Raw genomic sequence first — 114,059 nt, forward strand, 5'->3', positions numbered from 1 at the left:
CGGAACGTTCTGATTTCTCAAGAGAATACCATCCGCTATCTTCGTTTTCAGGCTGGCCTCATGAATAAGCAGGGATACAAGGGAACGCAAAGCGAGACTATCCTCCCCACACTGCCGTGTGGCCACCGAGACGAGCCCCTCCCGCAGGAGGCGGCGCGGCCAATATGACTCGAGGGATACCGAGAGCCCCTGGGCGCCCGACGCCCTGCCGGAACCACGCGGCTCGGCCAGGGGCGCCTAGCATACGCCTCGCGACCGGGCGTAGAGACTCCCGATCACCAGCCCGAACACGACATGCGACAGCAAGGTGGACAGGGGCGCCACCAGCCCGAAGCCCATGCCGAACAGGCCGGAGCCCGCCATGGGAAAGACCGTGACCATCACCACCAGCCAGGCGACCAGGCCAAACAGCAGGCCGCGCCGCACGTCGCTCCGCCCCGGCAGATAGGGCGCCAGCAGCCCGAAGAGCAGGCCCCAGACAAGGCTTCCCACCGTGAAATGGATGCCCCAGGCCACCAGCCGGCTGTCCGGCGTGCCGAGCAGGTCCTGCGCGGCCAGGTTCATGATCTCGATAGGGTCGTACCAGGGAATGATGCCCGCCGACAAGCGCAGGATCATGATCATCGAAATGACCAGGGTGGCCACGAAACCGGCCAACACTCCCCTTACCAGGCGACAGCCCATGACGCACCTCCCGGTGCAACGGCTATGCCTTGCAGTATAGGCCGTCCAGGCCCTACTCCCGACCGGCATCGCGCAACTCGGCGAGGGCCCGCTCGACCAGTTCGGGCCACTCCCCCGGCGCGAGCACCTGATAGCCGCTCTCGCCGCCGAAGGCGCTGGAAAAGACCACATCCGGCTCCAGGGGCTTGAGCAGGCCGAGGCTCTCGATCAGTGCCCGCCGATCCTCGACCGTGTTATGACCGGGGATAAAGCCCGCGTGCCAGAGGCCCTCCTTGCCGCGATAGAGGGTATCGCCGGTGAACAGGTAGCGCCGGCCATGGGGCGAGGCGACCAGGAAACAGGTGCTGCCCGGGCTATGACCCGGCACGGGAATCGCCTCGATGCCCTCGAGCAGCATCTCGCGCCCCTCGAAGAGCCACTCCGGCTCGCGTACCCGGGCGAAATCGTCGCGCTCGGCCCGGTGACCGCCCAGGGTCGTCCCGAAGCGTTCGTGGATGGCGTTCAGGCTCTCGCCCAGCTCATCGCGATGACTCAGGAACTGGTAGGCCACCCCACCCAGCTTCGCCATCCCCTCGAGCTCGTGGCGATGGCCGGTGTTGTAGAAGAGTACGTTGCCCGCCTCCCGCAGGAGCAGGTAGGCGTGGGTGGAGAGCCCCGGGAAGGGATATTCGACCTCGGTTTCCCAGACGTCAGGCTGTAGGCGTCGCATGGTCACCTCCGGTGATGGCTGTCAGCGTCACCCGGAGCCTAAGACCTCGACCTTGCTTGAGGTCAAATCCCCTCTCGCCAGCCCTTAGAGACATCCAATCAAGGACTGCTCTTGGGCACCCCAAGGACGGCGGCCCCCCCTATCAGCGATACAGTTTCAGCGCTCGAACACGTTCCTGGTAGGTCTGCAGGCGTTGCTTGAGCTCGCCCCGGCGCCGTGAAGCGATGCCGTGCACCAGGAAATTCAGCGCCGTGGTCAGGCCGCCGGTCGACTCGAGGATCAGGCCGGTCTTGGTCTGCATGGTGATGAGGTGCGGCGTGGTGACATGCTGGGCGATGCCATATTCGTCGGCGAACACCACCAGCTCGGCATCGCGCCTCACGCACTCCTGGGCGAAGGTAATCCCCGCCTCGGCATAGGGGGCGATATCGACCAGGATCAGGCAACTGCGCTCCTTGTTGCAGTCGAGCCAGGGCCCCATCACGCCACCATAGAGGTTGAGAAACTCCACGCCGGGACGCACCAGCGCCAGGCGATTGGAGAAATCCTCGGCCAAGCCGCTGACCGTCTGGAAGCCACAGACGAAAACCTTCTCCGCCGCATCGACCACGTCGAGCATCGCCTTCCAGCGCGGTGACTCGAGCTGCTTGGCGAGGTCCATCAGGGCCTCGATCTCACGACTGATCGGCTCACCGAGATCACTCCCCGGTCGCTCGACCCGCTCGATCAGGGCGGGATTGAGCAACGACTGCACCCGCACCTGGTCGCGTAGCTCCTCCTTCAGGCTCTTCAGGCCGGTATAGCCCAAGCGGCGCAGGAAGCGACTCACCGTATTGGGACTCACCCCGCTCTTGCGAGCCAGGCTCTCGCCATTCTCGAACACCATGTCATCGAGATTCGCCTGGATATAGGCCGCCAGCGTTCGCTCGGCCGGCGGTAACTCATTGAGCTGACTTTCCAATTTCTCGGAGAACATGCTTTTCCCTTGAGCGTGCTGACAGGACTCTACCTTATAATGGTAGATTTCTGTCTTATACTCATCAAAAGACAGGATCCTGTCACTCCGACAAAGGACCCTGTCGCCCACTCCGGGCCATCCAACAACAACAAGGAGGCATCACATGCCCTGTCCCATCCTTCGCTACCTGCCCACGCCCCGATTGCTGGGAGCGCTCGGCCTAGGCACCCTCACCCTCTCGCCGGCCTTCGCCGACGGCCAACTCCACCTCTACAACTGGGGGGACTATATCAACCCCGCCGTGCTCGAGCGATTCAGCGAGGAGTACGACGTCCGGGTCACCCTGGACACCTACGGCAGCAACGAGGAGATGCTCGCCAAGCTCCAGGCTGGCGCCACGGGTTACGACCTGGTATTCCCCTCGGTGCATATGCAGGACATCCTCTTCCAGCTCGACCTGATCGCCCCGACCACGATCAACCAGAGCGAAGCCTTCAGCAACATTGACCCCGATTTCCTGCGCGCTCGGACCGATCCTGAGGGCGAGTATTGCCTGCCCTACGCCTGGGGCACGGTGGGCATTTTCTACAACCGCAATGCGGTCGAGGAGATAAGCTCCTGGGAGGACTTCTTCGCCGCCGCCCGCGACGGCCAGCGGGTGGCGATGTTAGATGACATGCGCGAAACGCTGGGCGTAGCGCTGATCGTCAACGGCGACTCGGTCAATACCGACGAGGCGGACGCCCTGACCCACGCCGGCGACTATCTGATCGAACGCCGGCCGCTGATCTCCGCCTTCACCTACGACGTGGTGCCCATGGTGCAATCCGGTGACCTGGCCGCTGCCCACTACTTCGTCGGCGCCATGATGTACGTCGACGAGGCCCCGGAGGACCTGGCCTACGTGATCCCCGAGGAGGGGGCCACCCTCTACCAGGAAAATCTCTGCCTGCTCCGAGACGCTCCCAACCGGGACAACGCCATCCGCTTCATGGAGTTCCTGCTGCGTCCCGAGATCGCCGCGCTCAATGCCCGACAGCAGAAGAACGGCACCCCCAACCGCGAGGCCCTGGCCCTGCTGCCCGACGAGCTCCGCAATAACCCGGCGATCTACCCGCCCGAGGAAGTCATGGCGCGGCTACAGGTCTTCGAGGACCTGGGCGCCGCCGTGCGCCGCTACGACCGCACCTGGATGCGAGTGCGCACCGCCCGATAAGCCCCTGCCCCCAGCCATGGATCGACGGTGCCCGGCGGGCGCCGTCCCAGGAGTGCCCGATGAAAGCCACCACCCCCGAGGCGCCGGTCGTCGAGATCCGCCGCGCTATCAAGCAGTTCCGTACCCCCGAAGGCCAGCGAGTACCCGCCCTGGCCGGCATCGACCTGAGCGTGGGAGCCAAGGAGTTCGTCACCCTGCTGGGGCCCTCCGGCTGCGGCAAGACCACCCTGCTGCGCACCATCAGCGGCTTCGAGGCCCTCGACGAGGGCTCCATCCAGATCCAGGGCCAGGAGATGAACCGGGTCCCGCCCCATGCCCGGCCAGTCAATACCGTCTTCCAGAACTATGCTCTCTTTCCCCACCTCTCGGTGGGTGAAAACGTCGGCTATGGCCTCTCGGTGCGCGGGGTGCCGAAACGTGAGCGCCTGCAACGAGTCGGCGAGGCCCTGGAGATGGTCGGCATGAACGGTCTGCAGCAACGCAGCCCCAGCCAACTCTCCGGCGGTCAGCAGCAGCGCGTGGCCCTGGCCCGGGCGATCATCAATCGCCCTGCCCTGCTGCTGCTCGACGAGCCGCTCTCGGCCCTGGACCGCCACCTGCGCCAGACCATGCAGCGCGAGCTCAAGAGCCTGCAGAACGAGCTGGGCATCGCCTTCGTGTTCGTGACCCACGACCAGGAAGAGGCGCTGACCATGTCGGATCGCATCGTGGTGCTCAACGGCGGCCATATCCAGCAGCAGGGCAAACCCACCGAGATCTACGACCGACCGGTAAATGCCTTCGTCGCTGAGTTCATCGGCGAGAGCAACCGTTTCAGAGGCACCCTCGAGCCGGGGGACGGTGGACTCGGCCGGCTGTGCCTGGCGGGCGACGAACCCCTGGTCTTGCGGCGGCCGGCCCAATCCGTGGCGGGTGAGCTGCAGGTGATGCTGCGCCCCGAGCAGTTCTGCGTCCATCCGCCCAGTGGCGACCGCTACGCCAGCCTGAAGGGGCGGCTCACTGCCAAGGCCTTCGTCGGCCGCGACCTGGAGGTCATCCTCGAGACCCGTGGCGGCCAGCCGATCAAGGCGGCCCTACGTGGCCACGACGGCCAGACCCTGGCCGGTCGCGAGCTCGGCGACGAGGTCGCCCTCTGGTACGCCATCGACGCCCCCCATGTGATCGCGGCCTAGGAGGCGACCATGAGCACGACACAACTGTCTTCGACCCTCGAGACCGGCGCCGCCCCCAAGGCTCGGTCCCGCCGGCCGCGCTGGAGCCTGATCGCCCTGCTCGGCCCAGTGACCGCCTTTCTCGGCGTCTTCTTCTTTATGCCGCTGGCCATCATGGCCGTGTTCAGCCTGCTCGAGCCTGGCCTCTACGGCGGCGTGGTGTGGAACTTCTATGCGGATAACTTCGGCCGCATCCTCGGCTGGGCCAATGGCCCTATCGAAGAGTTCGACCCGGTCTACTTGAGCATCCTGATGCGCTCGCTGCGTATTGCCCTGATCACCGCCGCCCTGTGCCTGCTGGTCTGCTACCCGGTAGCCTTTTGGGTCAGCCGGCTGCCGCCCCGGCGGCGCAACTTCTGCCTGTTCCTGATCACCCTGCCCTTCTTCGCCAGTCTGATCGTGCGGCTCTATGCCTGGGTGCTGATCCTTCGTCCCTCGGGCGCGCTCAATGGCCTGCTGGCCTGGCTGGGGATCAGCGACGCCCCGGTTGGCCTGATCTACACCGAGGCCGCGGTGCTGATCGGCCTGGTCTACATCATGGCCCCCTTCATGTTCCTGCCCCTCTACGCGAGCATCGAGAAGCTCGATCGCGGCCTGATCGAAGCCTCCTACGACCTGGGTGCCGGCCGTATCACCACCTTCCGCCGGGTGACCCTGCCGCTCACCCTGCCCGGCATCATCGGCGGCTCCATCCTGGTGTTCATCCCCACCCTCGGCAACTTCATCGTGCCCTCGCTGCTCGGCGGCGCTCAGGTGCTGATGATCGGCAACCTGATCGAGCAACAGTTCCTCCAGGCCCGCAACTGGCCCTTCGGCGCGGCCCTGGCGATGCTAGTGATGAGCGTGGTGCTGGGCCTGCTGACGCTCTATGTGCGCGCTACCCTGCGCCGCCAGGCAACGGATGTCCCCGGCAAGGAGGCCCAGGCATGAAGACGCTGCTTATCCACGTCAGGAAGCGCCTGCTCACCGGCTACGGCCTGCTGTTCTTCGCCTTCCTCTACGCGCCGATCCTGCTGATCGTCGCCTACTCATTCAACTCCAACCCCATCAATATGATGGTCTGGCACGATGTCACCCTGGACTGGTATCGCGCGATCTTCGGGCTCCCCCACCAGCTCGGCGACAGCGAGCTCTACGCCGACTCCACCGACCAGCTGCTCGCCGCGGTGCGCACCAGCCTAACCGTCGCCCTGACGACCACGCTATTCTCGACCCTGGTCGGCACCCTGACCGCCCTGGCGGTGGCCCGCTACCGCTTCCGCCTGCAGGGCTTCTATCGCTTCCTGCTGTTTATGCCCATGGTGATGCCAGATATCGTGCTGGGCATCGCCCTGCTGATCTTCTTTATCAGCGTGGGCATGCCGCTGGGCACCGGCTCGATCATCATCGGACACTGCACCTTCCTGATCAGCTATGTGTTTATCGTCGTCAGCGCCCGGCTGGCGGGCCTGGATACCCGGCTCGAGGAGGCCTCCGCCGACCTGGGCGCGGGCCCCTGGACGACCTTCCGGCGCATCACCCTGCCGCTGATCGCCCCCGGCGTCATCGGCGGCGCCATGCTCGCCTTTATCATCTCGATGGACGACCTGGTGATCACCTATTTCATCTCCGGCGTCGATTCCACCACCCTGCCGGTATTTATCTACGGTCTGATTCGCCGCGGCATCAAGCCTGAGATCAACGCCATCGCCACCCTGCTGATCCTGGCCTCTCTGGCGATCGCCGCCATCGGCCTCTATCTGCGCAACAAGCAGCACTCCGCTACGCCAGCCACCCCTGACAAGACCGATCCTGCCAATGACTAAGACACTGACTCCGCCGCGCCGCGGCCGCGATCTCGGCCTGCCGTTTCCCGGTACCCCGGGGCCATACAACGCCATCACCGATGTACCCGGCATCCATGTCGGCTACGCCACCATCGACCGCCCCACCGCGGACCCGAGGCGCTGGGCCAAGACCGGGGTGACCGCCATCCTGCCCCGGGGCTTCGCCCGGGAGCCGCAGCCCGTGTGGGCCGGCTACCACGCCCTGAACGGCAACGGCGAGATGACCGGCACCCACTGGATCGACGACGGCGGTTACTTCGTCGGCCCGCTGTGCATCACCAACTCCCATGGCGTCGGCATCACCCACCACGCCACGGTGCGCTGGATGATCGAGCACTACGCCGAGCGCTGGCACCACCATCACCTGTGGGCCATGCCGGTGATCGCCGAGACCTACGACGGCGTGCTCAACGATATCAATGGCCTTCATGTGCGTGAGGAGGACGCCCTGGCGGCGATCCGCGGCGCCCGCTCCAGCCCCCTCGCCGAGGGCAACGTGGGCGGCGGCAACGGCATGATCTGCTACGAGTACAAGGGCGGCACCGGCACCGCCTCGCGGCGCCTCAGCGTCGACGGCCGGGACTACACCCTGGGCGTGCTAGTGCAGGCCAACCACGGCATCCGCGACTGGCTGCAGGTGCTCGGCGTGCCCCTGGGGGAGGCCCTGGGCGACGACCACCGCCTCCCCGGGCTCGACAGCGAACGGGGCTCGATCATCGCGGTGCTGGCCACCGACGCCCCCATGATGCCCCACCAGCTCAGGCGCCTGGCCAAGCGCGCCGGCCTCGGCATCGGCCGCGGCGGCACCCCCGGCGGCAACAACTCCGGCGATATCTTCCTCGCCTTCAGCACCGCCAACCCGCGCCCGCTGCCGCAGCTCGCCGAGGCCCACCAGGCCTTCGCCTACCTCAATGACGAGGCCTTCGACCCCTTCTACCTGGCCGCGGTGGAGGGCGTCGACGAGGCCATCGTCAACGCCATGCTCGCCGCCGAAGACGCCCCGACCCAGCGCCCCCAGGGCGGCATCTGCAAGGCGATCTGCCCCGACACCCTAGTTGAGCTGGTGACAGTGCAGTGCCGTCAGCAACGGGTGGCGAGATAGCGGAGGAGATAGAGACGGCTGCAAGCCAGAGGAGATAAGCCAGCCAAGCGGCCCCGATCAGGGGCCGCCTATTGGCGAGGGACAACCCTCAAACAAGGTGCCCTATTACATGAAAGTGGAAAAAGAGGACAACATAGCTCACCCGCAGAGACTCACGAAGACATAGAAAAGATTATTACAATCACTAATAAACACAGAAAAACCAAAACTCAAGGAAGAATACTCAACCAAGCTTCTCTATGAGCAGCGATCTCCTCTTCAGAGGACAAAGCCAAATAATTCCGACAGAAATTATTTTTAAATCTTGCAACCTCTCTCTGGTCAGGAGAATCCCCAAAAACAGTATTCTTAGCAATTTTAAAACCTTCAAGCTCTCCTAAGAAATCATCCTCTAGAAAGAATGAAGGGTCGTGAGAGTTAATCATGAGAAAATCTCTCTCCGGCTTGAAAACATAATTTAACCCCGTCATGGACGACAGGACCTTAGCCCCAGTGACTGGATAAAGAGAGTCTTCTATTGAGCACTTTTCAAACCTTTTCTCTGGCAGCGAAGAAAGCCTAAACGATCCACCTAAATAGTTCAACCTTCTAAAATACAAAACCCCATCAATTTCATTAAACCCCTCTGCATCAGAAATCTTATCCGGTGTATCAGGATCAGTATCAATCAAGCAAACAACTTTACCAGGAAAAGAATGCCGCCCCACTCCTTTTAGCGACATAGAGAGTTGCTTAAATATATTTATCACCGATATATCATTGCTAGCAGCTACAACCTTGTACCCTTCCACACCTTCAAGAATTGAACTTAGATACAGCCGATCAGTCAAGCCTTCACAAACTATCCAGCAAACATTCTCAAATCTTATCGAGTGAACAATCGAGCTTGCAAGCTCATAGCCACTTTTCAGCAACACTTCAGCAGGAACCTTTCCGTTCCCTGGAATAAACTCATCCGTAGAGAAAAAATCACTTCTTCCATCTCCAATATAAGCCACACCGCCTGAAGAAACTATAGGTATAAAACCATACCAATGAGATGTGCAGATCACTTGACATCCATGTACTTCCGACATCTCTATTAGCTTCCTAAACTGCTCAAAGCCAGAGGATATATGTAGAGAATTTTCAGGCTCATCAATAGCCATTACACTAATCTTACTTTTTCCTGACTTGCTAAGAAATGAAAAAACAATATCCACCAAAGCCATTCTTTTCTCACCAGAACTAAGGCTTTTCACTGGAATACCATCTTTCACAAAGCTCTTAGTGGAGAAAAAGGCTTCAATAATTGCATCTGTCAGGTCGCGAGAAGTTAGATTTTTAGTATTAGACAAGCTTTTAAAGCTGTACCCATCATCAACATTTCTTACGGTATGATTTATTTCTCTAGACAAAAGATTAAGGTCGTCATTAATTAGCTGAACAGTGCTTTTAGTCGGATTCCTTCCTCGCCTATTATTCCTAACCGTTATTCTCTTTTGATCTAGTATCTCTATAATCCTAGAAACAATATCTCTAGGGAGTATTTTTTTCATCAGATTCTTCTCTAGCCTTAATAGCTCTGGAACACCCTCCTCGACAGAGATATAACTATACCCAAACAAGCCTATACATTCGGCACAGTATTTATCATATTTTTCCTTTGCCGAATCTTCATCAATCTCCAAGTCAAGCTCTATCTTGCTTATTAGGAGGTCATGAATTACATCGCCTGCATAATATGGACCAATCCCTCTTTCACAGCCAAAGCGCTTTCCAAATATAGCCAGAAGATTATTTGACCTTATTGACTTAAGAAACGGACTAAACTTAACCAAAGCATCGTTGTTTGTCGATTTCTGCTCTTTGAAATAGTCATCAAAAAACCTCAAGAATTCATCTACACTCTTTGCCACTTCAACAGATCCATCGCCTAACAGACCTATATTGATCTCAGCGCATAGCGATACGTAACCACTGGTTTTAGAATATCTGTTATTAGGGACCCACTCCCTACTGTTTAGAACAGTATCTATAGCTTCTAAAACAGTACTCTTACCCACACCATTCCTTCCAATTACTGAAGAGAAACTTTGCCCTGGCTTAGAAAGCTGAACCAAGAAGTTTTTGTGAAAAACCTTGTAGTTTTTTAACAGAACAGCCAGAAACATTCTCCACCCTTAACTAAATATGTTATTAAAAATAAAAAAACACCCATGATTTTTATTCATGGCACGCGCTCAGAGAGCTTCTCCGCGATTCATTCGGAGGAAAATTAATGAGCGAGCACAATGAAGATACAATCCATATGGTACTATTCAGCATACCATATATAAAATCTAACACTATCAATCTCGCCCTACTCCGCTGCTTCCCAGCCTTCCGCATTACCCAGACTGTCCTCCGCCCCCTCACCACCCCCGTCGGGATCGCTTTTACCCTCGACCGGATCTCGTCGATGCAGCTTGGGCGGCGGTGCCACCCAGGCTCTCAGGCGCTGCCCTACCTGCTCGTAGAAGTGCGGGACCGCCTTTTCCAGTTCCTCGATAAAGACCTTGCTGCCGGCGAAGCGGTGGGCCAGATCGGCCATATAGAAGACCTCGAAGGCGCTGGGGACCACGGCGGTGGCCGGTGAGTCCAGCGCCGCGGCATCTTCGAGGACCTGGGCCAGGGGCGCCTGGGTCTCCTCGGCCCTGCCGGGGCGAACCGCCTTGACGAACATGCTCTCAGGCTCCGCCTTGGTCAGTTGTCGCGCCAGCCAGTTGACCCGTGCGGTGCTGCGTTTCTTATCTTGGGGTGCCGCCAGGCGCATCGCGCAGACGATGGTCCGCTTGGTAAGGTCGGCGGTGACCTCCAGATCGGCGGCGGCATCCGGTACTTCCAGGCAACAGCTCAATACCTTGTCCTTGGCCAGGACTTCACAGTCATCCTTGAGGCGCTTCACCGGATCGGTGCGGTGGGCGCGGGCCAGCTTGAGCTTGACGGGGCGACCCAGCTTGCGGCTCATCACCAGGCAGAGATCGCGCTGCTCCTGATGCCAACTGGAGACGGTGTTCTCGACCTCTTCGGTGCCCTTGCCCAGTACGGCACCGCTCTTGACCTTGCCGACCAGGTCTTTCCATTCACGATTCATGCTGTCGAAGCGGGAGATGCCGCTGGAGTCATGGCCGAGATAACGCAGCACTTCTTCGAGCAGGAAGCGCTGATCCGGCGAGTTGATTTCGCCGGACTCCAGCAGCAGCGTCGCCTGGGTCACCGCATACATCCATGACCAGTGGAAGAGCTCGACGCCCTTGAGCAAGGTCTTCGGCACTTTCACCGGATGATGGGAAGGCATGGCCACGAATTGATTGGTGATGGTGAGTACCGCGTCCACCTTGTGTTTCTTGGCCTGCTGGAGGTAATGCTTGAGCTGCTCCTCGCCAATTTCGGCATGGCCGATCTTCGCCTCGATCAGGGCCGACCAGCGTTTTCGCCCCGTTTCCAACACGATCAGGCCATCGGGACGGTCACTCTTGGAGGCATCGGCATCGGCCTCCAATACCACCTCAGTCCAGGCCTCCAGGGTGGCACGACTGCCGATCCGCAGCCCCAGCGAGCCCAGCATCAGTTGTCGAAACTCCTGCACGCCTCGCAAGGCGGCCAGCAGGATCGAGGCCGCCCGCTGTTCCCGGTTGGTATCGGCCGTCACCGGAATCAGCCGGGCCACCTCGGCGCGTTTCACGAAGTCGGGACGTTCCATCCTCACTCTCCTTATTCTTCTTTCTTGTTCTGGAAGGCGTCGCTGAAGGCGGCGGCCAGGATGCCGGTGGGCATGGCGATAATGCCGATGCCCGCCACGGCGGTGAGGCCGGCAAAGAACTTGCCCAGGGCGGTAATGGGCGTCACATCACCATAGCCCACGGTGGTCAGCGTCGCGATGCTCCACCACAACGCCCGGGGCACGCTGCCGAAGGCCTCCGGCTGATCGGCGGCCTCCACGGCATAGAGGCAGGCGGAGGAGAACAGCAGCAGCAGGCCGGCCACGCCCACGCTGAGCAGCAGCTCATGGATGCGAGCGCTCAGGGCCTCGGCCAGGGCCGACCAGGCCCGGCTGAAGCGCCCCAGCCGCGACAGGCGCAACAGCCGCAGTACCCGAAAGATGCGCAGCAGGAAGGCGTTGTTCTGGGCGAGAAAGCCGAGAAAGAAGGGCAGGATGGCGATCAGATCGATCAGTGCCCAGAAGGAGAACAGGTAGCGCACCCGCCCGCCGATGCCGCGATAGCGGGGATCCTCGCCGGCGGCATAGACGCGGGCCAGGTACTCGATGGCGAAGAGCGTGACGAAGACGATTTCGATGCCGCGGAAGAACCCGGGGGCCAGGCGGCGGATGGTGGGCTCGGTCTCGAGGATCGCCACCAGGGAGGCCAGCAGGATCAAGGCACAGACGACCTTGTTGACGGGCGACAGGCCCACCTCCCGCCAGGCCTGGGGCGAGAGCTGGCGGTGCAGCCGCTGCCTAAGCATATCGTGACGCTCCCTCACCCCTCGGCTCCCGGGGCAGCCAGGCGACCGCCCTGCCCTGCCTTCCTCGATGACCCAGCATGCCACCTCCCTGCGACAGTCCCATCAGTGTTGGTATCGGCCGATAGCTCAATGACCTTAGGCCATTAAAGCCCAGCCCGACGTGGGAACGCAAAGCGCCCGCCTAGTGGCGGGCGCTTTGCGTCCTGAAGGGGCATGTCGCCGGGCCGCGATTAGGTATCGCGGAGGCCGCCCCGAATCCATCGGTAATGGGCCCCTACCCTACGGGTTGGTAGACCCACTGCGTCAGCCGTACGTCCAGGGTTACGGTCAGCGACGCCAGCGCCGCCGCCCGCTCCCGGCCCTCGGCCTTGGCGCGATGGAGGTGCGGCGTCATGGCCAGCAGGTCGGCGATGGGTTCGGCACCATTGAGCCCGATGGTGTCGCGCAGCGTCTCCCGGGAGAGGGGCGCAAAGCCTGTCGGCAGCACCTCGTCATCGGCCCGCGGGGGCTTGAGGCTGGGGTAGATGATCTCGCGCAGCTCGCGAAGGTGATCGGGGCCGGCATCGACCCGCAGCAGCACGCCGCCCGGCTTCAGCACGCGGGCGAACTCGGGGTAGACGGGGAAGCCGAACAGGCACAGCACGACGTCCAGGCTGTGGTCCTGCACCGGCAGGTGGGCATTGGTGCCCACCACCCAGGTGGCGGCCTGCTGTTGCTTGGCGGCGGCGAGCACTGCCCACTTGGAGATATCCACCCCCAGCAGGGCCAGGGTCCGCTCATCGCCGGCCGTCCCTGCCTGGGCCTGATCACAGGCCCTGGCCAGCTCGCGCAGGTAGTAGCCCTCGCCGCAGCCGGCGTCGAGGCAGCTCAGAGCGCCCCCCTCGGGAGCCTGCGACAGCACGGCCCGGGCGACGGCCTCGGCAATCGGCCGATAGTGGCCGGCCTCGAGGAAACGCCGGCGCGCCGCGACCATCTCCTTGCTGTCACCGGGATCCCGGGAACGCTTGTGCTGCACCGGCAGCAGGTTGACGTAGCCCTGACGGGCAATATCGAAACCGTGGCCGGCCGCGCAGCGCCAGGCGCCGTCGCCTTGTCGCAACGGCTCGCCGTCCAGCGGACAGGCCAGTGCCGTGAATGTGGTCGAACTCATCTTTCCCTCTGTCATCAACCCAGGCTCGCCAGGCCGAACAAAAAGGAACCCGCCGAGTGGCGGGTTCCTGTCGGATCACAGTCTATGAACGACGATCCGGCTGCGTGCGATGGTCGCCCGTCAGCGTCGTTCTTTGGCCTGCTCAACCAGGCGCTGCTGGCGAGCAATGGCGTTGTTGATCACCTTGTTACGCACCGCCTGCTTCTGCTCCGCAGTCGCGTTGCGCGCAAAATGAGTCAGAGGAGTCGATTTCGCGACGTGTTCTTTCATGCTCAATCCTCACCTACGAGCAGGCGTTCCAGCTGCTCACGAGTGTAGCGGTCGGGCAGATAGCCATCAATCGAGTCGATGTCCGTCTCCCAGTGCTGGTTCGTGCCATCGTTGTTCTTGATGATCATGTCCAGTATCACCTGATCGCCGTATTCCTGCTTGATCCGCCGCAAGACGTCCTGAACATCCAAGAACTGCCGGATGAAGCCATCGAGCGGGATATTTCTCCCCTCGACTTCCTCACGGCTGCACACGAACTGCCATGCAAGGCTAGGATGCTGATATACAAAAAATATCTGCACATCTCTGCCTTTCCGGAGCGAGCGTTCGATGTTCTTTCGTGCCACATCGAAACTGGCCAGCGTCCCATCCAGAATGAACGACTGAAGCTGTTTCAGCATCAGGTCGTGGATTCTCTCCACCAGGATCGATACGGCGCCCTGGAACAACCAGGAGTTACCGCCAGTGTAACCCGGCAGCTCGTCCCTCAAGTCGTCGGGATCGATCCTTAGTATGTTGCCCAGGCCATCCATGCCTTCTTCTCGGAGCTCATCGAGGGCGGCAACATACTCCTTGGATATCTCAGTCTTGCCCGCCCCAGGCGAGCCTGCCATGAAGATCGAGACGGGCCGTTCTTCGGAGGCGTAGCGCTCCCTATCCGTCCACTCTCGGGCGATTTGCTGCCTGTTCCGCTTGGCAAAGGACAGCGCAGCGGCCTGGATCTCCTCGTCGCTGGCCATATCCCTGCTCCACGCTGAGCGGCTCCTAATGAGCCAATGAAAAGGCCACCCAGTGTCTCGAGTGGCCTGTCGAAGGCTACCGGCTCATGGCCGGCAGCGGTTCGATCACTCCCACTCGATGGTCGCGGGCGGCTTGCTGCTGACGTCGTAGGTGACGCGGGAGACGCCGGCGAGTTCGTTGATGATGCGGTTGGAGACCTTCTCCAGCAGCTCGTAGGGCAGGTGGGCCCAGCGGGCGGTCATGAAGTCGATGGTCTCCACGGCGCGCAGGGCGATGACCCACTCGTAGCGTCGGCCGTCACCGACCACGCCCACGGACTTCACCGGCAGGAAGACGGCGAAGGCCTGGCTGGTCTTGTGGTACCAGTCGGCGTTGTGCAGCTCTTCGATGAAGATGGCGTCGGCCTCGCGCAGGATGTCGGCGTACTCCTTCTTCACCTCGCCGAGGATGCGCACGCCCAGGCCCGGCCCCGGGAAGGGGTGGCGGTAGACCATGTCGTAGGGCAGGCCGAGCTCCAGGCCGAGCTTGCGCACCTCGTCCTTGAACAGCTCGCGCAGCGGCTCCACCAGCTTGAGCTTCATGGTCTCCGGCAGGCCGCCCACGTTGTGGTGGGACTTGATGACATGGGCCTTGCCGGTCTTGGCCGCGGCGGACTCGATGACGTCGGGGTAGATGGTGCCCTGGGCCAGGAAGTCGACGCCCTCGATCTTGGCGGCCTCGGCGTCGAAGACGTCGATAAAGGTGTTGCCGATGATCTTGCGCTTGGCCTCGGGGTCGGCCTCGCCCTTGAGCTTGTCGAGGAACAGCTCCTCGGCGTCGACGCGGATCACCTTGACGCCCATGTGCTGGGCGAAGGTCTCCATCACCTGGTCGCCCTCGTTCTTGCGCAGCAGGCCATTGTCGACGAAGACGCAGGTCAGCTGGTCGCCGATGGCCTTGTGCAGCAGGGCCGCCACCACCGAGGAGTCGACGCCGCCGGAGAGGCCCAGCAGCACGTGGCGGTCGCCCACCTGCTCGCGGACGCGGGCGATCTGATCCTCGATGATCTGCGCCGGGGTCCAGAGGCGTTCGGCACCGCAGATCTCCAGCACGAAGTGCTCGAGGATGCGCTGGCCCTGGAGGGTGTGAGTCACCTCGGGGTGGAACTGCACCCCGTAGAACTGCTTCTCTTCCCAGGCCATGGCGGCGATGGGGCAGCTCGGGGTGGAGGCGGTGACGGTGAAGGTGTCGGGCACCTGGGCCACCTTGTCGCCGTGGCTCATCCACACGTCGAGCAGGCTCTTGCCGGTGTCGTGGTCGATATGGTCGGCGATATCGCGGAACAGCGCGGTGGTCTCGTCGATACGCACCTGGGCGTAGCCGAACTCGCGCTGGTGGGAACCTTCCACCTTGCCGCCGAGCTGCTCGGCCATGGTCTGCATGCCGTAGCAGATACCGAAGACCGGCAGGCCCATCTCGAAGACGCACTGGGGGGCCCGGGGGGAATCGAGCTCGGTGACGGACTCGGGGCCGCCGGCGAGGATGATGCCGTTGGGGTTGTACTCGCGGATCTCGTCTTCGGTGATATCGAAGGCGCGGATCTCGGAGTAGACGCCGATCTCGCGGACCCGGCGGGCGATCAGCTGGGTGTACTGGGAGCCGAAGTCGAGGATCAGGATCTTGTGGGCGTGAATGTCGGTCATCTGGCCTTTCCTTTGAGAAGCAACGGTACCGTAAAAGCGAAAGCTGGAAGCGGCATCTTGCCCGCTTCCAGCTTCAAGCTTCCGGCTTCAAGCTTGCAGGCTTAGCCCGCCCGGTAGTTGGGGGCTTCCTTGGTGATCTGCACGTCGTGAACGTGGGACTCGGCGAAGCCGGCACCGGTGATCTTCACGAACTCGGGCTTGGTACGCATCTCCTGGATGGAGGTGCAGCCGGTGTAGCCCATGGAGGCGCGCAGGCCGCCCATCAGCTGGTGGACGATGGCGCTCATCACGCCCTTGTAGGGCACCCGGCCCTCGATGCCTTCCGGCACCAGCTTCTCGGCGCCGGCGTCCTTGTCCTGGAAGTAGCGGTCGGCGCTGCCCTGGCTCTGGGCCATGGCGCCCATGGAGCCCATGCCACGGTAGGCCTTGTAGGTACGGCCCTGGTAGAGCTCCACCTCGCCGGGGGCCTCCTCGGTACCGGCCAGCAGGCCACCGATCATCACGCAGCTGGCGCCGGCGGCGACGGCCTTGGCCAGGTCGCCGGAGAAGCGCACGCCGCCGTCGGCGATCAGCGGGATGTCGTAGGGCTCGAGGGCAGCGGAGACGTTGGCCACGGCGCTGATCTGCGGCACGCCCACACCGGCGACGATGCGGGTGGTGCAGATGGAGCCCGGGCCGATGCCCACCTTGACGCCGTCGGCGCCGGCCTCGGCCAGGGCCTTGGCGGCCTCGCCGGTGGCGATGTTACCGCCGATCACCTGCACCTGGGGATAGTGTTCCTTCACCCAGCGTACCCGGTCGATCACGCCCTTGGAGTGGCCATGGGCGGTATCCACCACGATGACGTCGACGCCGGCTTCCACCAGGGCGGCGACCCGGTCCGGGGTCTCGGGACCGGTGCCCACGGCGGCGCCCACCAGCAGGCGGCCGTCGCTGTCCTTGGCGGCCATCGGGTAGGTGCGCGCCTTCTCGATATCGCGCACGGTCACCAGGCCCTGCAGGTGGAACTGGTCATCGACGATCAGGATCTTCTCGATGCGGCTCTCCTGCAGCTTGGCCTTGATCTCCTCCAGGGGAGTGCCCACCGGCACGGTGACCAGCTTCTCCTTGGGGGTCATGATGCCCGCCACGGTGTCGCTGTGGTCCGGCTGGAAGCGCATGTCGCGGCCGGTGACGATGCCCACCAGGGTCTCGCCCTCCACCACCGGGAAGCCGGAGTAGCCGTACTCGTCGGCCATCGCCAGCAGGTCTTCCAGCTTGGCCTTGGGGCTGACGGTGACGGGATCCTTGACGATCACGCTCTCGTGCTTCTTGACCTTGCGTACCTCGGCGGCCTGGCCGGCGATGGTCAGGTTCTTGTGGATGATGCCGATGCCACCTTCCTGCGCCATGGCGATGGCCAGGCGAGCTTCGGTGACGGTGTCCATGGCGGAGGAAACGAGGGGGATATTGAGTTCGATGTTGCGGGTCAGGCGGGACTTGAGGCTGACATCCTTGGGCAGGACCTCTGAGTAGCCGGGAACGAGTAATACGTCATCGAACGTAAGAGCTTCTTGCGCCATACGTAGCATATCGGCAACACCCAATGTTAAGCAGATGAGGGATGGGGCGTGGGGAAGTTAATCCGCCATTATAACGCCATGATCGGGCCCCGTCACGGGGGCCACTGCCGGGTAACAGAGCCGAACAGGACAACACAGAGGGACACTGTCGCGCCACCCGGCTTCGGCTAGGGTGAAGGGGCGTCAACCCAGTTCCACTCATGGAAAGGAGTGATTCGATGCGCAAACCGACCCTCTCCCTCGCCATTGCCGCCATGGCCGGCGGCTTGGCCCTGGGCACCCAGGCCCAGTCGACCTACCAGCCCCAGGGGCTCTACTCCGCCGACGATATCCTCGATGCCGGCGTCTACCTGACCGGCGCCCCCGACGAACGGGTCGGCGAGGTCGAGGACATCCTCTTCGACGAGGCGATGCAGGTCACCGCCCTGGTGGTCGAGAGCGGCAGCGTGCTGGGCCTCGGCGGTCGCGAATTCATCGTCGAGTCGGGCCGTTTCACCCTGATGACCGACCTCGAGGCGGACGGCGATGCCGAGCACCGGGTGATGCTCGAGGCCAGCGCCGAGGAGCTCGAGGGCTACCCGACCTATAGCGAGGCCTGGTGGGAGCAGGCCCGGGAGCACTCCCGGGACGCCTGGCTGCAGACCCAGGAAGGGGCCGAAAGCGCCTGGCAGGCCACCCAGGAGGGCGCCGAGCGCGCCTGGGAGACCACCCGCGAGAACGCCCAACGGGCCTGGGAAGCGGCCCGGGATGCCGTCACCCCCGACGAGTAAGCCCGCCTGAAGCAACACTTGGATCGACCGATGCACCGCTGGGCCTGGGGCCCGGCGGTGCCGTGTTCCGTAGACGCTCCGTGGCCCCCGACATGCTAGGCTGGGCGCCTTAGCCCGAGGAGCCCCGCCATGTCCGATACCCCCGCCCCGCTCTCCGTCAGCCAGCTCAACCGCCAGGCCCGCCTGCTGCTGGAGCGCGACTTCGGCGACTGCTGGGTGGAGGGCGAGCTCTCCGGCGTCTCGCGACCGGCCTCGGGGCATGTCTACTTCACCCTCAAGGATGCCGACGCCCAGCTGCGCTGCGCCCTGTTCCGCCCCCGGGCGCGCTTCGTCGCGGCACCGATGCGCGACGGCGACCGGGTCAAGGTGCGCGGCCGGCTGTCGATCTTCGAGCCCCGCGGCGACTACCAGCTGATCGTCGAGGCGGTACAGGCCAGCGGCGAGGGCGAGCTGCTGGCGGCCTACCAGCGCCTCAAGACCCAGCTCGAGGCGGAGGGTATCTTCGCCAATGCCCGCCCCCTGCCCTACCCGCCCCGCCACCTGCTGATCCTCAGCTCGCCCAGCGGCGCGGCGATCCGTGACGTCCTGGCGGTGCTGGCGGCACACTGGCCCCTGGCCCGCCCCACCCTGATCCCGGTACCGGTGCAGGGCCGCGAGGCGGCACCCAGCCTGATCCGCGCCCTGGCCCTGCTCAATCGCCAGGCCAACCTGGACCCGACCCGGGATGCCATCCTGATCACCCGCGGCGGCGGCAGCCTGGAGGACCTCTGGGCCTTCAACGACGAGCACCTGGCGCGGGCCATCTTCCATTCGCGGCTGCCGGTGATGTCGGCGGTGGGCCACGAGGTGGACCTGACCCTGGCCGATTTCGCCGCCGATGTCCGCGCCCCCACCCCCTCCGCCGCCGCCGAGCAGCTGGTGCCGGACCAGGCCGACCTGCGCCGCCGCCTGGGGCAATGGGAGGCCCGCCTGGTCCGCGCCCAGCGCGCCCGCCTCGATCGCGAGGCCCAGCGCCTCGATCACCTGCGCGCCCGGCTGCGCCACCCCGGCGAGCGGCTGGCGACCCAGCGCCAGGCCCTCGACCAGTTGCGCACCCGGCTGCAGCGCGCCATGCAGCTACGCCTGACGGGGGAGCGCCGCCGCGAGGAACAACTGGCCCGCCGCCTGGCCGCCCATCCGCCCCACCGCCAGCTGCGCCAGGCCCGGGAGCGCCTCGACGTCGCCCGGCGCCGCCTGGGCACGGCCATGCCCCGGGAACTGGCCCGGCATCGCGAGCGCTTCGGTGGCGTGGTGAGGGAACTGCAGGCGGTAAGCCCGCTGGCGGTACTGGGCCGCGGCTACGCGATCCTCGAGGACGAGGCACACCAGGTGGTGCGCCGCGCCGAGGAAACCCAACCGGGGCAGCGGCTCAGCGCCCGCCTCGGCGAGGGCCGGCTGAGCCTGGAGGTGAAGCGGCGCTTCAAGGACTAGGCTGGCCCATGGCGTCGGCCTTGAAGCGACTCGATTTCAGGAAGGACCAGGCCGGCCCATGGCGTCGGCCGTCCAGATCAGCCCGGCTCGGCGCCGGGCTTGAAACGGCCCGGCTCCAGGTCGTGGCGCCCCAGCAGCTTGTAGAAGTCGGTGCGGTTGCGCCCGGCGATACGCGCCGCCTGGGTCACGTTGCCCTCGGTGATCTTCAGCACCTTGATCAGGTAGCTGCGCTCGAAGCCGGCGCGGGCGTCGTTGAAGGTGGGCAGGCCATTCTCTTCGGCGGCCAGGGCCTGGGAGACCAGCGCCTCGGGAATGATCGGCGCACTGCTCAGGGCCACGCACTGCTCCACCACGTTGACCAGCTGACGCACGTTACCCGGCCAGGCGCAGGAGGCCAGCAGGTTGAGGGCCTCCGGCGAGAAGCCCTTGACGAAGGCCTTGTGGCGGGAGGCCACCTTGGCCACCAGATGCTTGGCCAGCAGCGGCACGTCCTCGGCGCGCTCCTTGAGGGCCGGCAGCTTGAGGTTGACCACATTGAGGCGGTAGTAGAGGTCCTCGCGGAAGTCGCCGTCGGCCATGGCGCGACTCAGGTCGCGGTGAGTGGCGGAGATGATTCGCACGTCGATGGGGATCGAGGTGGTGGAGCCCAGCGGCCGCACCTGGCGTTCCTGCAGGGCGCGCAGCAGCTTGACCTGCAGGGGCAGCGGCATGTCGCCGATCTCATCGAGGAAGAGGGTGCCGCCATCGGCGGCCTGGAAAAGCCCCTGGTGCTGGCTCACCGCGCCGGTGAAGGCGCCCTTGGCATGCCCGAACAGCTCGCTCTCCAGCAGTTGCTCCGGCAGGGCCCCGCAGTTGATGGCCACGAAGGGCTTGTCGGCCCGCGGGCTGGCCTTGTGGATGGCGCTGGCCAGCAGTTCCTTGCCGGAGCCGGATGCACCGGTGACCAAGACGCTGACATCCGAGGCGGCGACCATCTGCGCCTGCTCGAGGATGCGCTCCATCTCCGGGCTGCGGGTGATGATCTCGGCCCGCCAGCCCTGTTCGCCCTCGCCGCTCCACACCGTCTGGGACAGGGCCTCGTCGATGGCGGCGAAGAGTTCGTCGCGGTTGACCGGCTTGGTCAGGAAGCTGAACACCCCCTGGCGGGTGGCGCTGACCGCATCGGGAATCGAGCCATGGGCGGTGAGGATGATCACCGGCAGGCCGGGCAGGCGCCGCTGCAGTTCCTGGAACAGCGCCAGGCCGTCCATCTCGTCCATGCGCAGGTCGGAGAGCACCAGGTCGGGGCGCGAGGCCTCGACCCGCTCCAGGGCTTCGCGACCGCTGGCCGCCGTGGTGACCCGAAATCCATGGCTCTCCAGGCGCATGCCCAGGAGTTTCAGCAGGCTGGCGTCGTCGTCCACCAGCAGGATATGCGCGGCTTGCTTCACACTTCGACTCCGGTCGCCGTCACGGAGACGGCTGACGTAGGTTGATACTCTGCTCGATGGCGGTCAGCGCTTCGAGCTTCTCTTCCAGTTCCTGGCGTTCGGCGACCAGGGCCCGGCGCTCGTCCTCGCTGCGGGCCAGGCGACCCACCAGGGCACGGCGCCCCTCCAGGTCGTTGCGCCAGTAGCGCAGCAGCGGTTGCAGCGACTCCGGGGCGTCGTCGATGACGGTATTCTCCAGTAGCGTCGCGGCACGGTCCCATTCGCGTTCGCTGCCCCAGGCCAGCACCACGGCCCGGGCCAGGCGCGAGCGCTCGTCCTCGCCATCGAGGCGCACCAGCAGGCCATCCCGCCACTCGCGATCGCCACGCTGGGAGGCCAGGCCGAAGGCGACCCAGGCGTCCAGCAGGCAGTCGCTCTCCACCAGCAGCGGGATCTCCCGGTCACAGGACGCCCCAATGGTCGGCGGCGGGGCGATGCTCTGGGGCGCCTCCGGCAACCACTGACAACCGGCCAATAGCGCGGCCCCCACCAGGGCGGCGGCTAGACGATAGTTCATGACTCAACGACTCCTTGCGTGCTCCTGCGCCGCCGGGCCCGGCGGCGCAGGGGTCTTCTTCTGTTCTAGGCTGGGGGGCGGCCCCGGCTGCCAGGGCAGGGTCAGGCGAAAGCACACCGGCAGCAGATCATCGGTGACCAGCTCCAGGGTGCCCTGCTGCATGCGCGCGCAGTCGGCGGCCACCGAGAGGCCGATGCCGGACCCCTTGAGGGCGCCCTGGCGGCGGGCCCGCCCCTGGTAGAAGGGCTCGAAGAGGCGAGCCCGGTCCGATTCGTCGATCGCCGCGCCACTGTTGGCTACCTCGAGGACCAGGGTGGCGCCCTCGCGGCGCTGACGAATCTCCAGGACGCCGCCATCTTCGCCGTAAGCGATGGCATTGGACAACAGATTGTCGAGAATTCGCCCGGTGGCGGTGCGGTCGGCACACCACTCCAGGGACACCACCGGGGCGCTGACCCGCATGCCCTTGTGGGTCAGCGCCAGTCGGTGCTTGGCCAGCAGCTCTTCGATCAGCGCGGTCATATCGAAGCGCAGGGTATCCACCTCGCGGTGGTGCTGCAGCAGGTTGTAGTCGAGGAGCTGCTCGATCAGTCGCTGCAGCTCCTCGCCACTGGCATCGATCAGCTCGAGGATCTCCCGCTGGCGCGGGTCGAGGCCCCCGGCCACCCCGTCGCAGAGCAGCGCCGTGCCCTCCCGCACGCTGGCCAGGGGGGTCTTGAGCTCGTGGGACATATGGCGCAGGAATTGCTGCTTCTGGGCCTCCACTTCACCGAGGCGCGCCGAGAGCCAGTCGAGGCGCTCGCCCAGTTGGACCAGCTCCGCCGGCCCCTGGATGGAGTGGGCCACCGGGGCCGTGCGGCTGTCACCGCCGATGCCCAGGATGCGCCGCTCCAACTGGCGAATCGGCCGCATGATCAACCAGGTGAAGAGCAGCATCAGCGCCAGGCTGGCAGAGACCAGGGCCAGGGTCTGCAGCCAGAGGCGCGCCTGGACGTTATCGGCACGCTCGCGAATCGCCTCGATGCGTTCATCGATCTTGCGGTTGGTAGCCCGGCGCACCGCCTCGGCATGGTTGGCCAGGGCGGCGAAGGCATCCAGGCGTTCGCGCACCTCGGCGCCGGCGGCGTCCGGCAGGGAGGCCAGCTCCTCGAGTAGCGGAAAGAGCGCCCGAATATCCGGATCATCCGGCAGCAGGCGCCGCTGGTCGCGTAGCAGCGACTCGAACTCGGCATGGCGTTCGCTGAAGATCGCCATCAGACCGGGGTCCTCCACCACCGCATACTGGCGGGCACTGCGCTCCATCTCCAGCGACAGGGAGGTCAGGGCCCGGGCCCGGCGGGTCTCTTCCACCGCCTGGCGGGCGCCCACATCGGCCAGGCGAGTCAACTCGGCCAGCGCCTGGCCGGCCTGGAACATCAGCACCCCCAGCGGCAGCATCACCACCAGGAAGGCCAGCAGCACCAGCTGCAACAGGGAACGGGGGCGCCAACGGCGCGACACCTGCGTGGTCATGGCCCAAGTTCTATGCCGGAGTAGGGAAGTCGTCATGCCTCATACCCACCGAGAATACCAGAGATGCCGCCCAGGCCAGCGCAGCGCCCACAAAAAAAGAGGGCCGGCAGAGCCGGCCCAAGGTACGCAGGGAACTGAAGTGACGGGGTATCGTGAGAAACCGCCGTTGGGCCCGTGGCCCGAAGTCATCGGCCGCCCTGATGGGCCTGTGCCGGACTTCCAGGATAAGTCGCCGGTCGGGCGCCTTATCGAGAATCTTCCCCAGTGCGGGGCAGTGCTCGCGGTCTTTTCGTTCCGCTTGCCCTACCCATTGCCAAAGCCGTGCCAAAAAATAAAAAAACCAACAAATACAAACAACTGCCTTTCCATCTTGGTGATTCGTCACCGACCACCGATATGGCCCCACCGCTTTTTCGGCACTTTTCGTCGCCATATGGCGACGCGATTTACCGGAACGAAAAAATATCTTTATAAATCAGCCACTTGTATAGTATGCATTTGGCGACAGCCAACTCGACACCGTACTCAATCGCCGACAACCGTCCTTCCCCTCCCCACTCGGCGTTTGTACCGACGAAAAAAAATGGGCCGACAGGGTCGGCCCGAGGTACGCAGGGAACTAAAGGGGACGAGTCTCGCCGCCTGCCGCCTGGCCGGAGGCATCGCGACTCGCAGGGCCGAGGCCCGGAAGCCATGTCGCGCATCATCGCCTGCCAGGGGCTAGCGCGACGGGGGCAAATGCCCGGCTTCATTCCTGTGACGAGCAGGCCTTCGCCTGCCCATCGAGATTCGATCCCCCGGAGGGGATGAGGCATCCTTGCCAGAGCATCCTTGCCCGTTAACGGAGCCATTCCATGCCTTGCGGCGGCACCGGTCTCATCGCAACCTGAGTGTTACATCGCATGGAGCAGACGCTGGCCCCGGCGGGGCGAGCGGCACAGGGAGCGAAATGCTCACCCTGCCAGGGCCGAAGGAGATGAGCCGTAACAACCTCCTCCTCGCTGCTCACCCTGACTATAGCGATACTCGTGCCACTTTTTTAAAACTACTTAAAAATCATGTGTTTATAAAAAATACGCACGAGAGGAAGGCGGGGACGGGGCCAGACGACCCCGGGAAAGGCGGGAATAACGTCGCGATTCTCCGACGTTTTTGCAAAGAACCTCGATTAACCCTTTTAAATCAAATAGTTAATATATTCTTTTCTGCGACACTCTGCCCGAAGCGGGCCCCGGGCGGCGACACGCCCCCTCGAGGCCATCGCTCAGAGGGCCTTGATCAGCACCTTGGACTTGCGTGCCTGGTTATAGGCTTCGCGTTTCATGGGGGGCAGATCCGCCACCGAGGCGAGCTCGAAGCCATGCTCGAAGAACCAGTGGGTCGTGTGGGTGGTCAGGGCGAACAGGGCCGTCAGCCCCAGGCGCCGGGCGCGCCGCTCGACCTCCGCCAGCAGCAGCTCGCCTCGGGCCCCGCCCCGATAGTCGCCGTGGACCGCCACGCAGGCCAGCTCGCCCATCTCGGCATCGCCGAAGCAGTGCAGCGCCGCGCAGCCGATCACCATGCCGTCGCGATCGATCACCAGGTAGTCGTCGATCTCGTGCTCCAGGCGCTCCCGGGAACGGGCCACCAGCATGCCGCGACGCTCCAGGGGCTCGAGCAGCTCGAGCAGCCCCCCCACGTCGGCCAGCTCGGCGGCGCGCAACTGCTCGTAGCGATGCTGGGTGATCATGGTGCCCACGCCATCGCGGGTGAACAGCTCGCCCAGCAGGGCGTCATGATCCAGCCAGGAGAGCAGGTGGGTGCGAGCCACGCCATGGCGGGCCGCGTCACAGGCCGCCCCCAGGTGGCGGGCCAGCTCGCTGCCGGGGGCGGCGCGCTCCATCAGCGGCGTCGCCTCGGCGGGGGTCAGCTGGCGCTGCAGCCGGCCGCTGGCGTCGTGGAGCCCCGCCGCTTCGCCCAGCAGGATCAGCTTGTCGGCGCCCAGCGCCACCGCGGTCTGCTGGGCCACCTCGGCGGCATCCAGGTCGAAGACCTCGCCGGTGCTGGAGAAGCCCAGGGGCGGCAGCACCACCAGGGAGCCCTGGTCGAGCAGGCCCTGGATCGCCGTGGCCCGTACCCGCCGTACCTCGCCGCTGCGGTGATAGTCGATGCCCTCGCGCACGCCCAGCGGCTTGGCCATCACCAGGTTGCCGGAGACGGCGGTCAGCTCGACCCCATGCAGGGGAGTGTTGGGCAATCCCAGGGAGAGGCGCGCCTCCAGCCACAGCCGCTGCTCGGCGGCGATCCGCTCGACCCGGGCCATGATGGCGTCGTCGGCGACCCAGCGCCCTTCGTGGCGGCAGGGGGCGATGCCCTCCGCTCGCAGCGCGGCCTGCACCTGGGGGCGGATGCCATAGATCACCACCAGGCGCACCCCCAGGGTGTGCAACAGGGCCAGGTCCTGGATCAGTTGCTCGCCTCGCCCCTCGGCCATCGCCTCGCCCTCGATCAGGATGACGAAGGTTCGGCCGCGGTGGGCATTGATATAGGGAGACGAGTTACGGAACCAGTCGACGAAGGGAAAGCGCGTATTCAAGGGCCGCACTCCGGCAGCAGGTGAACGGATAAAGCGAGCTTCGACTATAGCAAGCCAAGGAAAACGGCGGCACCCTTGGGTGCCGCCGCGATGCTTATTGGGGCTTGGCAGCCCCGTAGGTCGGATAAGCCGAAGGCGCATCCGACGTTCCGATGGCGTGTATCCGCCCTGGGTGTCGGATGCTCTCGCCCAAGGCTCGTTTATCCGACCTACTAGCCAAACATCCCCTTGAAGGTAAAGAAGAAGAGGATCGCCAGGCCGGCACCGGCGGGCAGGGTGATCAGCCAGGACATGACGATGGTACCGATCACCCGCAGGTTCAGCGCCGCCATGCCGCGGGCCAGGCCCACGCCCAGCACCGCCCCCACCAGGGTATGGGTGGTGGAGATCGGCAAGCCGGTACCGGAGGCCAGCACCACGGTGGTGGCGGCGGCCAGGGTGGCGGCGAAGCCGCGGCTGGGGGTCAGCTCGGTGATGCCGGTCCCCACGGTGGCGATCACCCGGTGACCATAGGTCACCAGGCCGAAGACGATACCGCCGCCCCCCAGCACCAGTACCCACCAGGGCACCAGGGCGGCGCTGTCGATCACCCCGTCGCTGCGTACCACGCTGATCACCGCCGCCAGCGGCCCCACGGCGTTGGCCACGTCATTGGAACCGTGGGCGAAGGCCATGGCACAGGCGGTAAACAGCATCAGCACGCCGAAGACCCGCTCCACGCCGCCATAGCCGAAACTGTCACCAGCACTCTTCTGGTAGTCGACGCGGCGCTCCAGGATGATGCCCAGCCCCATGATCGCCAGGCCGATCAGGATCGACAGCAGGAAACTCTGCCCGAAGGTGAAGTTCAGCCCCACATGGGTCAGGCCCTTGGTCAGGGTCACCATGGCGACGATGAAGCCGACCAGGAAGACGTACATGGGCACGTAGCGCTTGGCCGCGGCGAAGGGATCGCGGGCCTCGAAGATCAGGTACTGCACCGTCTTGAACAGGCCGAAGGCGATGGTACCGGCCAGCAGCGGCGAGACCACCCAGCTGGAGGCGATGGTGCCGACGCGATTCCAGGCCACCGCCTCCATGCCCAGGCCCACGGCGCCGAAGCCGACGATGGCACCGACGATGGAGTGGGTGGTGGAGACCGGCCAGCCTCGGGCCGAGGCGATCAGCAGCCAGATACCGGCGGCCAGCAACGCCGAGAGCATGCCGTAGACCAGGAACTGGGGATCGGCGGCCAGCAGGTCGGGGTCGACGATGCCGCCACGGATGGTCGCCGTCACCTCGCCGCCGGCCAGCCAGGCGCCGAGGAACTCGAAGATCACGGCGATGATGATCGCCTGCTTGATGGTGATGGCCTTGGAGCCCACCGAGGTACCCATGGCGTTGGCCACGTCATTGGCCCCCACCCCCCAGGCCATGAAGAAGCCGAAGAGACAGGCAAGAATAATGAAGATTTCGCCATGCTGCGCAATGATCGACATAGGGGCTTGGATCCTATGTAGGTGTCAGGAGGAAGCGAGTGACTCGCGGCGGGATCGCCCCGCGAGCCGGAGCCGGGCGGCGCGGTGGCGCCGACCTCAGCGGGCGGTGAGGATCTGCAGACGACTGCCGACCCGTTCGGCGCGATCGGCGAGCTCGCCGATCCAGTCGATGATCTGGTAGAGGAACATCACGTCCACCGGCGGCAGCTGGCTCTCGAGCCCGAAGAGCAGACGGCGGATCGCAATCTGTTGATCATCGGCCTGGTGCTCCAGGTTGTGCAGCTCGCGGATCAGGTTCTGCATCACGTCGGAGACGTTACGACCGAAACCGGACTCGAGCAGGTCCTTGAGCTCTTCCAGGGCCTTGCGGGCCTGGCCGACGGCGGCCACGGCGGTACGCAGGTAGTCTCGCATGGGGCCGGCCAGGGCTTCGGGCACCTGCATCTCGCGGCCCAGCATGATGCCGGTGATATCCCGGGCCTTGTTGGCGATCTTGTCCTGGACGCTGATCAGGTCGAGCAGATCGGAGCGGGAGACCGGCAGGAACATGGTGTTGGGCAGGTTGAGGCGCAGCTCGGTCTTGAGCTCGTCGGCCTCGTGCTCCAGACGGGTGATCGCCTCGCGGTGCTGTGCCGCGGCGGCCCAGTCACCGGTGAGGGTCGCCTCGAAGAAGGGCAACAGTTCATCCGCGGCCTCGCTGGCCTTGACGATATGTGCCAGCAACGGCTGGAATGGCGAACGGCCAAACATCGCGGAGAAGGGGTTGGGAGTCACCATAAGAAAGGTCGCACTTGGGAGTTGGCGGCGACAGTATAGTGACTGAGCCGGCCAGCGTCATAAAAAATTCATACCCTCGTTATACAGGAAACCCCATGCCCCAAGAGATCGAGCTCAAGCTCGCCCTGACCGATGATGGCCCCGAGCGACTGCTGACTCACCCGCTGCTGGGCCATCCCCCCGAGCGGTTGGAACTGGCCAACACCTACTTCGATACCCCCCAGGGGGAGCTGGAAACCGCGCGCATGGCGCTGCGCCTGCGGCGCACCGCCTCGGGCTGGGTACAGACCCTGAAGACCGCTGGCCACAGCCAGGGCGGCCTGTCGCGGCGCGGCGAGTGGGAGTGGCTGGTGGCCGACGAGACCCTGGACCTGGCGCGCCTGGCCACCCTGCCCCCCATGGCGGCGCTGCCGGTGGACCTGCTGGAGCGCCTGGTGCCGCGCTTCGCCACCGACTTCCGACGCCACCGCTGGCTGCTCGACTGGCAGGGCAGCCGCATCGAGCTGGCCCTGGACGAAGGGGAGATTCGCGCCGGGGAGCGGCACGCGGCGATTCGCGAGCTGGAACTGGAGCTCAAGGACGGCGAGCCCGAGGCCCTCTGGGGGCTGGCCGAGCGGCTCGCCGAACAGGTGGCGCTGCGCCCCGCCAACGCCAGCAAGGCGGCCCGGGGCGCCGCCCTGCTGGCCGGGCACTGGCCGCTCCCCGAGGGCGGCGACGCCCTGGCCCTGGAGGCCCGCGCCACCGCCGCCCTGGATGCCTGGCAGGATAGCGGCGACGCGACCTTCCGGGACGCGGCCCGGCAGGCCTATGCCGACCTGGCCCGACTCGCCGCCGACGCCAGGACGCAGGAGCTGGCCGGGCGGCTTGCCGAGGCCCTGACGCAGGACGGGACACCGACCGCCGGGGGCGCTGCCCTGGCCCTGGCCCGCCACCTGCATGCCTGAGGTCGACGCCCCGTGATCAGGAGGATCCCATGAGCGATCAGTTCAAGCCCGCCGCCGAAGGCCTGCGCACCCGTGTCTTCCAGGTGATCTTCGAGTCCGACACGCCCCTGGCCAAGGGCTTCGATATCGCCCTGATCGGGGTGATCCTGGCCAGCGTGCTGGTGGTGATGCTGGATAGCGTCCCCGCCTACCGGGCCGAGCATGGCAGCCTCTTCTACTGGCTGGAGTGGGGCTTCACCCTGGCCTTCACCCTGGAACTGGCGGTACGTCTCTACTGCCTGGAGCGCCCCGGCCAGTACCTGAGGAGCTTCTACGGGGTGATCGACGTCCTGGCGATCCTGCCTACCTGGCTGATGCTGCTGATTCCCGGCGCCCAATCCCTGGTGGTGATCCGCCTGCTGCGGGTACTACGGGTCTTCCGGGTGCTTCGCCTGATGCAGTTCGTCGGCGAGGGGCGCCTGTTGCTGGAGGCCCTCAAGCGCAGTACCCACCAGATCTTCCTGTTCCTGTTCAGCGTCTTCCTGCTGGTGACCATCTTCGCCTCCCTGGTCTACCTGATCGAACCGGAAGAGGCGGGCTTCAGCAGCATTCCCAGCGCCATCTACTGGGCCATCGTCACCCTGACCACCGTGGGCTACGGGGATATCGTCCCGGTGACGCCCCTGGGCCAGGCGATCTCGGTCATGGTGATGCTGACCGGCTACTCGATCATCGCCGTGCCCACCGGGGTCTTCTCCGCGGAGGTGATCCGCTCGATCCGCGCCGACCGCTACTCCGACGAGGCCTGTCCCGGCTGCGGCCACGATCGCCACGAGAAGGATGCCAGGTACTGCCTGAAATGCGGCACCTGGCTCGACGAGGAGACCCCGGATCCCCGGGAGAAGCACGACGACGGCACGACAAACGACGAGGGAGCGCCCGCCTAGGCGGACGCTCCCTCGACTTGCCCCGGTCACCGGGGCCTTCGACTGCCGATTACTCGGTCAGGAAAGGCGCCTCCCAGGCCTCCAGCTCGGCCTCCTCCCAAGTGCCGTAGGTGGCATTGGGGAAGACGATCCAGTCGACGCCGAAGCGTTCGGCGTTGGCCTCCACCTGGGCGTGCTGTTCGTCCAGGGGCACGCTGCTGACGAAGGCCTCGGAGAAGTCGTGCAGGGTGTCGCCCAGTTGCATCACCAGGGTGTAGTTCTCCTCGACGAAGCTCCGACGCTCCTGCTTGGGCGGGCCCAGCAGCAAGACGCTATCGTCACTCACCTGGGGCAGCTCCAGGTGCTCCAGGGTGGCCAGGGTGTCGGCCTTGTTCTCCTGATAGCGGTCGGAGACGTAATAGATGGCCACGCCCTGGGCATCGGCGAACGCCAGGAAGTCCGCGGCGCCGGGGATCAACCGAGGCTCGCCTTCGCGCTCCCAATGCAGCCAGGTGTCCCAGGCCGTGTAGTCGTGGCAGCGCTGCATATCGCGCACCAGCAGGGCACTGTTATCGATCACCGTCTCGTCCAGGTCGGTGATGATGGCCAGATTGGCGTCCTCGCCATGACGCTCGATGGCCTGTTCCAGGCGCAGGGTGGCCAGGGTGAAGCCCTGGCGTTGCAAGGCGGCGATCTCGGCGGACTGCTGCTGGTAGCGCAGCCCCATGGCATAGGCCTGCTGATCGCAGAGGGTCGCCTCCTGGGCGGGCGCTTCGGCACTGGCGGTGGTGGCGAAGGAAGCGGCGGCCAGAGCGGCCAGCAGGGCGGGGAATCGCTTCTTGTTCGGGGTCATTGTTTTCTCCTGTGAGGAGCGGCGGGAGCCGATCCATTACTCACTGTTATCGAAACTGGCGAAAACCAGCCTATTTTATTTTTATTGATCGTTCAAATTAACTCTAGTCCAGACTGGCCCTCCCGCCTGCCCCATTGCGACCCCCGACACGCTCTTTGCGACCCCTGAAACGACGATGCCCGGCCAGGCGCCGGGCATCGTCGTCGGAACGGCTCGATCGGTTACTGGAAAGACGCGATGTCGCCCCGCCCTTCACGAACGATGGTGGGGGGCAGCTCGCGCAGGTCCACCACGCTGGTGGGATCGAGCTGGCAGGCGCCGCCGTCGATGATCAGGTCGAGCTGGTTGGCATAGCGGTCGCGGATCTCCTCGGCGTCGGTCATGGGGAGTTCCTCCCCCACCGGGATCAGGGTCACGCTCATCAGCGGCTCGCCCAGCGCCTCCAGCAGGGCGTGGGTGATGCGGTGATCCGGCACCCGCACGCCGATGGAGCGGCGCTTGGGGTGCAGCAGCAGCCGCGGCACCTCGGTGGTGGCCTGGAGAATAAAGGTGTAGGCGCCGGGGGTATGCGCCTTGAGCAGGCGGAAGACGTCGTTGTCCACCTTGGCGTAGGTGCCGATTTCGGAGAGGTCCGAGCAGACCAGGGTGAAATTGTGCTTGTCGTCCAACTGGCGCAGGCGCTTGATGCGCTCCACCGCCTTCTTGTCCCCCAGGTGGCAGCCCAGGGCATAGCCGGAGTCGGTGGGGTAGGCGATCACGCCGCCGCGACGAATGATCTCGATGGCGCCATCGATCAGGCGCTTCTGGGGGTTATCGGGATGGATCTGGAAGAACTGGCTCATGCGGACTCCTTGCACTGAGACCGGGAGAAGCGAGCCAAGGCGGCGCCTCGGCTCGGGCATGGATCTCAGCATACGCCGCGGCTCAGGCGGCGGCAAAGGTCGCCAGGCGGGGATGGTGCCAGACCGGGGGCACCGCCACCCGGGGCACCGGGCTCATGCTGCCCGGGGCCAGGGGGCCGCCGGGGGCATGGAAGTCGCTGCCCAGGGAGCCGGAAAGCTCCCGCTCGATCAGCTGGCGGGCCAGGTCACGGGTCTGGTCGGGATTCTGGAAACCGCTGACCAGCTCCACCGCCTCGCCGCCGGCGGCCCGGAAGGCGTCCAGCAGCAGGCCGCGCTTGCGCCGGGTCATGCCATAGCGCAGCGGATGGGCCAGCACCGCCACCCCGCCGGAGGCCACCACCCAGGTGACCACCGTCTCCAGGGCGGGCCAGTGGGCCTTGATATCGCCGCGCTTGCCATTACCCAGGTACTTCTTGAAGGCCGTGCCGATATCCTTGACCAGGCCCTCGGCCACCAGGGCCCGAGCGAAGTCGGGGCGCCCCAGGGGACGCTCGCTGCCGGCCTGGGCCCGGGCCTTGGCCAGGGCGTCGTCCAGGCCGATGGCCTCCAGCCGCCGGGCGATCTCCTCGGCCCGCGCCGCCCGCGCCCGGGCCTGGTCGGCCAGGCCTTCGGCCAGGGGGCCCTGGGCGCCCTCGGGCAACAGTGCCACCACATGGATATTGACGCCGCCCCATTGCGAGGAGAGTTCGGTGGCGGGCAGCAGGCGCAGCCCCAGTTCCCGGGCGGCCTCGTGGGCCTCGGCCACCCCGTCCACCGTGTCGTGGTCGGTCAGCGCCAGGTGGGTCAGGCCACGGGCCTGGCACAGGGCCATCAGCTCGGCGGGGGCCAGGGCCCCGTCGGACGCGGTGGAGTGCATATGCAGGTCGAGGCCGGTGACCTCGGCCAGGGAATCGGCGAGCGGGGAAGAATCGGGCATCGGCATGACGCCGGCGGGCGTCTTTGTCAGAATAGGGCCTCCATGGTGCGCGCCCCGTGGGCCGCGGTCAACCGCGTGCCGCGCCGGGGCCAGGCACCGGCCCGTCGGTTATCCTGCAAGGATTCACCCATGCTCTACGCCATCATCAGTGAAGATGTGAATAACAGCCTCGAGCGGCGCATGGCCGCTCGCCCCGACCACCTGGCGCGCCTGGAGAAGCTGCGTGACGAGGGCCGCCTGGTGTTGTGCGGTCCCCACCCGGCGGTGGACAGCGAGGACCCGGGCGAGGCGGGCTTCAGCGGCAGCCTGGTGGTGGCCGAGTTCGAGGACCTCCAGGCGGCCCAGGCCTGGGCGGACGTGGACCCCTATGTGATCGCCGGCGTCTACGCCCGGGTCACCGTCAAGCCCTTCAAGAAGGTGCTGCCTTAAGGAGGTTTTCCACAGCCGGTTTTTGCACAACGACTGTGGAAAACCCTGTTAACAGCCCGCGGATGCCTGGCGCCAGCCCAGAGCCGCCGTCGCTTGAAGCGGGCTGGCTACGCTTTGACCATCCCTGGACGCTTCTGCCTGCGAGGCCCGAGCCGTGACGCTGCCCCCCCTGCGCCCCCTGACCCAGGCCAGCCTGGACTGGCGAGCCGATGACACCCTGGCCGCGGCCCCCCACTCGACCCACTTCGACGACGTCTACTTCTCCCGCCACGACGGCCGCGCCGAGACCGAGCATGTGTTTATCGCCGCCAATGACCTGCCGCGGCGCTTCCGGGAGTGGCGGGAGCCGCGGCCCTTCGTGATCGGCGAGACCGGCTTCGGCACCGGCCTCAACATGCTCTGCGCCTGGGCCTGCTTCCGCGCCCAGGCCCCGGCCGGGGCACGCCTGCACCTGGTCTCCACCGAGCTCTTCCCGCTGCGCCGCGACGACCTGGCCCGGGCCCTGGCGGCCTGGCCCGAGTTCGCCGAGCCCGCGGTGCGACTGGTCGACCAGTGGCCGGAGCCGCTGCCCGGGGTGCATCGCCTGTGGCTCGACGAGCGGGTCACCCTGGACCTGCACTTCGGCGATAGCGCCGACTGCCTGTGGCAGCTGGAGGGCCGGGTGGACGCCTGGTTCCTGGACGGCTTCGCCCCGGCCAAGAACCCCGAGATGTGGCACCCGGCCCTCTTCGAGGCCATGGCGGCCCGCTCCCGCCCCGGCGCCAGCTTCGCCACCTTCACCTGCGCCGGGGTGGTCAAGCGCGGCCTCAAGGCGGCGGGCTTCGCCTGGCGAAAGGTGCCCGGCTTCGGCCGCAAGCGGGAGATGCTGGCCGGCGAGATCGCGGCGCCGCCCCGGGACGACACCCGCCGTCGCACGCCCTGGTTCACCCCACCGCCGGCACGCCCGGCCCACCGCATCGCGGTGGTGGGTGCCGGCCTGGCCGGCACCACGGTGGCCGAGGCCCTGGCCCGGCGCGGCGTGGCGGTGACCCTGCTCGACCCCGCCGGCATCGCCGCCGGCGCCTCCGGCAACCGTCAGGGGGCCCTCTACGTCAAGCTGGCCGCCGAGACCAACGACCAGAGCCGGGTCTACCTGGCGGGGCTGCTGCACAGTCGCCGCTTCCTGGCCCACCGCGACCCGGACCAGGCCCTGTGGCAGCCCAGCGGCGTGGTGCAGCTGGCCAGGGACGAGCGGGAGGCCCGACGCCAGGCGCGCTTCCTCGATCACCACCCCTTGCCGGCCTCGGTGGTGGAGGGCCTCGATGCCGAGACCCTGGCCCGGCGCTGCGGCCTGAGCGGTGAGCTGGCCCCCGGCTGCGGCGGCCTGGACTACCCGGCGGCGGGCTGGGTGCGCCCCCGGGCCCTCTGCGCCCGGCTGGCGGCCACCCCGGGCATCGACCATCGCCCCCTGGCCGTGGAGGCCCTCGCCCCGGAAGGCGAGGGCTGGCGACTGGCGCTCGCGGATGGGGAGAGCCTGGTGGTGGATCAGGTGGTACTGGCCAATGCCCGGGCCGCCAATCGCTTCGCCCAGAGCACCGCCCTGCCGCTCCAGGCGATCCGCGGCCAGGTGAGCGAACTGCCCCTCCCCGAGGGAGCCCCGGCGCCGACCCGAGTGATCTGCGCCGGCGGCTATCTGCCACCGCCCCTGGACGGGGTGCTGACCTTCGGCGCCACCTTCGCCCCCAACGACGCAAGCGATGAAATACGGGAGGCGGACCACGCCGCCAACCTGGCGGAGCTCGAGGCCACCCTGCCCGGCTATGTGGCGGCGCTGCGCGAAGCCGGCGCCGAGCCGGCACCCTCACACCTGGCGGGTCGCGCCGCGGTGCGCGCGGCCAGCCCCGACAAGAGCCCCTATGCCGGGCCGCTGCCGGACGCCGAGGCCTGGCGGCGCGACTATGCGCCCCTCGCCAAGGACGCCAAGCGCATCCCCGAGCTTCCGGGGCGCCACCATCCGGGGCTCTGGATCAGCGCCGCCCACGGCTCCCGGGGCCTGGCCAGCGCGCCGCTGTGTGCCGAGCTGCTGGCCTCGATGCTCTGCGACGAGCCCCTGCCGCTGCCCCGCGACCTGGTGGATCACCTGCACCCAGGGCGGCGGCTGATTCGCGAGCTGATTCGCGGCTAGCCCGCCGACGCCTGGCTGCCGTCACGACCTGCCCGTGGCCCCAGCCGGCCGCTGCCGATCAGGGCGCCGCCGCAGATCAGCAGGGCGGCGATCAGCAGGGTCGGGCCGGCAGCGGCCAGGCCCGCGGCGATCAGCACCAGAGTGGAGAGCAGCGGCGTCGCGTAGGAGAGCAGCCCCAGCAGGCGCACCTGCCCCCGCTTCATGCCCAGGTCCCAGGTAAAGAAGGCACTGCCCACCGGGCCCAGCCCCAGGGCCAGGATGGCCCAGAGATTGGCGCCCTCGGGCCAGCCGCGGGGCTCCCAGGCCAGGTGACAGAGCAGTGCCAGCAGCGCCGCCCCCAGACAGTTCCAGGCCACCGCCGCGGTGGGGATCCGCGCCAGCAGCCGCGAGGCCACCGAGTAGCCGCCCCAGATAAAGGCCGCGGCGAAGGCCGCCAGGTAGCCCGGCGCGTACTCCCCCGCCCAGTCGAGGCCCTCCGGCCCCACCAGCAGCGCCGCGCCGAGGAAGCCGCAGCCTCCCCCCAGCAGATGGATGCCACGCAACCGCTCCCCCGGCAGCAACCAGCCGGCGAAAATCACGATCAGCAGCGGCCAGAGGTAGCTGATCAGGCCGGCATTGGCCGCCGGCGCGTTCTGCTGGGCGACGAAATAGCAGAGGTGGTAGCCGAACAGGCCGCCGATGCCCAGCGCCCAGCCCGCCGGGGGCTGACGCAGGGCCGCGGCCAGGGCCGGCCCCTCGCCGCGGACCAGGAACACCAGCAGCGCCAGGCCGCCGGCCAGGCCGAAGCAGAGCGCGGTGAGCAGGAAGGGTGGCACCGGGCCGGCCCACTGGGTAAACAGCGCCAGGGTCGCCCAACTAAGGACGGTACTGGCACCCCACAGGGTGGCGCGGCGCGCCTCGGCGGGGGATACGGCCGACATCGCGGGTGCTCCATTCGGGAATCAGGCGCCCAGTGTGGTCGCAGGCCAGGGGCCCTGGCTTGTCGATTTCGGCCATCAAGATCCGCGACGGAAATCGCTTGGCGTGATACCCCGCCAGCGGCGGCCAGTGGCAAGAGTGACGGCTGAACTGGGCGCCGTCGGCTATCGATTTCGGCCATCAAGCCCCGCGGCGAAAGTCGCTTGGCGTGATGCCCCGCCAGCGGCGGAAGTGCCGGCTGAACTGGGCGCCATCGGCGAAGCCGCAGGCCAGGGCGATCTCGGTGATCGAGGCCTCGCCCTCGGCCATCAGCCGGGCGGCCCGGGCCAGGCGCTGGTGCGTGAGCCACTGCCAGGGGGTCAGGCCAGTGAGGGCGGAGAGGCTGCGCCTCAGCTGGCGCTCGGAGAGATGCGAGACCTCGGCCAGCCCGGCCAGGTCCCAGGGGGCCGCCGGATCGGCCTGTACCCGCCGGGTCAGCCGCGCCATATTGAGGCGCGGGCCGTTCCAGGGCGGCGCGGCACCGAGTCGCGCCAGCAGGGTCCTGTCGTCCAGCCGCCGGGCCTCCTGTGGCGCCAGGCGCAGGAAGCGGATGCAAGCGAAGAGGGCATCAACATCGCCCTCGCCCGCCGGCAGGTCCAGTACCCGACAACGGTTGCCGGCGTCGAGCCCCAGGTAGTGGTGGGTGGCCGCGGCGGGGATCAGGCAGACGCCCCCCGGCGCCAGGGCGGCGCCACGCCCCTCGATCTCGACGTCCAGGCGGCCGTCGAGGCCCACCAGCAACTGGTGGTAGTCGTGGGTATCGCTCAGGCAGTCGAGAGGATAGCTGCGCTCGACGCTGCCGGAACGCCGTGGGGGCTCGAGGGTCATGGCCTCAAGGATGCCGTCGGGGAGCGACGAATGCCAGGGGGCTAGCCCTCCTCCTCGTCGTCGGCCAGGTCGCGGCCGAAGGAACGCCACTGGGCCAGGGTCATCACCTCGGTGCTCTCGGTCTGGAGGTCGTGGGCGATCAGCAGCTCGCCGCGCTCGAGTTGCGCCTCCAGCTCCGCCACCCAGGCGGCCATGCCGACGCCGGTGTCGGTGGTGTCATAGCCCTGGCGGGTAACGAAGGCCTCCAGCAGGGCGACCAGCGTGGCCCCCGGCAGTAGCCGGTGGGGCACCTCCACGAAGCGTCCGCTCATGCCTGGTTCTCCTCGTTCGTCGCGTCGCTCTCTTCGCCGCTTTCCTCGCCGCTCTCCTCGCCGCTCTCCCAGGCGGCCAGACGCTCCAGGAAGGCCGCCTCGTCCAGCACCGGCACGCCGAGCTGCTCGGCCTTGGTCAGCTTGCTGCCGGCGGCCTCGCCGGCCACCAGGCCGGCGGTCTTCTTGGAGACGCTGCCGGCGACCTTGGCGCCCAGGGCCTGGAGACGCGTCTTGCCCTGGTCCCGGGTCATGCTCTCCAGGGTGCCGGTCAGCACCCAGGTCTGCCCCGCCAGGGGCTGGGGCCGCGCCTCCACCGCCGCCTCCTCCCACTGCAGGCCGCAGGCGAGCAGGTCCTCGAGGGTCTCGCGGTTGTGGGGCTGGCGGAAGAAGGTATGCACATGGCGGGCGACGATGGGGCCCACGTCCTCCACCGCCTCCAGGGCCTCCGAATCGGCGCCCATGAGCGCCTCCAGGGTGCCGAAGTGGCGGGCCAGGTTGGCGGCGGTGGCCTCCCCCACTTCGCGGATGCCCAGGGCATAGATAAAGCGCGCCAGGGTGGTGTGCTTGGCCTTCTCCAGGGCCACCACCAGGTTCTCCGCGGACTTCTCGCCCATCCGCGGCAGCTCCGCCAGGTGGGCGGCACGCAGCCGGAAGAGGTCCGCCGGAGTCTTGACCCAGTCCCGCTCCACCAGTTGGTCGATCAGCTTGACCCCCAGCCCCTCGATATCCAGGGCGCGGCGGGAGGCGAAGTGCTTGAGGGCCTCCTTGCGCTGGGCGGCGCAGTAGAGGCCACCGGAGCAGCGCGCCACCGCCTCGCCCTCCAGGCGCTCGATCTGGGAATCGCAGACCGGACAGCGTTCGGGAAAGGCAATCTCCCGGCCCGCCTCGGCGGGGGTCACCACCCGTACCACCTGGGGAATCACGTCGCCGGCGCGACGAATGGCCACGCTATCGCCGATCTTGACCCCCAGGCGAGCGATCTCGTCGGCGTTATGCAGGGTCGCATTGGCGACGATGACGCCGGCCACCGCCACCGGCTCGAGGCGTGCCACCGGGGTGATGGCGCCGGTGCGGCCGACCTGGAACTCGACGTCGTTGAGGCGAGTGACCTGCTCCTGGGCGGGGAACTTGAAGGCGATGGCCCAACGCGGCGCCCGGGCCACGAAGCCCAACTCCCGCTGCAGGCGCAGGTCGTCCACCTTGATCACCACGCCGTCGATATCGTAGCCCAGGGCATCGCGCTTCTCGCCCAGGCGCCGGCAGTAGTCGATGATCCCCGCGGCGCCGCGTACCACCTGGAGCTCGGCGCTGGTGCGCAGGCCGACCTCGGCGAGGCGCGCCATCAGTTGGCTGTGGGTGGCATCGCCGGGATCCGGCTGGATGCGGGCCACCTGATAGGCGCTGAACTCCAGGGGACGGGTGGCGGTGATGCGGGGGTCGAGCTGGCGCAGGCTGCCGGCGGCGGCGTTGCGGGGGTTGGCGAAGACCTTGGTGCCCTCCTCCCGGGCGCGCTCGTTCATCGCCTCGAAGGTGGCGTGACGCATGGTCACCTCGCCACGCACCTCGAGCAGCTCGGGGGGCGCCTCGCCACGCAGCCGCAGCGGGATGGAGCGCAGGGTGCGCAGATTGGAGGTGATGCCCTCGCCGGTGCGGCCATCGCCCCGGGTGGCGCCGCTCACCAGGCGCCCCCGCTCGTAGACCAGCGACACCGCCGCGCCATCCAGCTTGGGCTCGCAGCAGAAGGCCAGGTCGTCGCCATCCATCTCCAGGCGATCGGCGATGCGCTTGACGAAGGCGGCCAGCTCCTCTTCGTCGAAGGCGTTGTCCAGGGAGAGCATGGGCACCGCATGCTGTACCTCGGGGAAGCCCGCCGCCGGGGCGGCTCCTACCCGCTGGGTGGGGGAGTCGTCGCTGGCCAGTGCCGGGTGCGCCTCCTCCAGTTGCTGCAGCCGCCGCAGCCGGCGATCGTAGTCGGCATCGGTCAGGTGAGGATCGTCGAGGACGTAGTAGCGGTAGTTGGCATCGTCGAGCTCGGCGCGCAGCCGCGCCACCTCGTCGCGAATCGTTGGATCGGGTTGACTCATGGCATCCCTGGTCTGGTGTCACTAAGGCTGGAGGGATTTTCGCATACCCGGCGTCCTTAGGCCCCATAAAGCCACACCCCCGATGGAGACCATCGGGGGTGTGCTTCCAACTTCCGGCTTCGAGCCTCCGGCGTTAGTTCACCTGATAGCGCTGCAGGCGATGGCGCCGCTCGAACTCGTGGACCTTCTGGCGGGCGAACTCCACGGTCTGGGCGGTCATCACGCTGTGATTCTCGTCCTTGAGCTCGCCGCCCAGGTGACGGACTACCACCATGGCGCACTCCACCATCGCCTCGAAGGCCGCCGAAGTGTCCTCGGCCCCCGGCAGCGGCATCAGGAAGGTGATGCCCGGGGTGGCGAACTCGTCCATGGCGTTCAGCGGGAAGGTGCCGGGCTTGACCACATTGACCATGGAGAACTGCAGCGGACTGTCGGCCGCCTCGGTCTCGAAGCGATGGAAGATGCCCATCTCACGACTGTAGCGAAGCCCGCAGGCCAGCATCAGCTTGAGCAGCTCGGTACCGGAGAAGCCTTGCTCCTCGCGACACATGACGCTGATGACGATCACCTCCTCGGCATGGGAAAGGGCTTCCCGGGCCTGGGGGGCCTCGACATCGTTGCGCAGCGCCTTCTCCACCACCGGGTGGGGCGCGACCGCCTCGGAAGCACGCACTTCGGGCTCGCGGTCGGGCTCGGCCATGGCGTCCGCGGTGGCGTCGTCCGCATAGCGGCTATCCCGATGACTGGGCCCCGCGAAGGTGAAGAGCGGATCCTGGGCGTCGCCCTCGGACTCCGCGGCGGCCTGGCGACGTTCGGCGGCTTGCCGCTCCTGCTCCAGACGCCGGCGCTCGGCGGCCTGTTGCTCGGCCTCCCGGCGTGCGGCTTCCTGCTGCTTCCGTTCGGCCTCCTGCTGCTGGCGACGCGCCGCCTCGGCGGCGGCCCGCTCGGCCTTCTGGCGCTCGCGCTCCTGCTTGCGCTGGCGATTCTGCTCGCGGCGCTCGTGGAGCCCTTTCTTGATGCCCGCTCCGAAGCGTTGCATCGATTGCCCCATCTTCACCGAACCGCTCTTGAAGGAGTCGGCCATGCCGTCGAAGTCCACCAGCCGATAGCGCTCGTCGTCGGCATGGGGATCGTGATCGGCGGGATCGGTGACCAAGGCGGGAGTCGCCTTGGCCTCGCCGGCCGTGCCTTCCACCGTCGGCTCGGTGGACAAGGCATCGCCCTCGTTCGGAAGCGACAGGCTGGGTTCGGCCTTGGGCTCGCGCCTGGGTTCGGCCGCCCTGGGCTCTTGGGGGGGTGCTTGCTCGCCGCCGGCCTGCGGTGTCTCCGCCTCGCCCGCGGGAAGCGCTTCGGTGTGCTCCTGGCCCGAGGCGGCCGCGGACGATACCCCCCGAGTCGCCCCCGGCGAGGCAACCGGCTCGGAGGCCTGGCTCGCGGGCGATGCCTTCTCGGTATCGGATGCCGCGTCGGCGGACGGCCGCACGGCCGCCGCCGGAGGCTCGGGCCGCTTGGCCTGCCACTCGGCCAGCACCCGGGAAGGCCCGGGATGCTCCTGGCGGGTCAACTTGGGCTTGGCCGCCGGGCGTTGGGACTCACTCTCGTAGCTGGCGGGTCGCACGACCCGAGCCCCTCCGTTGGGCAACTCCCAGTTCAGCTCGGCCTCACGGGCCGCCGCCTCGGGATCCTCTTCCTGCCCCCGGGCGTCATCGATGGCAGCGCCATCGACACGGTCCAGCCGGGGCACTCGACGCTGACGCTGCAGGCGACGCACACCATCGATAACGATGAGGGTCACCAGGGCCAGCCCCAGGATGATTAGCCACTCTCTTAGTTCCATGGGTCGTCTTGCCTGTCTGCTAAGGCGCCATGCCTGAATGAAACGTTCGACACCAGCATAGCGCGATTACCAAAAACGGGGCCACTTTTTTGGATGTCAAGTCTGGGCCCCGTGGTTTGCAATCGCCCCTTCTTATTCCCTGATCGAGGGGAAACTATCCGTCCCCTTGCTGCGACACCACCCCATCATCATCATCACGCCTCGGCCAGCACCGCGGCCTCTTCCACGCCCACGGATACCAGCCGCGAGACCCCCGGTTCCTGCATGGTCACCCCCATCAGGCGATCGGCGGCCTCCATGGCGATCTTGTTATGGGTGATATAGATGAACTGTACCCACTCCGACATCTCCTTTACCAGCTTGGCGTAACGTCCCACGTTGGCATCATCCAGGGGGGCGTCCACCTCATCGAGCATACAGAAGGGCGCCGGATTGAGCTGGAAGATGGCGAACACCAGTGACAGCGCGGTCAGGGCCTTTTCGCCCCCGGAAAGCAGATGAATGGTGCTGTTCTTCTTGCCCGGAGGACGCGCCATGATGGCCACCCCTGTCTCCAGCAAATCGTCGCCGGTCAGCGTCAACCATGCGGTCCCGCCGCCGAAGACCTTGGGGAAAAGGGTCTGCAGTCCCTCGTTGACCTGATCGAAGGTCTGCTTGAAACGGGTGCGGGTTTCCTGATCGATCTTGCGGATCGCCCGGTCGAGGGTCTCCAGGGCCTCGCTCAACTCGGCGTGTTGCGCCTCCAGGTAGTCGCGACGCTCCGCCTGCTGCTCGTACTCCTCGATGGCGGCCAGGTTGATGGCCCCCAGACGGCGGATCTTGTCGCCGGTGGCCTCCAGGTTGGCCTGCCAGGCGGATTCGGTGGCGTTGGGATCGAGGCCGGCCTCCAGGGTGGCGACGTCGTGGCCCAGCTCGGCGAGCTGCTCGTCCTGGGCCTCGGCCTTCATGGCCAGGGCCTGGCCCTGCAGCCGCGCCTCCTGGAGACGCTCACGCACCCCCTCGAGGTTGCGCTCGTGGCCCTGGCGGGCCAGCTCGTCCTCGCGCAGCCGCTCGCCGAGGGCGGCGGCCTGATTGCGGCAGGCGTTGAGGGCGCGTTCCGCCTTGTCGCGCTCGTGAAGCAGCTCGTCGAGGCGCTCGCGGTTCTCCTCCTCCGGCTCGCGGAGCATTTCGCGCTGCTCCTCCAGCTCGGCACACTTCTCCTCCAGGCGGGCCCGGGCCTCCTCTCCACGCCCCTGCTGCTGGGCCAGGCCGGCCCGCTCGGTGGTCAGCCGCTGATGCTCCAGGGCCAGCTGCTGGGCGCGCTCCGCCAGGGGACGCTGGCGACCGCGCAACTGCGCCAGGCGCTCGGCGGCCTCGCGGCGCTGACGCTCCTGGGTCTCGCGGGTCTCGCTGCGGGCCTCGAGGCCCGCCATCGCCAGCTGCCAGGCCTCCCGGGCCTCTTCCAGGGTCAGCTCGGTCTCCTCGTGACGCTCGGCGAGACGCGCCAGCTCCTCGTCGAGCTCCTCGGCGCGGCTGGCCAGGTGTTCCAGCCGGCTGCCCAGGTTGGCCTCGGCCAGGGCCAGTTGCTGGCGACGCCCCTGTAACTCCCGCTCCTCTTCCCGGCAGCGCTCCAGGGCCTGCTCCAGGTCGCCTTCCTGCGCCTTGCGCTCGGCGAGCTCCGCTTCCAGGATCGCCAGGCGTTCATCCGCCTCGGCCAGGGCTTCGGCCACCTCGTCCCGGCGGCGACGATTGAGCAGCAGGCCATCGCCCCCGGCCTGGGCGCCGCGACGCCGCGCCCAGCCGCGACCCAGCCAGAGGCCATCGGCGGTGATCAGGCTCTCGCCGGGGGCCAGGCTGGCCTGCTGTTGCCAGGCCTCGGCCTGATCGGCGACACAGCGGATCCCGGCCAGTAGCGCCTGCAGGGGACCGGCGCCCTCGACCCGGGCCGCCAGGCTATCGGCGTCGGCATTCGCCGAATCCACGTCGGGAGCGAGCAGCACCAGCTCGCCCTCGGCCAGGCCGCCCAGGGCCTCGCGGCCCTCGTCCAGCCGGGCCAGGCGGGCATTGAGCCAGGGCGCCAGCACCCAGGCCAGGCTCTCCTCCCAGCCCGTCGCCACCTGGAGACGCTCGCCCAGGCGCGGCGCCGCGGCGAGACCATGGCCCTCCAGGTGCGCCTCCAGGGCCTGGTCGTCGTCGGCCAGGGCGGCGGCGATCAAGGCGTCCAGGGAGGCCAGTTCGCCCTCCAGGCGGCTGCGCCGCTGGCGCAGGGCCTCGCGCTCGCCCTCCCGCTCGGCGAGGCGCTCGCGCAGGGTCTGGCGCGCCTCCTGCAGCGACTCGCGGCGCGTCTCCTGGCCCTCCTGGGCCAGGTCGGACTCCGCCAGTTGCTCAGCCAGCTCGTCCCGCTGGGCGCGCAGTTCGGCCAGGCCGGGCAGCTCGTCGCGCTGCTGGCGGCGGCGCTGGCGCTCATTGGCGATACCCGCCAGGGTCTGTTCCAGGGTCCTGATGCGATCCTGGGCACGCTCCGCCTCGCGGCTCGCCTCCCGGTAGGCGTCGTTGAAGGCCTCCCACTGCTCGCCGGCCTCCTGGGCCCGGACCTCGGCCTCCTCCAGGGCGGCCTCCAGCTCGGCGAGTTGCTCGGCCACCTCCTCCTGCTCCGGCCCCAGGGTCTCCAGGCGCTCGTCCACCGCGGCCAGCCGCTCGCCATCCGCCTCGCCCAGGCGATCCAGGTCGGCCAGCTCGCGGCGGGCGCTCTCCAGGTCCCGGGCCAGCTGCGCCTCGCGGCCGCGGGCATGTTCCAGGCTCTGCTCGATGCGCGCCACGGCGGCGGTACTCTCGTAGAAGCGCGCCTGATGACCCTCCAGCTCCTCGGCCAGGCGATCGTGCTCGACCCGAGCCTCCTCGAGCCGCGACTCACACTGGCGCTGACCCAGCAGCTCGCGCTCCACGGCAGTCTCCAGGTCGCGGACCCGGTGCTCCTGCTCGCCCTGCTCGGCGCGCAGGGCGCGCCCGCGCAGCAGCGCCAGCTCGCCCTTGAGGCGGTGCTCCTGCTCCTTCAACTGGCGGTAGCGGCGCGCCGCCTCGGCCTGGCGCTTGAGGCGCTCGAGCTGCTTGTCGAGCTCCTCGCGGATATCGTCCAGGCGCTCCAGGTTCTCCTGGGTGCGGCGCATGCGGTTCTCGGTCTCGCGGCGGCGCTCCTTGTACTTGGAGATGCCGGCGGCCTCCTCCAGGGTGGAGCGCAGCTCCTCGGGGCGCGCCTCGATCAGCCGCGAGATCATGCCCTGGCCGATGATGGCGTAGGAGCGGGGGCCCAGGCCGGTGCCCATGAAGAGGTCGGCGATATCGCGGCGCCGGCACTTCTGGCCGTTGAAGAAGTAGCCGGACTGGCCGTCCCGGGTCACCTGACGCTTCACCGAGATCTCGGCGTACTGGGCATAGGCGCCGCCCAGGCCACCGTCGCGGTTATCGAAACGCAGCTCGATGCTGGCCTGGCCCACCGGCTTGCGCCCGGTGGAGCCGTTGAAGATGACGTCGGCCATCGACTCGCCGCGCAGGGTCTTGGCGGAGGACTCCCCCATCACCCAGCGCACCGCGTCGATGATATTGGACTTGCCGCAGCCGTTGGGCCCGACGATGGCGGTCATGTTGCCATCGAAGGGCACCGTCACGGGGTCGACGAAGGACTTGAAGCCGACCAGCTTGATGGAGGTGAGGCGCATAAGCCGTCCTGGCCGTTATTCGACGATACGGTCGACCCGTACCTCGATGGGCTCGGCGTCGGCGCCGTGCAGGGCCACGGCGGCGTGGTCGCCGAACAGATCACCGGCCTGGGGGGTGGCCTGGCCGCTGCGGGAGACCCGCACCAGCAGCCGCGCCTCCGAGACCTGGGAGAGGCGTGCCTCGGCACTCATGGCGTTGGCATCGCTGAGGCGCAGGGTGGCGGGCAGCTCGGCGACGCTGAGCCGCGCCACCGCCAGGGGCGGCAGCTCCCCCTCGACGTCCCGGGCCACCACGAAGACCGCGGCCTCGTCGTCGAGCCCCTCGGCCAGCCCCTCGTCGAGGGCGATGCGCACATTGAGCCCCGGCCCCGCGGCCAGGGTGGCGTCGATCTCCTCCTGGGAGGCGCCCAGGCGCTCCTGGGCCACGGCGATGCCCTGGCGCAGGGCATCGGCGGAGGCCGGATCCTCGAAGCCTGCCACGGCGCGACGCCAGTGGTCGATGGCCTCTTCGTAGCGGCCGCGATCGAAGGCGGCGATGCCCAGCATGCCGAGCACCGTGGGCTGGCGGGGATCCCGCTCGAGCACCTCGTCCACCAGCGTCTGGACCTCCTCGGTGAGGCTGCGGTTGGCGACGAAGAACTGCACCTGGGCCAGCTGCGCCAGCAGGCTCACCTCGCGCCCCTCCAGCTCGATCAGCCGCTCCAGGGCGCGGATCGCCGCCACGCCCTGGCCGGTGTCCCGGTAGAGGGGATAGAGGGCCATCCACACATTGGGATTGTCGGGCTGCCGGGCCGCCTCCCGCTCGAGGCGCTCGATCATCAGCGGCGCCGAGTTGTCGGGGTGCTGGCGCACCTCCTGGATGGCCCCGTAGAGGGCCAGGTCATCCTCGTAGCCCTCCTGGTGGTACCAGGCCAGGCTGGCCAGCACCACCGCCACCATCACCACCGGCACCACCAGGCGCCCGGAGCGGGCGGCCTTGAGGGGGCGTGGCTTCAGGTTGGCGGTGTCATCCAGCAGGCTGCGCTCCAGCTCCAGCTTGTCCTCGTCGAAGCGCTCGGCGTCGATATCGCCACGCTCCCGGGCCGCCTCCAGGGAAGCCAGACGGCGGCGGAAGATGGCCACGTTCTGTTCGGCGGAGCGGTCGTTCTCCTCGAAGTCGCGCTGGGCGGCGTGCACCGCAGTGGCACGGCGCAGGGGTTGGCTCAGCAGCCACAGGGCCGGCACCAGCAGCAGCGCAAAGGCGATCCAGAGTAACGTCATTCTGACCTCTCGCGGTTGATCAGGGCATCGAGGCGGGCACGCTCCTCGGCGCTGAGGCGCTGGGCGGAGGCATTGCGCCGGACCCGCACCACCAGCACCACCAGCAGCCCGCCCAACACCACCAGGGCGCCGGGCAGGCCCCACAGCAGCAGGGTGCGGCCCTCGAGGCGCGGGTTATAGAGCACATAGTCGCCGAAGCGCTCGGTCATGTGATCGAGAATCTCGATATCCGCGCGACCGTCCATCAGCAGCAGATAGACCCGCTCGCGCATATCGGCGGAGACCGGGGCGTCGGAGTCGTCGATGGCCTGGTTCTCGCACAGCGGGCAGCGCAGGGAGGCGGTCAGGCTGCGGTAGCGCTGCTCCAGCACCGGGTCGTCGAACTCGCGCACCTCGATGCCGCCGGCCCAGGCCAGATTGGCCGCCAGCAGGGCCACGGTTAACAGGCAGAGGCGTCGTATCACTGCCATTTCTGCACCTCCGGAAGAATCTGCTCACGCACGTCCTGGGGATCGATATAGCCGGTGTGGTGATAGCGGATGATGCCGTCGCGATCGACCAGGAAGGTCTCGGGGGCGCCATACACCCCCAGCTCGAAACCGAGATTGCCCTCCGGGTCGAAGATGTTGACCTCGAAGGGGTTACCGAACTCCTCCAGGAACTCCAGCCCCTTCTCGCGGGTGTCCTTGTAGTTGATGCCCACCAGGCGAATGCCGCGATCGGCCAGGTCAAGCAGCTGCGGCATCTCCAGCTTGCAAGCGGGACACCACTCGCCCCACACATTGACCAGGGTCACCTGGCCCTCCAGCAGGGCGCGATCGACGCGGCGTTCGGGGTCTTCCAGGGTTACCTTGTCGAAGGCGGGGAAGTCCCGGGCCAGCAGGGCCGAGTCGCGGTGGAAGGGATCCAGCGACAGGCCCCGATAGAGGAAGATCGACAGCACCAGGAAACCCACCAGGGGCAACAGCAGCAGCAGGCGGCGCTTCATGCGGTGGCCTCCCGGGAGGTCGTCGTCACGCGGGTGTCCTCCTCGCTGCGCCGACGGCTGCGATAGCGACGATCCAACACCGCCAGCACGCCACCGGCGGCCATCAGCAGGCCGCCCAGCCATAGCCAGCGCACGAAGGGCTTGTACTGGATACGCATCGCCCAGCTACCGTCTTCCAGGTCCTCGCCCATGGCCACATAGAGGTCGCGGAAGAAGCCGGGACGCAGGGCCACCTGGGTCATCGGCATGCCCCGGGCGATATAGATGCGCTTCTCCGGCGCCATGACGAAGCTGCGGGAGCTGCCCTCGCGACTCACCTCGATGGTGGCGGTATCGGCCAGGAAGTTGGGGCCACGCCGGGCCCGCAGCTCGGTCATGGTGAACTCGTAGCCGGCCACCTGGACGCTGTCGCCGGGGGCCAGGCGCACGTTGCGCTCCACGTTGTAGTTGGAGACCACGGCCACCCCGACGATGGTCACCGCCACGCCGACATGCCCCAACACCATGCCCCAGTAGGCCAGCGACAACCGTTTGAGACCGGCCAGCCGCGACGAGGCCTTGGCGCTCTTGTCATGCAGGTCGCGCAGGATCGGCAACACCAGCCACAGGGCGCTGACCAGGCCAATGGCCACCCAGAGGTTCCACTCGCCGCCGTAGAGCAGCGGCGCCAGGATGCCGATCACCAGGGCGGTGAGACCGGAGAGCGCCAGGCGGCGCCATAGCTCGCGCCCATCCATGCGTTTCCAGCGGGACACCGGTCCCAGCCCCATGAAGAGGCACATGATCACGGTCAGCGGCACGAAGAGGGCATTGAAGTAGGGGGGACCCACGCTGATCTTGCCCAGCCCCAGGGCATCCAGGAGCAGCGGATAGACGGTGCCCAGCAGCACGGTGATCGTCATGATCACCAGCATGATGTTGTTGATCAGCAGCAGGGCATCCCGGGACATCCAGCTGAAGCCCACCGCATGGCTGACCCGCGGGGCCCGCAGGGCAAAGACCAGCAGCGACAGGCCCACGGTGATGCCCAGCAGCATCAGGATAAAGAAGCCGCGGGAGGGGTCGTTGGCGAAGGCGTGCACCGAGGTGAGCACTCCGGAACGCACCAGGAAGGTGCCCAGCAGCGACAGCGAGAAGGTGGAGATGGCCAGTAGCACCGTCCAGCTCTTGAAGGAGCCGCGCTTCTCGGTCACCGCCAGGGAGTGGATCAGGGCGGTGCCGGTCAGCCAGGGTAGCAGGGAGGCGTTTTCCACCGGATCCCAGAACCACCAGCCGCCCCAGCCCAGCTCGTAGTAGGCCCACCAGCTGCCCAGGGCGATCCCCACGGTGAGGAAGGCCCAGGCCACATTGGTCCAGGGCCGCGCCCAACGGGTCCAGGCGGCGTCCAGGCGGCCCCCCAGCAGGGCGGCGATGGCGAAGGCGAAGACCACCGAGAAGCCCACATAGCCCATGTAGAGGGTCGGCGGATGGACGATCAGGCCGAAGTCCTGGAGCAGCGGGTTGAGGTCGGCACCGTCGGCGGGCATGTGCGGCAGCAGCCGCTCGAAGGGGTTGGAGGTGACCAGGCTGAAGAGCAGGAAGCCCACGCTGACCATGCCCATCACCCCCAGCACCCGGGCCAGCATCACCTCGGGCAGGTCACGGGAGAAGCGCGCCACGGCGAAGCCCCAGCCCGCCAGCATCAGGATCCACAGCAGCATGGAGCCCTCATGGTTGCCCCAGACGGCGCTGAGCTTGTAGTACCAGGGCAGCATGGAGTTGGAGTTGTTGGCCACGTTGGCGACGCTGAAGTCGTCGAGCATGTAGCTGGCGGTGAGGCACAGGTAGGCCAGCAGCACGAAGGCGAACTGACCGGTGGCCATGGGGCGAGCATAGGCCATCCACAGCGGGCGGCGGGTGGCCGCCCCGGCCAGCGGCATCACCGACTGGACCAGCGCCATCAACAGCGCCAGGGCCAAGGCGAAGTGGCCGATTTCGGGAATCATCTGGATCAACATGGCGACTCCGTGGCCTTAGTCGAGTTTGACGCCGTAGTCGGCGGGGGAATAGCCGGCGGCTTCCAGGGCTTCGGCCACCTCGGTGGGCATGTAGTTCTCGTCGTGACGGGCCAGCACCTGATCGGCCCGCAGCAGCCCCCCTTCGGTGAGGCGCCCCACCACCACCACGCCCTGGCCCTCGCGGAACAGGTCGGGAAGGATGCCACTGTAGTGCACCTCCAGGTCCTCGACGAAGTCGGTGACCACGAACTCCACGTCGAGGCTGTCGCGGTTGCGCACCACGCTGCCCTCCTTGACCATGCCACCGGCGCGAATCTGGCGATCGACGGGGGCCTCGCCGGCGGCGATCTGGATGGGGCTGAAGAAGAGGTTGATATTGGAGCGCAGGGCATAGAGGGTCAGGCCGATGGCAATGGCCGCCAGCGACACCAGGCCCAGGATGACGAACAGTTTCTGTTTACGCTTCGGGTTCATGCACCTTCCTCGACATCGGTTTCGCGGGCCGCCCGGCGCTCCCGCCGGGCACGCCGCTTGAGTTCTCGCAGCAGCTGGCGGCGCTCGGCGCGCGCATGCAGCACGCTGCCCACCAGCAAGACGGCGGTCAGGGCCCAGGCGGCCCAGACATAAGGGGCATGGCCTCCCATGGCCAAGAAGTCCTGAAAGCTGTCGAAGGCCATTAGGGGGTCTCCTCGGCCAGGGCCTGCACCCAGCGCTTGCCGGACTCGCGACGCAGGATTTCGCTACGGGTGCGCATCAGGGTCAGGGCGATAAAGAAGCTATAGAAGCCCAGCACCATCAGCAGCAGCGGCGCCCACATCTCCATCGGCATGGAGACCCGCCCGGTGATGGTGAAGGAGGCGGGCTGATGGAGGGTGTACCACCAGTCCACCGAGTACTTGATGATGGGGATATTGATCACCCCCACCATGGCCAGCACCGAAGCGGCCCGGGAGCCGCTGTCGCGGCTGGCGAAGGCACCGCGCAGGGCGATGACGCCGATATAGAGGAACAGCAGGATCAGCATGGAGGTCAGCCGCGCATCCCACATCCACCAGGTGCCCCAGGTGGGGATGCCCCAGACGCCCCCGGAGAAGAGCGCGATAAAGGTCATGGCCGCCCCCAGCGGCGCCATCACCGCCGCCGCCATGTCTGCGACCTTGATCTTCCAGACCATGAACACCAGCCCGGCGATGGCCATGCTGACGAAGATCGACTGGGCCAGGAAGGCCGCCGGCACATGCACATAGATGATGCGGAAGCTATTGCCCTGCTGGTAGTCGGCGGGGGTGAAGAGCAGCCCCCAGACGCTGCCGACCAGGAGCAGGGCCGCGGCGGCGATCCAGAACCAGGGCATCAGCCGCGCGCTGATGCCGTAGAACCACTTGGGCGAACCGAGCTTGTGAATAAAGGCCCACATGTGCGTCGACACCTCGAAAAGAATTAACCGTTGACGCTGATGCGCAGCGCCGCGGCGATGGCCCAGGGCGCCAGCATCACCGCCAGGGCCAGCAGGGCCCCGAGAATCGCCAGATGGGCGGCGACCCCGCTCCCCAGCAGGGCCGCCTGAACGGCGCCGGCGCCGAAGATCAGCACGGGGATATAGAGCGGCAACACCAGCAGCGACAGCAGCACCCCGCCTCGCGCCAGGCCCACCGTCAGGGCGGCGCCGATGGCGCCCACCAGGCTCAGGCTGGCACTGCCCAGGGCCAGGGCCAGCATCAGGATCAGGTGGCTGCCCGCGGGCAGGCCCAGCATCAGCCCCAGGACGGGGGCCATCAATGCCAGAGGCAGGCCGGTGAGCAGCCAGTGTACCACCACCTTGGCCAGCACCATGGCGGCCAGGGGCTGGGGGGCCAGCAGCAACTGCTCGAGGCTGCCATCCTCGAAGTCGGCCCGGAACAGCGAGTCCAGCGACAGCAGGGTCGCCAGCAGGGCCGCCACCCACAACAACCCCGGTGCCACCGTGGCCAGCAGCTCGGGGTCCGGAGAGAGCCCCAGGGGAAAGAGGGTGATCACCAGGGCGAAGAACGCCAGGGGATTCATCACCTCGCTGCGCCGCCGCAACATCAGCGTCAGGTCACGCCTCAGGGTCGCGATAAGTGCGACCCCGAGACCGCCATGGGGTTCAATGATCGACAGGGGCTGATCCAGGGTATTACTGGATGACATGTCGCCCTCCCTCGCCGAGGCGGATACGGCGCAACTCGCCCAAGGGCGTCAGGTCATGGTGGGTGGTGAGGATCACACTGCCTCCACGGCGGGCATGGGCGAGCAGCCGCTGTTCCAGGGCCTCGACCCCCTGCTTGTCGATGGCGGTGAAGGGCTCGTCCAGGACCCAGAGGGCGCGCGGCGTCAGTTCCAGGCGCGCCAGGGCGACGCGACGCTGCTGCCCCGCCGAGAGCTGCCCCGCCGGCACGTCCTCGAACCCCATCAGACCGACCCGCTCCAGGACCGTCAGGCGCGTCGCCTCACTGCCGGCGTCACCGGCCAGGGCCTGGTACCAGGCGAGGTTCTCCAGGGGCGTCAGGGCCGCCTTGACCCCCGGCGCATGGCCGAGGTAGAGCAGATTGGTCAGGTAATGGTCACGCACCCGGGCCAGCGGCTGGTCACACCAGCGCAGCTCGCCGTCGAAGTCGTGCAACTGGCCGGAGAGGATCTTCAGCAGGGTGGTCTTGCCACTGCCGTTGGGCCCTTCGATACGCAGGATCTGGCCGCCTTCAACGTCGAAGTCCAGGTCACGAAACAGCTCGCGCCCGTCGCGTTCACAGCGTAACTGGCAGCCTTGCAGGCGGAAGCTCACCACACTCTCCCGGCGTCGATGGTCAGCCGCGCACTTTACATGGAAAGCCTTTCCCAGACCAGCATGGGCCGTGCGTCAGCCGGTCGCAGCGCGACTCGTGCGAAGGTGGCGCTTGCCAGCTGGCCAGGCCTTGCTATGATTCAACTACTGTAAATAGTTACAGTGAACTGGTCTTCCGGCTTCACGCCGCCTCGCAAGGGAGATGGAGCATGCAGTCTGTCGCCACCCACTACCTCTACCGCCGCCCCAACCTGCCGCTGGCCGATGCCTGGGAGCCCCTCGATGCCAGCGACCTCGTGGAGGTCCCGCTGCTCGGCCAGGTCGCCGCCGGCATGCCCATGGAGGCCTGCCACCAGGCCGGCGCCATTCACGTGCCCAGTCGCATGGTGCGTCGCAACACCTATGCCCTGCGGGTCCGCGGCGACTCGATGATCGACTGCAATATCCACGACGGCGACGTTATCATCATCGAGCGCCAGGAGAGCGCCGAGAACGGCGAGACCGCCGTGGTGATGATCAACGACCAGGAGGTCACCTTGAAGAAGCTCTATATCGAGAAGCGTGGCGTGCGCCTGCAGCCCGCCAACGAGAGCATGGCCCCCATCTTCCTCGACAACGACGACGTCCAGGTCCTCGGCCTGGTGATGGGCGTGGTGCGCCAGGGCCTGGATGGATGAGTTACCCGATTCCGGACCTGCCCGGGGACCAGTGGCTGGCCCATGAGCTGGAGGTGGAGAAGAGTCGTTTCCTCGCCTGGGTCTGCCATGCCCCCTCCCCCGCCGCTTTCGAGGCCCTGCTCGCCGAGGCACGCCGCCAGCACCCCAATGCCAGCCACCACTGCAGCGCCTTCAATGCCGGCCCACCCGGCGAGCAGCAGGCCATCGGCTTCTCCGACGATGGGGAGCCCGGCGGCACCGCCGGCCGCCCCATGTACCAGGTGCTGGAGGGCAGCGGCCTGGGGCAGGTGGGCTGCGTGGTGACCCGTTACTTCGGCGGCACCAAGCTGGGCACCGGCGGCCTGGCCCGGGCCTATGCCCAGGCGGTGGCCCAGGCCCTGGAGGCCCTGCCCACCCGCCCTTTCACCCCCCGGGAGCCGCGTCGCCTGGCGGTGGCCTTCGCCGGCGAGGCGGAGGCCCGGCGCTGGCTGGAGGGCCGGGACGTGCCCATCGAGGCCGTCGACTATGGCGCCGAGGGGGTCATCCTCACCGTGGGCTGGCCCCAGGGCGAGCCCGTCGATATCACCCCCCTCAGCGCCCGCCTCAAGGGCGATGTGCGCCTGCTCGATAGCCCCTAGCCTACTCCTCCGAGCAAGAGGCGACGTATGGCGCCGACTAGCGCGCTGCAGCGGATAGCGGGGTTGGCTGACTCACTGGTGAGTTCACACGCGGCTTGCCTGGGGACAGACCGTCGCGGGGCGCTGTAACCCCCTCCCTGGGTGCTACTTTTGCCCTGCGTCGCTCTCGCATCCTGCTCCGTTTGCAGGACCGGTGCTGGCCATCCCTGGCCAGCCCGTTCGGAGCCGTGCTCCTCACCCCTGGCAAAAACCCCCGCTCCGTTCTGCCCCCAGCGCCGCTTACCTTTCTGGCCATCCCTGCCTCGGAACGGTGGCATTGCTACGTAAGCGCGGGGCTGGCTAGCGAAGCGACGTCGCCGGGACGCTGACGTGGAGCGAGCGACTCGCGCGGGGACGACAGGGATGTCGTCCCCAGGACCGGCGAGAGGGACCTCGGTCCGGTCCGGCGCGTCAGTCGCGAGCGGAACGTCAGGGTTTCGTCCCGGAGAGGAGCGAGTCAGCCAGCCCCGCGCTTGGCGAAGCGAGTTAGCCGGCTCTCAGCCCCCCATAACGACGATGGCGCCCCAAGGGGCGCCATCGAAGCGTTGCTGCTACCACACTGCGGCCTTAGCCCAGGTACTTGATCATCACCCCGGCGGCCACCGCCGAGCCGATCACCCCGGCCACGTTGGGCCCCATGGCATGCATCAGCAGGAAGTTATGCGGGTTGGCCTCCAGGCCCACCTTGTTGGAGACTCGCGCCGCCATGGGCACCGCCGAGACCCCCGCCGAGCCGATCAACGGATTGATCGGCATCTTGCTGACCGCATTCAGCAGCTTGGCCATCAGGATGCCCGCCGCGGTACCGATGGCGAAGGCCACGATCCCCAGCCCCATGATGCCCAGGGTCTCCACCGCCAGGAACTCCTTGGCCACCAGCTTGGAGCCCACCGACAGCCCCAAGAAGATGGTGACAATATTGATCAGGGCGTTCTGGGCGGTATCCGAGAGCCGCTCCACCACGCCACACTCGCGCATCAGGTTACCGAAGCAGAACATCCCCAGCAGCGGCGCCGCATCCGGCAGGAAGAGCGCCACCAGGATCAGCACCACGACCGGGAAGACGATCTTCTCCAGCTTGGAGACCGGGCGCAGCTGGGTCATGGCGATGGCCCGCTCCTTCTCGCTGGTCAGGGCACGCATGATGGGGGGCTGGATCAGCGGCACCAAGGCCATGTAGGCGTAAGCCGCCACGGCGATGGCCCCCAACAGCTCCGGCGCCAGCACGCTCGACACATAGATCGAGGTCGGGCCATCGGCCCCGCCGATGATGCCGATGGCGGCGGCCTGGTTGAGGGAGAAATCCATCACCCCCAGGGCCGACAGCCCCACGGCCCCCAGTACGGTGGCGAAGATACCGAACTGAGCCGCGGCCCCCAGGAAGAGGGTTCGCGGGTTGGCCAGCAGGGGACCGAAGTCGGTCATCGCCCCCACCCCCATGAAGATCAGCAGGGGGGCGATCCCGGAGGCGATGGCCACGCTATAGAAGGAGTAGAGCATGCCATTGCTATAGCCGGCATCCGCGGCCGCGCTGCTGGCGGCCCGCACCAGTTCTGGAGCGATACCGTCATGGGTCACCTCATAGAGGGTCTCGCGCCAGGCGGCCACCCCCGCCGCGGGATCCAGGCTGACCCCCAGGGTCGCGGCGAGCTGCTGCAGCACCGCCGGCGGCCCTACCTCGATGGCATGCTGTAGCGCCGACAGCGCCAGCCCCGCCTCGGGGATATTGGCCAGGATACCGCCAAAACCGATGGGCACCAGCAGCAGCGGTTCGAACTTCTTGTGGATCGCCAGGTAGAGCAGCAACAGTCCGATGGCGATCATCACGACCTGGCCCAGGCTCAGGTTATAGAGCCCCGAGCCATACCAGAGAGTCAGTAGCTTATCCATATCGCTGCCCTTAGAGGACGATCAGCGTATCGCCGACCGATACGCTGTCGCCTTCCTTGACCTTGACCTCGGCGACGGTACCGCCGCTCGCGGCACGCACTTCGGTCTCCATCTTCATGGCCTCGAGGATAATCACCACATCACCCTCGGCGACGCTGTCCCCCGGCTTGACGTTGACCTTGAAGATATTGCCGGCCAGGGGCGCGGTGATGGCCTCGCCGCTACTGGCGGCGGGGGCCGCCGGGGCGGGCTGGGCGGCCGGTTGAGCGCCACCACCCTGGGCCTGCACCTGCTCGATCTGGCCGCCCTCGGCCACCTCGACCACGTACTGCTTGCCGTTGACGGTGAGGGTATAGGTCTCGGGACCGCTGGCCGCCGCCGGCGCCTTGGCTTCGGCCTTGGCGGGCAGCTGGGCGCCACCACTCTCAGGCGCCTGGGGCACCGGCTCGAAGGCATCCGGGTTGTCGCGGTTCTTGAGGAACTTGAGGCCGATCTGCGGGAAGAGTGCATAGGTCAGGACGTCGTCGATCTCGCGCTCGCCCTCGGCCAGGCGAATGCCCTCGGCCTTAGCCTTCTCCTTGAGCTCGGCGGCCAGGCGCTCCATCTCCGGCTCCAGCTGATCCGCCGGACGGCAGGTGATGGGCTCCTTGCCTTCCAGCACCCGTGCCTGCAGCTCCTTGTTGAACGCGGCGGGGGCGGCCCCGTACTCGCCCTTGAGCAGCGCCTGGACCTCCTTGGAGATCGACTTGTAACGCTCGCCCATCATCACGTTCATCACCGCCTGGGTGCCGACGATCTGGGAGGTGGGGGTGACCAGCGGGATGAAACCCAGGTCTTCGCGTACCTTGGGGATCTCGGCCAGGACATCGTCGAGCTTGTCGCCGGCGCCCTGCTCCTTGAGCTGGCTCTCCATGTTGGTGAGCATGCCACCGGGCACCTGGGCGACCAGGATCCGCGAGTCGATGCCCTTCAGGGAGCCCTCGAAGGCGGCGTACTTCTTGCGCACCTCGCGGAAGTAGGCGGCAATCTCCTCGAGCAGCTCCAGGTCGAGGCCGGTGTCCCGCTCGGTGCCCTGGAGGATCGCCACCACCGACTCGGTGGGGCTGTGACCGTAGGTCATGGACAGGGAGGAGATGGCGGTGTCGACGTTGTCGATGCCCGCCTCGGCGGCCTTGAGGGCGGTGGCGGTGGACATGCCGGTGGTGGCATGGCACTGCATATGGATGGGGATATCCACCGCGGCCTTGAGCTTGGTGACCAGCTCATAGGCGTCGTAGGGCTTGAGCAGGCCGGCCATATCCTTGATGGCCAGGGAGTCGGCGCCCATGGCGGCAATGGTCTTGCCGAGCTCGACCCAGCCATCCAGGGTATGCACCGGACTGACGGTGTAGGAGAGGGTGCCCTGGGCATGGCCCTCCACCTTGCGCACCGCGGCGATCGCCCGTTCCAGGTTGCGCGGATCGTTCATGGCGTCGAAGACCCGGAACACATCCACCCCATTGGTGCGGGCCCGCTCGACGAACTTGTCCACCACGTCATCGGCGTAGTGGCGGTAGCCCAGCAGGTTCTGACCACGCAGCAGCATCTGCTGGCGGGTGTTGGGCATCGCTTCCTTGAGGGCGCGGATGCGCTCCCAGGGGTCCTCGCCCAGGTAGCGGATGCAGGCGTCGTAGGTGGCACCGCCCCAGGACTCCACCGACCAGAAGCCGACCCGGTCGAGCTTCTCGGCGATGGGCAGCATGTCGTCCAGGCGCATGCGGGTGGCAAGCAGGGACTGATGAGCGTCTCGTAGCACCACATCGGTGATGCCCAGCGGGCGTTGGGTCTCACTCATGACCTTGTCGTCCTTATAATCTGAAAGTCGAAGCGTGACAGCCGGGAGGCGACTCCCGGCGCGAAGCAGTTCACCTTAGCGACGATGACGCTGGCGATAGCGATGCAAGGCGGCGCTCATCACCGCCAGCAATTCCTCATCGTCCTGACGAGCCGGCGCCGCGGGAGTCGGCGCCTTGGGCTCGGGGACCGGCACCAGTCGATTGACCACCCGGCTCATCAGGGTGGTGGAAATCACCAGCACGGTCAGGAAGACGAAGACGAAGCCCATGCCGAAGCCCATCAGGGCCAGGCCTTCTTGTAAGAGTTCCGTGTCCAGCATCTCGAGTTCCCCTTGCTCCGCTCACCGCCGACGAACTAGCCGGGCGGCGAGCGCTATTCGGCTGATACAATACGCTGCCTGAATCTACAAAGTTTGCAATGGCACCATGGTTGATCAGCTTGTTAATTTACTACATCCGGGACGGATCGGCCTAGCACCCATGGAGGGCGTGATCGATGCCCACGCCCGCACCCTGCTCACCGCGCGCCCCGGTTTCGACTGGACGGTGACCGAGTTCGTGCGCGTCGTCGACGCCCGACTGCCCCCTCGGGTCTTCCATAAGCACTGTCCGGAACTGGCGGTCACGCCCCCCGCCACCCCCAGCGGCATTCCAGTGCAGCTGCAGCTACTGGGCTCCGACCCGGCGGCCCTGGCCGCCAATGCCCGCCAGGCGCTGCGCCTGGGTGCCGATGGCATCGACCTCAACTTCGGCTGTCCGGCCAAGACCGTCAATCGCCATGACGGGGGCGCCGCCCTGCTGCGCGACCCGCGGCGAGTGGAAGCCGCCGTGGCCGCGGTGGCGGCAGCCGTGGGCGATGCCATCCCGGTCACCGCCAAGATCCGCCTGGGCTTCTCCGATCGCCGCCTGGCCCTGGCCTGCGCCCTGGCGGCCCAGCGAGGCGGCGCCCAACACCTGGTGGTACATGCCCGCACCCGGGACGAGGGGTATCGCCCGCCGGCCCACTGGGAGTGGATCGGGCGCATCCGTCGCGCCCTGGCGATTCCGGTGATCGCCAATGGCGATATCTGGACCCTGGAGGAGTACTGGAAGGCGCGTACCCTCTCCGGCTGCCGGGACGTGATGCTTGGTCGCGGCGCCCTGGCGGACCCCTGGCTGGCGCCACGCATTCGCCACTGGCAGGCCACGGGAGAGCACCTGCCGGCCACCCCCTGGGCGGCACGGGCCGCGATCCTGAGCGACTATGCGGCAATGCAGCATAGCACACTTCCCGAACGGGTCGTGGTGTCGCTACTCAAGCAATGGCTCAATCAGATGCGCGGCCGCGACGCCGAGGCGGCCCGCCGCTTCGCCACGCTGCGACGCATCACGACACTGGACGATTTTCTCGAGGGCCTCGCCGCGACACAAGACGAGATGCCGCTGGCGGGCTAAGAACGCCGCTACCAGGCAACCGGAAGGCGTGGTAAGGAGAGACTGACGGAAGACCGGACGGGGCGGCGTCGTCAACACGGGGGTTGACCCGGAAAAAAGAAGGCGCCGAGGCTTTCGCCGGGCGCCGAACGATCGTCGGCCCCCACCCTCGCTGGCAGGACCCGCCAAAAGCAGAAAACCCGCTCCGATTGGAGCGGGTTAGGTATCTGGCGCGCCCGGGAGGATTCGAACCTCCGACCACCTGATTCGTAGTCAGGTACTCTATCCAGCTGAGCTACGGGCGCTTACAGAAAGTCAGGCAACTCACATCGATCCGAGCAGTGGCAGGGTGTCGATAATGGCGCGCCCGGGAGGATTCGAACCTCCGACCACCTGATTCGTAGTCAGGTACTCTATCCAGCTGAGCTACGGGCGCATGCCTGTGTGTCGATGCTGGCACTAGGCCATATGGCGGAGAGGGAGGGATTCGAACCCTCGATGAGGCTATAAACCCCATACTCCCTTAGCAGGGGAGCGCCTTCAGCCACTCGGCCACCTCTCCCTCATCAACACGGCGCGTATGTTACCGTTTCCGATGGGGTTTGTCCAACACTCAGGGAAACTTTTTTATTCGGGAAGCGGAAGCAGGCAAGTGCTCTGACTTAGACGGGGTTGCCCTCGTCGTCATCGGCCCGTTCCCGCTGGATGCGTTGATAGATCTCTTCACGATGTACCGCGACATCCTTGGGGGCGTTGACGCCGATGCGGACCTGGTTGCCCTTGACGCCCAGGACGGTGACGGTGATGTCGTCGCCGATCATTAGCGTCTCACCGACACGGCGGGTCAAGATGAGCATGGCTGATCTCCTTCTCAGACTTATGGTTGCACGGGATGCGCATTATTTTATGTAACCAAATCGAATTATGCGTCATGGGAGGCCTCCAGGCCAAATGACCCGCCCAACGAAAATGCCGAGGCCCCTTGGGACCTCGGCAATCGGGCCTTCCCTACAGCGTAGAAGGCGTGACGACCGGCGACATTACTCGCTCTCGATATCGTCCTTGTCGAGGCCGAAGGCACTGTGCAGGGCGCGCACGGCGAGCTCCATCTGCTTCTCGTCGATCACCACGGAGATCTTGATCTCGGAGGTGGAGACCATGCGGATATTGATGTTCTCCTCGGAGAGCACGCGGAACATCTTCGAGGCCACCCCGGCATGGGAGCGCATGCCCACGCCCACCAGGGAGACCTTGGCGATATTGTCGTCGCCCTTGACCTCACCCTCGCCCAGGTCCGGCAGCACCTGCTCGTTGAGGATCCGCAGGGTCTGCTTGTAGTCGCCCTTGGCCACGGTGAAGGTGAAGTCGGTGTAGTCGCCGGCCGGCGCCACGTTCTGCACGATCATGTCGACTTCGATATTGGCGTCGGCGATGGGCCCCAGGATCCGCGAGGCCACGCCGGGCACGTCCGGGGTATTGAGCAGGGTCAGCTTGGCCTCGTTGGCGGTGAAGGCGATACCGGAGATCAGCGGTTCTTCCATGGAGTCCTCTTCTTCATCTGTGTCAGCGACGATCAGGGTGCCGGGGCCATCCTGGAAACTGGACAGCACGCGCAGCGGCACATTGTATTTGCCGGCGAATTCGACGGCGCGGATCTGCAACACCTTGGAGCCCAGGCTGGCCAGCTCGAGCATCTCCTCCACGGTGATGGTATCCAGGCGCTGGGCCTTGGAGCAGACCCGCGGGTCGGTGGTGTAGACGCCGTCCACGTCGGTGTAGATCTGGCACTCGTCGGCGCCCAGGGCCGCGGCCAGGGCCACGCCGGTGGTGTCGGAGCCGCCACGGCCGAGGGTGGTGATATTGCCCTCCTCGTCGACCCCCTGGAAGCCGGCGACCACCAGCACCTTGCCATCGTCCAGGTCCTCGCGCATCTCGTCGGTCTCGATGCGCTGGATGCGCGCCTTGGTATGGGCGCTGTCGGTGAGGATGCCCACCTGGGAACCGGTGTAGGAGGTGGCCGGCACACCCAGCTTGTGCAGGGCCATGGCCAGCAGGGAGATGGTCACCTGCTCGCCGGTGGAGACCAGCATGTCCATCTCGCGAGGGGTCGGCTCGTCATTGATCTCGTTGGCCATGCCGATCAGACGGTTGGTCTCGCCACTCATGGCGGAGACCACCACCACCACCTGGTGGCCGTCGTCGCGGAAGCCCTTGACCTTCTCGGCCACGGCCTTGATGCGCTCCACGGAGCCCACCGAGGTGCCGCCGAATTTCTGTACGTATAACGCCATATGCAAGTGTCCTGATTGGTCAGTGAATCGATGAATGATCGGGAACCGGCAAAGAAAAGGGCCGGGGCATTGCTGCCACTCGGCCCTTCGTATCAAGAGGCGAGCTTGGCCTCGAGCCAGCTCGGCACACTATCCAGGGCCCCCGGCAGGGCGGCCGCATCGCTGCCCCCGGCCTGGGCCATATCGGGTCGGCCGCCGCCCTTGCCGCCCACCTGGGCGGCCACGTGATTGACCAGCTCCCCGGCCTTGACGCGGCCGGTGAGGTCATCGGTGACCCCGGCGATCAGGCTGACCTTGCCACCGTCCGGGTCGGCCACGCCGAGCACGATGATGCCGGAGCCCAGCTTGTTCTTGAGCTGATCAAGGACGCCACGCAGCTCCTTGCCGGAGACCCCCTCAAGCTGCTTGGCCAACAGCTTGATGCCACCCACCTCGCGGGCCTCGGCGAGCATGTCGCTGCCGGCGGCGCTGGCCAGCTTGGCCTTGAGGCGCTCGAGCTCCTTCTCCAGGCCACGATTGCGCTCGACCAGGGCGACGACCCGCTCCTCGACCTGCTCCGGCTTGGCCTTGAGGCGCTCGCCAATGCGCGCCACCCGGGCCTCCTGCTCGCGGAAGTAGGCCAGGGCCGCCTCGCCGGTGAGAGCCTCGACCCGGCGCACGCCGGCGGCGATGCCCGCCTCGGCGACGATATGGAAGCAGCCGATATCGCCGCTACGCGCCACATGGGTGCCGCCGCACAGCTCCACGGAGTAGCCATCGGCGCCGATGGTCAGCACCCGCACGCTGTCGGTGTACTTGGCCTCGAAGAGCGCCGCCGCGCCGCGAGCCTTGGCCTCGTCGAGGCTCATATGCTCGGTGCGAGTCTCGGCATTGGCGACGATCTGGGCATTGACCCGGGCCTCCACCTCGGCCAGTTGCTCGGGCGTCATGGCTTCGAAGTGGCTGAAGTCGAAGCGCAGCCGCTCGGCGCTGACCAGAGAGCCCTTCTGCTGCACATGCTCACCGAGAACCTCCCGCAGGGCCTGGTGCAGCAGGTGGGTGGCGGAGTGGTTACGCACCGTGGCGGCGCGCAGGGAGGCATCCACCCGGGGCCTGACGTGGGCGCCCACGGCAAGGGTGCCTTCGATCATCAGCCCCTGATGGAGGTGATGGCCGGCCTGCTTCTGGGTATCGGTGACCTGGAAGCGCCCCCCCTCGAGCTCCAGGTAGCCGGTGTCGCCCACCTGGCCACCGGACTCGCCGTAGAAGGGGGTGCGATCCAGCACCACCACGCCTTTCTGGCCCTCGGCCAGGCCCGCCAACTCGTTGCCGGCGGCATCGACGATGGCGGTGACGGTGGCCTCGTCTTCCAGGCGATCGTAGCCGGTGAAGTCGGTCTCGCCGTCGAGCTCGAGGGCGGCGCCATAGTCGGCGCCGAACTGGCTGGCGGCCCGAGCGCGCTCGCGCTGGGCCTCCAGCTCGCGCTGGAAGCCGGCCTCATCGAGGCTGACGCCGCGCTCGCGACAGACGTCGGCGGTCAGGTCATAGGGGAAGCCGTAGGTGTCGTAGAGCTTGAACACCGTCGCGCCGGGCAGCACCTCGCCATCGAGCTCGCCCAGCGCCGCTTCCAGCAGGCCCATGCCGTGATCCAGGGTCCGCGCGAACTGCGCCTCTTCCTTGGCCAGCACCCGCTCGATCTGCTCGCGTCCCTGGCGCAGCTCCGGATAGGCGTGTCCCATCTCGGCATCCAGGGCCGCCACCAGCTTGTGGAAGAAGGCACCCTGGGCGCCCAGCTTGTGACCGTGACGGATGGCGCGGCGGATGATCCGGCGCAGCACATAGCCCCGCCCCTCGTTGGAGGGCAGCACGCCATCGGCGATCAGGAAGGCGCAGGAGCGGATATGGTCGGCGATCACCCGCAGCGAGGGAGTGCGGGTGTCGGCGTGGCCGGTGGCCTCGGCCGCGGCGGTCAGCAGGTTCTGGAAGAGGTCGATCTCGTAGTTGGAGTGCACGCCCTGCATCACCGCGGCGATGCGCTCCAGGCCCATGCCGGTGTCGATGGACGGCTTGGGCAGCGGATTGAGGGTACCCTCGGCGTCCCGCTCATACTGCATGAAGACCAGGTTCCAGATTTCGATATAGCGGTCGCCGTCCTCTTCCGGGCTGCCGGGAGGACCGCCCCACACCTCGGGGCCGTGATCATAGAAGATCTCGGAGCTGGGGCCGCAGGGGCCGGTGTCGCCCATCTGCCAGAAGTTGTCCTCGTCGAGCTTGGAGAAGCGCGCCGGATCGATGCCCATCTCCTCTTTCCAGATCTTCTCCGCCTCGTCGTCGCTGATATGCACCGTGACCCAGAGTTTCTCCTTGGGCAGGCCCAGGGTCTCGGTGAGGAAGGTCCAGGCGAAGCGAATGGCGTCGCGCTTGAAGTAGTCGCCGAAGCTGAAGTTGCCCAGCATCTCGAAGAAGGTGTGATGGCGGGCGGTGTAGCCGACGTTGTCCAGGTCGTTGTGCTTGCCGCCGGCGCGCACGCAGCGCTGGGACGAGGTGGCGCGCACATAGGGGCGCGGGTCGCGGCCCAGGAAGACGTCCTTGAACGGCACCATGCCGGCATTGGTGAACAGCAGGGTCGGGTCATTGCCCGGCACCAGGGAGCTGGACGGCACGATGGTATGGCCCTGCGCCTCGAAGTAGCTCAGAAAGGCCTGTCTGATATCTGCACTCTTCATAATAAGTCCGTGTGGATAAGCCTGAAGACGCCTGGGCGCCCGGCGCCGGGGCACCGTCGCAAAGAGGACCATTATAACGCAGTCGTCAAGGAACTTTCAGCGGGCCATCGGCGACCGCCGCTGTCGCAGGGAGATAAGCGGGTGAGAGCGCTGCACAGGGGGACGGCTAAAAGGCGGATAGCCCAAAGCCCGGAGAGTCTGATGGCTAGCCTCGGGAACAAGCTCGGCAAGGCTGGAGGCGAAGCTCGCAGGCGGGGCTAACTGACTCGCTCCTCGACAGGACGAAACCCTGACGCTGCGCTCGCGACTGACGCGTCGGGCCGGACCGAGGTCCCTCTCGCCGCCCCTGGGCTCGACATCCCTGTCGATCCCACGCGAGTCGCTCGCTACTCGTCAGCGTCCTGTCGACGTCGCTTCGCTAGTTAGCCCCGCTCTGCCGACGTTCGGCGCAGAAGAAGCACCAAGACGTTTACTCCTCGTCCTGCCAGGCCGTTTCGAGGGCATAACGCACCTGCTCGAAGCCGAAACCGCGGGTCGGATCAACAGCAGGAAGCACCTGCGCGTTTACTCTTCCTCGCACCAGGCCCTTTCGAGGGCATAACGCACCTGCTCGAAGCTGAAACCGCGCCCGGCCAGGAAGCGCTCCTGGCGGGCCCGCTCCTTGGGGGTCGCGGCGGGGCCGGCGAAGCGCCGGGCCAGGGTCGCGGCGGCCAGGGCGAACCAGTCGAGCTCGCCGGCGGCCTCGGCCTCGCCCAGGGCGGTGTCGACGGCCTCCCGGGAGAGGCCCCGCTGGCCCATCTCGGCGCGCACCTTCAGGGGCCCCTGGCCCCGCGCCAGCCGCGAGCGCAGGAAGGCCTCGGCGAAGCGGGCATCGCTCTGCAAGCCCTGCTCGGCCAGGGCATCCAGGCACTCACCGATGGTCTCGGCAGAGTGCCCCTTGTTGGCCAGGCGCCCCTCCAGCTCGTGCCGCGAGTAGTCACGCCGGGCCAACAGGCGAATGGCATCCTCCCGGGGAGACGCGCGATCGGCATCCTCGGCCATGGTTTAGAGCAGGTCGCCCTCGCGGCCCGCCTCCGGTGCCTCGGCGACCTCGTCCGCTTCCTCCTCCGCCGGCGCCACATTGGCCAGCAGTTGGGCGCGGATCTGGCTCTCGATCTCTTCCATGGTGGCCGGGTTCTCCTCCAGGTACTGGGCGGCATTGGCCTTGCCCTGGCCGATCTTGTTGCCCTGGTAGCTGTACCAGGCGCCGGCCTTGTTCACCAGACCGCACTGCACGCCCAGGTCGATCACCTCGCCGGCGTGGTAGATGCCCTTGCCGTAGAGGATCTGGAACTCCGCCTGGCGGAAGGGCGGCGCCACCTTGTTCTTGACCACCTTGACCCGGGTCTCGTTGCCGGTCACCTCGTCGCCCTGCTTCACCGAGCCGGTGCGGCGGATGTCCAGGCGCACGCTGGCATAGAATTTCAGGGCGTTACCGCCGGTAGTGGTCTCGGGGTTACCGAACATCACGCCGATCTTCATGCGGATCTGGTTGATGAAGACCACCATGCAGTTGGCGTTCTTGATATGGCCGGTGACCTTGCGCAGGGCCTGGGACATCAGGCGCGCCTGCAGGCCGACGTGGGAGTCACCCATCTCGCCCTCGATCTCGGCCCGCGGGGTCAGCGCCGCCACCGAGTCGATGATGATGACGTCGACGCCACCGGAGCGCACCAGCATGTCGCAGATCTCCAGCGCCTGCTCGCCGGTGTCCGGCTGGGAGACCAGCAGATCATCCAGGTTGACGCCAAGCTTCTCGGCATAGCTGGGATCCAGGGCGTGCTCGGCGTCGATAAAGGCGCAGGTCTTGCCCTGCTTCTGGGCCTGGGCGATCACCGACAGGGTCAGGGTGGTCTTGCCCGAGGACTCGGGGCCGAAGATCTCCACCACCCGGCCATAGGGCAGGCCGCCGATGCCCAGCGCAATATCCAGGCCCAGGGAGCCGGTGGAAACCGAGGGCATCGCCACCCGCGGGGTGTCCCCCAGGCGCATCACGGTGCCCTTGCCGAACTGGCGCTCGATCTGACTGAGGGCGGCATTCAGCGCCTTGGAACGGTTGTCATCCTGAGCCATGGTGGCCTCCTTGGGATCGATGGGGCGACGCCCAGGCGCCGCCGTCAATTACTGTATGGTTGCCCAGTAGTATGGCGAAAAAATCGGCCCGCGCCTACTCCTCGAAGGCCTCGAGCCGTCGAATCAGTCCGATCAGGGCGATGCGCACCGCCTGCTCGCGCACCGCCCGACGGTCGCCGGGCAGCTGATGCCGCTCGGCTTGCTGGGCCTCGGCGCCCCCCCAGGCAAACCAGACGGTGCCCACCGGCTTGTCGACGCTGCCGCCGCCAGGGCCGGCCACCCCGCTGATGGCAACCCCCAGGGCAGCACCGCTATCACGACAGGCGCCGGCGGTCATGGCCTCCACCACCGGGCCACTCACGGCGCCATGACGCTCCAGCAGCGCTCCGGGCACCCCGAGCAGCCGTGCCTTGGCAGCGTTGGAGTAGGTCACGTAGCCGGTCTCGAAGTAGTCGGAGCTGCCGGCCACCGCAGTGATGGCGCTGGCCACGCCGCCACCGGTGCAGGACTCGGCGCAGGTGACGGCGATGCCCCGGGCGCGACACAGCTGCCCCAGGCGCTCGCTCAGGGTAAGCAGATCGAGATTGGCGAGGTAGCGTCCGTGCTCGGACATGGGAGCCTCCTGATTCAGATGCGATCGCTCCTGACGGAGCCACTGCCTGGGCGTTAGAATACTGCCTTTTGCCAGTGAGTGCAGAGCCTCAACAGGATCCCCGATGTCACAGGCCAGCCCCACCCATACGCCGATGATGCAGCAGTTCCTGAAGATCAAGCGCGACCACCCCGACGTGCTGCTCTTCTACCGCATGGGCGACTTCTACGAGCTCTTCTATGAAGACGCCAAGCGCGCCGCGGCGCTGCTCGATATCACCCTGACCCAGCGCGGCCAGTCCGCCGGGGCGCCGATTCCCATGGCCGGGGTGCCCTATCACAGCGCCGAGGGCTATCTGGCGCGCCTGGTGGCCGCCGGGGAGTCGGTGGCGATCTGCGAGCAGATCGGCGACCCGGCCACCAGCAAGGGGCCGGTAGAGCGCAAGGTGGTACGCATCGTCACCCCCGGCACCCTCTACGACGAGGCCCTGCTGGATGCCCGCCGCGACAACCTGCTGCTGGCCGTGCACCCGCGCCAGGGCCTCTGGGGCCTGGCCTGGCTGGAGCTCTCCAGCGGCCGCTTCGGGGTGCTGGAGGTGGAAGGCGAGGGCGAGATGCTCGCCGAGCTCCAGCGCCTCGACCCGGCGGAGGTGCTGGTGGGCGAGGACCTGGAGCTGCCGCCCCAGCTGGCCGAGCGCCGCGGCCTGCGCCGCCAGAGCGCCTGGCTCTTCGACGCCGAGAGCGCCCAGCGCATCCTCTGCGACCAGTTCGGCGTCCAGGACCTGCGCGGTTTCGGCTGCGCTCACCTGGAGACCGCCCTCACCGCCGCCGGGGTGCTGATCGACTATGCCCGGGACACCCAGCGCTCGCGGCTGCCCCATGTCACCGCCATCGGCGTGGAGAGCCGCGACGATGCCGTGGTGATCGACGCTGCCAGCCGCCGCAACCTGGAAATCGATATCAACCTGGGTGGCGGCACCGACAACACCCTGGCCAGCGTGCTCGACACCACCACCACCGCCATGGGCTCGCGGCTGCTCAAGCGCTGGCTCAATCGCCCGCTGCGCGATGCCACCCTGGTGACCCAGCGCCAGGCGGCGGTGACCCTGCTGCTGGAAGCGGAGGGCTACAGCGGACTGCGCGAGGCGCTCAAGCCGATCGGTGACTGCGAACGCATCCTCGCCCGGGTGGCTCTCTACAGCGCCCGCCCCCGGGACCTGGCGCGCCTGCGCGATGCCCTGATCGCCCTGCCGGAACTGGCCGCGGTCCTGACCGGCTACCCGGAGGGCTCCAGCCTGGACGAACTGAAGCGCCAGATTCGCCCCTACCCGGAGCTCGCCGACACCCTCGGCCGCGCCTTGGTGGAGAACCCGCCGGTGGTGATCCGCGACGGCGGGGTGATCGCCGAGGGCTTCGACGCCGAGCTTGACGAGCACCGCGGCCTGGCCGAACACGCCGGCGACTACCTGGTGCGACTGGAGACCCGGGAGCGGGAGCGCACCGGCCTGCCCGGCCTCAAGGTGGGCTATAACCGGGTCCACGGCTACTACATCGAGATTCCCCGGGCCCAGGCCAAGGAGGCCCCGGCGGACTACATTCGCCGCCAGACCCTGAAGAATGCCGAACGCTTTATCATCCCCGAGCTCAAGGAGTTCGAGGACAAGGCGCTTTCCGCCAAGTCCCGGGCCCTGGCCCGGGAGAAGCTGCTCTACGACGGTCTGCTCGACACCCTCAACGCCGAGCTGGAAGCGCTCCAGGCCACCAGCCGCGCCCTGGCCGCCCTGGACGTGCTGACCACCTTCGCCGAGCGCGCCGAGGCCCTGGACTTCACCCGCCCCACCCTGGAGGCCTCCCCAGGCCTGGAGATTCGCGGCGGCCGCCACCCGGTGGTGGAGCAGGTCTCCGACGGCCCCTTCGTACCCAATGACCTGGTCATGGATGACGAGCGCCGCATGCTGGTGATCACTGGCCCCAACATGGGCGGCAAGTCCACCTATATGCGCCAGGCGGCACTGATCGCCCTGCTCGCCTATACCGGCAGCTTCGTGCCGGCGGCGGCGGCGCGACTCGGCCCGGTGGACCGCATCTTCACCCGCATCGGCTCTTCCGACGACCTGGCCGGCGGGCGCTCCACCTTCATGGTGGAGATGACCGAGACCGCCAATATCCTCCACAACGCCAGCGACCAGAGCCTGGTGCTGATGGACGAGATCGGCCGTGGCACCAGCACCTTCGACGGCCTGTCGCTGGCCTGGGCCAGCGCCGAGCACTTGACCCGCACCCGCGCCTTCACCCTCTTTGCCACCCACTACTTCGAGATGACGGCCCTGGCGGAGCAGGCCGATGGCGTGGCCAACGTCCACCTGACGGCGGCGGAGCACAAGGAGGGTATCGTCTTTATGCACCGGGTGGAGGAAGGGCCGGCGAGCCAGAGCTATGGCCTGCAGGTGGCCCAACTGGCCGGGGTGCCCCAGGGGGTAATCGCCCGGGCCCGGGAGAAGCTCGCCCAGCTGGAGCAGCAGGAGGTGGATCAGCCCCGGCCCGCCACCGATGGCGCCACACCGCTGCAGAATGACCTCTTCGCCAGCGCCCCCCACCCCCTGGTGGAGGCCCTGGGAGGGCTCGACGTGGACGACCTCAGCCCCCGCCAGGCCCTGGAGCTGCTATATCAGTGGAAGAAGCGACTCTAGGCCATGTCCGAAAACTGGCTGCGATCGTCCCGTCAGCCGCTTGATGCGGCTTGCTGGCCTGGAAAGACGCCTCTAGAATAGGGCGCCATTAGAATGGCGACTTATAATAGGGGCGCCGCTTATAACATTATTCATTAGTGCCTCGGTGGCCATGCGACCGCCGAGCCCCAACCGACCGAGGGGAAACCCATGACATTCGTCGTCACCGAAAACTGCATCAAGTGCAAGTACACCGACTGCGTCGAAGTCTGCCCGGTGGACTGCTTCTATGAGGGCCCCAACTTCCTGGTGATTCACCCCGACGAGTGCATCGACTGTGCCCTGTGCGAGCCGGAGTGCCCCGCCGAGGCGATCTTCTCCGAGGATGAGCTACCGGACGGCCAGCAGGCCTTTATCGAGCTCAACGCCGAACTGGCGGAGGTCTGGCCGAATATTGCCGAGAAGAAGGACCCACTGCCCGACGCCGAGGCGTGGGACGGCAAGGATGGCAAGCTGGAGCTGCTGGAGCGCTGAGCTTAAGCCGCCTCCCCGACAAACACCAAGACGCCGGCCCAGAGGGTCGGCGTCTTGGTGTTTGTGCCCAAAGAGCGATACAGGCATAAAAAAAAGGCGGCCCGAAGGCCGCCCGCTCCTAGCATTTCCTTGAACCGTTCCGTCGGTTCGACTCCCTTGGTGACGTCCGTGCCGAGAAACTCTTTCCCTCGCGTACCCGGCGCACCTGACTAGCATCCCGTGGCATCCTGCCGGAAAAGCACTCCCCGCTTTTCCAAATCCCGAGTTCATTGTGGCAGTTTCGGCACACATCTCAAGGCGCCGAAACGATCGCGGCCACCCCCATGGAGTGGCCGCAATATCGAAGAAAATAACTAAAAAACAGAAGGTTAGCTATTATTCCACGATAGGAGGCTGATCATTACTTGATCAACCGGGGCGACTTCCTCGCCTCCGTGTAAGTGATTTCCTACACGAAATGTCGCCCTGGATGACACGCCTTACTGACCCTTGATCGCGGAGCGACCCGGGTAGGCGGCCCGATCCCCCAGCTGCTGCTCGATCACCAGCAGGCGGTTGTACTTGGCGACCCGATCGCTGCGGCACAGGGAGCCGGTCTTGATCTGGCCCGCCGAGGTGGCCACGGCCAGGTCGGCGATGGTGGTGTCCTCGGTCTCGCCGCTACGGTGGGAGATCACCGCGGTGAAGCCGGCGTCCTGGGCCATCTTGATGGCATCCAGGGTCTCGGAGAGGGAGCCGATCTGGTTGAACTTGATCAGGATGGAGTTGCCGATCTGCTCGTCGATGCCGCGCTTGAGGATCTTGGTATTGGTGACGAAGAGGTCATCACCCACCAGCTGCACCTTGTCGCCCAGCTTGTCGGTCAGAATCTTCCAACCGGCCCAGTCGGACTCGTCCAGGCCATCCTCGATGGAGACGATGGGGTAAGCCTCGCACAGCTCGGCCAGGTAGTCGACGAAGCCCGCGGCGTCGAAGGACTTGCCCTCGCCGGCGAGGTTGTACTGGCCGTCCTGGTAGAACTCGGAGGAGGCGCAGTCCAGCGCCAGGGTGATGTCGCGACCCAGGGCGTAGCCGGCGTCTTCCACCGCCTGCTTGATCACCGCCAGGGCCTCGGCGTTGGAGGCCAGGTTGGGGGCGAAGCCGCCCTCGTCACCCACCGAGGTGGCCAGGCCGCGGGCGCTCAACACCTTCTTCAGGGCGTGGAAGATCTCGGCGCCCATGCGCAGGGCCTCGCGGAAGTTCGCGGCGCCCACCGGCTGCACCATGAACTCCTGGATATCGACGTTGTTGTCGGCATGCTCGCCGCCGTTGAGGATGTTCATCATCGGCACCGGCATATTGAACTGACCCGGCTGACCGTAGAGCTCGGCGATATGGGCGTAGAGCTCCACGCCCTTGGCGGCGGCGGCGGCCTTGGCGGCGGCCAGCGACACCGCCAGGATGGCGTTGGCGCCCAGGGTCGCCTTGTTGTCGGTGCCGTCCAGCTCGAGCATGGCGTTATCCAGGGCGCGCTGATCCTCGGCATCCAGGCCCACCAGGCGCTCACGGATGGCGCCATTCACGGCGTCCACGGCCTTGAGCACGCCCTTGCCCAGGTAGCGGGCCTTGTCACCGTCGCGCAGCTCCAGGGCCTCGCGGGAACCGGTGGAGGCGCCACTGGGGGCACAGGCCACGCCCTTGGCGCCGCCATCGAGGAGGACCTCGGCCTGCACGGTGGGGTTGCCGCGGGAATCGAGTACCTCGAGGGCGCGAATGTCGACGATCTTGGTCATAGGTTTTCGTCCTTAGTGAGTCAGCGTTGATTGAGTCGGTAGGTCACGGCTCCGCTCAGGATATCTCCAGGGCCGGGAAGCCCTTGACCAGCTCATCGAGGGCCTTGAGCTGAGTCAGGAAGGGGGCGAGGCGATCCAGCGGCAGGGCGCAGGGGCCGTCGCACTTGGCGTTGTCCGGGTCGGGATGGGCCTCGAGGAAGATCCCCGCCAGGCCCACGGCGACCCCGGCCCGGGCCAGCTCGGCCACCTGCTGGCGACGGCCATCGGCGCTGTCGGAACGCCCACCGGGGCGCTGCAGGGCGTGGGTCACGTCGAAGAAGAGCGGGTAGCCGGTCTGCTTCATCTCGCCGAAGCCGAGCATGTCGACGATCAGGTTGTTGTAACCGAAGCTGGAGCCCCGCTCGCAGAGGATCAGGCGGTCGTTGCCCGCCTCCTCGCACTTGCGAATGATATGGCGCATCTCGTGGGGCGCCAGGAACTGCGGCTTCTTGATATTGATCACCGCCCCGGTCTCGGCCATGGCCACCACCAGGTCGGTCTGGCGGGCCAGGAAGGCGGGCAGCTGGATGATATCGGCCACCTCGGCGGCGGGGGCCGCCTGCCAGGGTTCGTGCACGTCGGTGAGGATCGGCACTTGGAGGCGCTCCTTCACCTCGGCGAGGATCGCCAGCCCCTGCTCGAGGCCGGGGCCCCGGTAGGAGTGGATGGAACTGCGGTTGGCCTTGTCGAAACTGGCCTTGAAGACATAGGGGATGCCGAGACGGGAGGTGACCTCCACGTAAGCCTCGGCGACCTCCAGGGCCAGCTCGCGGGATTCCAGGACATTCATGCCGCCGAACAGCGTCAGCGGCAACGCATTGCCGATCCGCAGACCGGCAACTTCGAGGGTTTTCTGCGCTACGGCCATGGGGGCTCCTCGGCCTTAGCCTTGCGGTTGGGCCTGGGCCTGCTGGCGGGCCCGCACGTTCTTGTGCTCCAGGGCCGCGTTGACGAAGCCGCTGAACAGCGGGTGGCCATCGCGGGGCGTGGAGGTGAATTCCGGGTGGAACTGGCAGGCCACGTACCAGGGGTGGTCCGGCAGCTCGACCATCTCCACCAGGGAGTTGTCGACGCTCTTGCCGGAGACCACCAGGCCGGCCTGCTCCAGGTCGGCCACGAACTGGTCGTTGACCTCGTAGCGGTGGCGATGGCGCTCGACGATCTCGTCGCTGCCGTAGGCCTCGCGGGCCTTGGTGCCCGCCACCAGGTGACACACCTGGCCTCCCAGGCGCATGGTGCCCCCCAGGTCGGAGGCGGCGTCACGCAGCTCGATCTTGCCCTCGGGGGTGAGCCATTCGGTGATCAGGCCCACCACCGGGTGCTGGGTGTCGTGGGTGAACTCGGTGGAGTTGGCGTCCGCCCAGCCCACCACATGGCGGGCAAACTCGATCACCGCCACCTGCATGCCCAGGCAGATGCCCAGGTAGGGGATCTTGTTCTCGCGGGCGAAGCGGGCGGTGGCGATCTTGCCTTCCACGCCGCGCTCGCCGAAGCCGCCGGGCACCAGGATGGCATCCTTGTCGGCCAGGCGGTCGGTGCCGTTGCGCTCGATCTCCTCGGAGTCGATATAGTCGACGTTGACCTTGACTCGCCCCTGGATGCCGGCGTGAATCAGCGCCTCGTTCAGCGACTTGTAGGCGTCGAGCAGCTCCATGTACTTGCCGACCATGGCGATATTGATCGACTTGAGCGGGTTGAGTTTGGCATCGAGCACCCGCACCCACTCGCCCAGGTCGGCCTCACCGGCTTCCAGGCGCAGCTTGTCGCAGACGATCTCGTCCAGGCCATGCTCGTGGAGCATCAGCGGGATACGGTAGATGGTGTCGGCGTCCTGCAGGGGCACCACGGCGCGCTCTTCCACGTTGGTGAACAGCGCGATCTTGCGGCGCTCGCTGGCCTCCAGCTCCACCTCGCTGCGGCAGATCAGGATATCCGGCTGGATACCGATGGAGCGCAGCTCCTTGACGCTGTGCTGGGTCGGCTTGGTCTTGGTCTCGCCGGCGGTCTTGATATAGGGCACCAGGGTCAGGTGCATAAAGATCGCCCGGTTACCGCCCAGCTCGCTGCGAATCTGACGGATCGACTCCAGGAAGGGCAGCGACTCGATATCGCCCACGGTGCCGCCGATCTCGACCAGGGCCACGTCATAGCCTTCGCTACCGGCATAGACCCGGCGCTTGATCTCGTCGGTGATATGCGGAATCACCTGCACGGTGCCGCCCAGGTAGTCGCCGCGGCGCTCCTTGCGCAGCACGTGCTCGTAGACGCGACCCGTGGTGAAGTTGTTGCCCTGGGTCATCTTGCTACGAATGAAGCGCTCGTAGTGACCCAGGTCAAGGTCGGTTTCGGCGCCATCTTCGGTGACGAACACCTCGCCGTGCTGGAAGGGGCTCATGGTGCCCGGGTCCACATTGATGTAGGGATCCAGCTTGAGAATGGTGACCTTGAGGCCACGCGCCTCGAGAATCGCCGCCAGCGAAGCCGACGCAATGCCCTTGCCGAGTGAGGACACAACGCCGCCGGTCACGAAGATATATCGTGTCATGGAGAACCTGTCGAAACGTGATCGGAAGGCTCGGCAGGAAGCCGCGCCAGGATGGGACGACAGAATAGCAGAGTGCGACCAAGGGCTCAATTTTGGCCGCCTTCGAGCAGGGCCAGCGCCGTCAAACCTTGGGGCCCGGGGCTAACCTGGGGACAGGCACCTCGCAAAGACGCTGTGAACCCGTCCCTGGGCGCTCGACTTTTTCATCCCTGAAAAAGACGCTTTGCTCCGACCTGTCCCCAGCGCCCCTCAGCCATTCCAACGGTGGTGACCCAGCGACTCAGCCGGCCTCGATGCGTGGGGCGGTGCGGGGCTGGCTAGCGAAGCGACGTCGCCAGGACGCTGACGAGAAGCGAGCGACTAGCGCGGGATCGACAGGGATGTCGATCCAGGACATGCGCGTCTGCGAGCGGCGAGAGGGACCTCGGTCCGGCCCGGCGCGTCAGTCACGAGCGCAGCGTCAGGGTTTCGTCCTGGCGAGGAGCGAGTCAGTCAGCCCCGCACCAGCCAGCGCCCCGCTAAGGCCTGTCACCAGAAAAGCCGCGGGGAACGTCAACCCCGCTCCACTCTCCAGCCAGTCGAGCAGCTTACACCTCCAGGTAACCGAGGATGCCCTCGGCGGCCTGGCGCCCCTCGTAGATGGCGGTGACCACCAGGTCGGAGCCGCGCACCATATCGCCACCGGCGAAGATCTTCTCGTTGGTGGTCTGGAAGGGGTAGGCGCCCTGCTCGGGGGCCTTGACCCGGCCGCGCTCGTCCACCTCGATACCGAAGTCGGCGAACCAGGGCGCCGGGCTCGGCTGGAAGCCGAAGGCGATCACCACCGCATCGGCGGGCAGCACCTCCTCGGAGCCCGGCACCACCTCGGGACGCTGGCGGCCGTTCTCGTCCGGCTCGCCCAGGCGGGTACGCACCACCTTGACGCCCTCGACCTTGTCCTCGCCGACCACGGCCACCGGCTGGCGGTTGAAGAGGAAGTCCACGCCCTCCTCCCGGGCATTGGTCACCTCGCGCTTGGAGCCCGGCATGTTCTCCTCGTCGCGGCGATAGGCGCAGGTGACGCTGGCCGCACCCTGGCGGATGGCGGTGCGGTTGCAGTCCATGGCGGTATCGCCGCCGCCCAGCACCACCACCCGCTGCCCCTCCAGGGAGACGAAGTCGGCGGGATCCTTCTCGAAGCCCAGGCAGTGGTTGACGTTGGCGATCAGGTAGTCGAGGGCCTTGTGAACCCCGGGCAGGTTCTCGCCGGGGAAGCCCCCCTCCATGTACTTGTAGGTGCCCATGCCCAGGAAGACGGCGTCATACTCCTCGAGCAGGGTCTCGAAGGCCACATCCTTGCCCACCTCGACGCCGAGGCGGAACTCCATGCCCATCTCCTCGAAGACCGCCCGGCGCCGCTCCATCACGTGCTTCTCGAGCTTGAACTCGGGGATGCCGAAGGTCAGCAGGCCACCGATCTCCGGGTACTTGTCGAAGAGCACCGGGGTGACGCCGTTGCGCACCAGGATATCGGCGCAGCCGAGCCCCGCCGGGCCGGCACCGATGATGGCCACCCTCCTGTCGGTGCGGGTCACCTTGGACATGTCGGGGCGCCAGCCCATGGCGAAGGCGGTGTCGGTGATGTACTTCTCCACCGAGCCGATGGTCACCGCACCAAAGCCGTCGTTGAGTGTGCAGTCGCCCTCGCAGAGGCGATCCTGGGGACACACCCGGCCGCATACCTCGGGCAGGGAGTTGGTCTGGTGGGAGAGCTCGGCGGCCTCGAGGATATTGCCCTCGGACACCAGCTTCAGCCAGTTGGGAATATAGTTGTGGACCGGGCACTTCCACTCGCAATAGGGGTTGCCACAGGCCAGGCAGCGGTGCGCCTGACCCGCCGCCTCCTGGGGCTTGAAGGGCTCGTAGATCTCGGCGAACTCCTTGGCCCGGGTCCGCGCCTCCTTCTTCTGCGGGTCCTGACGACCCACGTCGATAAACTGGAAATCGTTGCTCAAACGGTTAGCCATGGTCTCTGCTCCTAGTCTCTGCGTGGCGATCTCGTCAGTGCCGGCCGGGGCCCTGCCCCTGACCGGCGCCAGTCACTTATTCCGGCCGGCGCCGGGATTCGGCGAGCAAACTGCCCAGGCTCGCGGCCTTGGGCTTCACCAGCCAGAAGTGACGAACGAAGTCGCTGAAGTCCTCGAGGATCGCCTTGCCGCGCTCGGAACCGGTCTCGGCCACGTACTCCTCGATGATCTCCCGCAGATGACGCCGATAGGCCTCCATGGCCTCGGTATTGACCCGGTGGATCTCCACCAGCTCGTGGTTGTACTTGTCGACGAAGGTGCGATCCTCGTCGAGCACATAGGCGAAGCCGCCGGTCATGCCCGCGCCGAAGTTGACGCCGGTCTCGCCGAGCACGGCCACCAGGCCGCCGGTCATGTACTCGCAGCAGTGGTCGCCGGCGCCCTCGATCACCGCGGTGGCCCCGGAGTTGCGCACCGCGAAACGCTCGCCGGCGGTGCCGGCGGCGAACAGCTTGCCGCCGGTGGCGCCATACAGGCAGGTGTTGCCGATGATCGCCGTCTGGTGGCTCTCGAAGCGGCTGGCCCGGGGCGGCACGATGACGATCTGGCCACCGTTCATGCCCTTGCCGACGTAGTCGTTGGCGTCGCCCTCCAGGTAGAGGTTGAGGCCCCGGGCGTTCCATACCCCGAAGCTCTGGCCCGCCACGCCCTCGAAGCGCACCTTGATGGGCGCCTCCTCCAGGCCCGCCTCGCCGTAGCGCTTGGCGATGGCCCCGGAGGCCGCCGCCGGCACCGAGCGGTCGCAGTTGGTGATGGCGAAGCGGAACTCGCCGCCGGATTGCTCGGCGATGGCCTGCTCCAGGGCCGCCAGCACCTCCTGATTCTTGGCGCCCGGGTCATGGGGCACGTTGCGCTCCACGGCACAGAACTGGGGCGCCTCCGCCGGCACGAAGTCGTTGGCCAGCAGCGGCGTCAGGTCCAGCTTGCGCTGGGAGGCGGTCTCGCCCTCCAGCACCTCCAGCAGGTCGGTGCGACCGATCAGGTCGGTGAGCCGCCGCACCCCCAGCAGGGCCATCAGCTCGCGCACCTCCTCGGCGATAAAGCGGAAGTAGTGCTTGACCATGTCCACGGTGCCGCGGAAGTGCTCGTCGCGCAGGAACTGGTGCTGGGTGGCGACGCCGGTGGCACAGTTGTTGAGGTGGCAGATGCGCAGGTACTTGCAGCCCAGCGCCACCATCGGCGCGGTGCCGAAGCCGAAGCTCTCGGCGCCGAGGATCGCCGCCTTGACCACGTCGAGGCCGGTCTTCAGGCCGCCATCGGTCTGCAGGCGGATCTTGTCGCGCAGGCCATTGATGCGCAGCGCCTGGTGCACCTCCGGCAGGCCCAGCTCCCAGGGGGAGCCGGCGTGCTTGATGGAGGTGATGGGACTGGCCGCGGTGCCGCCGTCATAGCCGGAGACGGTGATCAGGTCGGCGTAGGCCTTGGCCACCCCGGTGGCGATGGTGCCGATGCCCGGCTCGGAGACCAGCTTCACCGACACCTGGGCGTCCGGGTTGACCTGCTTGAGGTCGAAGATCAGCTGCGCCAGGTCCTCGATGGAGTAGATGTCGTGGTGCGGCGGCGGCGAGATCAGGGTCACGCCGGGCACCGAGTAGCGCAGCCGGGCAATCAGCTCGTTGACCTTGCCGCCGGGCAACTGGCCACCCTCGCCGGGCTTGGCGCCCTGGGCCACCTTGATCTGCAGCACCTCGGCATTGACCAGGTAGGCCGGGGTGACGCCGAAGCGCCCGGAGGCGATCTGCTTGATCTTGGAGGAGCGGATGGTGCCGTAGCGAGCCGGATCCTCGCCCCCCTCGCCGGAGTTGGAGCGACCGCCGGCCTCGTTCATGGCCTGGGCCAGGGCCTCATGGGCCTCCGGCGACAGGGCGCCCAGGGACATGCCGGCGCTGTCGAAGCGGGGAATCAGCGCTTCCACCGGCTCCACCTCCTCCAGGGACAGCGGTTCGGCGGCAGGCTTGAGCCGCAGCAGGTCACGAATGGTGGCCACCGGGCGCTCGTTGACCAGCCGGGCGAATTTCTTCCACTTCTGGTAATCGCCCTGCTGCACCGCTTCCTGCAGGGTCTTCACCACGTCCGGGTTATAGGCGTGGTACTCCTTGCCGTGGACATACTTGACCAGGCCGCCCTGGGAGATGCCCTTGCGGGGAATCCAGGCGTCCCGGGCCAGCAATTCCTGCTGCAGCTGCAGCTCGGCGAAGCCGGTGCCCTGGATGCGCGAGGCCATGCCCGGGAAGCACAGCGCCATCACCTCCTCGTCGAGACCCACCGCCTCGAAGAGCATGGAGCCGCGGTAGGAGGCGAGCGTCGAGATGCCCATCTTGGAGAGGATCTTGTAGAGCCCCTTCTGCATGCCCTTGCGGTAGTTCTCCCGGGCGTCCGCCGGGTTGCCCACCAGCTCGCCGGAGCGGTGCATGTCGGCCATCACCTGATAGGCCAGCCACGGATAGACCGCGGTGGCACCGACGCCGAAGAGCACCGCCATCTGGTGAGCATCCCGGGCATAGCCGGTTTCCACCACGATATTGACCCGCGGGCGCAACGCCAGCTTGCCCAGGTGGTGGTGCACGGCCCCCACCGCCAGGGCGGCATGGATCGGCAGCTCACCCCTGGGCAGGTCGGCATCGGAGAGCACCAGGATCACCTTGCCGCTGCGCGCCGCCTCCTCGGCCTGCTGGCAGAGCGCCAGCAGCGCCTGCTTGAGGCCCTGCTGCTCGGGGTCATAGCCAAGCGACAGGGTGAGGCTGGCGAAGGCCGGATCCTCGTGACTGACCAGGGCAGTGAACTTGCGCGGCGAGAGGATCGGCGTGGTCAGGATGATGCGATGGGCGTGATCCGGGGTCGCCTCGAAGACGTTGAGCTCGGCACCGATGCAGGTCTCCAGGGACATCACGATCGCTTCCCGCAGCGGATCGATGGGCGGGTTGGTGACCTGGGCGAATTTCTGGCGGAAGTAGTCGCTAAGCAGGCGGTTCTGGCGCGACAGCACCGCCATGGGGGTGTCGTCACCCATGGAGCCCACCGCCTCCTGGCCGCTCTCGGCCAGGGGTCGCAGCACCTGGTCACGCTCCTCGAAGGAGACCTGGAACATCTTCTGCCAGACGTCGAGCGCCTCGGCCTCCAGGGGCTGGAAGCGGGCCAGCTCGGTGAGGGCGGACTCCAGGTAGTGGGCGCGCTCCTTCAGCCAGCGCTTGTAGGGATAGGCCGACTTGAGGCGCTCGTCCACGTCGGCGGTATGCAGCACCTGGCCGGTCTCGGTATCGATGCCCAGCACCTGGCCGGGGCCGACGCGCCCCTTGGCGACCACGTCCTCGGGGGCATAGTCGTAGGTGCCGATCTCGGAGGCCAGGGTGATATAGCCATTCTTGGTGATCACCCAGCGGGCCGGGCGCAGGCCGTTGCGGTCCAGCATGCAGACGGCGTTGCGGCCATCGGTCATCACCATGCCGGCGGGGCCATCCCAGGGCTCCATATGCATGGAGTTGTACTCGTAGAAGGCGCGCAGGGCGCCATCCATGGTCTCCACGTTCTGCCAGGCCGGCGGCACCATCATGCGAATGGCGCTGTAGATGTCCATGCCGCCGGTCATCAGCACCTCCAGCATGTTGTCCATGCTGGAGGAGTCGGAACCCACGGTATTGACGATCTCGTCGAGCTCGGCGATCTCCGGCAGCAGCGGCGAGACGAAGTTCTCCTTGCGCGAGTTGGCCCAGCCACGGTTGGCCTCGATGGTGTTGATCTCGCCGTTATGGGCCAGGAAGCGGAACGGCTGGGCCAGCGGCCAGCGCGGCGCGGTGTTGGTGGAGAAGCGCTGGTGGAAGACGCAGATGGAGGTGGTCAGGCGGGGGTCGCCCAGGTCGCGATAGAAGGTGGGCAGGTCCACCGGCATCATCAGACCCTTGTAGGAGACCACCTTGGCGGAGAGGGAGCAGACGTAGAACTCTTCTTCGTCGCGCAGGGCCTCCTCGGCGCGACGCCGAGCCATGAACAGGTCCACCGCCAGCTGGGCATCGAGGCGCTCGTCGGCGGCCTCGACGAAGACCTGACGGATCCGCGGCAGGCACTCCAGGGCCATGGGGCCGCAGACACCGGGATCGGTGGGCACCTCGCGCCAGCCGTGCACCACCAGGCCACGGGCCTCGAGCTCGCGGCTCAACACCTGCCGAGCATGGGCCTCGCGCTCATCGTCGTCGGGCAGGAAGATGGCGCCCACGGCGAAGCGGCTGCCCAGGTCGACGCCCAGGGCCTCCCGGGCCACCTCGCGCATGAAACTCTCGGGCATCTTGAGCAGCAGGCCACAACCGTCACCGGTCTTGCCATCGGCGGCGATGCCGCCGCGGTGGGTCATGCAGGTCAGGGACTCGATGGCGGTCTTGAGCAGGTCGTGGCTGGCCTCGCCTTCCATATGGGCGATCAGGCCGAAGCCGCAGTTGTCGCGAAATTCGCCGGGCTGATGGAGACCTCGGTTCATGGGCGTGTCCCTCAAGCTAGATGTCTTTTATTCCCTAGATCCATATGATATCTTTATCTGTTTTTCTTATTTTTCAGAAGGGTGATACCGGGCGTCCGGGGAGCAGAAAAAAGGCTGTCCAGCATAGCCAGCCCCCCTCCCCCGCGCAATTCCCCACTCCGAAAGCACCCCAAAAAATCTCAATAAATCGCTAGGTTAGCCTGAACCAACGAAGAAAAAACTCGCTAGTTCAATGACTTGAACTCGCCCCCTCGAAAGCACAGCAATAACTAGACTTTAGTCTAATTCCACGACCCCTCGCCCATACCGATCCTGCATAAGGCATACGAATTGAAGAATGCCTCGCTCTTGCTCGACTGGCCAGTCGCCACAAAAAAGCGGCGGCCATCCGAAGATGACCGCCGCTTTATCCAAAAGACCTCTATTTTTTAGCGAATATCACTGCCTGGGAAAGTCCGCCAGCAACTCGCGCAGCATCGCTGGCGGCGTCTCGTCATGCACGCAGGCCTCCCCCAGTCGCCGCAGCAGGATCAAGCGCAGGCGGGCATCGATATTCTTCTTGTCGAGACGCATCGGCACCAGGAAGGCCTCCTCGTCCATGGCCGCCGGCGCCGCCAGGGGCAGGGCCGCCGAAGCGATCACCGCCGCCACCCGCTCGACTTCGCCCCGGGAGAGCCAGCCCAGCCGAGCGGAGAGCTCCGCGGCCATCAGCATGCCGGCCCCCACCGCCTCGCCATGCAGCCAGGCACCATAGCCCTGATGGGCCTCGATGGCATGCCCGAAGGTGTGCCCCAGATTGAGCAGAGCACGCACCCCCTGCTCGGTCTCGTCGGCGGCCACCACCTCGGCCTTGATGGCACAGCTGCGCAGGATCGCCTCGCGCAGGGCCACCTGGTCGAGGCCACGCAGGGCGCTCATATGCGCTTCCAGCCAGGCCAGGAAGTCCACATCACGGATCAGGCCGTACTTGATCACCTCCGCCAGTCCGGCGGAGAGCTCCCGGGGCGGCAGACTGACCAGGGTAGCGGTATCGATCAGTACGGCGCGGGGCTGCCAGAAGGCACCGATCATGTTCTTGCCGCGGGGGTGATTGACCCCGGTCTTGCCCCCCACCGAGGAGTCGACCTGGGAGAGCAGGGTGGTGGGCACCTGGATAAAGGCCACGCCGCGCTGGTAGCAGGCGGCGGCATAACCGGTCATGTCGCCAATCACCCCGCCCCCCAGGGCCACCAGGGTGCAGCGGCGATTGAAACCGGCCTCCAGCAGGGCATCCCAGATGCGCTCGACGCTCGACAGCGTCTTGGTGTGCTCGCCGTCCGGCAGGATCACCTCACGCACCTCGAGGCCCTCTGGCAGGCCGGCCTTGAAGGCCGCCAGATAGAGCGGCGCCACCGTCTCGTTGGTGACGATCATCACCTGGCGACCCGCCAGATAGGGGGCCAGCCACTGGGCATCCCCCAGCAGGCCGGCGCCGACATGGATGGGATAGCTGCGCTCGCCGAGATCGACGTTGAGGGTACTGACGGAAGCTAAGGCTTGGCTCATGGGCAAGGAAAACCGAAGGTTGGGGACGGGGGTATCAGGCCTTGCAGGACTGCAGGGGATCCACCAGCTTGGTGACGCGCCGAACGATGTCGTTGGCCACGGCCTTGGGGCCACGCCGATCGGTGCGCACGATCAGGTCGGCGGTAGCCCGGTAGAGGGGATCCCGCACGGCAAAGAGATCCCGTAGCACCTGGCCCGGATCCTCGGCCTGCAGCAAGGGCCGGTTTCGATCCTTGGCGGTCCGCCGGAGCTGCTGCTCCACCGTGGTATAGAGGTAGATCACGGTGCCCCGTTCGCGCAGGGCACGTCGGTTGGCCTCGAGAATCACCGCCCCGCCACCGGTAGCCATGACGATGCCGCAGCGCTGGGTCAGGTCATCGATCACCTGGGCCTCGCGTTCGCGAAAGCCGGCCTCCCCCTCGACATCGAAGATCCAGGGAATATCGGCCCCGCAGCGCGCCTGGATCTCGTGGTCGCTGTCGTAGAAGTCACGGCACAGCTCGGCCGCCAGCAGGCGGCCGATGGTGCTTTTGCCGGCCCCCATGGGGCCGATAAGGAAGAGATTGGGTAAATCCTGCATCAGCGAAGTGCCAGCCCATCCTCGAGGATCGTGGGAGTGATGAATATCAACAACTCTACCTTTTCGTTGCTCTCTTGGGTATAGCGGAAGAGGTTACCGATCACCGGGATGTCCCCCAGCAGGGGGGTCTTGAACAGGCTGCGGATCTGCTCGGTGGTCAGGATCCCGCCCAGCACCACCGTCTCGCCGTTGTCCACCAGCACCTGGGTCTGGATCTCGTTGCGGTCGATGGGCGGCTCCCCGCCGACGAAGGTATCGCGGAAGCTGTCGTTGGTGATCAGCAGGTCCATGACAATGCGATTGTCCGGGGTGATCTGCGGCGTCACCTCCAGGGAGAGCACCGCCTCCTTGAAATCAGTCTCCGGATTACCCTGAGCATCCACCGACTGGAAGGCCCGCTCCTCGCCCTGCTTGATAATGGCGGTGCGCTGGTTGGCGGTAATCACCCGGGGCTGGGAGATGGTCTGGCTTCGCCCCTCGCTCTCCAGGGCGCGCAGCTCCAGATCGATCAGGATATCCCCGGAGAGATAACCGAAGGCGAAGGAAGTCAGTGGATCCCGATCCCCCCCCAGGTCTACCGCCAACCCACCCCGCGGCACCGTACCGGTGGCGGCACCGCCGAGGTCCACTCGACTGCCCGGCCGCGACATCCCCCAGTTGACCCCCAGCTCCCGGGTGGCGCTATCCCGGGCGATCACGATGCGCGCCTCGATCTGCACCTGGCGCACCGCCACATCCAGTTGATCGATGGTGCGCAGGATCTCCTGCACCTGCTCGGCGGTATCCTGGATCAGCAGGGTATTGGTGCGGGCATCCACGCTGACGCGCCCCCGCTCGGTCAACAGCCCGAAGCCATCGCCGCCACGCAGCAGGGCCGCCAGGTCCGACGCCCGGGCATAGTTGACCTGGAGATACTCGGTCACCAGGGGGGACAGCACCTCCATCTGCTCCCGGGCCTCGATCTCCTGGCGCTCGATATTGGCCAGCTCCGCCGCCGGCGCCACCACGATCACGTTACCCTCCTGGCGACTGGCCAGGCCATGACTCTTGAGCACCAGGTCCAGGGCCTGATCCCAGGGCACATCCTGAAGATTGAGGGTCACCCGGCCGGTCACGCTATCGCTGGCAACGATATTCAATCCGGTGAAGTCGGCGATGATGGAGAGCACCGAACGCACCTCGATATCCTGAAAATTCAAGGTGATACGTTCACCACTAAAGCTACGCTCCCGGGGCCGCTGGACCTGCCGAGGCGCCGGTGCCGCCACCGGCTGGGCCTCGATGATCAGCTCGCGCCCGCTATGGGTGGAGAACATGGCGAAATCACCGCTGGCCTGCAATTCCAGGGTCACCCCATCCCGATCGGGACGCGGCACGATACGGGTCAGAGGGGTCGAGAAGTCGGTCACATCCAGGGTCTGATCCAGGGAGGCCGGCAGGCGCACGCCGCGCAACTCGGCCAGGATGCGGTTACCACTGGTCTCACGCACCCGGCTGTCGATCCCGGTTCGATCGAAGGTCACGATCAGGCGCCCGGCCCCGTCGGCGCCGCGACGGAAGTCGATATCCTCGATGCGCGGGTCCTGGACGACCGGAGCGGAGGCCACCGGCTGACTCGGCTCCGGCGAGGTGACCGTGGCCGCCGGCTGGGCCGGCGCCCCCCCGATGGCAAGGATCAGTCGCTCGCCTTCCTGGCGGGTGGTGTAGGGCAGCTCCTGGTCCAGGGTAAAGACCAGCCGGGTCCGCGACCCCGCCTCCAGGGTGGTGACCTGGGCCACACCGCCGACCCCCAGGGTCTGGCGCGGCCGGTCCACCAGGCTGCCGGTCTCCATCAGGTCGATGGTCAGCCGCGGCGGCTCATCGAGCCGATAACCACGCACCTCGGGCACCCCACCCTGGAAATGCATCTCCACTTCGAGCCCCTCTCCCACCTGACGATAGTCGAGACTCGTCAGGGTCGAGGCCGCCCAGGCCGAGGCGTTTCCCAGCAACGACAGGCAGAGCACTGCCAGACAGCGTGTGATGGTTTGCATGATCCCTTCCCCTTGCCCTTGTTGTATTGCACGCCACGTCGCCATCAGCCACGCTGACGCCCCTCCCCGTTCAACGATAGGCTACGCACCCGCTCGATCCAGCCGCCGCGCCCGTTGGGCACCACCTCCACCAGTTGCACGCTGGCCTCGGTGATGCTGACGATACGTCCGAAGTCGGTCCCCAGATAGTTGCCGTTACGCAGCCGATGCACCTCCCCATCCGGCGCCCGCACCAGGGCCGAAGGCTGACCGCCCACCGACAGGGTGCCGACCAGCGCCAGACGATCCAGGGGGTAGCGCTCCAGCGGTTCCCTGGCCCGCGCCATGTCCGGCGCCAGGTCTTCGGAGCCTCCGGCCAGGGCGCCTTCAGGCTCCGGCAACCGGGCCATGAAAGGGCTACGACGGTCGGCTTGATCATAGGAGATGGCCACATAGCCCGGCGTATCCGGCAGTGGAGACAACTCCAGCCGCCCCGGATTGGCACGAATCTCCGCCAGCTGCCGATCGAGCCCGGCGATGTCCGGATCGCCACAGCCCACCAGGGTGATCAGCAGCAGTAGACCGCCGCCACGCGCAAGGATGCTGTTCATGGACGCTCCTCCCCGCTGTCATGACGATAGCTATAGGTCTTGGCCAACAGGGAGAGCCGCAAGCGGTTCCCTCCAGCCACCGGCGCCAGGGTGAAGTCGTGCTGGGTCACGATGCGCGGCAGCCCCGCCACCCCGGCGAGGAAGGAGGCGATACGGTGATAGTCTCCCTCCACCTGGATATCGAAGGGCTGCTCCACGTAGTACTCCTGGGTTACCGGGGAGCGCAGACGAATGGCATCGATCAGCAACTGGTTGTCGATGGCGGTCTCGCTGATGTTGTCGATCAGCGAGGGAATCTCGGCGCCACTGGGCAGCATCTCCAGCAGTGTCTCCAGCCGCGCATCCAGGGCCGCGCTACGTTCACGCATGGCCGGCAGGTTGGCGGCCTGGGCCGCCTTGCTGCGGTAGTCACGCAGCAGGTTCTGCTCCTCCCTCTCGGCGCGAGCCAGCTCCTCCGCCTTGGGCGAGGCCAGGTACCAGTGCATCCCGGCGAAGGTCAGTCCCAGCACCAGCAGGCAGCAGATCAGCTGCAACGACCAGGGCCACCCCCCCGCCTCGCGCAGATCGAGCTCACGCCAGTCCAGCTCCTTGAGGCGACGCCACTCTCCCGACAGGCTCATGACTCAACCTCCTCGGCCAGTGGCCGGCCCGGCATGCGCTCCGACTCCTCGAGCCGGCGCCACTCTCTCGACCTCGAAAGGCTCATGACTCGTCCTCCTCGGCCAGTGGCTGGCCCGGCATGCGCTCCAACTCCTTGAGCCGGCGCCACTCTCTCGACCTCGATAGGCTCATGACTCGTCCTCCTCGGCCAGTGGCTGGCCCGGCATGCGCTGCGGCACGCTGAGACTGAAGCGCCGCCGCTCCTGCCCCTGGTCAGACTCCACCTCGGAGAGGTTGGGCACGGCGAAGGCGGTGGCCGCCCCCAAGGCCCGCAGCTGATCGGAGACCTGGCGATTGTTCTCGGCCAGGCCGGTGAGGCGCAGCTGCTCGCCCTGACGGGTCAGCTGAGTGTAGTGGACGCCCTCCTCGAGGCTCTCGGCCAGCTGATTGAAGACATGCACGGTCTGGGGCCGCCCCTCCTGAAGACGCTGAAAGACGGCGATCTGCGCCTCGAGGCGCTCGATCTGGGCCTCGTAGTCGCGAATCGAGCGAATGTCCCGATCCAGCTGCGCCGCCTGGGTGGTGATATGGGCATTGCGCTGCTGCTGGACTTCCAGGGCGTGCTGGTAGTAGTAGGTCATGCCGGCACCACTGGCCAGGCCCACCACCGCCATGACCCCCAGGGCCAGATGGAAACGCTTGCTGTGCCGCTCCCGGCGCTGCTCGCGCCAGGGCAACAGATTGATCTCGATCGTCATGGGCGCGACCTCATCGCCAGACCACAGGCCGTGAGCATGGCGGGCGCGTCACTGGCCAGGGTGTGGATATCGATGCGCGAATTGACCTTCATGCGCAGGAAAGGGTTGGCGACCACCACCTCCATGCCACTATCCGCCGCCAGGCGCTCCTGCAGGCCAGGAATGACGCAGGAGCCACCCGCCAGCACCAGGCGCTTGACCTCCTCCCGGCGTCCGGCGGTGTAGTAGAGTTGCAGGGAGCGCCCCACCTGCTGGACCAGGGTCTCGACGAAGGGCTCCAGCACGCTGCTCTGGTAGTCCTCGGGCAGGCCCCCGCGCTTCTTGGCCAGCCCCGCCTCCTCGACGCTCAGACCGTAGCGATTGACGATCTCGTCGGTCAGCTGGCGCCCCCCGAAGACGGTGTCCCGGCTATAGGTGATACGCCCCCCCTTCAAGACATGGAAGGCGTTCATGGTGGCCCCCACATCGACCAGGGCCACGCTGCCGCGACTGTCCTCCTCCCGGGGCAACTGGTGGCTCACCTCGGTGAAGGCCCGCTCCATGGCGAAGGTCTCCACGTCCACCGCCGCCGGCGTCAGGCCCGCCTGCAGCAGCGCCTCGGTGAGCTGGCTGACGTCCTGCTGACGGCAGGCCACCAGCAATACCTCCTGCTGGTCGCCGTAGCGGGCATGGGTTCCCAGGCGCTGGAAGTCGAAGGCGACCTCGCTGAACGGAAAGGGAATATGCTTGTCGGACTCGATCTGGATCCGCGCTTCGATCTCGTCGTCATTGAGCGAGGCGGGCAACGAGAGGGTCTTGGTGATGGCGGCACTGGCCGGCACCGCCGCACTGGTGAGCCGGGTGGTCGGCCGAGCCAGTTCCACGGCACGCTGTAGCGCCTCGACCACCGCCGACATGTTGCGGATGCGGCGCTCGACCACGGCCCCCTCGCGTAGCGGGCAGACGGCATAGCTCTCCACCCGGAAACCGCCCTGCGCCGCCTTGAGCTCGATCAGCTTGACGGTGGCCGAGGTGATATCGACACCGATCAGCCCCTTGGCTTGTCTGCTAAGTTGCACCTAGGTCGCCCCCTGCTCGTTCCAAGCGTTGCCGTTGCGACATGGCTCCGGTTTATCGTTATCTCCCGGCGCCCCGGTTGCGTAATCTCAGGTTACATCCATTTGCGTTTCATCACACAATAGCATGATCCTTGCCCCTTCAACGCTGGTGACCCCCTGCAACGGCCCATATAATGGCTACCCTCAAGGATAGCCCCGCCTTATCGTCGCACCGCCACCGCTTATCACGCGCTTATCACGGGTATCTCATGAAGTTTTTCAAACGCCTTATCGCCTCTCTCGTGTGGCTGACGCTCTCGCTGGCCGCCGCCGGCCTGCTGGCCGTGGCCGGCGCCGCCCTCTACTTCACCCCCGGCCTGCCCGACGTCCGCCAGCTCCAGGACTTCGAACTCCAGGCGCCTTTGCGCATCTTTACCCGCGACGGCAAGCTGATCGGCGAGTTCGGCGAGGAGCGACGCATCGCCGTCGACTACGACGAGATCCCCGAGCCGTTGATCCAGGCCCTGCTGGCCGCCGAGGACGCCAATTTCTTCGAGCACCCCGGCGTCGATCCCCGAGGCCTGGCCCGCGCCGCCCTGGAGCTCGCCTCCAGCGGTGGCGACATCCAGTCGGGGGGCTCCACCATCACCATGCAGGTGGCGCGTAACTACCTGCTGACCCTGGATCGCACCTTCACCCGCAAGATCCGCGAGATCCTGCTGGCCCTGCAGATGGAGCAAGTGCTGACCAAGGAGGAGATCCTCGAGCTCTACGTCAACAAGATCTTCCTGGGGCATCGCGCCTATGGCATCGCCGCCGCCGCCGAGACCTACTACGATCGCCCCCTGAACGAGCTCAGCCTGGCCGAGATGGCGATGATCGCCGGCCTGCCCAAGGCGCCTTCCGCCTTCAACCCCCTGGCCAATCCGGAGCGCTCGCTGATCCGCCGCAACTGGATCCTCTACCGCATGCGCCAGCTGGGCTACATCGACCAGGGCGCCTACGAGGAGGCCGTGGCCGCCCCCATTACCGCCCGTCGCTTCGCCACCCAGGTCGAGGTGGAGGCGGATTACATGGCCGAGATGGCGCGCCAGTTCGCCGTGGAACGCTACGGCGACGACGCCTATACCGGGGGCTATCGTATCTACACCACCCTGGACAGCGAACTGCAGCCCCAGGCCCGGGATGCCCTGAGCCGCGGCCTGATCGACTACGACACCCGCCACGGCTGGCGCGGTCCGGAGGAGACCGAGATTCCCGCCGGCCTGGTGGAAGCCCAGGAGCGCACCGAGCGCCGCGGCCTGGAAGAGGAACTGGCCGAATCTCCCGAGATCATGGCCACCGCCCGCCGCGCCGCGGCCAGCAGCCAGACCGTGGTGGAGGGCATCGAGGGCGACGTCAGCAACTGGCTCAATGTGCTCGAGCGCACCCCCCGCTTCGGCCCCCTCTATCCGGCCATCGTGGTCTCCGCCGAGGGGCGCGAGATGCAGGTACTGACCCGCGGTGGCGAACTGGTGACCCTGGACTGGGAAGGCCTGCGCTGGGCGCGCCGCTACCGCACCGCCCACTGGCGCGAGGGCGAACCGAGCTCCGCCGCCGAGATCGCCTCGCCCGGCTCACTGGTACGCATCCTGCAACGCGAGGACGGCAGCTGGCGCCTCTCCCAGCGCCCGGATGCCGAGGGCTCCATCGTGGTTCTGGAGCCCGATACCGGCGCCATCCTGGCGCTACAGGGCGGGTTCAGTTTCGCCGCCAGCAAGTTCAACCGCGCCACCCAGGCCCAGCGCCAGTCGGGCTCCATCTTCAAGCCCTTCGTCTTCCTGGCGGCCATCGAGGCCGGCGAGATCACCACCGCCTCGGTGATCAATGATGCCCCGGTGGTGATGCCGGATGCGGGCACCACCTGGCGGCCGGTCAACTCCAGCGGCGACTTCCGCGGCCCCATGCGGGTTCGCAGCGCCCTGGCCCTGTCTCGCAACCTGGTCACCATCCGCGTGCTGCAGCGCCTGGGGCTCGACAACACCATCGACTTCCTGGGACGCTTCGGCTTCGATGAGGCGCGCCTGCCCCACGGGCTCTCCCTGGCCCTGGGCAGCGCCAGCCTGACCCCCCTGGAGATGACCCACGCCTACGCCACCCTGGCCAACGGCGGCTACGGCATCCAGCCCTGGTTTATCGAGCGGGTCACCCGCGGCACCGACGAGGAGCTGGTGGATGAAGCCACCCCCCGCGTGGTCTGCCGGGACTGCCTGCCCGGCACCCAGGAAGTGGAGATCGATGGGCGGCGCTACCCGGTGGCCCCTCGAGTCGTCGACGCCTCCGCCGCCTACCTGGTCACCGACATGCTGCGCGACGTGATCGAATCCGGCACCGGCCGTGCGGCCCTCGAGCTGGGCCGCGGCGATATCGTCGGCAAGACCGGCACCACCAACGACCAGCGCGATGCCTGGTTCGCCGGCTACAACGCCGACCTGGCGGTCTCGGTATGGATCGGCAAGGACAACAACGAGACCACCGGCGAGTACGGCGGTCGCGCCGCCCTGCCGGTGTGGATCGACTTCATGGGCCAGGCCCTGAATGGCCGCCCCGAAGCGTCTCAGGAACGTCCCGCCAGCGTGGTCAGCGCCCGCATCGATCCGCAGACCGGTCGGCGCCTGCGCGACGGCCAGCCCGGCGGCATCAGCGAGCTCTTCCATGTCGACCACCTGCCGGAGTTCGAGCCCCACAGCGTGGGCCGCGACCTGGAGCAGCACAGCGGCGCCCAGGGCACCGGCTCCTTCGAGTCGATCTTCTAAGCGCCCGCCCGGCGCGATGCGCCGGGACCATCCGCAACACATGAAAAGGCCCGCCTCCCGAGAGGCGGGCCTTTTCATTCCCGGACAGCAAAAACGCCGGCCACGAGGCCGGCGCTTGCTTGCCGTTATCGAGGGCGGCTTAGTTGCCGTAGACATCCTCGATACGGGTCAGCGGATAGTGGGCCGGGTAGGGCTTGCGCGCCACCCCGGAATCCACCGCCGCCTGGGCCACCGCCGCGGAGACGCGGTCCAGCAGGCGAGCATCCATCGGCTTGGGAATGATGTACTCGGGACCGAAGCTCATCTCTTCCACTTCGTAGGCGGCCTTGACCTCCGCCGGCACCGGCTCGCGGGCCAGGTCCTTGATGGCATGCACCGCGGCGACCTTCATCTCTTCGTTGATGGCGGTAGCACGCACGTCCAGGGCTCCGCGGAAGATGAAGGGGAAGCCCAGCACATTGTTGACCTGGTTGGGGAAGTCGGAGCGACCGGTGGCCATGATGACGTCATCGCGGGCCGCCTTGGCCACCTCCGGGTGGATCTCCGGGTCCGGGTTGGAGCAGGCGAAGACCACCGGGTTGGCGGCCATCGTCTTGAGCTGCTCGGCGGAGAGCAGGTTGGGGCCGGAGAGACCGACGAACACATCGGCGCCGTCGATGGCGTCGTCCAGGGTGCGACGCTCGGTCTCGGTGGCGAACATCGCCTTGTACTGGTTGAGGTCTTCACGGCCGCTATGGATCACGCCCTTGCGATCCAGCATGAAGATGTTCTCGGCCTTGGCACCGCAGGAGACCAGCAGCTTCATGCAGGCGATGGCGGCGGCACCGGCGCCGAGGCAGACGATCCGCGCCTCGTCGATCTTCTTGCCGGCGATCTCCAGGGCGTTGATCATGCCCGCCGCGGTGACGATGGCAGTGCCGTGCTGGTCATCGTGGAAGACCGGGATACTGCAGCGCTCGATCAGGGCACGCTCGATCTCGAAGCACTCCGGCGCCTTGATGTCTTCCAGGTTGATGCCGCCCCAGGTGTCGGCGATACGCGCCACGGTATCGATAAAGGCTTGCGGGCTCTCGGCATTGACCTCGACATCCACGGAGTTGATACCGGCGAAGCACTTGAACAGCACGCCCTTGCCTTCCATGACCGGCTTGCTGGCCAGCGGGCCCAGGTTACCCAGGCCGAGGATGGCGGAGCCATCGGAGATCACCGCGACCAGGTTGCCCTTGCCGGTGTAACGGTAGGCATTCTCCGGATCCTTGGCGATTTCGCGGCAGGGCTCGGCGACACCCGGGCTGTAGGCCAGGGCCAGATCCTTGGCAGTCGCGGTGGGCTTGGTCAGCTCCACGGAGAGCTTGCCGGGGATCGGCTGTGAGTGATAGTCCAGTGCCGCTTTTCTCGGGTCAGTCATGGGTGGTGTCCAGTCGTAGCAGAGTACATAGGTGTCGCGCCAGAATATAGAAAAACACCCAACCTCACAACTTGTGCCAAGTTACTGTCATTCAAGACTTTTAGTCGCTTGTTTGAAGGCATTTCCAAATATTTATCCGAACTTATGACTGACAATCCAGGCATAACAAAGAGCTTATTACAGCCCCAACCCCTTGGCAGAAGACATAAAAAAACCCGCCCGGCGAGGCCGGGCGGGTTTTTCGATATCGCCCAGGGGCGATGGCGAGCAGCGTTTTAGCGACGAATCGCGGCACCGAAGCGCTTGTTGAAGCGCTCGACGCGGCCACCGGTGGTCGCCTGCTTCTGCTTGCCGGTGTAGAAGGGGTGGCACTGGGAGCAGACGTCCAGGGACATCTCCTGATTGGAGGTGGTGCCGATTTCGAAGGTGGCGCCGCAGGAGCAGGAGACGCTGACCTTCTTGTATTCGGGATGGATACCTTGTTTCATCGTGAAGCCTCATGGAGCGGTATGCCGCCACCTGATCTCTTGCCAGGCACCGCATACGGGTTTTGGGTGCGTTAAGATGACGCCGCGCCCACCGGTAACCATGACGCATGGCGCCATGAAGGCGCGCATTCTAGCAGAGACGATGCCGGAGGCCAATTGCCCAGTTCCTCGCCCACGACGATCCTCGGGGTCGCCGTCCCCTCCCCGCTGCGCCGCCTGTTCGACTACCGCGCCATTGCCCCTCCGCCGGGGGGCTGGCGGCCGGGGCTGCGAGTGCGGGTCCCCTTCGGGCGCCGCGAGGTGGTGGGCATCGTCATCGAATGCCGCGACCATAGCGAGGTACCGGCGGCCAGCCTCAAGCCGATCGCCGGCTGGCTCGACGACACCCCCTTGCCACAGGACTGGCTATGGCTGTGCCGCTTCACCGCCCGCTACTACCAGCATAGCCTGGGCGACACCCTGACCCACGCCCTCCCCGGCCTGCTGCGCCAGGGGCGCCCCCTGGAGGCCCGCACCCGGGAGACCTGGCGCCTGACCCCCGACGGCCAGGCCCTTCCGGAGGAGGCCCTGGCCCGGGCGCCCCGCCAGGCGGCCCTGCTGGCCATGCTGCGCCAGCATCCCCGGGGGCTTGGCACCCCGGCCATCGGCGCCCAGGGGTTTACCCGGGCCCAGCTGCAGGCGCTCGCCGCCAAGGGGCTGATCCATGCCGACCGGGAGCCGCTGATCGAGGCTCCCTTGCCCAGCGCCGATCGCCTGCTGGCGGAGCCGGCGCTGACCCTCAACGGCGAGCAGGCCCAGGTGCTGGGCCGGCTTCACGAGGGACTGGAGCGTTTCTCCCCCGCCCTGCTCCACGGCGTCACCGGCAGCGGCAAGACCGAGGTCTACCTGCAACTGATCGAGGCGGTGGTGGCCCGTGGCCGCCAGGCCCTGGTGCTGGTGCCGGAGATCGGCCTGACGCCCCAGACCCTGGCGCGCTTTCGCAAACGCTTCCGGGTGCCGGTGGTGGCCCTGCACTCGGGGCTCGCCGACGGCGAGCGCCTCGACGCCTGGCTGGCGGCGCTGCAGGGCCGGGCCCCCATCGTCATCGGCACCCGCTCGGCGATCTTCACCCCCCTGGCGCGCCCCGGGGTGATCATCGTCGACGAGGAGCACGACGGCTCCCTCAAGCAGCAGGATGGCCTGCGCTACCACGCCCGGGACCTGGCGGTGGCCCGGGCCCACCACCATGGCATCCCGGTGCTGCTGGGCAGCGCCACCCCCTCCCTGGAGAGCCTGGCCCAGGCCCAGTCGGGGCGTTACCAGCACCTGCGCCTGACCCGCCGCGCCAGCCGCCATGCCCCGGCCCGCCTGGAGCTGATCGATACCCGCGGCCGCCCCCGGCGCGGCGGCCTGATTCCACCGGTGATCGAGGCGATTCGCCAGACCCTGGCGGCGGGACACCAGGTGCTGGTCTTCATCAATCGCCGCGGTTTCGCCCCCACCCTGGCCTGCGAAGCCTGCGGCTGGCTGGCCGAATGCCACCACTGCGATGCCCGCCTGACCCTGCATCGCCAGCCCCATCAACTGGTCTGCCACCATTGCGACCACCAGCAACCGCTCCCGGATGCCTGCCCCCAGTGCGGCAGCGCCGATCTTCGCCCCCTGGGCACCGGCACCGAGCGTAGCGAGGAGAGCCTCACCGGCCTGTTCCCCGAGGTGCCCACCTACCGCATCGACCGGGACAGCACCCGCCGCAAGGAGGCCTTCGAATCGCTGCTGAACGAAGTGCGCCGGGGCGACCCGGCGATCCTGGTGGGCACCCAGATGCTGGCCAAGGGCCACCACCTGCCCCATGTCACCCTGGTGGTGGTGGTCAATGCCGATGCCGGCCTCTATGCCAGCGACTTCCGCGCCATGGAACAGAGCGCCCAGTTGCTGGAGCAGGTGGCCGGACGCGCCGGGCGCGCCGAGCACCCCGGCCGGGTGCTGGTGCAGACCCAGCATAGCGACGACCCTCAGCTCGGCCTGCTCGCCTCCCGGGGCTATGACGCCCTGGCCGAACAACTGCTGGCCGAGCGCCGCGCCGCCGCCCTGCCCCCCTATCGCTTCCTGGCCCTGCTGCGCCTGGAGGCTCCCCGGGAAGAGGCCGTTCAGGCCCTGGCCAACCAGGCCGCCGAGGCCCTGCGCGCCTGGCTCGCCGACCAGGCCCCGGAACTCCACTGCCTGGGCCCGGTGCCGGCCCCCATGGAGCGCCGCCAGGGCCGCTACCATATGCAGGTCATGCTCAGCGCCGAGCGCCGCAGCCGCCTGCACGAGGCCGGTGCCTGGCTGATCGGCTGGCTGGAGCAGTGCCGAGAGGCGCGTCGGGTGCGCTGGTCCCTGGATATCGACCCCCAGACGCTTAGTTAAGGCGGCCTCGTTTCCGACCCCCTCTCGCTTTCGATCCCCGCCGTGGCGAGTTACATTGGCGACCTCTTTTGGTTACCGACACTGGCGAGACAGCCCATGGCCCTCAAGTCCACCATCTGCAAGGCCCAGATCCAGTTGGCCGATATGGATCGTCACCACTATGACGACCTCTCCCTGACCCTGGCCCAGCACCCCTCGGAGACCGACCAGCGACTGATGGTGCGCCTGCTGGCCTATGCCCTGAATGCCGGCGAGGGCCTCGCCTTCACCCGTGGCCTGAGCACCGACGACGAGCCGGAGCTGTGGCGCAAGGACCTGACCGGCGCCATCGAGCTGTGGATCGAACTCGGCCTGCCCGATGAGGACCGCCTGCGCAAGGCCTGCCAGCGCTCGCGCCAGGTGATCCTCTACGCTTATGGCGAAGAGGGCGCCGTACGCCCCTGGTGGGACAAGCTCCAGCACCGCCTGAGCCGCTTCGACAACCTGGTCGTCTGGCGCCTGCCGGCGGAGCAGACCCGCGAACTGGCCGAGCTGGCGGATCGCTCCATCGACCTGCAGTGCAATGTCCAGGAAGGCCAGGTGATGCTGAGCGACGCCCGGCGCACCGTGATCCTCGATCCCGAGCCACTGCTGGGTATCGAGTAATCGCCTCCCCCAGCGCCCCTCAGCAACGACAACTGCGATAGCCTTCTATCGGGCCGGCGAGGCTTTAAAGCCGCGGCCCGATTGCCGATAATAGGCCCCTTTGCCACGATTTCACTCGCCCCGGTCGCTGCCCAGCGACGGGGGACACAGGACATGCCGACCCATGAAAGAGACCATTATTGCGCTGCTCGACGAGGCACTGGCCACCCTCAAGCAGCAGGGCGTGCTGCCCACGGAAGCGTCCCCCACCATCAAGGTCGACCCCACCAAGGACAAGGCCCACGGCGACTACGCCACCAACCTGGCGCTGATGCTGGCCAAGCCGGCGGGCAAGAAGCCCCGCGACCTGGCCGAAGCCCTGGTCGCCGCCCTGCCCGAGAGTGCCGCGGTGAGCAAGACCGAGATCGCCGGCCCCGGCTTTATCAACTTCTTCGCCGCCACCGACGCCGTGGCCCAGGTGGTCGCCCGGGTGCTGGAGAGCGGTGATGCCTATGGCCGCAGCCTCGCCGGCCAGGGGCAGAAGGTGCAGGTGGAGTTCGTCTCCGCCAACCCCACCGGCCCCCTGCATGTGGGCCATGGCCGCGGTGCCGCCATCGGCGACTCCCTGTGCCGTCTGCTGGAAGCGGTGGGCCATGACGTGACCCGCGAGTTCTACTATAACGACGCCGGTGCCCAGATCAGCAACCTGGCCCGCTCCGTGCAGGCCCGCGTCAAGGGCCTCGGCCCCGAGGACGCCGGCTGGCCGGAGGACGGCTATCGGGGCGACTACATCCAGGACGTGGCCACCAGCTACCTGGCCGGCGAGACCGTCCACGCCGACGACCGCCATGTCACTGCCAAGGGCGACCCGGAGGATCTCGACGCCATCCGCGAATTCGCCGTGGCCTACCTGCGCCGCGAGCAGGACCTCGACCTCAAGGCCTTCGGCGTCGAGTTCGACGTCTACTTCCTGGAATCCTCCCTCTACGAGGAGGGCAAGGTCGAGGCCACCGTGGAACGGCTGATCGACAAGGGCCATACCTACGAAGAGGACGGCGCCCTGTGGCTGCGCACCACCGATTTCGGCGACGACAAGGATCGGGTGATGCGCAAGCAGGACGGCGGCTACACCTACTTCCTGCCGGACGTGGCCTACCACCTGGACAAGTGGCAGCGCGGCTTCGCCCGGGTGATCAACGAGCAGGGCGCCGACCACCACTCCACCGTGACCCGGGTACGCGCCGGCCTGCAGGCCCTGGATGCCGGCATTCCTGAGGGCTGGCCCGACTATGTGCTGCACCAGATGGTGCTGGTGACCCGCTCCGGGGTCGAGGTCAAGCTCTCCAAGCGCGCCGGCAGCTACGTCACCCTGCGTGACCTGATCGACGAGGTGGGCCGCGACGCCACCCGCTACTTCCTGGCGGCGCGCCGGGCCGACTCCCAGCTCACCTTCGATATCGACCTGGCCCGCTCCCAGTCCAACGACAACCCGGTCTACTACGTGCAGTACGCCCATGCCCGGGTATGCAGCGTGTTGCGCCGGCTCGAGGGCGAGGGACTGACCTTCGATCACGACCTGGCCCTGGCCAGCCTGGCGTCCCTCACCGAGGACCAGGAGAAGGCGCTGATGAACCGCCTGGCCCGCTACCCCGAGGTGGTGGCCCACGCCGCGGCCTCCCGGGAACCCCAGCAGGTGGCCCAGTACCTGCAGGACCTGGCGGCGGATTTCCACACCTGCTACAACGCGGTCAAGGTGATGGTGGAAGACGACGCCCTGCGCAATGCGCGCCTGGCGCTGGGCCTGGCCACTCGCCAGGTGATTCGCAACGGCCTGGACCTCCTCGGTGTCGGCGCCCCCGAGGAAATGTAACGGCGCTACCGGGCCCGGCCTCGACGGATATGTCGGGCCGGCGCCCAGGATAGCCCCCGCCGCCCCAGAAGCGATGTAAGGAGACGTCATTCATGGCCAGCCGCCGTCAATCCAGCCCGCCCAAGCGTCGCGGCGCCTCGTCCCGCAAGCGCGCCTCCGCCCAGCGGCGCGGCCTGCCCGGTTGGCTGTGGGGCGTCGGCGGCCTGCTCGCCGGCTACTTCCTGGCCCAGCATTTCCAGGCCTCGGCGCCCTCCCCCACCGCCACGGTGCTGCCGCGCCCGGCCAGCGAGGCCCCGGCGGAGCGCGCCGAGGAGCCCAGGACGCCGACCTTCGAGTTCTACACCCTGCTGCCGGAGTCCGAGGTGATCGCCCCACGCAGCGAGACCCAGGAGAGCGCCTCCCGGCCGACGCCACCGCCACGCCCGGAGCGCCAGGAAACGACGCCTCCCGCCAGCGAGCCAGCCGCTGTCGACGAGGATCCCATCGCCCGGGTGATCGCCGCCAACCTGGCCGAAGACGAGGCACGCAGCAGCCCCCCCGCCGCCAGCACGCCGGCCAGCCCTCCCACCAGCGCCGCCGGGCATCGCTACATGCTCCAGGCCGCCTCCTTCCGTGAGGTCGGTGATGCCCAGCGCCTGGCCGGGCGACTCCGCGACTTCGGCCTGGTGGCCCGCATCAGCGAAGTCTCGGGCAGCGACGGCAACGCCTGGCATCGGGTCCAGGTGGGTCCCTACGAGGACACCCGGGAGCTCAATCGCGCCCAGGACCTGATGGTCACCCAGGGCATCGAGCCGCTACTGATTCGCCTGCAGAACTGAGCGCCTCTTCGGGCCTGACCCAGGGGCGCGGGGCCTCGGCGGAGAGGGCCAACTCGATACCCGCCGCTTGAATTCGGGCCCCGTCGCCCACACCTCCCCTGAACGTCTACACACGGCGCCCAATCGGGCGCCGAAAGTCATCGGGAGCCCCGGCTCCCCGTTACGGAGTCACCCCCTCCATGACCACGATCGTATCCGTGCGCCGCGGTGACCAGGTGGCCCTGGCCGGCGATGGCCAGGTCTCCCTCGGCAACACCGTGATGAAGGGTAATGCCAGCAAGGTACGTCGCCTCTATCGCGGCCAGGTCCTGGCCGGCTTCGCCGGCGGCACCGCCGACGCCTTCACCCTCTTCGAACGCTTCGAGGCCCAGCTCGAGAAGCACCAGGGGCACCTGACCAAGGCCGCCGTGGAACTGGCCAAGGACTGGCGCACCGACCGCGCCCTGCGCCGCCTGGAGGCCCTGCTCGCCGTGGCCGACAAGAGCGCCTCGCTGATCATTACCGGCAACGGCGACGTGGTGGAGCCGGAGCGCGGCATCATCGCCATCGGCTCCGGCGGCAACTTCGCCCTCTCCGCGGCCCGCGCCCTGCTCGAGAACACCGAGCTCAGCGCCCGGGAAATCACCGAGAAGTCCCTGGAGATCGCCGGCGACATCTGCGTCTTCACCAACCACCACGTCACTCTCGAAGAGCTCTGAGGCCGTCCCCATGACCCAGATGACCCCCCGCGAGATCGTCCACGCCCTGGACCAATACATCATCGGCCAGCAAGACGCCAAGCGCGCCGTGGCCATCGCCCTGCGCAACCGCTGGCGGCGCATGCAGCTCGACGACGACCTGCGCCCCGAGGTGACCCCCAAGAACATCCTGATGATCGGCCCCACCGGGGTGGGCAAGACCGAGATCGCCCGGCGCCTGGCCAAGCTGGCCAGGGCGCCCTTTATCAAGGTCGAGGCCACCAAGTTCACCGAGGTGGGCTATGTGGGCCGCGACGTGGAATCGATCGTCCGCGACCTCACCGAGGCCGCCATCAAGCTGGTGCGCGAGCAGGCCAAGGAAGAGGTGAGCCACCGCGCCGAGGACGCCGCCGAGGATCGCATCCTCGATGCCCTGCTGCCGCCGCCCCGGGGCCAGGAGGACGCGCCGCGCCAGGACAGCTCCACCCGCCAGGTCTTCCGCAAGAAGCTCCGCGAGGGGCAGCTGGACGACAAGGAGATCGATATCCAGATCACCCCCCAGGCCCCGGGCGTCGACATCATGACCCCGCCAGGCATGGAGGAGATGACCCAGCAGTTGCAGGGCCTGTTCGCCAACCTCGGCAAGCAGAAGACCGAGACCCAGCGAGTCAAGGTCAAGGACGCCTGGCAGCTGCTGCGTGACGAGGAGGCCGCCAAGCTGGTCAACGAGGAAGAGATCAAGAGCCGTGCCATCGAAGCGGTGGAGCAGCACGGCATCGTCTTCCTCGACGAGATCGACAAGGTGGCCAAGGGCAGCGGCCAGTCCAGCGGCGGCGAGGTCTCCCGGGAGGGCGTGCAGCGCGACCTGCTGCCGCTGATCGAGGGCTCCACGGTCTCGACCAAGTACGGCATGGTCAAGACCGACCACATCCTCTTCATCGCCTCCGGTGCCTTCCACCTCGCCAAGCCCTCGGACCTGATCCCCGAGCTGCAAGGCCGCCTGCCGATCCGCGTCGAGCTCAACGCCCTGAGCCCGGACGACTTCCAGCGCATCCTCACCGAGCCCTCCGCGGCCCTGACCAAGCAGTACCAGGCGCTGCTGGCCACCGAGGGCCTGGAGATCGAATTCACCCAGGACGGCATCGAGCGCATCGCCGAGATCGCCTGGCGGGTCAACGAAGGCACCGAGAACATCGGCGCCCGTCGCCTGCACACCGTGATGGAGCGCCTGCTGGAAGAGGCCTCCTACCAGGGCGGCGACCTCCAGGGCCCGCTGGTCATCGACGCCGCCTATGTGGACTCCCAACTGGGCGAGCTGGCCATGGACGAGGATCTGTCCCGTTACATTCTGTGAGGTATGCGCCAATCAGAAGGTACACAGGCTTCGATGCGAAAGCTGGAAGCTATAAGCTGGAAGCTCGAAGAAGAAACGATCCGCAGCTGGAATAGCTAGCCGAACCACCGCTGCAAACGACTCACAACCGTCGCCTGCGGCGGTTGTTCTCTTCCGGCTTCAAGCTAATGCGAGGTGCTTGCTTATGCCCGCCCCTGTCCCGACCCGAGTGCATTACCACAAGACGCGCCGCGAGCTGGAACTCGACTACGCCGACGGGCGCAGCTTCCGGCTGCCCATCGAGTACCTGCGGGTCCACTCCCCCTCCGCCGAGGTGCGCGGTCACGGCGGCGACGACGCCGTGCTGCAGGTCGGCAAGAAGGACGTGGGCCTGGCCAATATCACCCAGGCCGGCCGCTACGCCCTCAAGCTGCACTTCGACGACGGCCACGACAGCGGCCTCTACACCTGGGAGTACCTGCTCGACCTGGCCGAACACCAGGCCCGCTACTGGCAGGCCTACCTGGAGCGCCTGGAGGCCGCCGGCGCCTCCCGGGAGCCCCTGGGCATCCAGATCAAGCAGCTCTAGGCCGCGCTTCCGCCATGCGACCCAGGGCCATCATATTTAGTACACTTTCTGCTCTGAGGCCCGGGGCTACCCTGGGGGCAGGCCGTCGCGGGGCGCTGTGAACCCCTACCTGGGCGCTACTTTTGCCCTGCTGCGCTCTCGCATCCTGCTCCACTTGCAGGACCGGGGCTGGCCATCCCTGGCCAGCCCGTTCGGAGGAATCCTCCTCACCCCTGGCAAAAAAGCCCCGGGCCTCTGAAGCAGAGGGAGTGCCCGTTGCAACAGTCCTGCATGCGACCCCGCGGCGCAGACAAGGCCGCGCCAAGCCGGCTACAATAGCCCCCTGCCGTGGCGATCCGCCGCAATCACTCGACAGCTCGCTAGGAAGGGTTCATGGACAAGCGCACCACCCACTTCGGCTTCCAGGAAGTGCCCGTCGAGGAGAAGGCCTCGCGGGTCGCCGATGTCTTCCACTCGGTCGCCGCGCGCTACGACCTGATGAACGACCTGATGTCCCTGGGCATCCACCGCATCTGGAAGCGCCTGACCATCGAGCGGGCCGGGGTGCGCCCCGGTCATCGGGTACTGGATATCGCCGGCGGCACCGGCGACCTGACCCTGAAGTTCTCGCGCCTGGTGGGCCCCCGGGGCAAGGTGGTGCTGGCCGATATCAACGCCTCCATGCTCAACGTCGGCCGCGACAAGCTGCTCGACAGCGGCGTCGGTGGCAACGTCGAGTATGTCCAGGCCAACGCCGAGTGCCTGCCCTTCCCGGACAACAGCTTCGACTGCATCACCATCGCCTTCGGCCTGCGCAACGTCACCGACAAGGACGCCGCCCTGCGCTCCATGGCCCGAGTGCTCAAGCCCGGCGGCCGCCTGCTGGTGCTGGAGTTCTCCAAGCCGCCCAGCGCGCTGCTCTCCAAGGTCTACGACGAATACTCCTTCCGCCTGCTGCCCAAGATGGGCGAGCTGGTGGCCAAGGACCCGGAAAGCTACCGCTACCTGGCCGAATCGATCCGCATGCACCCGGATCAGGAGACCCTCAAGGGCATGATGGAAGCCGCCGGCCTCGAGCGGGTCGAGTACAGCAACCTGACCGGCGGCATCGTTGCCCTGCACCGCGGGATCAAGCTCTGACCCATGCTGCTGGCCGCCCTCGAATCCACCCTCAATGCCCTGCTGGCCCGGGATCCCGCGGCCCCGGGGCGCCTCGCCCGCCTCGATGGCGCTCGCTTGCTGCTGCGCCTGGAGCGGCCCGCCCTCGCCGTGCTGGTGCACTTCCACGACCAGGGGCTGATGCTGCTGCGCGCCGAGACGTGCGAGGAGCATGACGCCGATGCCATCGTCGAGCTGGATGCCGAGACCCTCGGCGCCCTGCTCGGGGGCGAGTCGGTGGAGCGGCTGATGTTCCAGGGCAAGCTGGCGGTGCGCGGCCGTGTCCCGCTGCTGGAGCAGACCCGCGACCTGCTGCTCGACCTCGACCTGGACTGGGAGGCAGAGCTGGCCGACTGGCTGGGCGAGGTGCCGGCCCATAGCCTCGCCGAGGGGCTGCGCCGCCTGACCCGCTGGGGGCTGCGTAGCCAGCGCGAGCTGCACAGCGACCTGAGCGAGTACCTCAGCGAGGAGGTGCGCCTGCTGCCGGCACGCCGCCAACGGGAAGTATTGCGCGACCACCTCACCGAACTGGAAGTGGCCACCGACCGCCTCGAGGCACGGCTGGCTCGCCTGCGTCGCCTGGCGCAAGCCCTCGAGGAGCCCAACCCATGACCCTGCGCCTGGTGCGGATCTTCTGGGTGGTGACCCGCTACCGCCTGGACACCCTGATCCCCCTCGATCGCCTGCCCCTGCCGCTGCGCCTGCTGTTGATCCTCTCGCCGCTGCGCCTGGTGCCCATCGGCCAGCGCTCGCGCAGCGAGCGCCTGCGTCTGGCCCTGGAGGCCCTGGGACCGATCTTCGTCAAGTTCGGCCAGATGCTCTCCACCCGCCGCGACCTGCTGCCCAAGGACATCGCCGACGAGCTCAGGCGCCTGCAGGACCAGGTGCCCCCCTTCCCCGGCGAGGCCGCGGTGGCGCGGGTCGAGGAGGAGCTGGAGATGAGCCTCACCGAGGCCTTCGCCCGCTTCGACAGCACGCCCCTGGCCTCCGCCTCCATCGCCCAGGTGCATGCCGCCACCCTGCATAGCGGCGAAGAAGTGGTGGTCAAGATCATCCGCCCCGGCATCGAACGGGTGATGCGCCAGGACATGGCGTTGATGTACCGGGTGGCACGCCTGCTCAGCCTGGTGCCGGAGGCGCGCCGGCTACGCCCCCTGGAGGTGGTGCGCGACTACGAGGCGACCCTCTTCGACGAGCTCGACCTGCACAAGGAAGCCGCCAACACCTCCCAGCTCAAGCGCAACTTCAAGGACTCGCCGCTGCTCTATGTGCCGGCCATTCACTGGCCGCTGACTCGCCGCGGCGTCATGGTCCAGGAGCGTATCCACGGCATCCCGGTGGCCGATCTGGCGGCCCTCGAGGCCCAGGGCACCGACCTCAAGAAGCTCGCCGAGCGAGGCGTGGAGATCTTCTTCACCCAGGTGTTCCGCGACAACTTCTTCCACGCCGACATGCACCCGGGCAATATCTTCGTCGCCGAGGGCAAGCCCCAGGATCCCCAGTACATCGCCATCGACTGCGGCATCGTCGGCAGCCTGACCCGGGAAGACCAGGACTACCTGGCCCGTAACCTGCTGGCCTTCTTCCACCAGGACTACTACGAGGTGGCGGCCCTGCACATCGAGTCGGGCTGGGTCGGCGAGGGCACGCGCGCCAACGAGTTCGCCGCCGCGATCCGCGCGGTGTGCGAACCGATCCTCGAGAAGCCCCTCAAGGACATCTCCTTCGGCCAGGTGCTGCTGGGCCTCTTCCAGACCGCCCGGCGTTTCCATATGGAAGTCCAGCCGCAGCTGGTACTCTTGCAGAAGACCCTGCTCAATATCGAGGGGCTGGGGCGCCAGCTCTACCCCGACCTGGACCTGTGGAGCACCGCCAAGCCCTACCTGGAGCGCTGGATGAAGGAGCGCGCCGGGCCCCGCGGCTTCCTCGAATCGCTCAAGCGCCAGGCCCCGGAGCTGACCCGTCAGCTACCGGAGCTGCCGGTGCTGGCCCACCAGGCCCTGACCCAGGTGGAGGCGGAGCGCCAGCAGCGCCGTCGCCAGAGCGACGCCCTGGCCGGCATGCGCCGCCACCTCAAGCATGCCGCCCGGGGGGCCCGCCGCCTGCGCTTCGGCGTACTGCTGCTGGCCCTGGCCCTGGCCTGGCAGCCTCTACTTAACTGGGCCGGCCAGCAGCCCTGGCCGGTACTGGCCGCCGCGGCGCTGGGCGCCCTGCTGCTGGCCTGGCACTGACCCGACCCTTGACCCTGGAGTGTCATCGATGAGCGATATCCTCGAACGACTCGAAGCGGTGCTGGACGAGCGCCGCCATGCCGATCCCCAGAGCTCCTATGTGGCCTCGCTGCATCACAAGGGGCTCAACAAGATCCTCGAGAAGGTCGGCGAGGAGGCCACCGAGGCCCTGCTGGCCGCCAAGGACGCCGAGGCCGGCGGCGAGGCCGAGCGCCAGGCCCTGGTCGCCGAAACCGCCGACCTGTGGTTTCATAGCCTGGTGATGCTATCGCATCTGGATATCTCGCATCGGGCGGTGCTGGAGGAGTTGGCACGCCGCTTCGGCATGTCCGGGCTGGACGAGAAGGCCGCCCGGCAATGACAATGCAAGTCAGGCTCCCGGCGAGCCGGCATCCTGAAGGAGAGAGACTATGTTAGGCGGTATCAGTATCTGGCAGCTGCTCATCGTACTCGGCATCATCATCCTGATCTTCGGCACCAAGAAGCTGCGCAACGTGGGCAGCGACCTGGGGGGCGCCGTCAAGGGCTTCAAGAGCGCCATGAGCGAGGAAGAGAAGAAGAAGGAAGAAGAGGCCAACCAGGCCCAGGTGAGCCACGACGACAAGGGCAACACCTATGACGTCAAGGCCGAACAGAAGCCCGAGGAATCGGAAGAGCGCAAGTAACCCGCCATGTTCGATATCGGCTTTCTCGAGCTGCTGATCATCGGCGTGGTGGGCCTGCTGGTGCTGGGCCCCGAGCGCCTGCCCAAGGCCGCCCGCACCCTGGGCCTGTGGATCGGCAAGATCAAGCGTACCGTCTCCGGCATGCAGCGCGAGATCAGCGCCCAACTGGAGGCGGAAGAGCTGCGCCAGAAACTCAACGAGCAGCAGAAGAAGCTCGATGAGAGCCTCGGCCGGGCCAAGCGCGAAGTGGAGGGCATCGGGGAGTCGAAGCGACCCGCCGACAAGGCCGCGGAGGGCACGACGTCACCGGGCCATGCCGGCGAGGAGGCCAGCGAACGCGCCAGTCCCCTGGAGCGCCTGGATGATGCCCTGGCCCGCAAGGCCGATGGCGAGAAGCCCACCGCCGAGGATACCGCTCCCCCGGCCGCGGATCGTGCCGCCTCCCGCAGCAAGGACTCCTCCACTCCATGAGCCAGAACCCCGACCCCAAGGATCTCGCCCAGGCCCCGTTGATCGAGCACCTGATCGAGCTGCGTTCGCGGCTGATGCGGGCCGTGCTGGCGATCCTGGTGATCTTCCTGGGCCTCTACGCCTTCTCCAACGACATCTACACCTTCGTGGCGCAGCCGCTGATGGCACTGCTGCCGGAAGGCTCGCAGATGATCGCCACCGAGGTGGCCTCGCCCTTCCTGGCGCCCTTCAAGCTGACCCTGGTGGTGGCCGTCTTCGCCGCCATCCCCTATGTGCTGCACCAGGCCTGGGCCTTCGTCGCCCCAGGCCTCTACGATAACGAGAAGGCCCTGGCCCTGCCGCTGCTCGCCTCCAGCGTGCTGCTCTTCTACGCCGGCGCCGCCTTCGCCTACTACGTGGTCTTCCCGCTGCTGTTCCAGTTCTTTACCCAGGCGGGGCCGGAAGGCGTGACGGTGATGACCGATATCAACGCCTACCTCAACTTCGTCCTCAAGCTCTTCTTCGCCTTCGGCGTGGCCTTCGAGATCCCCATCGCCACCTTCCTGCTGATCGCCTCCGGCGCCACCACGGTGGAGAGCCTCTCCAAGAAGCGCCCCTTTATCTTCCTGGGCTGCTTCGTGGTGGGCATGCTGCTGACCCCCCCGGACGTGATCTCCCAGAGCCTGCTGGCGGTCCCCATGTACCTGCTCTACGAGGTGGGCCTGCTGTTCGGCCGCCTGGCCCGCAAGCGCCGCGCCAAGTCGGAGGCCGAGGCCGAGGCCGCCGACGAATCGAGCCAGAAGCCAAGCGACAACGCCGACGGCGACCGCTCCTAAGGCGCCGCCGGAAACAAGAACCGCCGCCGTGGGCTACCACGGCGGCGGTTTTTTCTGCCCGGGAGAACGCGACCCACCGACTTGGCTCCGGTATCGCCGGCTTAGGCCATCAGCTCGTCCAGCTTGTCCACCAGCTTGAAGATCCCCTCCCCCGCCTCGCTGATGCGGCTGGCCAGCATATAGGCCGGGGTGGTCACCACCCGGTTCTCGTGGTCGACGACGATATCGTCCACCGCACAGGTGCGGTGCAGGCCGCCCATGCTGCTGATGGCACCGGCCACCCCCGGGTCATTGCCCACGGTGACGGCGATGCCGCTGCCCAGCAGCCTGGGCACCAGCACCGGGGCGATGCACATCAGGCCGATGGGCTTGCGCGCCTCGTGGAAGGGCACCACCGCATCGCGCAGCTGCGCCAGCACCTCCATGTCGGAGCCGGCCAGGGCGAAGTCGCAGAGGTTCTTGGCCACCCCGAAGCCGCCGGGCAGCACCAGGCCATCGAAGGCCTCGGCATCCAGCTCGGCCAGGGGACGGATCTCGCCCCGGGCCAGGCGCGCGGCCTCCTCCAGGACATTGCGACTCTCATCCGCCACCGCCTCGCCGCGGAGATGATCGACCACCTCGCGCTGGGCGATATCCGGGGCGAAACAACGATACTCGATGCCCCGCTGATCCAGGCGCAGCAGGGTCAGGGTCGTCTCGTAGATCTCGGCGCCGTCCTGGACGCCGCACCCGGCAAGAATCACCGCGACTTTCTTGGTCATCATCGACTCCTCGCATTCGGCCCAACCCTCGGGCCCCAGGGAAACAGTGGAGACCTTACTCTAGAGGCTCGCCCGGGGTGCGACAAGCGGCGACTGCCGGCCCCCCGACCGCCCTGATATACTGCCTTCCCATGCCCCCAGGGGCCCCATCGATTCCTCCCGCCGCTGTCACCGAACTGTCATCGCCCTGGGCGATAGTCGAATGACGGGGCGGCCTCTAACGGAGAGTGACCTTGAGCCCGATGACGTCTCGCCAGTTTCCCGCGGCGCGCCTGCGGCGCATGCGCAAGGATGACTTCTCGCGTCGCCTGATGCGTGAAAACGTGCTGACCCCCGCCGACCTGATCTGGCCGGTCTTCGTGCTGGAGGGTGAGAACCGCCGCGAGGCGGTGCCCTCCATGCCAGGGGTCGAGCGGCTGTCGCTGGACCTGCTGATCGAGGAGGCCCGGGACGCCCAGGCCCTGGGCATCCCGGCCCTGGCGCTCTTCCCGGTGGTGGACGCCGAACTGAAGAGTGAGCTGGCCGAGGAGGCCTACAGCGCCTCCGGCCTGGTGCAGCGTAGCGTGCGCGCCCTCAAGGCCGCCGTGCCGGGGCTGGGCATCATCACCGACGTGGCCCTCGACCCCTACACCAGCCACGGCCAGGACGGCATCCTCGACGACGAGGGCTATGTCCACAACGACCGTACCGTGGAGACCCTGCTCAAGCAGGCCCTCTCCCACGCCGAGGCCGGCGCCGACGTGGTGGCCCCCTCGGACATGATGGATGGCCGTATCGGCGCCATTCGCCAGGTGCTGGAACAGGAGCAGTTGGTCAATACGCGGATCATGGCCTATAGCGCCAAGTACGCCTCCCACTACTACGGCCCCTTCCGGGACGCCGTGGGCTCCGCCGCCAACCTGGGCCGTGCCGACAAGAGCACCTATCAGATGGACCCGGCCAACGGCGACGAGGCCCTCCACGAGGTGGCCCTCGACCTGGCCGAAGGCGCCGACATGGTGATGGTCAAACCCGGCATGCCCTACCTGGACGTGGTGCGCCGCGTCAAGGAGGAGCTCCGGGTCCCCACCTTCGCCTACCAGGTGAGCGGGGAGTACGCCATGCATATGGCGGCCTTCGACAACGGCTGGCTGGATGCCGACCGGGTGATCCTGGAGTCGCTGCTCTGCTTCAAGCGCGCCGGCGCCGATGGCGTCCTGACCTACTTCGCCAAGCGGGCGGCGCGACTGCTCAACAACGCCTGATGACGAGGCCGTGCCTCGTCATCACCCGAGGAGACACGGATGACGACGCTGCACGGCCCTCACGCTCCCCAGGCTCCCCAGCGCGGGGAGCCCGCCGGGGAGCTACGCCTCAACCGCCACCGCCCCGGCATCAAGGCCAAGCCGCTGCCGGCCCCGGAGGCGGCCCTGGACGACCCGGCCCTGTATATCAATCGGGAACTCTCCCACCTGGAGTTCAATATTCGGGTACTGGAGCAGGCCCTGGACCCGGCCCACCCGCTGCTCGATCGCCTGCGCTTCCTGCTGATCTTCTCCTCCAACCTGGACGAGTTCTTCGAGATCCGCGTCGCCGGCTTCAAGCATAGCCTGGCCCTGGGCCGCGAGGAGAGCGGTGCCGACGGCCTGCCGGTGCCCCAGGTGCTGACGGAGATCTCGCGGCTGACCCATGAACAGGTGGAGCGCCAGTACCGCATCCTCAACGAGCTGCTGCTGCCGGCCCTGGAGGAGCAAGGCATCCGCTTCCGGCGCCGGGAGGCCTGGAGCGACGAACAGTCGGCCTGGATCAGGGAATATTTCGAGTCGCGGATCCAGCCGGTGATCAGCCCCATCGGCCTGGATCCCTCCCACCCCTTCCCGCGACTGGTCAACAAGAGCCTCAACTTCATCGTCGAGCTGGAGGGCAAGGACGCCTTCGGCCGCGAGGGGGGCCTGGCCATCCTCCCCGCCCCGCGCTCCCTGCCGCGGCTGATCGCCCTGCCCGAGGCCCTCTGCGAGGCGGGGGTGAAGGAGTATGTCTTCCTCTCCTCGATGATCCACGCCCATGCCGACGAGGTCTTCCCCGGCATGCGGGTCCAGGGCTGCTACCAGTTCCGCCTGACCCGCAACGCCGACCTCTCGGTGGACCCGGAGGCGGTCTCCGACCTGGCCTCGGCACTAAGGGGCGAGTTGCTGGCCCGGCGCTACGGCAGCGGCGTGCGCCTGGAGGTGGCCGACAACTGCCCGGAGGCGCTGGCCGACTTCCTGCTCAAGCAATTCGACCTGGGAGAAAGCGACCTCTACCGGGTCAACGGCCCGGTCAACCTGACCCGCATGATGGCAGTGATCGACGACGTGGCACGGCCCGAGCTGGTCTATCGCCCCTTCACCCCGGGCCTGCCCAAGGCGCTGAGCCGGGGCGGCAGCCTCTTCGATGCCATCGCCGGCGGCGATATCCTGCTCCACCACCCCTTCCAGTCCTTCGCTCCGGTGGAGGACCTGCTGGCGGAGGCGGCCCGGGACCCGGAGGTGCTGGCCATCAAGCAGACCCTCTACCGCACCGGCGCCGACTCGCCCATCGTCGGCGCCCTGGTGGAAGCGGCCCGGGGCGGCAAGGAGGTCACGGTGGTGATCGAGCTGCGGGCACGCTTCGACGAGGCGGACAACCTGGCCCTGGCGGCCAGGCTGCAGGAGGCCGGGGCCATCGTCATCTACGGGGTGATGGCCTACAAGACCCACGCCAAGCTGTTGCATATCGTGCGCCGGGAACGGGGCGGACTGCGCTACTATGCCCACCTGGGCACCGGCAACTATCACACCAAGACGGCACGCCTCTACACCGACTACAGCCTCTTCACCGCCGACCCGGTCCTCTGCGAGGACGTCTTCCAGCTCTTCCAGCAGCTCTCGGGAATGGGCAAGCAGCGGCGTATCGAGGCCCTGCTACACGCCCCCTTCACCCTCCACGAGGGACTGGTGGCGATGATCGACCGGGAGGCGGAGCATGCCCGCCAGGGACGCCGCGCCCACCTGATCATCAAGTGCAACTCGCTGACCGAGCCCAAGCTGATCCGCGCCCTCTATCGGGCCTCCAAGGCGGGGGTGGAGTGCGACCTGATCATCCGTGGCCAGTGCTGCCTGCGCCCGGGGGTCCCAGGCATCTCCGAGAACATCCGGGTGCGCTCCATCGTCGGGCGCTTCCTGGAACATACCCGGGTCTTCTACTTCCATAACGATGGCCAGGGGGAGGCATGGGGCTCCAGCGCCGACTTCATGACCCGCAACATGTTTCACCGGGTGGAGACCTGCTTCCCGCTGCGCGACAGGAAACTGGCCGCCCGGGTACGCAAGGACCTGGAGACCTATCTGGTGGATAACTGCCAGAGCTGGCTGTTGCAGCCCGACGGCAGCTACATCAAGCAGCACCCCGGCGAGGCGGCGCCGATCAGCGCCCAGGAGACCCTGCTCTACGCCTATGCCGCCAAGGCATAATTCGGGCTGCCCGGCTTACAGGGGCCGGCGAGAGGGACCTCGGTCCGGCCCGACGCGTCAGTCGCGAGCGTAGCGTCAGGGTTTCGTCCTGGAGAGGAGCGAGCCGGCAAGCCCGGCGGGTACGCGGGATATTGCTAGCCGCTTAGTCAGGACTTGTTAAAGGCCTGCAGATCCTGGGGATCGAAGCCCTCCACGCTCTCCGGCAGGCCCCGCTCGGCCCGCCACTGGCGCACCTTGAGGCGCTCCGCCAGCAGTTCGCCATCGTCGTCCAGGGTGCGGCCGTTGAGCTCCGCCAGCTGGGCCATGCCCTGGTGGTAGAAGGTCAGCAGATGCAGCGCCGAGTTATTGCCCTGCTCCACCGCCTCCCGCAGCGAGCCGAGATAGCCGCTGACCCGGGAGAGGTGTGCCTTGAGCTGCCACACATAGCGCACCTCACTCATCCACTCCCGCTCCTTGAGGGCGGCGAACAGCAGGCTGGTGGCGATCAGGCCCAGCAGCACCCCCAGGGCATTGAGCCATAGGCTGGAGCCGAAGGCGTAGACCAGCAGCTGCGAGAAGAGCAGGCCGAAGACCAGCAGCTGGGCGGCCATGGCCACGCTGATCAGGCGCGCCTTGCGGCGATAGGTCTCGGGGTCGTGGGTCTCGAAGCGGAACATCATCGGCGAAAGGTCCTGGGTATCACGGGATGGCTGCCGATTATCCCGTGATACCGCTCCCGGGTAAAATCAGCCCAACCGTTCCGCCGCCAGATGCAGCAGATGCTCGGTGCTCTCCCAGCCCAGGCAGGCGTCGGTGACCGAGACCCCGTAGCGCAGCGCCCCGGGCTTGAGTGGCTGCTTGCCCTCATGCAGATGGCTCTCCAGCATCACCCCGCAGAGTGCCGTCTCGCCGGCCAGGCGCTGGGCCAGCACGTCCAGCAGTACCTCGCCCTGGCGGCGATGATCCTTGCGCGAGTTGGCATGGCTGCAATCCACCATCAGGCGCGGGCTCAGCCCCGCCTCGCTCAGCGCCCGGCGCGCCTTGGTCACGTGAGGGGCCTGGTAGTTGGGCTCGCCGTGGCCGCCACGCAGCACCAGGTGGGTATGGGCATTGCCCGGGGTGGTGCGCATCACCGGCTGGCCCTCGGTCCCGAGGGCGAAATGGTGGTGGGCGCGGGCGGCGGCCTGGATGGCGTCGATGGCCACCTGGATACCGCCATCGGTGCCGTTCTTGAAGCCCACGGCGGCGCCCAGGCCACTGGCCAGCTCCCGATGGATCTGGGATTCGGTGGTACGAGCACCGATGGCGGCCCAGGCCAGCAGGTCCTCCAGGTAGGGGGCGATCATCGGCTGCAGCAGCTCGGTGGCCACCGGCAGCCCCAGGTCGATGACCTCGCGCATCAGTTCCCGGGAGAGCGCCAGCCCATGGGGCATGTCGTCGCTGCCGTCCAGGTGGGGGTCATAGGCCAGCCCCTTCCAGCCCACGGTAGTGCGCGGCTTCTCCACATAGACCCGCATCACCACCAGCAGGCGCTCGGACAGCGCCTCGGCCAGCGGCGCCAGGCGCCGGGCGTACTCCAGGGCCGCCCTGGGGTCATGGATGGAGCAGGGCCCCACCACCACCAGCAGGCGCTCGTCGCGCCCCTCGAGGATGGCCTGGATGGCGTCGCGCTGGGCGGCGACGCGGGCTTGCTGGCCGGCGTCCAGTGGCAGGCGCTGACGCAACTGGGCGGGGCTGGGCAGGCTCAGTTCCGACGGTTCGGTCATGGCGGCTTGGGAGGGCTCGGCAAGGGCGAGGTGGGCATTCATCGTAACGAACTCCGGTCATGGCATCGGTTGGTATGGCCACCCAGAATCACCCGGCCGGAGGTGGCAGCTGATGCCGACCGAGCGCCGCTAAATCGCCAGCCACCGTAGCCGTAATAGGCCAGGGAAGCGGAGCGAAGGGCGGCATAGGGATCACGGTCGAACATCGGCTGACTCCTGTCAGTTACTCGTTATGCACTTCCCGGAACGCAGAACCCCCGGGCGGGGCTGCCGTCCGGGGGTTCGATACGCTGGCGGCAACCCGTTGCGGGGCGCGCCTGGTGGCTGGGCTCAGCGCCTGGCCACCGGCACGCCGGCGCTAAACCAATAGCCATAACCCCACCAGCCGGCGCCCAGCACGCACTCGCCGCCGAAGGCGGTGAGAGACAGCGGGGTCGGATGGGTAGGCTTGGGCATCGGGGGCTCCGTCGCGAATGGGAATCTTCGTTACATCCTACACGGCCCAGGCCGCTTGGCAACCCCCGGCCATGCCAGGTCTATCACAGTAAGGGCTTCCTCCTGTGGGTGCCACGGGCCTTAGCCAAAGAGCTTGACCAGGGCCATGGTGCCGGGCAGCGCCGCCATGCCGAGGAAAACCACCAGGCCGATCACGACGATCAGCACACCGGTATCGTCCTTGAAGTTGGGATCATGGGCCATCGTCTCGCTCCTTCAGTCAACGAATTCATCTTCAGTCTAGCCGCCCCGGAGGAGCGGCCCTCAACGCAGGTGACGACCGCCATCCACCGGCAGGGTCACTCCGGTCACGTAGCGATTATCCAGCAGATAGCGCAGGCTCTGATAGATCACCCCCGGGCCCGGCACCATCTCCATCAACGACTTGGCCTTGGCCTTCTCGGCATAGGCCGCATCGTCCCCCTCGTTGAGCATGATCAGTGCCGGGGCGATGGCATTGACCTGGATGCCCGGGGCGTACATGGCGGCGAACGACAGGGTCAGGTTGTCGAGGCCGGCCTTGGTGGCGGCATAGGCGGCATGCTTCTTCGAGCCCTTGCGCACCACGTAGTCGGTCATGTGCACGATATCCCGCTGGGGCTCGCTGCACGCCTCCAGCAACTCGCGGCAATGCAGGTTGATCAGGTAGGGCGCCTGCATATGCACCCGGAACAGCCGCTCGAAGTTGGCGCCCGCCTCGCTCCCGGTGGAGTCGGCCGCCCAGTCGCTGGCGTTGTGCACGATGGCGCGCAGCGATCTCGTCTCGGCCTTGAGCCGGGCGATAAAGTCGAGGATTCCCGCCTCGCTGGCAAAATCGGCCGCCAGGGTCACCACGCCGCGACGGCGCAGCTCGTCGAGTTCCGGGCGCTCGCGGCGATAGCTGATGATCACCGGGTGGCCGTCGTCGAGCAGTCGCTCGGCGCAGTGACGGCCCAGGCGCTGGGCGCCACCGGTGATCAGGATCGGCGAGGCACTCACGATGACGCCTCCTCCAGGCCGGGCAGCAGCGGCTCCCGGGGGGCATAGGCGAAGACATCGGAGAAGACCCGCGGCGCCTCCAGGCCCAGGGGGGCCAGCACGTCCAGGCAGGCATAGACCATGCCCGGCGAGCCGGAGAGGTAGACGTCGTGACCGGCCACCGAGCCGAGTTCCTGCTTCAGGGCCGCGTCGACGCGCCCCACATGGCCCTGGATACGCTCGCCGTCGAAGGGCTCCTCCGGCGCCACCTCCATCACCCCGTGGAAGTGGAAATGAGGGTGACGCTCGGCCCACTCCCGGGCCAGGCTCTCCAGGTAGAGATCGCGGCGCTCGCGCACCGCCCACCACAGCTGGATGGGCCGCTCATGGGCGGCGAAGGCCGCCTCCAGCATCGCCTTCATCTGGGCGAAACCGGTGCCGGCGGCGATCAACGTCAGGGGACGCCGGCTGTCGCGATCGAGGACGCAGTCGCCACTCGGCAGGCGCAGGGTCAACTGGGCCGCGTGCTGCATCACCTCGCGCAGCCGCGCCGAGTTGGAGCGCTCCGGCCAGTGCTGGATATGCAGCTCCAGGATGCCGTCATCCACATGGGCGTTGGCGATGGAGAAAGGCACCCAGGTGCGCTCGTCGAGCTGCAGCTCCAGGTACTGCCCCGGGGCATGGGACAGCGCCTCGGGCCGCCCCTCCAGGGTCACGCGGAAAACGTCGGGGGTGAGATCCTCCACCGCCGCGACATGGCAGGTCACTGTCCTGGCCGTCATGATGTCCTCTTGTGGTTGGTCGCCGGCAGTTCGATGCCCAGCTCGTCCCAGCGGGCGTCGACCCGGGCCTTGATGGCCTCGTCCATCACGATGGGGG

At 67.0% G+C, this 114,059-nt stretch carries 99 protein-coding genes and 3 tRNA genes (1 of these 102 running past the window's edge); 33 read left to right on the top strand and 69 right to left on the bottom strand.

Going from position 1 to position 114,059, the window contains the following annotated elements:
• Nucleotides 1-237: 237 nt before the first annotated feature.
• From IHD13_RS06425 to IHD13_RS06435, 3 genes are all read right to left on the bottom strand, one after another.
• A complete protein-coding gene (locus IHD13_RS06425; RefSeq protein WP_195860215.1) occupies nt 238-684 on the bottom strand; it encodes a DUF6789 family protein in 447 nt (148 codons plus the stop codon).
• Nucleotides 685-736: 52 nt separating this feature from the next.
• Complete coding sequence (locus tag IHD13_RS06430; protein WP_195860216.1) at nt 737-1,393, bottom strand: MBL fold metallo-hydrolase; 657 nt, start codon at nt 1,391-1,393, stop codon at nt 737-739.
• A gap of 142 nt (nt 1,394-1,535) precedes the next feature.
• Entirely contained in the window at nt 1,536-2,369 is an 834-nt protein-coding gene (locus tag IHD13_RS06435) for a MurR/RpiR family transcriptional regulator (RefSeq protein WP_195860217.1), read from the bottom strand.
• Nucleotides 2,370-2,514: 145 nt separating this feature from the next.
• On the opposite strand from IHD13_RS06435, the gene IHD13_RS06440 reads away from it, so the two are divergent.
• Genes IHD13_RS06440 through IHD13_RS06460 form a run of 5 tightly spaced genes read left to right on the top strand, consistent with a single transcriptional unit; the run spans nt 2,515 to nt 7,706 of the window.
• A complete protein-coding gene (locus IHD13_RS06440) occupies nt 2,515-3,567 on the top strand; it encodes a polyamine ABC transporter substrate-binding protein (RefSeq protein WP_195860218.1) in 1,053 nt (350 codons plus the stop codon).
• A 59-nt stretch (nt 3,568-3,626) separates the two neighbouring features.
• A complete protein-coding gene (locus tag IHD13_RS06445) occupies nt 3,627-4,739 on the top strand; it encodes an ABC transporter ATP-binding protein (RefSeq protein ID WP_195860219.1) in 1,113 nt (370 codons plus the stop codon).
• A 9-nt stretch (nt 4,740-4,748) separates the two neighbouring features.
• Nucleotides 4,749-5,708, top strand: a complete 960-nt coding sequence (locus IHD13_RS06450) for an ABC transporter permease (protein WP_195860220.1) — start codon at nt 4,749-4,751, stop codon at nt 5,706-5,708.
• Nucleotides 5,705-6,583, top strand: coding sequence for an ABC transporter permease (locus IHD13_RS06455; protein ID WP_195860221.1), 879 nt, complete (start codon nt 5,705-5,707; stop codon nt 6,581-6,583). Before IHD13_RS06450 ends, IHD13_RS06455 begins: the two co-directional genes overlap by 4 nt.
• Entirely contained in the window at nt 6,576-7,706 is a 1,131-nt protein-coding gene (locus IHD13_RS06460) for a DmpA family aminopeptidase (protein ID WP_195860222.1), read from the top strand. The genes IHD13_RS06455 and IHD13_RS06460 overlap by 8 nt, the downstream gene beginning before the upstream one ends.
• Before the next feature lie 209 nt (nt 7,707-7,915).
• Here the strand turns inward: IHD13_RS06460 and IHD13_RS06465 are convergent, their stop codons facing one another.
• From IHD13_RS06465 to guaB, 8 genes are all read right to left on the bottom strand, one after another.
• Nucleotides 7,916-9,859 carry an AAA family ATPase gene (locus IHD13_RS06465; RefSeq protein ID WP_195860223.1) on the bottom strand — a complete coding sequence of 648 codons (1,944 nt, stop codon included), beginning with the start codon at nt 9,857-9,859 and terminating at the stop codon, nt 7,916-7,918.
• Between the two features lie 188 nt (nt 9,860-10,047).
• Nucleotides 10,048-11,430, bottom strand: a complete 1,383-nt coding sequence (locus IHD13_RS06470; RefSeq protein WP_195860224.1) for a hypothetical protein — start codon at nt 11,428-11,430, stop codon at nt 10,048-10,050.
• Nucleotides 11,431-11,441: 11 nt separating this feature from the next.
• Nucleotides 11,442-12,194, bottom strand: coding sequence for an ion transporter (locus IHD13_RS06475; RefSeq protein ID WP_195860225.1), 753 nt, complete (start codon nt 12,192-12,194; stop codon nt 11,442-11,444).
• Between the two features lie 274 nt (nt 12,195-12,468).
• Nucleotides 12,469-13,344 carry a putative RNA methyltransferase gene (locus IHD13_RS06480; RefSeq protein ID WP_195860226.1) on the bottom strand — a complete coding sequence of 292 codons (876 nt, stop codon included), beginning with the start codon at nt 13,342-13,344 and terminating at the stop codon, nt 12,469-12,471.
• 120 nt (nt 13,345-13,464) lie between these two features.
• Entirely contained in the window at nt 13,465-13,614 is a 150-nt protein-coding gene (locus IHD13_RS06485; protein ID WP_195860227.1) for a hypothetical protein, read from the bottom strand.
• A 2-nt stretch (nt 13,615-13,616) separates the two neighbouring features.
• Complete coding sequence (locus IHD13_RS06490) at nt 13,617-14,354, bottom strand: zeta toxin family protein (protein WP_195860228.1); 738 nt, start codon at nt 14,352-14,354, stop codon at nt 13,617-13,619.
• Nucleotides 14,355-14,459: 105 nt separating this feature from the next.
• The gene (guaA, locus tag IHD13_RS06495) at nt 14,460-16,037 is read right to left on the bottom strand and encodes a glutamine-hydrolyzing GMP synthase (protein ID WP_195860229.1); all 1,578 of its coding nucleotides are present in this window, start codon (nt 16,035-16,037) and stop codon (nt 14,460-14,462) included.
• Between the two features lie 101 nt (nt 16,038-16,138).
• Nucleotides 16,139-17,608 (bottom strand): IMP dehydrogenase, encoded by a 1,470-nt coding sequence (gene guaB / locus IHD13_RS06500; RefSeq protein WP_195860230.1) that lies wholly within the window; start codon nt 17,606-17,608, stop codon nt 16,139-16,141.
• A gap of 209 nt (nt 17,609-17,817) precedes the next feature.
• On the opposite strand from guaB, the gene IHD13_RS06505 reads away from it, so the two are divergent.
• Nucleotides 17,818-18,369, top strand: coding sequence for a PRC-barrel domain-containing protein (locus tag IHD13_RS06505; protein WP_195860231.1), 552 nt, complete (start codon nt 17,818-17,820; stop codon nt 18,367-18,369).
• Nucleotides 18,370-18,498: 129 nt separating this feature from the next.
• Nucleotides 18,499-19,839, top strand: coding sequence for an exodeoxyribonuclease VII large subunit (gene xseA, locus IHD13_RS06510; RefSeq protein ID WP_195860232.1), 1,341 nt, complete (start codon nt 18,499-18,501; stop codon nt 19,837-19,839).
• Nucleotides 19,840-19,916: 77 nt separating this feature from the next.
• Here xseA and IHD13_RS06515 read toward each other — a convergent pair whose 3' ends face one another.
• The 6 genes from IHD13_RS06515 to IHD13_RS06540 all read right to left on the bottom strand — a co-directional run bounded on the left by IHD13_RS06515 (nt 19,917) and on the right by IHD13_RS06540 (nt 28,167).
• Nucleotides 19,917-21,206 carry a sigma 54-interacting transcriptional regulator gene (locus IHD13_RS06515; protein ID WP_230086178.1) on the bottom strand — a complete coding sequence of 430 codons (1,290 nt, stop codon included), beginning with the start codon at nt 21,204-21,206 and terminating at the stop codon, nt 19,917-19,919.
• 82 nt (nt 21,207-21,288) lie between these two features.
• On the bottom strand, nt 21,289-21,825 hold the full coding sequence (locus IHD13_RS06520) for a hypothetical protein (RefSeq protein WP_195860234.1): 537 nt from the start codon (nt 21,823-21,825) through the stop codon (nt 21,289-21,291).
• 3 nt (nt 21,826-21,828) lie between these two features.
• Nucleotides 21,829-23,337, bottom strand: a complete 1,509-nt coding sequence (locus IHD13_RS06525) for a sensor histidine kinase (protein WP_195860235.1) — start codon at nt 23,335-23,337, stop codon at nt 21,829-21,831.
• Between the two features lie 1,264 nt (nt 23,338-24,601).
• Nucleotides 24,602-25,912: an amino-acid N-acetyltransferase gene (gene argA, locus IHD13_RS06530; RefSeq protein ID WP_195860236.1), complete on the bottom strand. Its 1,311-nt coding sequence runs from the start codon at nt 25,910-25,912 to the stop codon at nt 24,602-24,604.
• A gap of 212 nt (nt 25,913-26,124) precedes the next feature.
• On the bottom strand, nt 26,125-27,390 hold the full coding sequence (locus IHD13_RS06535; protein WP_195860237.1) for an inorganic phosphate transporter: 1,266 nt from the start codon (nt 27,388-27,390) through the stop codon (nt 26,125-26,127).
• 96 nt (nt 27,391-27,486) lie between these two features.
• Entirely contained in the window at nt 27,487-28,167 is a 681-nt protein-coding gene (locus IHD13_RS06540; RefSeq protein ID WP_195860238.1) for a TIGR00153 family protein, read from the bottom strand.
• A gap of 95 nt (nt 28,168-28,262) precedes the next feature.
• Between IHD13_RS06540 and IHD13_RS06545 the strand changes: the two genes are divergently transcribed.
• Entirely contained in the window at nt 28,263-29,111 is an 849-nt protein-coding gene (locus tag IHD13_RS06545) for a CYTH domain-containing protein (RefSeq protein ID WP_195860239.1), read from the top strand.
• Nucleotides 29,112-29,140: 29 nt separating this feature from the next.
• The gene (locus IHD13_RS06550; RefSeq protein WP_195860240.1) at nt 29,141-30,037 is read left to right on the top strand and encodes an ion transporter; all 897 of its coding nucleotides are present in this window, start codon (nt 29,141-29,143) and stop codon (nt 30,035-30,037) included.
• A 49-nt stretch (nt 30,038-30,086) separates the two neighbouring features.
• On the opposite strand, the gene IHD13_RS06555 is transcribed toward IHD13_RS06550, so the two are convergent.
• The 3 genes from IHD13_RS06555 to IHD13_RS06565 all read right to left on the bottom strand — a co-directional run bounded on the left by IHD13_RS06555 (nt 30,087) and on the right by IHD13_RS06565 (nt 32,693).
• Nucleotides 30,087-30,869, bottom strand: a complete 783-nt coding sequence (locus tag IHD13_RS06555) for a 5'-nucleotidase, lipoprotein e(P4) family (protein ID WP_195860241.1) — start codon at nt 30,867-30,869, stop codon at nt 30,087-30,089.
• A 221-nt stretch (nt 30,870-31,090) separates the two neighbouring features.
• Nucleotides 31,091-31,711 carry an L-threonylcarbamoyladenylate synthase gene (locus IHD13_RS06560; RefSeq protein ID WP_195860242.1) on the bottom strand — a complete coding sequence of 207 codons (621 nt, stop codon included), beginning with the start codon at nt 31,709-31,711 and terminating at the stop codon, nt 31,091-31,093.
• Between the two features lie 82 nt (nt 31,712-31,793).
• Nucleotides 31,794-32,693: a PHP domain-containing protein gene (locus IHD13_RS06565; protein WP_442786562.1), complete on the bottom strand. Its 900-nt coding sequence runs from the start codon at nt 32,691-32,693 to the stop codon at nt 31,794-31,796.
• A gap of 123 nt (nt 32,694-32,816) precedes the next feature.
• On the opposite strand from IHD13_RS06565, the gene IHD13_RS06570 reads away from it, so the two are divergent.
• Both IHD13_RS06570 and mnmC read left to right on the top strand, forming a co-directional pair.
• The gene (locus IHD13_RS06570; RefSeq protein WP_195860244.1) at nt 32,817-33,116 is read left to right on the top strand and encodes a YciI family protein; all 300 of its coding nucleotides are present in this window, start codon (nt 32,817-32,819) and stop codon (nt 33,114-33,116) included.
• A 154-nt stretch (nt 33,117-33,270) separates the two neighbouring features.
• On the top strand, nt 33,271-35,280 hold the full coding sequence (gene mnmC, locus IHD13_RS06575) for a bifunctional tRNA (5-methylaminomethyl-2-thiouridine)(34)-methyltransferase MnmD/FAD-dependent 5-carboxymethylaminomethyl-2-thiouridine(34) oxidoreductase MnmC (protein WP_195860245.1): 2,010 nt from the start codon (nt 33,271-33,273) through the stop codon (nt 35,278-35,280).
• Here mnmC and yddG read toward each other — a convergent pair.
• The 15 genes from yddG to ccmA form a co-directional block, all read right to left on the bottom strand.
• Entirely contained in the window at nt 35,277-36,200 is a 924-nt protein-coding gene (gene yddG, locus IHD13_RS06580) for an aromatic amino acid exporter YddG (protein WP_195860246.1), read from the bottom strand. The genes mnmC and yddG overlap by 4 nt on opposite strands.
• A 178-nt stretch (nt 36,201-36,378) precedes the next feature.
• On the bottom strand, nt 36,379-37,065 hold the full coding sequence (locus IHD13_RS06585) for a helix-turn-helix transcriptional regulator (RefSeq protein ID WP_195860247.1): 687 nt from the start codon (nt 37,063-37,065) through the stop codon (nt 36,379-36,381).
• 41 nt (nt 37,066-37,106) lie between these two features.
• On the bottom strand, nt 37,107-37,376 hold the full coding sequence (locus IHD13_RS06590; protein ID WP_195860248.1) for a YheU family protein: 270 nt from the start codon (nt 37,374-37,376) through the stop codon (nt 37,107-37,109).
• Nucleotides 37,373-39,460: an NAD-dependent DNA ligase LigA gene (gene ligA / locus IHD13_RS06595; protein WP_195860249.1), complete on the bottom strand. Its 2,088-nt coding sequence runs from the start codon at nt 39,458-39,460 to the stop codon at nt 37,373-37,375. Before ligA ends, IHD13_RS06590 begins: the two co-directional genes overlap by 4 nt.
• A 133-nt stretch (nt 39,461-39,593) precedes the next feature.
• On the bottom strand, nt 39,594-41,297 hold the full coding sequence (gene zipA / locus IHD13_RS06600) for a cell division protein ZipA (protein ID WP_195860250.1): 1,704 nt from the start codon (nt 41,295-41,297) through the stop codon (nt 39,594-39,596).
• 194 nt (nt 41,298-41,491) lie between these two features.
• Nucleotides 41,492-44,992, bottom strand: coding sequence for a chromosome segregation protein SMC (gene smc / locus IHD13_RS06605; RefSeq protein ID WP_195860251.1), 3,501 nt, complete (start codon nt 44,990-44,992; stop codon nt 41,492-41,494).
• 15 nt (nt 44,993-45,007) lie between these two features.
• Nucleotides 45,008-46,252, bottom strand: coding sequence for a c-type cytochrome biogenesis protein CcmI (gene ccmI / locus IHD13_RS06610; RefSeq protein WP_195860252.1), 1,245 nt, complete (start codon nt 46,250-46,252; stop codon nt 45,008-45,010).
• Nucleotides 46,249-46,722: a cytochrome c-type biogenesis protein gene (locus IHD13_RS06615; RefSeq protein ID WP_195860253.1), complete on the bottom strand. Its 474-nt coding sequence runs from the start codon at nt 46,720-46,722 to the stop codon at nt 46,249-46,251. The genes ccmI and IHD13_RS06615 overlap by 4 nt, the downstream gene beginning before the upstream one ends.
• The gene (locus IHD13_RS06620) at nt 46,713-47,240 is read right to left on the bottom strand and encodes a DsbE family thiol:disulfide interchange protein (protein ID WP_195860254.1); all 528 of its coding nucleotides are present in this window, start codon (nt 47,238-47,240) and stop codon (nt 46,713-46,715) included. Before IHD13_RS06620 ends, IHD13_RS06615 begins: the two co-directional genes overlap by 10 nt.
• Nucleotides 47,237-49,237 (bottom strand): heme lyase CcmF/NrfE family subunit, encoded by a 2,001-nt coding sequence (locus IHD13_RS06625; protein WP_326838322.1) that lies wholly within the window; start codon nt 49,235-49,237, stop codon nt 47,237-47,239. Before IHD13_RS06625 ends, IHD13_RS06620 begins: the two co-directional genes overlap by 4 nt.
• A 15-nt stretch (nt 49,238-49,252) precedes the next feature.
• Nucleotides 49,253-49,711: a cytochrome c maturation protein CcmE gene (gene ccmE, locus IHD13_RS06630; protein WP_195860255.1), complete on the bottom strand. Its 459-nt coding sequence runs from the start codon at nt 49,709-49,711 to the stop codon at nt 49,253-49,255.
• Nucleotides 49,708-49,914 carry a heme exporter protein CcmD gene (gene ccmD, locus IHD13_RS06635; protein WP_195860256.1) on the bottom strand — a complete coding sequence of 69 codons (207 nt, stop codon included), beginning with the start codon at nt 49,912-49,914 and terminating at the stop codon, nt 49,708-49,710. Before ccmD ends, ccmE begins: the two co-directional genes overlap by 4 nt.
• Nucleotides 49,914-50,654: a heme ABC transporter permease gene (locus tag IHD13_RS06640; protein ID WP_195860257.1), complete on the bottom strand. Its 741-nt coding sequence runs from the start codon at nt 50,652-50,654 to the stop codon at nt 49,914-49,916. The genes ccmD and IHD13_RS06640 overlap by 1 nt, the downstream gene beginning before the upstream one ends.
• Before the next feature lie 23 nt (nt 50,655-50,677).
• Nucleotides 50,678-51,406 (bottom strand): heme exporter protein CcmB, encoded by a 729-nt coding sequence (ccmB, locus tag IHD13_RS06645; RefSeq protein ID WP_195860258.1) that lies wholly within the window; start codon nt 51,404-51,406, stop codon nt 50,678-50,680.
• The gene (ccmA, locus tag IHD13_RS06650) at nt 51,393-52,037 is read right to left on the bottom strand and encodes a cytochrome c biogenesis heme-transporting ATPase CcmA (protein ID WP_195860259.1); all 645 of its coding nucleotides are present in this window, start codon (nt 52,035-52,037) and stop codon (nt 51,393-51,395) included. The genes ccmB and ccmA overlap by 14 nt, the downstream gene beginning before the upstream one ends.
• A 209-nt stretch (nt 52,038-52,246) precedes the next feature.
• On the opposite strand from ccmA, the gene lexA reads away from it, so the two are divergent.
• Both lexA and IHD13_RS06660 read left to right on the top strand, forming a co-directional pair.
• Nucleotides 52,247-52,714 carry a transcriptional repressor LexA gene (gene lexA, locus IHD13_RS06655; RefSeq protein ID WP_195860260.1) on the top strand — a complete coding sequence of 156 codons (468 nt, stop codon included), beginning with the start codon at nt 52,247-52,249 and terminating at the stop codon, nt 52,712-52,714.
• Nucleotides 52,711-53,331 carry an IMPACT family protein gene (locus IHD13_RS06660; protein ID WP_195860261.1) on the top strand — a complete coding sequence of 207 codons (621 nt, stop codon included), beginning with the start codon at nt 52,711-52,713 and terminating at the stop codon, nt 53,329-53,331. Before lexA ends, IHD13_RS06660 begins: the two co-directional genes overlap by 4 nt.
• A 606-nt stretch (nt 53,332-53,937) precedes the next feature.
• On the opposite strand, the gene IHD13_RS06665 is transcribed toward IHD13_RS06660, so the two are convergent.
• From IHD13_RS06665 to IHD13_RS06675, 3 genes are all read right to left on the bottom strand, one after another.
• Nucleotides 53,938-55,260, bottom strand: coding sequence for a sodium ion-translocating decarboxylase subunit beta (locus IHD13_RS06665; protein ID WP_195860262.1), 1,323 nt, complete (start codon nt 55,258-55,260; stop codon nt 53,938-53,940).
• A 10-nt stretch (nt 55,261-55,270) separates the two neighbouring features.
• A complete protein-coding gene (oadA, locus tag IHD13_RS06670) occupies nt 55,271-57,094 on the bottom strand; it encodes a sodium-extruding oxaloacetate decarboxylase subunit alpha (RefSeq protein ID WP_195860263.1) in 1,824 nt (607 codons plus the stop codon).
• Nucleotides 57,095-57,169: 75 nt separating this feature from the next.
• The gene (locus tag IHD13_RS06675) at nt 57,170-57,415 is read right to left on the bottom strand and encodes an OadG family protein (protein ID WP_195860264.1); all 246 of its coding nucleotides are present in this window, start codon (nt 57,413-57,415) and stop codon (nt 57,170-57,172) included.
• 160 nt (nt 57,416-57,575) lie between these two features.
• Here IHD13_RS06675 and IHD13_RS06680 point away from each other — a divergent pair, with 160 nt between their 5' ends.
• Nucleotides 57,576-58,529 carry a tRNA dihydrouridine synthase gene (locus tag IHD13_RS06680; protein ID WP_195860265.1) on the top strand — a complete coding sequence of 318 codons (954 nt, stop codon included), beginning with the start codon at nt 57,576-57,578 and terminating at the stop codon, nt 58,527-58,529.
• Nucleotides 58,530-58,736: 207 nt separating this feature from the next.
• Here the strand turns inward: IHD13_RS06680 and IHD13_RS06685 are convergent.
• The 9 genes from IHD13_RS06685 to IHD13_RS06725 all read right to left on the bottom strand — a co-directional run bounded on the left by IHD13_RS06685 (nt 58,737) and on the right by IHD13_RS06725 (nt 66,229).
• Nucleotides 58,737-58,813, bottom strand: a tRNA-Arg gene (locus IHD13_RS06685).
• A 54-nt stretch (nt 58,814-58,867) separates the two neighbouring features.
• Nucleotides 58,868-58,944 (bottom strand) — tRNA-Arg (locus IHD13_RS06690).
• A 33-nt stretch (nt 58,945-58,977) separates the two neighbouring features.
• Nucleotides 58,978-59,070 (bottom strand) — tRNA-Ser (locus IHD13_RS06695).
• 100 nt (nt 59,071-59,170) lie between these two features.
• Nucleotides 59,171-59,365, bottom strand: coding sequence for a carbon storage regulator CsrA (csrA, locus tag IHD13_RS06700; RefSeq protein ID WP_195860266.1), 195 nt, complete (start codon nt 59,363-59,365; stop codon nt 59,171-59,173).
• A gap of 183 nt (nt 59,366-59,548) precedes the next feature.
• Nucleotides 59,549-60,799 carry an aspartate kinase gene (locus IHD13_RS06705; protein WP_195860267.1) on the bottom strand — a complete coding sequence of 417 codons (1,251 nt, stop codon included), beginning with the start codon at nt 60,797-60,799 and terminating at the stop codon, nt 59,549-59,551.
• A 92-nt stretch (nt 60,800-60,891) separates the two neighbouring features.
• Entirely contained in the window at nt 60,892-63,504 is a 2,613-nt protein-coding gene (gene alaS / locus IHD13_RS06710) for an alanine--tRNA ligase (RefSeq protein WP_195860268.1), read from the bottom strand.
• Between the two features lie 564 nt (nt 63,505-64,068).
• Nucleotides 64,069-64,545 carry a regulatory protein RecX gene (locus tag IHD13_RS06715; RefSeq protein WP_195860269.1) on the bottom strand — a complete coding sequence of 159 codons (477 nt, stop codon included), beginning with the start codon at nt 64,543-64,545 and terminating at the stop codon, nt 64,069-64,071.
• A gap of 3 nt (nt 64,546-64,548) precedes the next feature.
• Nucleotides 64,549-65,616 (bottom strand): recombinase RecA, encoded by a 1,068-nt coding sequence (recA, locus tag IHD13_RS06720; RefSeq protein ID WP_195860270.1) that lies wholly within the window; start codon nt 65,614-65,616, stop codon nt 64,549-64,551.
• A gap of 94 nt (nt 65,617-65,710) precedes the next feature.
• Nucleotides 65,711-66,229: a CinA family protein gene (locus IHD13_RS06725; protein WP_195860271.1), complete on the bottom strand. Its 519-nt coding sequence runs from the start codon at nt 66,227-66,229 to the stop codon at nt 65,711-65,713.
• Between the two features lie 103 nt (nt 66,230-66,332).
• Here IHD13_RS06725 and mutS point away from each other — a divergent pair, with 103 nt between their 5' ends.
• Together mutS and fdxA are read left to right on the top strand one after the other, a co-directional pair.
• Complete coding sequence (gene mutS, locus IHD13_RS06730) at nt 66,333-68,897, top strand: DNA mismatch repair protein MutS (RefSeq protein WP_195860272.1); 2,565 nt, start codon at nt 66,333-66,335, stop codon at nt 68,895-68,897.
• A gap of 189 nt (nt 68,898-69,086) precedes the next feature.
• Nucleotides 69,087-69,410, top strand: a complete 324-nt coding sequence (gene fdxA, locus IHD13_RS06735; protein ID WP_146804313.1) for a ferredoxin FdxA — start codon at nt 69,087-69,089, stop codon at nt 69,408-69,410.
• A gap of 479 nt (nt 69,411-69,889) precedes the next feature.
• On the opposite strand, the gene eno is transcribed toward fdxA, so the two are convergent.
• The 12 genes from eno to pilM form a co-directional block, all read right to left on the bottom strand.
• Nucleotides 69,890-71,182 (bottom strand): phosphopyruvate hydratase, encoded by a 1,293-nt coding sequence (gene eno, locus IHD13_RS06740; protein WP_195860273.1) that lies wholly within the window; start codon nt 71,180-71,182, stop codon nt 69,890-69,892.
• 55 nt (nt 71,183-71,237) lie between these two features.
• Nucleotides 71,238-72,089, bottom strand: a complete 852-nt coding sequence (gene kdsA, locus IHD13_RS06745) for a 3-deoxy-8-phosphooctulonate synthase (RefSeq protein WP_195860274.1) — start codon at nt 72,087-72,089, stop codon at nt 71,238-71,240.
• A gap of 15 nt (nt 72,090-72,104) precedes the next feature.
• On the bottom strand, nt 72,105-73,766 hold the full coding sequence (locus tag IHD13_RS06750) for a CTP synthase (protein ID WP_195860275.1): 1,662 nt from the start codon (nt 73,764-73,766) through the stop codon (nt 72,105-72,107).
• Between the two features lie 587 nt (nt 73,767-74,353).
• The gene (locus tag IHD13_RS06755) at nt 74,354-75,772 is read right to left on the bottom strand and encodes an FAD-dependent oxidoreductase (RefSeq protein ID WP_195860276.1); all 1,419 of its coding nucleotides are present in this window, start codon (nt 75,770-75,772) and stop codon (nt 74,354-74,356) included.
• A gap of 76 nt (nt 75,773-75,848) precedes the next feature.
• Complete coding sequence (gene gltB, locus IHD13_RS06760; protein WP_195860277.1) at nt 75,849-80,300, bottom strand: glutamate synthase large subunit; 4,452 nt, start codon at nt 80,298-80,300, stop codon at nt 75,849-75,851.
• A 438-nt stretch (nt 80,301-80,738) separates the two neighbouring features.
• The gene (gene aroB, locus IHD13_RS06765) at nt 80,739-81,845 is read right to left on the bottom strand and encodes a 3-dehydroquinate synthase (RefSeq protein WP_195860278.1); all 1,107 of its coding nucleotides are present in this window, start codon (nt 81,843-81,845) and stop codon (nt 80,739-80,741) included.
• Between the two features lie 34 nt (nt 81,846-81,879).
• Nucleotides 81,880-82,425 (bottom strand): shikimate kinase AroK, encoded by a 546-nt coding sequence (gene aroK, locus IHD13_RS06770; RefSeq protein ID WP_195860279.1) that lies wholly within the window; start codon nt 82,423-82,425, stop codon nt 81,880-81,882.
• The gene (gene pilQ / locus IHD13_RS06775; protein WP_195860280.1) at nt 82,425-84,458 is read right to left on the bottom strand and encodes a type IV pilus secretin PilQ; all 2,034 of its coding nucleotides are present in this window, start codon (nt 84,456-84,458) and stop codon (nt 82,425-82,427) included. The genes aroK and pilQ overlap by 1 nt, the downstream gene beginning before the upstream one ends.
• Nucleotides 84,459-84,502: 44 nt before the next feature.
• Nucleotides 84,503-85,048 (bottom strand): pilus assembly protein PilP, encoded by a 546-nt coding sequence (locus tag IHD13_RS06780; protein WP_230086176.1) that lies wholly within the window; start codon nt 85,046-85,048, stop codon nt 84,503-84,505.
• Nucleotides 85,045-85,668, bottom strand: coding sequence for a type 4a pilus biogenesis protein PilO (locus tag IHD13_RS06785; RefSeq protein ID WP_195860281.1), 624 nt, complete (start codon nt 85,666-85,668; stop codon nt 85,045-85,047). The genes IHD13_RS06780 and IHD13_RS06785 overlap by 4 nt, the downstream gene beginning before the upstream one ends.
• 168 nt (nt 85,669-85,836) lie before the next feature.
• Nucleotides 85,837-86,406, bottom strand: coding sequence for a PilN domain-containing protein (locus tag IHD13_RS06790; protein ID WP_195860282.1), 570 nt, complete (start codon nt 86,404-86,406; stop codon nt 85,837-85,839).
• Nucleotides 86,403-87,464, bottom strand: a complete 1,062-nt coding sequence (gene pilM, locus IHD13_RS06795) for a type IV pilus assembly protein PilM (protein ID WP_195860283.1) — start codon at nt 87,462-87,464, stop codon at nt 86,403-86,405. Before pilM ends, IHD13_RS06790 begins: the two co-directional genes overlap by 4 nt.
• 248 nt (nt 87,465-87,712) lie before the next feature.
• Between pilM and IHD13_RS06800 the strand changes: the two genes are divergently transcribed.
• Nucleotides 87,713-90,238 carry a penicillin-binding protein 1A gene (locus tag IHD13_RS06800; protein WP_195860284.1) on the top strand — a complete coding sequence of 842 codons (2,526 nt, stop codon included), beginning with the start codon at nt 87,713-87,715 and terminating at the stop codon, nt 90,236-90,238.
• Nucleotides 90,239-90,377: 139 nt separating this feature from the next.
• Here IHD13_RS06800 and IHD13_RS06805 read toward each other — a convergent pair whose 3' ends face one another.
• Together IHD13_RS06805 and rpmE are read right to left on the bottom strand one after the other, a co-directional pair.
• Complete coding sequence (locus IHD13_RS06805) at nt 90,378-91,646, bottom strand: malic enzyme-like NAD(P)-binding protein (protein ID WP_195860285.1); 1,269 nt, start codon at nt 91,644-91,646, stop codon at nt 90,378-90,380.
• A gap of 275 nt (nt 91,647-91,921) precedes the next feature.
• The gene (gene rpmE, locus IHD13_RS06810) at nt 91,922-92,134 is read right to left on the bottom strand and encodes a 50S ribosomal protein L31 (protein WP_146803601.1); all 213 of its coding nucleotides are present in this window, start codon (nt 92,132-92,134) and stop codon (nt 91,922-91,924) included.
• A 156-nt stretch (nt 92,135-92,290) separates the two neighbouring features.
• On the opposite strand from rpmE, the gene IHD13_RS06815 reads away from it, so the two are divergent.
• From IHD13_RS06815 to tatC, 14 genes are all read left to right on the top strand, one after another.
• Entirely contained in the window at nt 92,291-94,522 is a 2,232-nt protein-coding gene (locus IHD13_RS06815) for a primosomal protein N' (protein ID WP_195860286.1), read from the top strand.
• Nucleotides 94,523-94,618: 96 nt separating this feature from the next.
• Nucleotides 94,619-95,167 (top strand): YaeQ family protein, encoded by a 549-nt coding sequence (locus IHD13_RS06820; protein WP_195860287.1) that lies wholly within the window; start codon nt 94,619-94,621, stop codon nt 95,165-95,167.
• 163 nt (nt 95,168-95,330) lie between these two features.
• On the top strand, nt 95,331-97,016 hold the full coding sequence (gene argS / locus IHD13_RS06825; RefSeq protein ID WP_195860288.1) for an arginine--tRNA ligase: 1,686 nt from the start codon (nt 95,331-95,333) through the stop codon (nt 97,014-97,016).
• Between the two features lie 92 nt (nt 97,017-97,108).
• On the top strand, nt 97,109-97,834 hold the full coding sequence (locus tag IHD13_RS06830; RefSeq protein ID WP_195860289.1) for an SPOR domain-containing protein: 726 nt from the start codon (nt 97,109-97,111) through the stop codon (nt 97,832-97,834).
• A gap of 179 nt (nt 97,835-98,013) precedes the next feature.
• A complete protein-coding gene (gene hslV / locus IHD13_RS06835) occupies nt 98,014-98,532 on the top strand; it encodes an ATP-dependent protease subunit HslV (RefSeq protein WP_146803597.1) in 519 nt (172 codons plus the stop codon).
• A 10-nt stretch (nt 98,533-98,542) separates the two neighbouring features.
• Entirely contained in the window at nt 98,543-99,865 is a 1,323-nt protein-coding gene (hslU, locus tag IHD13_RS06840) for an ATP-dependent protease ATPase subunit HslU (protein ID WP_195860290.1), read from the top strand.
• A 184-nt stretch (nt 99,866-100,049) separates the two neighbouring features.
• The gene (locus tag IHD13_RS06845; RefSeq protein WP_195860291.1) at nt 100,050-100,433 is read left to right on the top strand and encodes a gamma-butyrobetaine hydroxylase-like domain-containing protein; all 384 of its coding nucleotides are present in this window, start codon (nt 100,050-100,052) and stop codon (nt 100,431-100,433) included.
• Between the two features lie 372 nt (nt 100,434-100,805).
• Nucleotides 100,806-101,552, top strand: coding sequence for a bifunctional demethylmenaquinone methyltransferase/2-methoxy-6-polyprenyl-1,4-benzoquinol methylase UbiE (gene ubiE, locus IHD13_RS06850; RefSeq protein WP_195860292.1), 747 nt, complete (start codon nt 100,806-100,808; stop codon nt 101,550-101,552).
• A 3-nt stretch (nt 101,553-101,555) separates the two neighbouring features.
• On the top strand, nt 101,556-102,182 hold the full coding sequence (locus IHD13_RS06855; protein WP_195860293.1) for a ubiquinone biosynthesis accessory factor UbiJ: 627 nt from the start codon (nt 101,556-101,558) through the stop codon (nt 102,180-102,182).
• Complete coding sequence (gene ubiB, locus IHD13_RS06860) at nt 102,179-103,801, top strand: ubiquinone biosynthesis regulatory protein kinase UbiB (RefSeq protein ID WP_195860294.1); 1,623 nt, start codon at nt 102,179-102,181, stop codon at nt 103,799-103,801. The genes IHD13_RS06855 and ubiB overlap by 4 nt, the downstream gene beginning before the upstream one ends.
• 28 nt (nt 103,802-103,829) lie before the next feature.
• Entirely contained in the window at nt 103,830-104,162 is a 333-nt protein-coding gene (locus IHD13_RS06865; protein ID WP_195860295.1) for a phosphoribosyl-ATP diphosphatase, read from the top strand.
• A gap of 49 nt (nt 104,163-104,211) precedes the next feature.
• On the top strand, nt 104,212-104,466 hold the full coding sequence (gene tatA, locus IHD13_RS06870) for a Sec-independent protein translocase subunit TatA (RefSeq protein ID WP_195860296.1): 255 nt from the start codon (nt 104,212-104,214) through the stop codon (nt 104,464-104,466).
• Nucleotides 104,467-104,472: 6 nt separating this feature from the next.
• A complete protein-coding gene (gene tatB / locus IHD13_RS06875; protein WP_195860297.1) occupies nt 104,473-104,937 on the top strand; it encodes a Sec-independent protein translocase protein TatB in 465 nt (154 codons plus the stop codon).
• Nucleotides 104,934-105,752: a twin-arginine translocase subunit TatC gene (tatC, locus tag IHD13_RS06880; RefSeq protein WP_195860298.1), complete on the top strand. Its 819-nt coding sequence runs from the start codon at nt 104,934-104,936 to the stop codon at nt 105,750-105,752. Before tatB ends, tatC begins: the two co-directional genes overlap by 4 nt.
• Before the next feature lie 101 nt (nt 105,753-105,853).
• Here tatC and elbB read toward each other — a convergent pair whose 3' ends face one another.
• A complete protein-coding gene (gene elbB / locus IHD13_RS06885) occupies nt 105,854-106,513 on the bottom strand; it encodes an isoprenoid biosynthesis glyoxalase ElbB (RefSeq protein WP_195860299.1) in 660 nt (219 codons plus the stop codon).
• A 242-nt stretch (nt 106,514-106,755) separates the two neighbouring features.
• Here elbB and hemB point away from each other — a divergent pair, with 242 nt between their 5' ends.
• Nucleotides 106,756-107,757: a porphobilinogen synthase gene (hemB, locus tag IHD13_RS06890; RefSeq protein ID WP_442786563.1), complete on the top strand. Its 1,002-nt coding sequence runs from the start codon at nt 106,756-106,758 to the stop codon at nt 107,755-107,757.
• 39 nt (nt 107,758-107,796) lie between these two features.
• On the top strand, nt 107,797-109,983 hold the full coding sequence (gene ppk1 / locus IHD13_RS06895; protein ID WP_195860301.1) for a polyphosphate kinase 1: 2,187 nt from the start codon (nt 107,797-107,799) through the stop codon (nt 109,981-109,983).
• A 146-nt stretch (nt 109,984-110,129) separates the two neighbouring features.
• Here ppk1 and IHD13_RS06900 read toward each other — a convergent pair whose 3' ends face one another.
• The 7 genes from IHD13_RS06900 to ubiD all read right to left on the bottom strand — a co-directional run.
• Nucleotides 110,130-110,642, bottom strand: coding sequence for a DUF3087 family protein (locus IHD13_RS06900; protein WP_195860302.1), 513 nt, complete (start codon nt 110,640-110,642; stop codon nt 110,130-110,132).
• Between the two features lie 66 nt (nt 110,643-110,708).
• Entirely contained in the window at nt 110,709-111,770 is a 1,062-nt protein-coding gene (locus IHD13_RS06905; protein ID WP_195860303.1) for a 3-deoxy-7-phosphoheptulonate synthase, read from the bottom strand.
• Between the two features lie 288 nt (nt 111,771-112,058).
• Nucleotides 112,059-112,184, bottom strand: a complete 126-nt coding sequence (locus tag IHD13_RS18440) for a hypothetical protein (protein ID WP_268246221.1) — start codon at nt 112,182-112,184, stop codon at nt 112,059-112,061.
• 120 nt (nt 112,185-112,304) lie between these two features.
• The gene (locus IHD13_RS18445) at nt 112,305-112,427 is read right to left on the bottom strand and encodes a hypothetical protein (RefSeq protein WP_268246222.1); all 123 of its coding nucleotides are present in this window, start codon (nt 112,425-112,427) and stop codon (nt 112,305-112,307) included.
• A 60-nt stretch (nt 112,428-112,487) separates the two neighbouring features.
• Nucleotides 112,488-113,201, bottom strand: coding sequence for a dihydromonapterin reductase (gene folM, locus IHD13_RS06910; RefSeq protein ID WP_195860304.1), 714 nt, complete (start codon nt 113,199-113,201; stop codon nt 112,488-112,490).
• Entirely contained in the window at nt 113,198-113,962 is a 765-nt protein-coding gene (locus tag IHD13_RS06915; protein WP_195860305.1) for an NAD(P)H-flavin reductase, read from the bottom strand. Before IHD13_RS06915 ends, folM begins: the two co-directional genes overlap by 4 nt.
• Nucleotides 113,959-114,059, bottom strand: partial view of a 4-hydroxy-3-polyprenylbenzoate decarboxylase gene (ubiD, locus tag IHD13_RS06920; protein ID WP_195860306.1) — the 3' portion only. The gene runs 1,396 nt beyond the window's last position; 101 of the gene's 1,497 nt are visible here — the last part of the coding sequence; its start codon lies beyond the right edge, outside the window; it ends in the stop codon at nt 113,959-113,961. Before ubiD ends, IHD13_RS06915 begins: the two co-directional genes overlap by 4 nt.

The sequence above is a fragment of the Halomonas sp. 328 genome (assembly GCF_015645095.1).
Classification (GTDB): domain Bacteria; phylum Pseudomonadota; class Gammaproteobacteria; order Pseudomonadales; family Halomonadaceae; genus Bisbaumannia.

Excerpts from the sequence above, each read along its gene's own strand:
- IHD13_RS06425 (WP_195860215.1), bottom strand. The coding sequence starts at position 684 with ATGGGCTGTCGCCTGGTAAGGGGAGTGTTGGCCGGTTTCGTGGCCACC.
- IHD13_RS06430 (WP_195860216.1), bottom strand. The coding sequence starts at position 1,393 with ATGCGACGCCTACAGCCTGACGTCTGGGAAACCGAGGTCGAATATCCC.
- IHD13_RS06435 (WP_195860217.1), bottom strand. The coding sequence starts at position 2,369 with ATGTTCTCCGAGAAATTGGAAAGTCAGCTCAATGAGTTACCGCCGGCC.
- IHD13_RS06440 (WP_195860218.1), top strand. The coding sequence starts at position 2,515 with ATGCCCTGTCCCATCCTTCGCTACCTGCCCACGCCCCGATTGCTGGGA.
- IHD13_RS06445 (WP_195860219.1), top strand. The coding sequence starts at position 3,627 with ATGAAAGCCACCACCCCCGAGGCGCCGGTCGTCGAGATCCGCCGCGCT.
- IHD13_RS06450 (WP_195860220.1), top strand. The coding sequence starts at position 4,749 with ATGAGCACGACACAACTGTCTTCGACCCTCGAGACCGGCGCCGCCCCC.
- IHD13_RS06455 (WP_195860221.1), top strand. The coding sequence starts at position 5,705 with ATGAAGACGCTGCTTATCCACGTCAGGAAGCGCCTGCTCACCGGCTAC.
- IHD13_RS06460 (WP_195860222.1), top strand. The coding sequence starts at position 6,576 with ATGACTAAGACACTGACTCCGCCGCGCCGCGGCCGCGATCTCGGCCTG.
- IHD13_RS06465 (WP_195860223.1), bottom strand. The coding sequence starts at position 9,859 with ATGTTTCTGGCTGTTCTGTTAAAAAACTACAAGGTTTTTCACAAAAAC.
- IHD13_RS06470 (WP_195860224.1), bottom strand. The coding sequence starts at position 11,430 with ATGGAACGTCCCGACTTCGTGAAACGCGCCGAGGTGGCCCGGCTGATT.
- IHD13_RS06475 (WP_195860225.1), bottom strand. The coding sequence starts at position 12,194 with ATGCTTAGGCAGCGGCTGCACCGCCAGCTCTCGCCCCAGGCCTGGCGG.
- IHD13_RS06480 (WP_195860226.1), bottom strand. The coding sequence starts at position 13,344 with ATGAGTTCGACCACATTCACGGCACTGGCCTGTCCGCTGGACGGCGAG.
- IHD13_RS06485 (WP_195860227.1), bottom strand. The coding sequence starts at position 13,614 with ATGAAAGAACACGTCGCGAAATCGACTCCTCTGACTCATTTTGCGCGC.
- IHD13_RS06490 (WP_195860228.1), bottom strand. The coding sequence starts at position 14,354 with ATGGCCAGCGACGAGGAGATCCAGGCCGCTGCGCTGTCCTTTGCCAAG.
- guaA (WP_195860229.1), bottom strand. The coding sequence starts at position 16,037 with ATGACCGACATTCACGCCCACAAGATCCTGATCCTCGACTTCGGCTCC.
- guaB (WP_195860230.1), bottom strand. The coding sequence starts at position 17,608 with ATGCTACGTATGGCGCAAGAAGCTCTTACGTTCGATGACGTATTACTC.
- IHD13_RS06505 (WP_195860231.1), top strand. The coding sequence starts at position 17,818 with ATGCGCAAACCGACCCTCTCCCTCGCCATTGCCGCCATGGCCGGCGGC.
- xseA (WP_195860232.1), top strand. The coding sequence starts at position 18,499 with ATGTCCGATACCCCCGCCCCGCTCTCCGTCAGCCAGCTCAACCGCCAG.
- IHD13_RS06515 (WP_230086178.1), bottom strand. The coding sequence starts at position 21,206 with ATGCGCCTGGAGAGCCATGGATTTCGGGTCACCACGGCGGCCAGCGGT.
- IHD13_RS06520 (WP_195860234.1), bottom strand. The coding sequence starts at position 21,825 with ATGAACTATCGTCTAGCCGCCGCCCTGGTGGGGGCCGCGCTATTGGCC.
- IHD13_RS06525 (WP_195860235.1), bottom strand. The coding sequence starts at position 23,337 with ATGACCACGCAGGTGTCGCGCCGTTGGCGCCCCCGTTCCCTGTTGCAG.
- IHD13_RS06535 (WP_195860237.1), bottom strand. The coding sequence starts at position 27,390 with ATGTCGATCATTGCGCAGCATGGCGAAATCTTCATTATTCTTGCCTGT.
- IHD13_RS06540 (WP_195860238.1), bottom strand. The coding sequence starts at position 28,167 with ATGGTGACTCCCAACCCCTTCTCCGCGATGTTTGGCCGTTCGCCATTC.
- IHD13_RS06545 (WP_195860239.1), top strand. The coding sequence starts at position 28,263 with ATGCCCCAAGAGATCGAGCTCAAGCTCGCCCTGACCGATGATGGCCCC.
- IHD13_RS06550 (WP_195860240.1), top strand. The coding sequence starts at position 29,141 with ATGAGCGATCAGTTCAAGCCCGCCGCCGAAGGCCTGCGCACCCGTGTC.
- IHD13_RS06555 (WP_195860241.1), bottom strand. The coding sequence starts at position 30,869 with ATGACCCCGAACAAGAAGCGATTCCCCGCCCTGCTGGCCGCTCTGGCC.
- IHD13_RS06560 (WP_195860242.1), bottom strand. The coding sequence starts at position 31,711 with ATGAGCCAGTTCTTCCAGATCCATCCCGATAACCCCCAGAAGCGCCTG.
- IHD13_RS06565 (WP_442786562.1), bottom strand. The coding sequence starts at position 32,693 with ATGCCGATGCCCGATTCTTCCCCGCTCGCCGATTCCCTGGCCGAGGTC.
- IHD13_RS06570 (WP_195860244.1), top strand. The coding sequence starts at position 32,817 with ATGCTCTACGCCATCATCAGTGAAGATGTGAATAACAGCCTCGAGCGG.
- yddG (WP_195860246.1), bottom strand. The coding sequence starts at position 36,200 with ATGTCGGCCGTATCCCCCGCCGAGGCGCGCCGCGCCACCCTGTGGGGT.
- IHD13_RS06585 (WP_195860247.1), bottom strand. The coding sequence starts at position 37,065 with ATGACCCTCGAGCCCCCACGGCGTTCCGGCAGCGTCGAGCGCAGCTAT.
- IHD13_RS06590 (WP_195860248.1), bottom strand. The coding sequence starts at position 37,376 with ATGAGCGGACGCTTCGTGGAGGTGCCCCACCGGCTACTGCCGGGGGCC.
- ligA (WP_195860249.1), bottom strand. The coding sequence starts at position 39,460 with ATGAGTCAACCCGATCCAACGATTCGCGACGAGGTGGCGCGGCTGCGC.
- zipA (WP_195860250.1), bottom strand. The coding sequence starts at position 41,297 with ATGGAACTAAGAGAGTGGCTAATCATCCTGGGGCTGGCCCTGGTGACC.
- smc (WP_195860251.1), bottom strand. The coding sequence starts at position 44,992 with ATGCGCCTCACCTCCATCAAGCTGGTCGGCTTCAAGTCCTTCGTCGAC.
- ccmI (WP_195860252.1), bottom strand. The coding sequence starts at position 46,252 with ATGACGTTACTCTGGATCGCCTTTGCGCTGCTGCTGGTGCCGGCCCTG.
- IHD13_RS06615 (WP_195860253.1), bottom strand. The coding sequence starts at position 46,722 with ATGGCAGTGATACGACGCCTCTGCCTGTTAACCGTGGCCCTGCTGGCG.
- IHD13_RS06620 (WP_195860254.1), bottom strand. The coding sequence starts at position 47,240 with ATGAAGCGCCGCCTGCTGCTGCTGTTGCCCCTGGTGGGTTTCCTGGTG.
- IHD13_RS06625 (WP_326838322.1), bottom strand. The coding sequence starts at position 49,237 with ATGTTGATCCAGATGATTCCCGAAATCGGCCACTTCGCCTTGGCCCTG.
- ccmE (WP_195860255.1), bottom strand. The coding sequence starts at position 49,711 with ATGAACCCGAAGCGTAAACAGAAACTGTTCGTCATCCTGGGCCTGGTG.
- ccmD (WP_195860256.1), bottom strand. The coding sequence starts at position 49,914 with ATGGCCTTCGACAGCTTTCAGGACTTCTTGGCCATGGGAGGCCATGCC.
- IHD13_RS06640 (WP_195860257.1), bottom strand. The coding sequence starts at position 50,654 with ATGTGGGCCTTTATTCACAAGCTCGGTTCGCCCAAGTGGTTCTACGGC.
- ccmB (WP_195860258.1), bottom strand. The coding sequence starts at position 51,406 with ATGTCATCCAGTAATACCCTGGATCAGCCCCTGTCGATCATTGAACCC.
- lexA (WP_195860260.1), top strand. The coding sequence starts at position 52,247 with ATGCAGTCTGTCGCCACCCACTACCTCTACCGCCGCCCCAACCTGCCG.
- IHD13_RS06660 (WP_195860261.1), top strand. The coding sequence starts at position 52,711 with ATGAGTTACCCGATTCCGGACCTGCCCGGGGACCAGTGGCTGGCCCAT.
- IHD13_RS06665 (WP_195860262.1), bottom strand. The coding sequence starts at position 55,260 with ATGGATAAGCTACTGACTCTCTGGTATGGCTCGGGGCTCTATAACCTG.
- oadA (WP_195860263.1), bottom strand. The coding sequence starts at position 57,094 with ATGAGTGAGACCCAACGCCCGCTGGGCATCACCGATGTGGTGCTACGA.
- IHD13_RS06675 (WP_195860264.1), bottom strand. The coding sequence starts at position 57,415 with ATGCTGGACACGGAACTCTTACAAGAAGGCCTGGCCCTGATGGGCTTC.
- IHD13_RS06680 (WP_195860265.1), top strand. The coding sequence starts at position 57,576 with ATGGAGGGCGTGATCGATGCCCACGCCCGCACCCTGCTCACCGCGCGC.
- csrA (WP_195860266.1), bottom strand. The coding sequence starts at position 59,365 with ATGCTCATCTTGACCCGCCGTGTCGGTGAGACGCTAATGATCGGCGAC.
- IHD13_RS06705 (WP_195860267.1), bottom strand. The coding sequence starts at position 60,799 with ATGGCGTTATACGTACAGAAATTCGGCGGCACCTCGGTGGGCTCCGTG.
- alaS (WP_195860268.1), bottom strand. The coding sequence starts at position 63,504 with ATGAAGAGTGCAGATATCAGACAGGCCTTTCTGAGCTACTTCGAGGCG.
- IHD13_RS06715 (WP_195860269.1), bottom strand. The coding sequence starts at position 64,545 with ATGGCCGAGGATGCCGATCGCGCGTCTCCCCGGGAGGATGCCATTCGC.
- recA (WP_195860270.1), bottom strand. The coding sequence starts at position 65,616 with ATGGCTCAGGATGACAACCGTTCCAAGGCGCTGAATGCCGCCCTCAGT.
- IHD13_RS06725 (WP_195860271.1), bottom strand. The coding sequence starts at position 66,229 with ATGTCCGAGCACGGACGCTACCTCGCCAATCTCGATCTGCTTACCCTG.
- mutS (WP_195860272.1), top strand. The coding sequence starts at position 66,333 with ATGTCACAGGCCAGCCCCACCCATACGCCGATGATGCAGCAGTTCCTG.
- fdxA (WP_146804313.1), top strand. The coding sequence starts at position 69,087 with ATGACATTCGTCGTCACCGAAAACTGCATCAAGTGCAAGTACACCGAC.
- eno (WP_195860273.1), bottom strand. The coding sequence starts at position 71,182 with ATGACCAAGATCGTCGACATTCGCGCCCTCGAGGTACTCGATTCCCGC.
- kdsA (WP_195860274.1), bottom strand. The coding sequence starts at position 72,089 with ATGGCCGTAGCGCAGAAAACCCTCGAAGTTGCCGGTCTGCGGATCGGC.
- IHD13_RS06750 (WP_195860275.1), bottom strand. The coding sequence starts at position 73,766 with ATGACACGATATATCTTCGTGACCGGCGGCGTTGTGTCCTCACTCGGC.
- IHD13_RS06755 (WP_195860276.1), bottom strand. The coding sequence starts at position 75,772 with ATGGCTAACCGTTTGAGCAACGATTTCCAGTTTATCGACGTGGGTCGT.
- gltB (WP_195860277.1), bottom strand. The coding sequence starts at position 80,300 with ATGAACCGAGGTCTCCATCAGCCCGGCGAATTTCGCGACAACTGCGGC.
- aroB (WP_195860278.1), bottom strand. The coding sequence starts at position 81,845 with ATGAGCCAAGCCTTAGCTTCCGTCAGTACCCTCAACGTCGATCTCGGC.
- aroK (WP_195860279.1), bottom strand. The coding sequence starts at position 82,425 with ATGCAGGATTTACCCAATCTCTTCCTTATCGGCCCCATGGGGGCCGGC.
- pilQ (WP_195860280.1), bottom strand. The coding sequence starts at position 84,458 with ATGCAAACCATCACACGCTGTCTGGCAGTGCTCTGCCTGTCGTTGCTG.
- IHD13_RS06780 (WP_230086176.1), bottom strand. The coding sequence starts at position 85,048 with ATGAACAGCATCCTTGCGCGTGGCGGCGGTCTACTGCTGCTGATCACC.
- IHD13_RS06785 (WP_195860281.1), bottom strand. The coding sequence starts at position 85,668 with ATGAGCCTGTCGGGAGAGTGGCGTCGCCTCAAGGAGCTGGACTGGCGT.
- IHD13_RS06790 (WP_195860282.1), bottom strand. The coding sequence starts at position 86,406 with ATGACGATCGAGATCAATCTGTTGCCCTGGCGCGAGCAGCGCCGGGAG.
- IHD13_RS06800 (WP_195860284.1), top strand. The coding sequence starts at position 87,713 with ATGAAGTTTTTCAAACGCCTTATCGCCTCTCTCGTGTGGCTGACGCTC.
- IHD13_RS06805 (WP_195860285.1), bottom strand. The coding sequence starts at position 91,646 with ATGACTGACCCGAGAAAAGCGGCACTGGACTATCACTCACAGCCGATC.
- rpmE (WP_146803601.1), bottom strand. The coding sequence starts at position 92,134 with ATGAAACAAGGTATCCATCCCGAATACAAGAAGGTCAGCGTCTCCTGC.
- IHD13_RS06820 (WP_195860287.1), top strand. The coding sequence starts at position 94,619 with ATGGCCCTCAAGTCCACCATCTGCAAGGCCCAGATCCAGTTGGCCGAT.
- argS (WP_195860288.1), top strand. The coding sequence starts at position 95,331 with ATGAAAGAGACCATTATTGCGCTGCTCGACGAGGCACTGGCCACCCTC.
- IHD13_RS06830 (WP_195860289.1), top strand. The coding sequence starts at position 97,109 with ATGGCCAGCCGCCGTCAATCCAGCCCGCCCAAGCGTCGCGGCGCCTCG.
- hslV (WP_146803597.1), top strand. The coding sequence starts at position 98,014 with ATGACCACGATCGTATCCGTGCGCCGCGGTGACCAGGTGGCCCTGGCC.
- hslU (WP_195860290.1), top strand. The coding sequence starts at position 98,543 with ATGACCCAGATGACCCCCCGCGAGATCGTCCACGCCCTGGACCAATAC.
- IHD13_RS06845 (WP_195860291.1), top strand. The coding sequence starts at position 100,050 with ATGCCCGCCCCTGTCCCGACCCGAGTGCATTACCACAAGACGCGCCGC.
- ubiE (WP_195860292.1), top strand. The coding sequence starts at position 100,806 with ATGGACAAGCGCACCACCCACTTCGGCTTCCAGGAAGTGCCCGTCGAG.
- IHD13_RS06855 (WP_195860293.1), top strand. The coding sequence starts at position 101,556 with ATGCTGCTGGCCGCCCTCGAATCCACCCTCAATGCCCTGCTGGCCCGG.
- ubiB (WP_195860294.1), top strand. The coding sequence starts at position 102,179 with ATGACCCTGCGCCTGGTGCGGATCTTCTGGGTGGTGACCCGCTACCGC.
- IHD13_RS06865 (WP_195860295.1), top strand. The coding sequence starts at position 103,830 with ATGAGCGATATCCTCGAACGACTCGAAGCGGTGCTGGACGAGCGCCGC.
- tatA (WP_195860296.1), top strand. The coding sequence starts at position 104,212 with ATGTTAGGCGGTATCAGTATCTGGCAGCTGCTCATCGTACTCGGCATC.
- tatB (WP_195860297.1), top strand. The coding sequence starts at position 104,473 with ATGTTCGATATCGGCTTTCTCGAGCTGCTGATCATCGGCGTGGTGGGC.
- tatC (WP_195860298.1), top strand. The coding sequence starts at position 104,934 with ATGAGCCAGAACCCCGACCCCAAGGATCTCGCCCAGGCCCCGTTGATC.
- elbB (WP_195860299.1), bottom strand. The coding sequence starts at position 106,513 with ATGACCAAGAAAGTCGCGGTGATTCTTGCCGGGTGCGGCGTCCAGGAC.
- hemB (WP_442786563.1), top strand. The coding sequence starts at position 106,756 with ATGACGTCTCGCCAGTTTCCCGCGGCGCGCCTGCGGCGCATGCGCAAG.
- ppk1 (WP_195860301.1), top strand. The coding sequence starts at position 107,797 with ATGACGACGCTGCACGGCCCTCACGCTCCCCAGGCTCCCCAGCGCGGG.
- IHD13_RS06900 (WP_195860302.1), bottom strand. The coding sequence starts at position 110,642 with ATGATGTTCCGCTTCGAGACCCACGACCCCGAGACCTATCGCCGCAAG.
- IHD13_RS06905 (WP_195860303.1), bottom strand. The coding sequence starts at position 111,770 with ATGAATGCCCACCTCGCCCTTGCCGAGCCCTCCCAAGCCGCCATGACC.
- IHD13_RS18440 (WP_268246221.1), bottom strand. The coding sequence starts at position 112,184 with ATGCCCAAGCCTACCCATCCGACCCCGCTGTCTCTCACCGCCTTCGGC.
- IHD13_RS18445 (WP_268246222.1), bottom strand. The coding sequence starts at position 112,427 with ATGGCCCATGATCCCAACTTCAAGGACGATACCGGTGTGCTGATCGTC.
- IHD13_RS06915 (WP_195860305.1), bottom strand. The coding sequence starts at position 113,962 with ATGACGGCCAGGACAGTGACCTGCCATGTCGCGGCGGTGGAGGATCTC.